At 54.1% G+C, this 115,343-nt stretch carries 101 protein-coding genes, 1 tRNA gene, 1 pseudogene and 1 CRISPR repeat array (2 of these 104 running past the window's edge); of the genes and pseudogenes, 50 read left to right on the top strand and 53 right to left on the bottom strand.

Annotated elements, in window-relative coordinates; all coding sequences use genetic code 11:
• Both ACZ5EH_RS21965 and ACZ5EH_RS21960 read left to right on the top strand, forming a co-directional pair.
• On the top strand, positions 1 to 456 hold the 3' portion of the coding sequence (locus tag ACZ5EH_RS21965) for an SDR family NAD(P)-dependent oxidoreductase (RefSeq protein ID WP_464275991.1). It extends 324 nt beyond the left edge of the window; only the last 456 of its 780 coding nucleotides appear in the window; the start codon falls outside the window, past its left edge; it ends in the stop codon at positions 454 to 456.
• Between the two features lie 104 nt (positions 457 to 560).
• A complete protein-coding gene (locus tag ACZ5EH_RS21960; RefSeq protein WP_464275990.1) occupies positions 561 to 1,022 on the top strand; it encodes a cyclic nucleotide-binding domain-containing protein in 462 nt (153 codons plus the stop codon).
• Between the two features lie 4 nt (positions 1,023 to 1,026).
• Here the strand turns inward: ACZ5EH_RS21960 and ACZ5EH_RS21955 are convergent, their stop codons facing one another.
• Positions 1,027 to 1,908: an ion transporter gene (locus ACZ5EH_RS21955; protein WP_464275989.1), complete on the bottom strand. Its 882-nt coding sequence runs from the start codon at positions 1,906 to 1,908 to the stop codon at positions 1,027 to 1,029.
• 212 nt (positions 1,909 to 2,120) lie between these two features.
• Between ACZ5EH_RS21955 and ercA the strand changes: the two genes are divergently transcribed.
• From ercA to ACZ5EH_RS21940, 3 genes are all read left to right on the top strand, one after another.
• Entirely contained in the window at positions 2,121 to 3,290 is a 1,170-nt protein-coding gene (ercA, locus tag ACZ5EH_RS21950) for an alcohol dehydrogenase-like regulatory protein ErcA (protein ID WP_464275988.1), read from the top strand.
• A complete protein-coding gene (locus ACZ5EH_RS21945; RefSeq protein ID WP_464275987.1) occupies positions 3,274 to 5,040 on the top strand; it encodes a sensor histidine kinase in 1,767 nt (588 codons plus the stop codon). The genes ercA and ACZ5EH_RS21945 overlap by 17 nt, the downstream gene beginning before the upstream one ends.
• A 237-nt stretch (positions 5,041 to 5,277) precedes the next feature.
• Positions 5,278 to 5,526, top strand: a complete 249-nt coding sequence (locus tag ACZ5EH_RS21940; RefSeq protein WP_464275986.1) for a hypothetical protein — start codon at positions 5,278 to 5,280, stop codon at positions 5,524 to 5,526.
• A 104-nt stretch (positions 5,527 to 5,630) separates the two neighbouring features.
• On the opposite strand, the gene feoB (ACZ5EH_RS21935) is transcribed toward ACZ5EH_RS21940, so the two are convergent.
• From feoB (ACZ5EH_RS21935) to ACZ5EH_RS21890, 10 genes are all read right to left on the bottom strand, one after another.
• Positions 5,631 to 7,760 carry a ferrous iron transport protein B gene (feoB, locus tag ACZ5EH_RS21935; RefSeq protein ID WP_464275985.1) on the bottom strand — a complete coding sequence of 710 codons (2,130 nt, stop codon included), beginning with the start codon at positions 7,758 to 7,760 and terminating at the stop codon, positions 5,631 to 5,633.
• Positions 7,757 to 8,005, bottom strand: coding sequence for a FeoA family protein (locus ACZ5EH_RS21930; RefSeq protein ID WP_464275984.1), 249 nt, complete (start codon positions 8,003 to 8,005; stop codon positions 7,757 to 7,759). Before ACZ5EH_RS21930 ends, feoB (ACZ5EH_RS21935) begins: the two co-directional genes overlap by 4 nt.
• Positions 8,006 to 8,238: 233 nt before the next feature.
• Positions 8,239 to 8,430 (bottom strand): FeoB-associated Cys-rich membrane protein, encoded by a 192-nt coding sequence (locus ACZ5EH_RS21925; protein ID WP_464275983.1) that lies wholly within the window; start codon positions 8,428 to 8,430, stop codon positions 8,239 to 8,241.
• A 52-nt stretch (positions 8,431 to 8,482) separates the two neighbouring features.
• Positions 8,483 to 8,788: a FeoA family protein gene (locus ACZ5EH_RS21920; RefSeq protein ID WP_464278346.1), complete on the bottom strand. Its 306-nt coding sequence runs from the start codon at positions 8,786 to 8,788 to the stop codon at positions 8,483 to 8,485.
• On the bottom strand, positions 8,745 to 8,867 hold the full coding sequence (locus tag ACZ5EH_RS21915; protein WP_464278356.1) for a hypothetical protein: 123 nt from the start codon (positions 8,865 to 8,867) through the stop codon (positions 8,745 to 8,747). The genes ACZ5EH_RS21920 and ACZ5EH_RS21915 overlap by 44 nt, the downstream gene beginning before the upstream one ends.
• 58 nt (positions 8,868 to 8,925) lie before the next feature.
• Positions 8,926 to 10,896, bottom strand: coding sequence for a M48 family metalloprotease (locus ACZ5EH_RS21910; protein WP_464275982.1), 1,971 nt, complete (start codon positions 10,894 to 10,896; stop codon positions 8,926 to 8,928).
• 47 nt (positions 10,897 to 10,943) lie between these two features.
• Positions 10,944 to 11,549 (bottom strand): LemA family protein, encoded by a 606-nt coding sequence (locus tag ACZ5EH_RS21905; protein ID WP_464275981.1) that lies wholly within the window; start codon positions 11,547 to 11,549, stop codon positions 10,944 to 10,946.
• A gap of 93 nt (positions 11,550 to 11,642) precedes the next feature.
• On the bottom strand, positions 11,643 to 12,782 hold the full coding sequence (locus ACZ5EH_RS21900) for an ABC transporter substrate-binding protein (protein ID WP_464275980.1): 1,140 nt from the start codon (positions 12,780 to 12,782) through the stop codon (positions 11,643 to 11,645).
• Positions 12,783 to 13,091: 309 nt separating this feature from the next.
• A complete protein-coding gene (gene rnhA / locus ACZ5EH_RS21895; RefSeq protein ID WP_464275979.1) occupies positions 13,092 to 13,559 on the bottom strand; it encodes a ribonuclease HI in 468 nt (155 codons plus the stop codon).
• A 30-nt stretch (positions 13,560 to 13,589) separates the two neighbouring features.
• Positions 13,590 to 14,189 (bottom strand): hypothetical protein, encoded by a 600-nt coding sequence (locus tag ACZ5EH_RS21890; RefSeq protein WP_464275978.1) that lies wholly within the window; start codon positions 14,187 to 14,189, stop codon positions 13,590 to 13,592.
• A 216-nt stretch (positions 14,190 to 14,405) separates the two neighbouring features.
• Between ACZ5EH_RS21890 and ACZ5EH_RS21885 the strand changes: the two genes are divergently transcribed.
• Positions 14,406 to 15,338 carry a cation diffusion facilitator family transporter gene (locus ACZ5EH_RS21885; protein WP_464275977.1) on the top strand — a complete coding sequence of 311 codons (933 nt, stop codon included), beginning with the start codon at positions 14,406 to 14,408 and terminating at the stop codon, positions 15,336 to 15,338.
• Here ACZ5EH_RS21885 and ACZ5EH_RS21880 read toward each other — a convergent pair.
• Both ACZ5EH_RS21880 and ACZ5EH_RS21875 read right to left on the bottom strand, forming a co-directional pair.
• A complete protein-coding gene (locus ACZ5EH_RS21880) occupies positions 15,308 to 16,276 on the bottom strand; it encodes a DMT family transporter (RefSeq protein ID WP_464275976.1) in 969 nt (322 codons plus the stop codon). The two genes, ACZ5EH_RS21885 and ACZ5EH_RS21880, sit on opposite strands and share 31 nt — an antisense overlap.
• A 122-nt stretch (positions 16,277 to 16,398) precedes the next feature.
• Positions 16,399 to 16,671, bottom strand: coding sequence for a hypothetical protein (locus ACZ5EH_RS21875; protein ID WP_464275975.1), 273 nt, complete (start codon positions 16,669 to 16,671; stop codon positions 16,399 to 16,401).
• Between the two features lie 293 nt (positions 16,672 to 16,964).
• On the opposite strand from ACZ5EH_RS21875, the gene ACZ5EH_RS21870 reads away from it, so the two are divergent.
• The 4 genes from ACZ5EH_RS21870 (at position 16,965) to ACZ5EH_RS21855 (ending at position 19,840) form a co-directional block, all read left to right on the top strand.
• Positions 16,965 to 17,609, top strand: coding sequence for a tetratricopeptide repeat protein (locus ACZ5EH_RS21870; RefSeq protein ID WP_464275974.1), 645 nt, complete (start codon positions 16,965 to 16,967; stop codon positions 17,607 to 17,609).
• Positions 17,610 to 17,612: 3 nt separating this feature from the next.
• Positions 17,613 to 17,903 carry a hypothetical protein gene (locus ACZ5EH_RS21865; protein WP_464275973.1) on the top strand — a complete coding sequence of 97 codons (291 nt, stop codon included), beginning with the start codon at positions 17,613 to 17,615 and terminating at the stop codon, positions 17,901 to 17,903.
• A 32-nt stretch (positions 17,904 to 17,935) separates the two neighbouring features.
• Positions 17,936 to 18,352: a secondary thiamine-phosphate synthase enzyme YjbQ gene (locus ACZ5EH_RS21860; RefSeq protein WP_464275972.1), complete on the top strand. Its 417-nt coding sequence runs from the start codon at positions 17,936 to 17,938 to the stop codon at positions 18,350 to 18,352.
• An 87-nt stretch (positions 18,353 to 18,439) separates the two neighbouring features.
• On the top strand, positions 18,440 to 19,840 hold the full coding sequence (locus tag ACZ5EH_RS21855; RefSeq protein ID WP_464275971.1) for an MATE family efflux transporter: 1,401 nt from the start codon (positions 18,440 to 18,442) through the stop codon (positions 19,838 to 19,840).
• 58 nt (positions 19,841 to 19,898) lie between these two features.
• On the opposite strand, the gene ACZ5EH_RS21850 is transcribed toward ACZ5EH_RS21855, so the two are convergent.
• Positions 19,899 to 20,501 carry a hypothetical protein gene (locus ACZ5EH_RS21850; protein WP_464275970.1) on the bottom strand — a complete coding sequence of 201 codons (603 nt, stop codon included), beginning with the start codon at positions 20,499 to 20,501 and terminating at the stop codon, positions 19,899 to 19,901.
• A 69-nt stretch (positions 20,502 to 20,570) separates the two neighbouring features.
• Between ACZ5EH_RS21850 and ACZ5EH_RS21845 the strand changes: the two genes are divergently transcribed.
• Positions 20,571 to 21,194, top strand: coding sequence for a DUF3592 domain-containing protein (locus ACZ5EH_RS21845; RefSeq protein ID WP_464275969.1), 624 nt, complete (start codon positions 20,571 to 20,573; stop codon positions 21,192 to 21,194).
• 6 nt (positions 21,195 to 21,200) lie between these two features.
• Here the strand turns inward: ACZ5EH_RS21845 and ACZ5EH_RS21840 are convergent, their stop codons facing one another.
• Complete coding sequence (locus ACZ5EH_RS21840; RefSeq protein WP_464275968.1) at positions 21,201 to 21,803, bottom strand: hypothetical protein; 603 nt, start codon at positions 21,801 to 21,803, stop codon at positions 21,201 to 21,203.
• Complete coding sequence (gene thrB / locus ACZ5EH_RS21835) at positions 21,800 to 22,366, bottom strand: homoserine kinase (RefSeq protein WP_464275967.1); 567 nt, start codon at positions 22,364 to 22,366, stop codon at positions 21,800 to 21,802. Before thrB ends, ACZ5EH_RS21840 begins: the two co-directional genes overlap by 4 nt.
• Before the next feature lie 162 nt (positions 22,367 to 22,528).
• Here thrB and ACZ5EH_RS21830 point away from each other — a divergent pair, with 162 nt between their 5' ends.
• From ACZ5EH_RS21830 to ACZ5EH_RS21795, 8 genes are all read left to right on the top strand, one after another.
• On the top strand, positions 22,529 to 23,686 hold the full coding sequence (locus tag ACZ5EH_RS21830; RefSeq protein WP_464275966.1) for a two-component system sensor histidine kinase NtrB: 1,158 nt from the start codon (positions 22,529 to 22,531) through the stop codon (positions 23,684 to 23,686).
• Between the two features lie 124 nt (positions 23,687 to 23,810).
• A complete protein-coding gene (locus tag ACZ5EH_RS21825) occupies positions 23,811 to 25,112 on the top strand; it encodes a helix-turn-helix transcriptional regulator (protein WP_464275965.1) in 1,302 nt (433 codons plus the stop codon).
• A 139-nt stretch (positions 25,113 to 25,251) separates the two neighbouring features.
• A complete protein-coding gene (locus ACZ5EH_RS21820; protein WP_464275964.1) occupies positions 25,252 to 25,815 on the top strand; it encodes a TorD/DmsD family molecular chaperone in 564 nt (187 codons plus the stop codon).
• A 122-nt stretch (positions 25,816 to 25,937) separates the two neighbouring features.
• Complete coding sequence (locus ACZ5EH_RS21815) at positions 25,938 to 28,214, top strand: molybdopterin-dependent oxidoreductase (protein WP_464275963.1); 2,277 nt, start codon at positions 25,938 to 25,940, stop codon at positions 28,212 to 28,214.
• Between the two features lie 10 nt (positions 28,215 to 28,224).
• A complete protein-coding gene (locus ACZ5EH_RS21810) occupies positions 28,225 to 28,794 on the top strand; it encodes a 4Fe-4S dicluster domain-containing protein (protein ID WP_464275962.1) in 570 nt (189 codons plus the stop codon).
• Entirely contained in the window at positions 28,791 to 29,591 is an 801-nt protein-coding gene (locus ACZ5EH_RS21805; protein WP_464275961.1) for a dimethyl sulfoxide reductase anchor subunit family protein, read from the top strand. The genes ACZ5EH_RS21810 and ACZ5EH_RS21805 overlap by 4 nt, the downstream gene beginning before the upstream one ends.
• Positions 29,592 to 29,894: 303 nt before the next feature.
• The gene (locus ACZ5EH_RS21800; RefSeq protein WP_464275960.1) at positions 29,895 to 30,656 is read left to right on the top strand and encodes a DUF5131 family protein; all 762 of its coding nucleotides are present in this window, start codon (positions 29,895 to 29,897) and stop codon (positions 30,654 to 30,656) included.
• A 17-nt stretch (positions 30,657 to 30,673) separates the two neighbouring features.
• Positions 30,674 to 31,123, top strand: coding sequence for a hypothetical protein (locus tag ACZ5EH_RS21795; RefSeq protein WP_464275959.1), 450 nt, complete (start codon positions 30,674 to 30,676; stop codon positions 31,121 to 31,123).
• 193 nt (positions 31,124 to 31,316) lie between these two features.
• Here ACZ5EH_RS21795 and ACZ5EH_RS21790 read toward each other — a convergent pair whose 3' ends face one another.
• From ACZ5EH_RS21790 to rplM, 9 genes and pseudogenes are all read right to left on the bottom strand, one after another.
• Positions 31,317 to 31,781 carry a hypothetical protein gene (locus ACZ5EH_RS21790; RefSeq protein WP_464275958.1) on the bottom strand — a complete coding sequence of 155 codons (465 nt, stop codon included), beginning with the start codon at positions 31,779 to 31,781 and terminating at the stop codon, positions 31,317 to 31,319.
• Positions 31,782 to 31,922: 141 nt separating this feature from the next.
• Positions 31,923 to 32,591, bottom strand: coding sequence for a hypothetical protein (locus ACZ5EH_RS21785; RefSeq protein WP_464275957.1), 669 nt, complete (start codon positions 32,589 to 32,591; stop codon positions 31,923 to 31,925).
• Positions 32,592 to 32,707: 116 nt separating this feature from the next.
• Positions 32,708 to 33,763, bottom strand: coding sequence for a phosphate ABC transporter substrate-binding protein PstS (gene pstS / locus ACZ5EH_RS21780; protein WP_464275956.1), 1,056 nt, complete (start codon positions 33,761 to 33,763; stop codon positions 32,708 to 32,710).
• 108 nt (positions 33,764 to 33,871) lie between these two features.
• Positions 33,872 to 34,699 (bottom strand): phosphate ABC transporter ATP-binding protein PstB, encoded by an 828-nt coding sequence (pstB, locus tag ACZ5EH_RS21775; RefSeq protein ID WP_464275955.1) that lies wholly within the window; start codon positions 34,697 to 34,699, stop codon positions 33,872 to 33,874.
• Positions 34,700 to 34,729: 30 nt separating this feature from the next.
• Positions 34,730 to 35,605: a phosphate ABC transporter permease PstA gene (pstA, locus tag ACZ5EH_RS21770; RefSeq protein ID WP_464275954.1), complete on the bottom strand. Its 876-nt coding sequence runs from the start codon at positions 35,603 to 35,605 to the stop codon at positions 34,730 to 34,732.
• Positions 35,602 to 36,576 (bottom strand): phosphate ABC transporter permease subunit PstC, encoded by a 975-nt coding sequence (gene pstC, locus ACZ5EH_RS21765; RefSeq protein WP_464275953.1) that lies wholly within the window; start codon positions 36,574 to 36,576, stop codon positions 35,602 to 35,604. The genes pstA and pstC overlap by 4 nt, the downstream gene beginning before the upstream one ends.
• Before the next feature lie 47 nt (positions 36,577 to 36,623).
• Positions 36,624 to 37,643, bottom strand: a pseudogene (gene pstS, locus ACZ5EH_RS21760) (phosphate ABC transporter substrate-binding protein PstS).
• A gap of 724 nt (positions 37,644 to 38,367) precedes the next feature.
• Complete coding sequence (rpsI, locus tag ACZ5EH_RS21755; RefSeq protein ID WP_464278345.1) at positions 38,368 to 38,760, bottom strand: 30S ribosomal protein S9; 393 nt, start codon at positions 38,758 to 38,760, stop codon at positions 38,368 to 38,370.
• Between the two features lie 27 nt (positions 38,761 to 38,787).
• Positions 38,788 to 39,222 carry a 50S ribosomal protein L13 gene (gene rplM, locus ACZ5EH_RS21750; RefSeq protein WP_464275952.1) on the bottom strand — a complete coding sequence of 145 codons (435 nt, stop codon included), beginning with the start codon at positions 39,220 to 39,222 and terminating at the stop codon, positions 38,788 to 38,790.
• 256 nt (positions 39,223 to 39,478) lie between these two features.
• Between rplM and ACZ5EH_RS21745 the strand changes: the two genes are divergently transcribed.
• Entirely contained in the window at positions 39,479 to 40,723 is a 1,245-nt protein-coding gene (locus ACZ5EH_RS21745; RefSeq protein ID WP_464275951.1) for an HD domain-containing protein, read from the top strand.
• A 72-nt stretch (positions 40,724 to 40,795) separates the two neighbouring features.
• Here the strand turns inward: ACZ5EH_RS21745 and ACZ5EH_RS21740 are convergent, their stop codons facing one another.
• Both ACZ5EH_RS21740 and ACZ5EH_RS21735 read right to left on the bottom strand, forming a co-directional pair.
• The gene (locus tag ACZ5EH_RS21740; RefSeq protein ID WP_464275950.1) at positions 40,796 to 41,158 is read right to left on the bottom strand and encodes an AzlD domain-containing protein; all 363 of its coding nucleotides are present in this window, start codon (positions 41,156 to 41,158) and stop codon (positions 40,796 to 40,798) included.
• On the bottom strand, positions 41,155 to 41,916 hold the full coding sequence (locus ACZ5EH_RS21735) for an AzlC family ABC transporter permease (protein ID WP_464275949.1): 762 nt from the start codon (positions 41,914 to 41,916) through the stop codon (positions 41,155 to 41,157). The genes ACZ5EH_RS21740 and ACZ5EH_RS21735 overlap by 4 nt, the downstream gene beginning before the upstream one ends.
• A gap of 89 nt (positions 41,917 to 42,005) precedes the next feature.
• Between ACZ5EH_RS21735 and ACZ5EH_RS21730 the strand changes: the two genes are divergently transcribed.
• The gene (locus ACZ5EH_RS21730) at positions 42,006 to 43,439 is read left to right on the top strand and encodes an aminotransferase-like domain-containing protein (protein ID WP_464275948.1); all 1,434 of its coding nucleotides are present in this window, start codon (positions 42,006 to 42,008) and stop codon (positions 43,437 to 43,439) included.
• 23 nt (positions 43,440 to 43,462) lie between these two features.
• Here the strand turns inward: ACZ5EH_RS21730 and ACZ5EH_RS21725 are convergent, their stop codons facing one another.
• Positions 43,463 to 44,467, bottom strand: a complete 1,005-nt coding sequence (locus ACZ5EH_RS21725; RefSeq protein ID WP_464275947.1) for an HD-GYP domain-containing protein — start codon at positions 44,465 to 44,467, stop codon at positions 43,463 to 43,465.
• Positions 44,468 to 45,343: 876 nt separating this feature from the next.
• On the opposite strand from ACZ5EH_RS21725, the gene mraZ reads away from it, so the two are divergent.
• The 17 genes from mraZ (at position 45,344) to ACZ5EH_RS21640 (ending at position 64,344) form a co-directional block, all read left to right on the top strand.
• Positions 45,344 to 45,796 carry a division/cell wall cluster transcriptional repressor MraZ gene (mraZ, locus tag ACZ5EH_RS21720; protein ID WP_464275946.1) on the top strand — a complete coding sequence of 151 codons (453 nt, stop codon included), beginning with the start codon at positions 45,344 to 45,346 and terminating at the stop codon, positions 45,794 to 45,796.
• A 51-nt stretch (positions 45,797 to 45,847) separates the two neighbouring features.
• Entirely contained in the window at positions 45,848 to 46,837 is a 990-nt protein-coding gene (rsmH, locus tag ACZ5EH_RS21715) for a 16S rRNA (cytosine(1402)-N(4))-methyltransferase RsmH (protein WP_464275945.1), read from the top strand.
• Positions 46,837 to 47,136, top strand: a complete 300-nt coding sequence (locus tag ACZ5EH_RS21710) for a hypothetical protein (RefSeq protein ID WP_464275944.1) — start codon at positions 46,837 to 46,839, stop codon at positions 47,134 to 47,136. The genes rsmH and ACZ5EH_RS21710 overlap by 1 nt, the downstream gene beginning before the upstream one ends.
• Positions 47,129 to 49,324: a penicillin-binding transpeptidase domain-containing protein gene (locus ACZ5EH_RS21705; protein WP_464275943.1), complete on the top strand. Its 2,196-nt coding sequence runs from the start codon at positions 47,129 to 47,131 to the stop codon at positions 49,322 to 49,324. Before ACZ5EH_RS21710 ends, ACZ5EH_RS21705 begins: the two co-directional genes overlap by 8 nt.
• Positions 49,308 to 50,795, top strand: a complete 1,488-nt coding sequence (locus tag ACZ5EH_RS21700) for a UDP-N-acetylmuramoyl-L-alanyl-D-glutamate--2,6-diaminopimelate ligase (protein WP_464275942.1) — start codon at positions 49,308 to 49,310, stop codon at positions 50,793 to 50,795. Before ACZ5EH_RS21705 ends, ACZ5EH_RS21700 begins: the two co-directional genes overlap by 17 nt.
• A 2-nt stretch (positions 50,796 to 50,797) precedes the next feature.
• On the top strand, positions 50,798 to 52,183 hold the full coding sequence (locus ACZ5EH_RS21695; RefSeq protein WP_464278344.1) for a UDP-N-acetylmuramoyl-tripeptide--D-alanyl-D-alanine ligase: 1,386 nt from the start codon (positions 50,798 to 50,800) through the stop codon (positions 52,181 to 52,183).
• Positions 52,180 to 53,259: a phospho-N-acetylmuramoyl-pentapeptide-transferase gene (gene mraY, locus ACZ5EH_RS21690; RefSeq protein WP_464275941.1), complete on the top strand. Its 1,080-nt coding sequence runs from the start codon at positions 52,180 to 52,182 to the stop codon at positions 53,257 to 53,259. Before ACZ5EH_RS21695 ends, mraY begins: the two co-directional genes overlap by 4 nt.
• Before the next feature lie 10 nt (positions 53,260 to 53,269).
• Positions 53,270 to 54,574: a UDP-N-acetylmuramoyl-L-alanine--D-glutamate ligase gene (gene murD, locus ACZ5EH_RS21685; protein ID WP_464275940.1), complete on the top strand. Its 1,305-nt coding sequence runs from the start codon at positions 53,270 to 53,272 to the stop codon at positions 54,572 to 54,574.
• Complete coding sequence (ftsW, locus tag ACZ5EH_RS21680) at positions 54,571 to 55,731, top strand: putative lipid II flippase FtsW (RefSeq protein ID WP_464275939.1); 1,161 nt, start codon at positions 54,571 to 54,573, stop codon at positions 55,729 to 55,731. Before murD ends, ftsW begins: the two co-directional genes overlap by 4 nt.
• The gene (murG, locus tag ACZ5EH_RS21675; RefSeq protein ID WP_464275938.1) at positions 55,719 to 56,816 is read left to right on the top strand and encodes an undecaprenyldiphospho-muramoylpentapeptide beta-N-acetylglucosaminyltransferase; all 1,098 of its coding nucleotides are present in this window, start codon (positions 55,719 to 55,721) and stop codon (positions 56,814 to 56,816) included. The genes ftsW and murG overlap by 13 nt, the downstream gene beginning before the upstream one ends.
• Before the next feature lie 41 nt (positions 56,817 to 56,857).
• Complete coding sequence (gene murC / locus ACZ5EH_RS21670; RefSeq protein WP_464278343.1) at positions 56,858 to 58,225, top strand: UDP-N-acetylmuramate--L-alanine ligase; 1,368 nt, start codon at positions 56,858 to 56,860, stop codon at positions 58,223 to 58,225.
• The gene (gene murB / locus ACZ5EH_RS21665) at positions 58,226 to 59,128 is read left to right on the top strand and encodes a UDP-N-acetylmuramate dehydrogenase (RefSeq protein WP_464275937.1); all 903 of its coding nucleotides are present in this window, start codon (positions 58,226 to 58,228) and stop codon (positions 59,126 to 59,128) included. It abuts the gene before it with no gap.
• Positions 59,113 to 59,961, top strand: a complete 849-nt coding sequence (locus ACZ5EH_RS21660) for a cell division protein FtsQ/DivIB (protein ID WP_464275936.1) — start codon at positions 59,113 to 59,115, stop codon at positions 59,959 to 59,961. The genes murB and ACZ5EH_RS21660 overlap by 16 nt, the downstream gene beginning before the upstream one ends.
• A 57-nt stretch (positions 59,962 to 60,018) precedes the next feature.
• On the top strand, positions 60,019 to 61,245 hold the full coding sequence (gene ftsA, locus ACZ5EH_RS21655; protein ID WP_464275935.1) for a cell division protein FtsA: 1,227 nt from the start codon (positions 60,019 to 60,021) through the stop codon (positions 61,243 to 61,245).
• A gap of 50 nt (positions 61,246 to 61,295) precedes the next feature.
• Positions 61,296 to 62,579: a cell division protein FtsZ gene (gene ftsZ / locus ACZ5EH_RS21650; protein ID WP_464275934.1), complete on the top strand. Its 1,284-nt coding sequence runs from the start codon at positions 61,296 to 61,298 to the stop codon at positions 62,577 to 62,579.
• Between the two features lie 321 nt (positions 62,580 to 62,900).
• Positions 62,901 to 62,992 (top strand) — tRNA-Ser (locus ACZ5EH_RS21645).
• A 243-nt stretch (positions 62,993 to 63,235) separates the two neighbouring features.
• Positions 63,236 to 64,344 (top strand): IS3 family transposase gene (locus ACZ5EH_RS21640; protein WP_464274191.1). Its coding sequence is split into 2 segments (ribosomal slippage): positions 63,236 to 63,488 and positions 63,488 to 64,344, totalling 1,110 coding nucleotides; the frame shifts between segments, so codons are not numbered across the junction.
• Positions 64,345 to 64,542: 198 nt separating this feature from the next.
• Here ACZ5EH_RS21640 and ACZ5EH_RS21635 read toward each other — a convergent pair.
• Both ACZ5EH_RS21635 and ACZ5EH_RS21630 read right to left on the bottom strand, forming a co-directional pair.
• The gene (locus tag ACZ5EH_RS21635; RefSeq protein WP_464275933.1) at positions 64,543 to 65,724 is read right to left on the bottom strand and encodes an alginate O-acetyltransferase AlgX-related protein; all 1,182 of its coding nucleotides are present in this window, start codon (positions 65,722 to 65,724) and stop codon (positions 64,543 to 64,545) included.
• Between the two features lie 8 nt (positions 65,725 to 65,732).
• A complete protein-coding gene (locus tag ACZ5EH_RS21630) occupies positions 65,733 to 66,992 on the bottom strand; it encodes an MBOAT family O-acyltransferase (protein WP_464275932.1) in 1,260 nt (419 codons plus the stop codon).
• A gap of 1,351 nt (positions 66,993 to 68,343) precedes the next feature.
• Here ACZ5EH_RS21630 and ACZ5EH_RS21625 point away from each other — a divergent pair.
• Positions 68,344 to 68,898: a VPLPA-CTERM sorting domain-containing protein gene (locus ACZ5EH_RS21625; RefSeq protein WP_464275931.1), complete on the top strand. Its 555-nt coding sequence runs from the start codon at positions 68,344 to 68,346 to the stop codon at positions 68,896 to 68,898.
• A 539-nt stretch (positions 68,899 to 69,437) separates the two neighbouring features.
• Positions 69,438 to 72,260 carry a response regulator gene (locus ACZ5EH_RS21620; RefSeq protein ID WP_464275930.1) on the top strand — a complete coding sequence of 941 codons (2,823 nt, stop codon included), beginning with the start codon at positions 69,438 to 69,440 and terminating at the stop codon, positions 72,258 to 72,260.
• A gap of 75 nt (positions 72,261 to 72,335) precedes the next feature.
• Here the strand turns inward: ACZ5EH_RS21620 and ACZ5EH_RS21615 are convergent, their stop codons facing one another.
• The 4 genes from ACZ5EH_RS21615 to ACZ5EH_RS21600 form a co-directional block, all read right to left on the bottom strand.
• Complete coding sequence (locus tag ACZ5EH_RS21615; protein ID WP_464275929.1) at positions 72,336 to 72,731, bottom strand: hypothetical protein; 396 nt, start codon at positions 72,729 to 72,731, stop codon at positions 72,336 to 72,338.
• Positions 72,732 to 72,819: 88 nt separating this feature from the next.
• A complete protein-coding gene (locus ACZ5EH_RS21610; RefSeq protein WP_464275928.1) occupies positions 72,820 to 73,692 on the bottom strand; it encodes a universal stress protein in 873 nt (290 codons plus the stop codon).
• A 46-nt stretch (positions 73,693 to 73,738) separates the two neighbouring features.
• The gene (locus tag ACZ5EH_RS21605) at positions 73,739 to 74,233 is read right to left on the bottom strand and encodes a universal stress protein (protein ID WP_464275927.1); all 495 of its coding nucleotides are present in this window, start codon (positions 74,231 to 74,233) and stop codon (positions 73,739 to 73,741) included.
• A gap of 27 nt (positions 74,234 to 74,260) precedes the next feature.
• Positions 74,261 to 75,214: a protein kinase family protein gene (locus ACZ5EH_RS21600; protein WP_464275926.1), complete on the bottom strand. Its 954-nt coding sequence runs from the start codon at positions 75,212 to 75,214 to the stop codon at positions 74,261 to 74,263.
• Between the two features lie 249 nt (positions 75,215 to 75,463).
• Between ACZ5EH_RS21600 and ACZ5EH_RS21595 the strand changes: the two genes are divergently transcribed.
• On the top strand, positions 75,464 to 80,260 hold the full coding sequence (locus tag ACZ5EH_RS21595) for an AAA family ATPase (protein WP_464275925.1): 4,797 nt from the start codon (positions 75,464 to 75,466) through the stop codon (positions 80,258 to 80,260).
• A gap of 424 nt (positions 80,261 to 80,684) precedes the next feature.
• A complete protein-coding gene (locus tag ACZ5EH_RS21590) occupies positions 80,685 to 82,682 on the top strand; it encodes a cache domain-containing protein (protein WP_464275924.1) in 1,998 nt (665 codons plus the stop codon).
• A gap of 145 nt (positions 82,683 to 82,827) precedes the next feature.
• On the opposite strand, the gene ACZ5EH_RS21585 is transcribed toward ACZ5EH_RS21590, so the two are convergent.
• Positions 82,828 to 84,141 carry an autotransporter outer membrane beta-barrel domain-containing protein gene (locus tag ACZ5EH_RS21585; RefSeq protein WP_464275923.1) on the bottom strand — a complete coding sequence of 438 codons (1,314 nt, stop codon included), beginning with the start codon at positions 84,139 to 84,141 and terminating at the stop codon, positions 82,828 to 82,830.
• 286 nt (positions 84,142 to 84,427) lie between these two features.
• Here ACZ5EH_RS21585 and cas9 point away from each other — a divergent pair, with 286 nt between their 5' ends.
• The 3 genes from cas9 to cas2 are packed head-to-tail and all read left to right on the top strand — an operon-like array spanning position 84,428 to position 88,722.
• Entirely contained in the window at positions 84,428 to 87,466 is a 3,039-nt protein-coding gene (gene cas9 / locus ACZ5EH_RS21580) for a type II CRISPR RNA-guided endonuclease Cas9 (RefSeq protein WP_464275922.1), read from the top strand.
• On the top strand, positions 87,463 to 88,386 hold the full coding sequence (cas1, locus tag ACZ5EH_RS21575) for a type II CRISPR-associated endonuclease Cas1 (protein WP_464275921.1): 924 nt from the start codon (positions 87,463 to 87,465) through the stop codon (positions 88,384 to 88,386). Before cas9 ends, cas1 begins: the two co-directional genes overlap by 4 nt.
• A gap of 3 nt (positions 88,387 to 88,389) precedes the next feature.
• On the top strand, positions 88,390 to 88,722 hold the full coding sequence (cas2, locus tag ACZ5EH_RS21570) for a CRISPR-associated endonuclease Cas2 (protein ID WP_464275920.1): 333 nt from the start codon (positions 88,390 to 88,392) through the stop codon (positions 88,720 to 88,722).
• Positions 88,723 to 88,793: 71 nt separating this feature from the next.
• Positions 88,794 to 89,094: direct repeats of the CRISPR family, unit length 37 nt; unit sequence CATTGTAGCGGAAGGGGAAATGGGGTCAAGCCGCAAC.
• Between the two features lie 133 nt (positions 89,095 to 89,227).
• Here cas2 and ACZ5EH_RS21565 read toward each other — a convergent pair.
• Complete coding sequence (locus tag ACZ5EH_RS21565; protein ID WP_464275919.1) at positions 89,228 to 90,295, bottom strand: phosphotransacetylase family protein; 1,068 nt, start codon at positions 90,293 to 90,295, stop codon at positions 89,228 to 89,230.
• A gap of 187 nt (positions 90,296 to 90,482) precedes the next feature.
• Entirely contained in the window at positions 90,483 to 92,603 is a 2,121-nt protein-coding gene (acs, locus tag ACZ5EH_RS21560) for an acetate--CoA ligase alpha subunit (RefSeq protein WP_464275918.1), read from the bottom strand.
• A 23-nt stretch (positions 92,604 to 92,626) separates the two neighbouring features.
• Between acs and rnc the strand changes: the two genes are divergently transcribed.
• Complete coding sequence (rnc, locus tag ACZ5EH_RS21555; RefSeq protein WP_464275917.1) at positions 92,627 to 93,343, top strand: ribonuclease III; 717 nt, start codon at positions 92,627 to 92,629, stop codon at positions 93,341 to 93,343.
• A gap of 121 nt (positions 93,344 to 93,464) precedes the next feature.
• Here rnc and ACZ5EH_RS21550 read toward each other — a convergent pair whose 3' ends face one another.
• The 15 genes from ACZ5EH_RS21550 to dnaE form a co-directional block, all read right to left on the bottom strand.
• Positions 93,465 to 94,334 carry a flagellin N-terminal helical domain-containing protein gene (locus ACZ5EH_RS21550; protein ID WP_464275916.1) on the bottom strand — a complete coding sequence of 290 codons (870 nt, stop codon included), beginning with the start codon at positions 94,332 to 94,334 and terminating at the stop codon, positions 93,465 to 93,467.
• Positions 94,335 to 94,787: 453 nt separating this feature from the next.
• Positions 94,788 to 96,455 (bottom strand): flagellar hook protein FlgE, encoded by a 1,668-nt coding sequence (locus ACZ5EH_RS21545; RefSeq protein WP_464275915.1) that lies wholly within the window; start codon positions 96,453 to 96,455, stop codon positions 94,788 to 94,790.
• A gap of 89 nt (positions 96,456 to 96,544) precedes the next feature.
• On the bottom strand, positions 96,545 to 97,291 hold the full coding sequence (locus ACZ5EH_RS21540) for a flagellar hook assembly protein FlgD (protein ID WP_464275914.1): 747 nt from the start codon (positions 97,289 to 97,291) through the stop codon (positions 96,545 to 96,547).
• A gap of 9 nt (positions 97,292 to 97,300) precedes the next feature.
• Positions 97,301 to 99,091 (bottom strand): flagellar hook-length control protein FliK, encoded by a 1,791-nt coding sequence (locus ACZ5EH_RS21535; RefSeq protein ID WP_464275913.1) that lies wholly within the window; start codon positions 99,089 to 99,091, stop codon positions 97,301 to 97,303.
• 112 nt (positions 99,092 to 99,203) lie between these two features.
• Positions 99,204 to 100,604, bottom strand: a complete 1,401-nt coding sequence (locus ACZ5EH_RS21530; protein ID WP_464275912.1) for a glycosyltransferase family 9 protein — start codon at positions 100,602 to 100,604, stop codon at positions 99,204 to 99,206.
• Positions 100,594 to 102,357: a CgeB family protein gene (locus ACZ5EH_RS21525; RefSeq protein WP_464275911.1), complete on the bottom strand. Its 1,764-nt coding sequence runs from the start codon at positions 102,355 to 102,357 to the stop codon at positions 100,594 to 100,596. The genes ACZ5EH_RS21530 and ACZ5EH_RS21525 overlap by 11 nt, the downstream gene beginning before the upstream one ends.
• 27 nt (positions 102,358 to 102,384) lie before the next feature.
• On the bottom strand, positions 102,385 to 103,152 hold the full coding sequence (locus ACZ5EH_RS21520) for an OmpA/MotB family protein (protein WP_464275910.1): 768 nt from the start codon (positions 103,150 to 103,152) through the stop codon (positions 102,385 to 102,387).
• Between the two features lie 6 nt (positions 103,153 to 103,158).
• Positions 103,159 to 103,911 (bottom strand): motility protein A, encoded by a 753-nt coding sequence (locus ACZ5EH_RS21515; protein ID WP_464275909.1) that lies wholly within the window; start codon positions 103,909 to 103,911, stop codon positions 103,159 to 103,161.
• 57 nt (positions 103,912 to 103,968) lie between these two features.
• Complete coding sequence (locus ACZ5EH_RS21510) at positions 103,969 to 105,087, bottom strand: FapA family protein (RefSeq protein ID WP_464275908.1); 1,119 nt, start codon at positions 105,085 to 105,087, stop codon at positions 103,969 to 103,971.
• Between the two features lie 30 nt (positions 105,088 to 105,117).
• Positions 105,118 to 105,453, bottom strand: a complete 336-nt coding sequence (locus tag ACZ5EH_RS21505) for an STAS domain-containing protein (RefSeq protein ID WP_464275907.1) — start codon at positions 105,451 to 105,453, stop codon at positions 105,118 to 105,120.
• A complete protein-coding gene (locus tag ACZ5EH_RS21500; protein WP_464275906.1) occupies positions 105,435 to 105,863 on the bottom strand; it encodes an ATP-binding protein in 429 nt (142 codons plus the stop codon). The genes ACZ5EH_RS21505 and ACZ5EH_RS21500 overlap by 19 nt, the downstream gene beginning before the upstream one ends.
• The gene (locus tag ACZ5EH_RS21495; RefSeq protein WP_464275905.1) at positions 105,856 to 107,037 is read right to left on the bottom strand and encodes a SpoIIE family protein phosphatase; all 1,182 of its coding nucleotides are present in this window, start codon (positions 107,035 to 107,037) and stop codon (positions 105,856 to 105,858) included. Before ACZ5EH_RS21495 ends, ACZ5EH_RS21500 begins: the two co-directional genes overlap by 8 nt.
• A gap of 11 nt (positions 107,038 to 107,048) precedes the next feature.
• Positions 107,049 to 107,528 (bottom strand): D-aminoacyl-tRNA deacylase, encoded by a 480-nt coding sequence (gene dtd / locus ACZ5EH_RS21490; RefSeq protein ID WP_464275904.1) that lies wholly within the window; start codon positions 107,526 to 107,528, stop codon positions 107,049 to 107,051.
• Positions 107,525 to 107,956: a 6-carboxytetrahydropterin synthase QueD gene (queD, locus tag ACZ5EH_RS21485; RefSeq protein ID WP_464275903.1), complete on the bottom strand. Its 432-nt coding sequence runs from the start codon at positions 107,954 to 107,956 to the stop codon at positions 107,525 to 107,527. The genes dtd and queD overlap by 4 nt, the downstream gene beginning before the upstream one ends.
• Complete coding sequence (dnaE, locus tag ACZ5EH_RS21480; protein ID WP_464275902.1) at positions 107,946 to 111,458, bottom strand: DNA polymerase III subunit alpha; 3,513 nt, start codon at positions 111,456 to 111,458, stop codon at positions 107,946 to 107,948. The genes queD and dnaE overlap by 11 nt, the downstream gene beginning before the upstream one ends.
• Positions 111,459 to 111,868: 410 nt before the next feature.
• Between dnaE and ACZ5EH_RS21475 the strand changes: the two genes are divergently transcribed.
• The 4 genes from ACZ5EH_RS21475 (at position 111,869) to ACZ5EH_RS21460 (ending at position 114,975) form a co-directional block, all read left to right on the top strand.
• Entirely contained in the window at positions 111,869 to 112,093 is a 225-nt protein-coding gene (locus ACZ5EH_RS21475) for a FeoA family protein (protein WP_464278342.1), read from the top strand.
• 2 nt (positions 112,094 to 112,095) lie between these two features.
• On the top strand, positions 112,096 to 114,249 hold the full coding sequence (gene feoB, locus ACZ5EH_RS21470) for a ferrous iron transport protein B (RefSeq protein WP_464275901.1): 2,154 nt from the start codon (positions 112,096 to 112,098) through the stop codon (positions 114,247 to 114,249).
• 10 nt (positions 114,250 to 114,259) lie between these two features.
• On the top strand, positions 114,260 to 114,391 hold the full coding sequence (locus ACZ5EH_RS21465) for a hypothetical protein (protein ID WP_464275900.1): 132 nt from the start codon (positions 114,260 to 114,262) through the stop codon (positions 114,389 to 114,391).
• Positions 114,392 to 114,555: 164 nt separating this feature from the next.
• Positions 114,556 to 114,975: a GIY-YIG nuclease family protein gene (locus ACZ5EH_RS21460; RefSeq protein WP_464275899.1), complete on the top strand. Its 420-nt coding sequence runs from the start codon at positions 114,556 to 114,558 to the stop codon at positions 114,973 to 114,975.
• 59 nt (positions 114,976 to 115,034) lie between these two features.
• Here ACZ5EH_RS21460 and ACZ5EH_RS21455 read toward each other — a convergent pair whose 3' ends face one another.
• A protein-coding gene (locus ACZ5EH_RS21455) for a GNAT family N-acetyltransferase (RefSeq protein WP_464275898.1) crosses the window boundary here: on the bottom strand, positions 115,035 to 115,343 show its end. The gene runs 1,236 nt beyond the window's last position; the window shows 309 of its 1,545 coding nt (coding positions 1,237–1,545); the start codon falls outside the window, past its right edge; its stop codon occupies positions 115,035 to 115,037.

Here is a 115,343-nt window from a genome sequence, read left to right as displayed (position 1 = left end):
CAGTTTGACGAGGTTTTCGAGGCAAGCGTGCGCGGGGCTTACATGCTGATACGCCATGCCGTACCGCGGCTTTTGGAGCGCCCTCCTGAAGAAGGACGTCCTAGCGGTCTTGCTGTTTTTTTCGGTTCCGGTGCGGCGCAGATCGCCCAACCCGGGATAGCCGCCTACTGCGCGGCAAAGGCTGCAGAAGAACACCTCATGCGTCAATTGGCTGCAGAAGCACCCGAAATCTGCACCTTTGCCTACCGTCCCGGCATAGTTGACACGCGTATGCAGACCCAGGCGCGCCATGCAGAAGGCGGCGCCGCGGAAAAGCTCAAGCAGGTATTTGTGCCCTGGAAGACGCAAGGCGAGCTGATTGCGCCCGAAACATCTGCAAGGGCCCTTTTGCGCGTGCTAGAGGGCGATTTGTGGTTTCATCATTCCACTGTATTGCGGGTGGACGATTTGACCTGATGCAATTATGCTACTGAACTGCTGCCGGAAATGGGAGCATCGGCTCTTTATTCCGGCATAAATACATTGCGTCACCTGGGAGCCTGGTGCGGGGGGAAACAAATATGGTGGATAAAAGCAACCTGGCAGATCTTTTGGATGATACCAAATGGGGGCGAGAGTTCGCCCGTGACGAGGTGGAAATCATTGCGCGCTATATGAGCGTGCAGCAATTCAAGCCTGGGGAATACATCTTCAAGCAGGGCGAGCGCCAGAATTTCATGGCCTTTATCGTTGACGGCAAGGTGGACATCGTCAAGGAAAGCGCCGATGAACTGGAGATGATAGTGGTGACCCTGCTGCCCAGCACCTATTTCGGCGAAATGAGCTTTGTGGACGAGGAACCCCGCTCAGCTTCGGCCGTGGCGCGCATCGAATCGACGTTGCTCTTTCTTTCCAATGACAATTTTGATCGTATCACCAATGAACACCCGGGTCTCGCCATCAAGATTCTCAAAAACATAGCCAAGCTCATCAGCCAGCGTCTGCGCATGACCACGGGCAAATTGGTCTATACCAGAAGCTGATTGCTCAGAGCTTTGCACCGCAGTATTTACAAAAGCCTGCGTCTGCATCATGGCCTTCCCTGGCGCAGGAAGGGCAGGCCTGCGTGCTGACGGGTTGGATTTTTCCCTTGCGCCCCTTGTTTATGGTCGCCATCTCCGTCGTTACGATACCTGTGGGGACGGCTATGATGCCGTAGCCCATGACCATTATCACCGATGCCACGGCTTGCCCCAAAGGCGTCTGGGGGGAAATGTCGCCGTAGCCCACGGTTGTCAGTGTCACTATGGCCCAGTACATGCTCCTCGGGATACTGGTGAAACCGTTTTCGGCGCCTTCTATGACATAGAGCAGGGATCCGAAAAGAAGCACCATGGTCAGCACTGCAGAAACAAAAACCAGGATCTTGCGGCGGCTTTGCTTGAGCGCAAGTACCAGAAATTCCGCTTCTCCCAGATAATGGGCCAGTTTCAGAACCCGGAACACGCGGAGCAGCCTGAGTGCCCGAACCACAAGAAAGTAGCGGCTGGAAGGCAGAAACAGGCTGACGTAGGATGGCAGGATCGCGAGCAGGTCGACCAGACCGTAAAAGCTCAATGCATATTTCAAGGGGCGCTCTACACAGATGAGCCTGAGCACGTATTCCACGGTGAATATGCCTGTGAAAACCCATTCCGCCACATTCAACGCCTGCCAATGACGCGACCGTACATCCGGCATGCTGTCCAGCAGCACAGCTGCAATGCTCAGCAGAATCAATACCAGCAGTAAAACATCAAATGCCTTGCCTGCCGGCGTGTCGGCCTCAAAGATAATTTCCTGCAATTTGCGGCGCCAGGCCGCCATGTGCACTACACGTCCGTCCGTGTGACGAAAACGATGTGCGGAATAGGGCGATTTCGTACTCATAAGTGCTGTATACCAAGATTATTTCGATAACACAAAAGGGATGCCCTCATTTTTTCAGGTGAATAGCCCCTCTTGCAGAGGAGGGCTACTTCTTCCAACAAAATAACTGCGGAACAAACAAGAAAAGGCTAGGCAAGAGGTATCAAATGATGTACTAATTGTTTCAAGCAGGGAAGCATATTTAGTTGAATCTATTGCAAGAAGGGGGGAAGATGGCTGTGAACGCATCGCTTCTCGAATTGCGCAAATTCGTTGCTCCGGAATTCGTGTTTGGGCCGGGCGCCTCAGAATTGGCGGCGCAATATGTCCAGCATCTCCAGGCGCGCAAGGTCTTCGTCGTCACGGATAAAGGAGTGAGTGACGCGGGCTGGACGCGTGTAATATGCGACCAACTTGAGCAAGAAGGCCTCCCCCATGTGGTTTTTCAGGATATAAGCCCGAATCCGCGTGCTGAAGAATGTATGGAAGGCGCCGCCCTTTATGCCAGAGAAGAGTGCGACGCCATCCTGGCCGTAGGAGGGGGCAGCCCCATGGATTGCGCCAAGGGTATTGGCATAGTGCATACCAACGGCAGTCACGTGTTGGAATTTGAAGGTGTGGACCGTGTGCCCATTCCTGGCCCTCCCCTGATTTGCATTCCAACGACATCCGGTACGGCGGCGGATGTTTCCCAGTTTGCCATTATTTCCGATCAGCAGCGCAAGGTGAAGATTGCGATCGTCAGCAAGACCATGGTTCCTGATGTTGCCCTGATTGATCCTGTTCTGACAACGACAATGGACAAGGAACTGACTGCCTGCACAGGGTTGGACGCCCTGACACACGCCGTTGAGGCCTATGTGTCCAACGCGAGTTCTCCCATTACCGATTTGTTTGCCCTTTCCGCTATTTCAAGGGTGTTCAACTTTTTGGAAAAAGCCATTCAATATCCCGATGATCTTGAAGCGCGAAGCGAAATGCTCCAGGCCAGCCTGGAAGCCGGACTTGCCTTTTCCAACGCAATACTAGGGGCAGTGCACGCCATGGCCCACAGCCTGGGCGGTTTTCTGGATTTGCCTCATGGGGCCTGCAACGCTATTTTGTTGCCGTACGTCATGCAATACAATATGGAAACATGCCCGGGGCGCTTCAAGTCTATGGCGGGCGCCATGGGCATCGATATCTCTTCGATGAGCGAACAGGAGGCAGCCCAGGCCGCCATCTCGGCCGTGGAGCGGCTCAAAACGAGTGCGGGTATCACGCTTTCACTTGGTGAACTTGGTGTTACCTCGCAGGTTCTGGATGCGCTGGCGGCCAAGGCCATGGCCGACCCCTGCATGCTGACAAACCCTCGCGAAGCCAGCGCGGAAGATATTGTGCATATTTATGAGCAAGCACTCTGACAATAAACCAGGAAATGCTGCAAAAAGCGCAGAGGAGAGACGCAGGCTCATAGGTTTGGGCGAGCGCTCTTTTCACAAGAGCTATTATCCAGAGTTGCGCAAGCGTCTTGAAGAGTTGGAACGTTTTCGTACGTTGCTGGATCAGGCAAATGACGCCATTTTGCTGGTGAAATTGCCAGAGGCTCTTATCGTGGATTGCAACGAGTCTGCGGCAAGGAGTCTGCGGCTTTCCCGCGAGGAAATACTGGGAAGCCATGCCTCGGAGCTTTTTGATGATGAAAATTGCCGTGGCGTTTTGCGGACCTTGAGCAATCCCGAAGCTGCCAATTCTGGCACCCATCAAGTACTCTGCATCCATATGCCTTTGCAAAATGCTGCAACAGAAAACGATGCGCCCGAGGCCATGGAGCTGACCATTTCCATGCGCGGTATAGGTGATGAGCGCTACGCTGTCATTGTTGCCCGCGACGTCAGCAAGCGCATGCGTACAGAGCAGGCGTTGCGCGAGGCCGAGGAAAATTACCGCTCTATCTTTGAAAATGCGTTGGAAGGAATTTACCAGGCTACCTATGAGGGGCGTCTGCTCAGCCTCAACCCCGCCTTTGCATCGATTTTTGGCTACGATTCTGCGGAGCACATGCTGCAAGATGTCAATAATGTCAGGCATGACATTTACCATAAGCAAAAAGACAGGGACACTTTTCTCAAGACGCTTGTCGAGAATGATGTGGTGCGGGATTATGAACTGCGGCTGCGGCGCAAGGACGGCGTCAGAATCTGGGTTGCCGTGAACGCGCGTCTGTTCCGCAACGAGGTTGGAGAGCCCGATAAAATTGAAGGCTTTGTGGCGGATATAACTGCTCGCCGTGAATTTCAGGAGGAACTCGCCAGACTCAATCGCCGCCTGGAAAGCAAAGTCAGGGATCGAACACGTGACCTGGAGCTCAAAGCCAGGGAGTTGGAAGACGCCAACCGCAAATTGCGGGAACTGGACGCCATGAAGAATTCCCTGCTCTCTTCAGTGTCTCACGAGCTGCGGACTCCGCTGACGTCAGTGCTGGGCTTTACACGGCTTATCGAAAAAGATTTCAGTCGTGCGTTCAGCCCTTTGGCAAAGGGCAAGGCCACGCTGGAGCAGAAGGCGAACCGCATACATGAGAATCTGGAGATCATCCGCCACGAGAGCGAACGACTGACCAGAATGATCAACGATTTTCTTGACCTTTCCAAGATTGAATCGGGCCGGATCGAGTGGAACGATTGCCGGGTGAAGCTGGACGACGCCGTGAATGGAACTATTCAGGCCGTTCGCGGGACATTGGATGGCAAACCTTTTGTGACGCTGGACATCTCGCTGCCGGATGACATGCCCCCGTTGTTCATTGATCCGGACAGGCTTTTTCAGGTGCTGCACAACCTGTTGAGCAATGCAGTGAAATTTACCAATGAAGGTGTCATCAAGCTGGAAGCAACCATTACCGAGGCAGATGAACTGCACCTGGTGGTTGTCGACTCCGGCGCAGGAATTCCGGAAGAAGACCTGGAAAGTATTTTCACCAAGTTTCATCAAGTGCGCTGGGACGAAGCCCAAGGTCCCAAACCCTACGGCACGGGTCTGGGGCTGGCCATTTGCAAGCAGATCATAGAACACTACGGGGGGCGCATATGGGCTGAGTCCCCTGCAGCAGGGGGCGCTGCCCTGCATTTCATACTCCCCCTTGTCGATTCCAGACGCCTTGAAGTCGTTTAACGCCCGTCACCCGCCCCTTTTTCAGCCAACAAATTGTGTAGCGCACCCCTCCCATGAGCGGAGGGACGTTAATGGCAGCGCTTTTTTCAGCGTTCATTGCCTGTCTATTTTTGCAAAAATGTTATCTTAAGTTGTGGTAAAGATGATATTTTTGTAAAAACCTTGACTTGAATACGTTTTTTTGGTTTATTGGCGTATAGAAGTCATCTCATCATCTATGTGAATAAGGAGAATTCAATGCAGAAAGCGACCCTGGAAAAAGTATTCGAGTACGCCTCTATGCCTGTTCATGGCACCCTTTCCCGTAAATTGCGCAAAGACCTCAAGCTGCAGGTCAACGAAGGGCGCGTTTACGAGGAAGCAGTCATCTTTCTGGGGGAAGAGTTTGTACGTGTAACCGAGAAGAACGGGGATGAAGACGTCAATACCTACTACTGCTGGGAATCCATCGCCTCAATCCGCACGTACTCCAACCCCAGGGGGTAGGGGCATTGTCTTCCGGAAACGAGCATTGTTTCCAAACATGAAAAAAAACGGGCCGGATCGCCAAAGCGCGATCCGGCCCGTTTGTAATTGTGGGATGTGAGCGGCTAGAAAAGGTGTCCGCCCTGGAACACAAGGGTTGCAAGAGCAAATGCCAACACGGTGTTGAAGCCCATGCTGAACAGGGCCCAGTTCCAAGAGCCGGTTTCTTTGCGAATGGCCGCCACGGTAACAAAGCAGGGCGCATAGAGCAGTACGAAAATGATGTGGCTGAGTCCCCGCGGTAATGTCCATTTGGGGTCTTTGGCCAGTCTGGCCTGGAGGCCTTCGCTCTGGGTTTCTGGCGCTTCACTCAAAGAGTACGCCGTGGCCAGGGCGGAAACAATGACCTCCTTGGCGGCGAATCCACCAATGAGGGCGATGTTGCTCCGCCAATCAAAGCCTGCAACCTCGCTCACTGGCTCCAGCGCGGTTCCCAGGCGGCCGGCAACAGAATATTTCAGGGTATCAGCCGGTGGCAGGTCAGGATCGTCGGGCATGGGGAAGGTCATGCCCGCCCACAACAGAATGGAGATAGCCAGAATAACCGTACCGGCCTTTTTGATGTACTGCCAGGTACGCTCCCAGGCGTGGATGCACATGCCCCTGATTGTTGGGAAACGGTAGGGGGGCAGTTCCATGACAAAAGGCGTTGCCGGCCCTTTGATAAGGGTGCTGCGCAGAATTTTTGCCACAAGCAGGGCGATAACCCAGCCGAAAAGTGTGATGCCAAAGAGCGCCTGGGCCTGGTGGCTGGGAAAAAATACCCCTGCCAGCAAAATGAATATGGGGAGCTTGGCGCCGCATGTCAGGAAAGGGGCCGTCAGGATGGTGGCCAACTTTTCTTTGGGACTGCGTAGGGTTCTGGTGGCCAGCACGCCGGGCACGGCGCACCCGCCCCCTATCCCGCCGGAAATGATAAAAGGCATGACGGAGCTGCCATGTAATCCGAAAGTGCGAAAGATGCGGTCCAGCATGTAGGCCACCCGCGCCATGTATCCGGAGTCTTCAAGAAAGGCGATGAGGAAAAAGATGATGAGGATGAGCGGCACAAAACTCATGACCCCGCCTACGCCGTCGATGACGCCGGAGATCAGCATGGAGCGCAAAAGGCCTTCCGGCATCAATGCGCGTACCGTGTCACCCATCCAGGCGAAGATGGCCTCCATCCACCCCATGGGGACTTCGCCCAGGGTAAACGTGATCTGGTAAACTGCGAACAGGACGCCGATCATGATCAGCGGACCAAAAAGCCTGTGGGCAAGAATTTTGTCCAGCCTGTCGGAGAGGTCGATGCGCTCGCGCAAGGGTTCACGCGTCAGCACCCCTTGCTTGAGCAGAGAAGTGATGAACCCGTAGCGGTAGTCGGCGATGAGCGCTTCCGGATAGGTGTTGAGCGTTGCCTGGCAGTGCTCGGAAACCTTGGCGGCCATGGCTTCGAGTGCATCGGAAAGCTTGCCCGCCTTGCGCCCCAGAACCCGTACCTCGTCGTCGTTTTCCAGATACTTCAAGGCAATCCACCGTGCAGGAAAACGATCAGTGAGAAATTTTTGCTCTTCGATACGGGCGGCCATTTCTTCCAGCACGGGGTCCAGGTCAGGGCCGTAGGAAATGTTGAGTGGCGTCCAGGGCTGCCCTTTGCGCCCTGCCGCGAGACTGGCAGTGCGGCCAACGAGTTCCTTGACCCCTTTCCCAAGACGGGCAACGGTCTCCACCACGGGAAGGTGCAGCAATTCTTCCAGGCGTTCGCTGTGAATGCGCAGCCCCTGTTTGCTGGCTTCGTCCATCATGTTCAACGCCAGGATAACAGGGGCGCCCAGCTCCAGAAATTGCACTGCAAGGTATAGATTGCGCTCCAGGGCGCCGGCATTGAGCACGGCGACCACGGCGTCGGGACGTTCGTCAGCCAGGAAATTGCGGGCGACCAGTTCTTCCTGGGTGTATGCAGTCAGAGAATACGTGCCTGGCAGATCCACGACATGAAGGGTACGCTCCCCAAAGGGGACGAAACCTTCTTTTTTCTCCACGGTTATGCCGGGGTAGTTGCCCACATGCTGGCGCGCCCCTGTAAGGGCGTTGAACATGGTGGTTTTGCCGGAGTTTGGATTGCCGGCAAGGGCGATGCGCAATGTCTTGGAGGACATGGCGTCGTGATGTTGGTGCGCGTTGTGGCGCGATCCGCCATGCCCGTGGTTCATGCCTGCAGCACCTCAACAGTGATGTGGTCTGCCTCGTTGTTACGCAGGGTCAGGGTGAAGTCCTTGACGCGCAGGGCTACCGGGTCTTTGAGGGGCGCACGCCCAATGATTTTGATCTCGCTGCCGGGAACCAGCCCCATGTCGCGCATGCGCCGCATGAGCTCCCCCTGTCCGTCAATGCTGACGATACGGGCACGGTCGCCGATCTGCAGCTTTCGTAAATTTATGGTGTTGTTGTCAGTCATTGGATAGCAGACTCGCTTTTCACCACCAGTGTCGGCATTCAAAAGGGCGACACTGTGGCCAGTGCAATCGGTAATCGTTTTCACATTCTTAAAACAAGAGGCGGATCATACGGATTCCCGTTGCATGCCGCAAGTACATGATTGTGGCTTCCCCCTGGCTGGGGAAGTCTTGAGGAGGGCGCATGGGGGAGCTCCCATTGGCTCACGTAAGGAGTGTTTGGGAGGCTGCCCCATTATTTTCTAAAGTCTTCTATTTCCAGGCTGGGGCACGTGTCCCGCAATTCCTTGCTGGGCTTTCCCTGCCCGTTGTTGCAGCAACCGCACCCTGCACATGGGTCGTTGGAAGCTGCATTTTTAAAATGTCTACGGATTAGGTATAGAATTGCGGTGCAGATAATGATGCCAACGAGTATTCCTTGCAGCATAAATCCTCCAATGCTGACGCTCTACGGGAAAAGTGGCGGATTGAACGGCGTGTCAGCTGAGGTGGCTTGTACCGTTGCCGCCATTGCTGGGCGGGCTGGCAGAGGACGCGTTACCGCACGGGCAGGTTGCGTTTTCGCTTGCAACATCATGGCCGTAGACTCTGCTGGCCATGCCGTGCCCAATGGCTACGTTGCTTCCCCTGACTTTTAACAAACAAGGGCCGGGCCCCTGAGAACATACTTCTACCAATGTGCCTGGTGTCAGGCCCAAGGCGCAAAGCCTTCCGCGTGCTTTGGGGCATTCGCAGAGCTTTTCAATACGTACCCGGCTGCCAGCCGGAAATTGTGGAAGCGACATGCTTGTTGTGGTCGCCATAAATCTCTCCCTTTGTGCTGGGAAAGAAATAGTTGTGTTGAAAATGAATGTCAAGTTCCATGATCTTGATTCTCTTTGTCAAATCATGGAACACACTGAAACAACAAGGAGAAAAGACATTATTTCTGTCCTGGGAGAAGTGGAAGCGGAGGGCAGTTCAGGGTTACGGCAGCGCCGCGTATAAATTCCCCCTGCAAAAGCGGCACCCCAAAGGCGCGCGATATGGCTTGACTGCATGCCTGCAGAAGCATTTCTTTTGAGAGCAGGGGCAAGGAATTGAGTCGTGTCAGGGCCTTATCCACCGCCTGCAGCGTGACTGCTTCCTGCTGTGGCTCCTGCAACGTATCCAGGCCACAGGCCCGGGCTCCTGCCAGAAAGCGCGCACCCGCATCCGTTTCATGAGCGGAATCCCCCCAATAGGCCGTGGCATACATCAGCAGGGCGCAGTCTGTGGCATAGGATGCCAGTTTCTTTCGGGCTGATTCGCATTCCTCAGGCAAGGGAGGCGGGGGCGGAGGTTTTACAGCATCCGGGGTATATTTGTTGTGTAGGAGCTGCTCCATGGCCTTGCGCAACATCCATTCAAAGATGGAGATGCGGCGGTCTGCCCCGATCAGGGCATGAAGCGTTGCAACAAGTTCCTCAAGGGCGTCCGCTTCAAGGTCTATCAACGTAACGTGCGTGGTATCCAGCAAGGGAAGCCACACCGCTTTTGGGGCTGAATCCAGCAACAAGCCAAGCTCCCTGGCCAGGTCATGAAACGGCAGGTCGCAGCGGTCGAAAAGCGTATCAGCAGTCATTCGCCGGGCCTTGCCCTCTGTACGTGAGAGCACCATGGCGCAGAGCAGGGCCGGTGCTTCGTGTTGTGATCGCGCCGCGGCTATTATTCTGTCCGGAAGGCGTGAGAGCATTTTGCGGGCATGGCTTTGGTGGACGCGCATCGTTTCAATGACTTCACCGACAACTCCTTCCCTTATTTCTGTCAGCCGCGTGAATCCTGCCATTTCGGTAAGGCTTTGCGCCTGCACCACGCGCCGTATTGCTTCCTCGTCCACAGGAGCGTCCTCAGGCAGTGGCCCGGCATACTGTGGGGCTATCCGCAAGATGCGCTCCTTCAAGGGAGGGTGCGTTGCCAACATGCGTGAAAGCCAGGTGTTCAGACCTGCGGCAAAATACAGATGGCTTGCCTGGGGCGCTCTGGGCGTACGTAACACGGTGCCCTGTTCGCAGCCGCCTGCCGTGAGCAGCACCTGAATAAGGGCCTGAGGGTTGCGTGTGTAAGAAACTGCAGCTGCGTCAGCAAGAAATTCTCGCTGTCGCCCCACAGCGGCCTTGAGCAGGGTGGCGCAAAAACCGCCAATGCTGCCGATGGCGAACAACACTGCGCCGGCGATAACTCCGGGAATGAAGCCTTCCGTATCGCCGGGACCATTTGAAACGGTATTTGTGCTGGCTTTGAGCAGCACGTGGCCGGTCAGGCTCAAAAAAACAATACCATGCACATGGCCAATGAGCTTGAGGTTCAGACGCATGTCACCGTTTAGAATATGGCTGAACTCGTGGGCTACCAGGGCTTGCAGGCTGTCACGTTTGAGAAGTTCGGCAGCGCCCCTTGTGATACCGATAACGGCTTGATGTTCGTTGAGGCCGGCGGCAAAGGCATTGACCCCGGGTTCACCATCCAGAAGGTAGACCAGGGGGGGGGTGGTCATCGAGGCGATGGCGACTTCCTCCACGACATTGAGCAATCTGCGTTCGATGGGAATGTGCGTATCCTGACGGATAAGGCGGCCCCCCAGACTTTTTGCAAGGGCTTCGCCCCCGCCTTTTTGGAGTTGACGCATCTTCCATAGGGAAGCTGTCAGGATTAACAGACCAGTGGTCAAGGCCACCAGCAACAGAACTAACGGCACGTTCAGGGGGGGCTGTCCGTCAGTTGTAAACATCTGAAAAATGGGAAGGACCAGGGCCAGAACGCCGGCCACGGAAAGAACCACCATGCCGACTACGCCTAGGGTTCCCAAAAATAGATAGAACAGCAGACTGCCTGTAGCCTTGCGGGCTTGCTCCTGATTGTCTGCAATGCCCATGCTCCCCCCTGTGGCAAAGAAAGACGTGTGAAGCTGTACCAGATCGCTTAGTTTCTGGGTGCTGCGGAAAGGCTTGCTTCAAAATCGACAGGCTCAGTGGTTCTCAGGTCCAGAAAACGCTCCTGCTGAAATCCCAGGCCGCCTGCCACGATGAGTGCCGGAAAGGACTCGCGCCAGGAATTGTATGTGGCAACAGCGTCGTTGTATGCTTGTCGCGCAAAGGCAATACGATTTTCGGTGGAACGCAATTCTTCCATAAGGTCCAGGGTGTTTTGCCCGGCTTTGAGGTCGGGGTATTCCTCCACATGGAGCAGCAGACTGCGCAAAAGCGCTGTGAGTGCGTTTTCTGAGCGAGCCAGGTCGCTGAACGTTTCTTCGGAATTGAGTTGCGGCGGAAGGCGGCGCAGGGCCGCGATGGCGTCATTGCGTGCCATGGTAACGGCTTCGAGGGTCTCGCGCTCATGCTTCATGGCGCCTTTTACAGTGGCCACAAGACGGGGCACCAGGTTGTGGCGGCGCCTAAGCTGTACATCTATTTGCGCAAAGGCATTGATGCAGCGCTGCCGGAGAGAGACGAGCCTGTTATAGGCCTGCACTGCGCCAAACAACAAACACAGGACCAGCAAGGCTGTAAGGATGAGGGTGGTGAACATGCGGTCATGGTAACATGCTCCCGCGCTCTTAGGAAGCGCCTGCACTGCAGTATCTTCTTACCTTTAAGAGCGCGGGAGCGTTATTGATTACAATTATTTCACGAGTTGCCAGTCGCCGTTGACTATTTTCACCATTTCAAACGCGTCGGCGGAAAGTCCGTTATGGTCTTCGGCGGAGAAGTTGAAGACGCCCCCTGTTCCGACAAAGCCGGTGGTTTTTTCCAAGGCGTCGCGGATGGCCTGTGGTTCGGCAGAACCAGCAGCATCAATGGCGTTGAAGACCAGCATCACGGCGTCCCAGCCGTGTCCGCCAAAGGCGGAAACAGGTGCGTCAAAGGTTTCTTCATAGTCTTTGATGTATTGTTTGAGCACTGGCTTCTGGGGGTTGTCGTCGGAAATCTGATCGGCAACGATCAGACGCCCCGCTGGAAGCATGATGCCTTCTGCAGCGTCGCCGGCCAGTTCAATGAACTTTTTGGAGGCCACACCATGGCTCATGTACAGCGGCGTCTGGATACCGAGCTGCGTGCGGTTGCGGGCTACCACTGCCGGACCGGGGTTGGTGCCCCAGCAAATGATGGCGTCCGGCTCCAGCCCCTTGATCTTGGTCAGTTGGGCGGTCATGTCGGTGTCCTTGGGGCCATATACTTCGTCGGCAACGAGTTCAAACCCCTTTTCAGGCACCAGTTCCCGCATCACGGCGCGGCCGGCCTGGCCGTATCCATCGGATACGGTGATGATGGCCAGCTTCTTGTACCCCTGGGCAGCGGCATGCTCCAGGATACGTTGCACGGCGTGGCGGTCGCTTTGCGGGGTCTTGAATACCCAGGGATTGACCGGCTTAACGATCTTTTCGGCCGCAGAGCAGGAAACCAGGGGAATTTTGGCTGCGGAAAACTTGTTCATGATCGCCAGGGTATTGCCGGATGTGGTGGGGCCGACAACCGCGACCACACGGTCCTTTTTCAGCAGCTTGTCGGTGTTCAGCACCGATTTGTTTACGTCGGTTTCGTCGTCATAAATGATGATCTCAACAGGCCGGCCGAGGAGCCCGCCCTTGGCATTGATCTGTTCCTGTAGCATTTCCGCGGTGTTTTTTTCTGGCTCCCCCAGGAAGGATGCGGGACCCGTGGCCGAAAAAATTGCGCCGATCTTGATGGGGTCCTGGGCGAAAGATGTCCATGGCGTGAGCATACACAGAGCCATTGCCAGAAGCAGAGCCGTCCGGATCATTAGTTTCCCTCCTCGGGGTGTTTCGCTCCCTATGCGCAACAACTATCCTCCCAAGTCAGACAAGGGGAGGACGCCATTCGCTACACGGTGTGCGGCATATGGTTTTCTACCAGTGGCAGGTGGGTAGACGCGGCAACCCTACTTATGCGCGTCCTTTTCGCTGTTTGTTATGAAAATGGAGGGATGTCAAGAGTTGACGCAAGAATGGGGCGTGTGTGCTGCCTCATGTGGTAGGGAATTTTGCTGCAAAAAAGGGGGGACGGCAGCCAGGAAGAGGGGGGCTCCTGGCTGCACACTGCCCAAAAACAGTCAGCTTGGCTGATACCCCTCATCCTTGGGAAGCGAGCCTTTCATGGCGGCGGCTTTGGCAAGTTCGTCGCAGCGTTCGTTATCGGGGTCTCCAGCGTGCCCCTGCACCCAGTGCAGCGATATGTCATGTTCTTCTAGCAAGGGGAGGAGGCGTTGCCACAGATCCTGATTTTTAACAGGTTTTTTTGCGGCGGTTTTCCAACCATTGCGCTGCCACCCTTTTAGCCAGTTTTTCTCTACAGCATCGCGCAGATAGCGCGAGTCGGTGTAGAGGTCTATCTGGCATGGCTCGGTGAGAGCGGTAAGTCCTTCGATGGCGGCCAACACTTCCATGCGGTTATTCGTCGTTGGGGCGTATCCTCCTGAGAGTTCAAGGGTGTGATCTTTGTACCGCATGACGGCAGCCCAGCCGCCGGGGCCGGGATTGCCGAGGCAGGCGCCATCCGTGGAAAGTTTGATGTTCTTCATGGTATCCTTAAAATGGTGAAAAGGGCGTGCTTATTGCGCCTGCTTGGGCTCTGCCTGTGTGTTCTCGCTGGCAGTATTCTGAGGTGGGGCGATTTTGGAGCGGAATTCTTCGCTCTTGGGCATGCTCAGGGTACTGCATTTGTGGTAGATGTCACCCAGCGCAGACAGCAGGCCTTCAGGCCATTCACCCCGTTTGAAGGCAGGGGCGAAATACGTTTGGCCAACGTTGTTTACAAATTCAGGACCAAGCGCAGCGCCCACCAAAGGGGGCAGAACCACTTGCACACGCTGTTGGGCAGGGTGCACACCAAAAAACATGGTTTTGCTGTCGAGTTCAGGAATTTCAAAATTTTCGTCGCCGATCCAGACCTTTATTTCCACACCAAATTGCTTTTTGAACAGGGTAGAGAAATCGTTCAGTTGCGAGCGCATTTCCGGACTCAGGGCATCACCCATGTCCACCACCGTACTTTTTGACTCGAAGTTCTCCACTGTTTTTGCGGCGTTGAGCCAAAAAAGCCAGCAGGTGACAGCAATGACGGCTAGAAGCCCCATAAGGCGCAGAAAAACTTCCGAGCCTCTCTTGCCGCGAATCAGCGGCACTCTGTTGCCACGACGGGAAAAAAACACGTTTTACCTCACTTGCCCCAGGGAGTAAGTTGTCAAAAGGTGGCATGCGACTCCCATGTTCAGCAACGTAGTGGCCTGTGCCTTGCCGCCTTGTCAAGAGTGCGCGGACTCTGGAAATCGCACAGATGTTCATAACTTGATGCCTTGGCGTAAGGCGGCTATGCTGCAGAAGCGGATTCGTTCTGAACTGATGGGGGGACCATGAGCTATCACGACATGAGGCAGTTTATAAACGAAAGCCTGGAAGCAATAACGGAGCGAAATCGCGACGTTAAAAAAGTGACCCTGTGGGGGATGCTGGCCAACCTGCTGTTGGCCATCTTCAAAATGAGCGCCGGCTCGTTGGCCTGTAGCCAGGCTGTGCTGGCGGACGGCGTGCACAGTCTTTCTGATTTGGGAACAGACATCGCCGTGCTGGTGGGCATGCGGTTTTGGTCCGCCCCTCCGGATGGTGACCATCCGCACGGGCATGGTCGCATCGAGACCCTGGTGACGGTAGGTATTGGCCTGGCCCTGGCCGCCGTGGCAGTGGGGCTTGGTTGGGAGGCCCTGGGAACTGTCCGCAATCAGGAAGTCGCCCAGCCTGGATGGATTGCATTTTGGGCGGCGATCATTTCAGTGATAACCAAGGAAGGGCTCTATCACTGGACGGTTCGGGTAGCGCGGCGGACCAATTCTTCCGCCCTGGAGGGCAATGCCTGGCATCACCGGTCCGACGCATTGAGCTCGCTGCCTGCGGCTGCAGCCGTGGCTGTGGCCGCCATCTGGCCTGAGTGGTCCTTTGTGGACCGCGTTGGCGCCATTATCGTTACCCTTTTTATTTTGCAGGCCGCGTGGAAGATTACCTTTCCCGCGTTGCAGCAGCTTATTGACCACGGCGCGTCAGAGGATCAGGTCCGGCGTATCGAAGAGGTCGCCAAGGCCACGCCCGGCGTGATGGAAGTGCACGCAGTACGCTCCCGCTACCTGGGGCAGGGGTTGCAGGTGGACCTGCATGTGCTGGTCGATCCTGACCTCACCGTACGCGAAGGGCACGCCATTTCTGAAAAAGTGCGGCTGCGGTTGCTGGAGCTATGCCGCAAGGTGCAGGACGTTGTCGTGCATCTGGAGCCCTATGTTCAGGAAGAAATAGATCCTTCCGACAACTGAGCTTCCTCTTTTCTTGCCGTGGTTTTGCCCATTCTTGCCGCGCGTGTTCCTTCCCATACCAGCAACAGCACGCCTGTAAGAACAAAGCACCCTCCCACATACCCAATGGGGCGGAAAAATTCGCCCCACCAGATGAAGGCGAGCAGGGCGGCCAGGACTGGCTCCAGGTTTGCCGTCACCGCAACCCGTGTGGGGTCCAGAACCTTGAGCCCCACGCAATAGGACATGTAGGCGCCATAGGTGGTGAAAAAGCCAATACAAATGAAGACTATCCAGATCAGGGTGCCGTCTTCGCCGGCGAAGGGGGGCCATGCTGTGAACTCCACAAAAGGAAAAAGCCCCACCGCGCCAATGGCCATGGTGTAGAGATAAAGGGTGGCGGCGCTGTAGTCGCGCAGGTAGCGCTTGCCGAAAATATAATGCAGGGCATAGGTCAGGCCAGAGAGCAGACCGCATCCCACGCCAAGGGGGCTGACTTCTTCCAGGGCAAAGAGACCATCGCCTCCGGCTCCGCCGGCGCTGCCGAGGGAGACAAGGGCCGCACCTGCCATAGCCACAAAAAGGGCCAGAAGTTTGACAGGGGTCATGGGCTCGCGAAAAATAATCCAGGAGAGCAGGGCAACCCATGCGGGCGCCGTATACAGCAGCATGGAGGCCAGGGCTGCGCCGCTTTCCTGCACGGCTACCTGATAAGCGCCGAAAAAGACCGCGATACCCGTGAGGCCAAAAGCGATAAAAACGGGCAGGTCCCGAAGCTTGATACGCCACTGGTCGAATATCAGGCAGTGCACCAGGTAGAAAAAGGCGCCGCAACAAGCGCGCCAGAACCCTGTTTCCAAAGGGGTGGCGCCAGCCTGAAAGGCGAGTTTTGATGTGGGGCCGATGCATGCCCAAAGCAGGGCCGCAAGAACCACGAAAAGATAACCACGAATAGCCATGCCGCCTCCGGATGCCTTCACTGTCGCAAGCAATTCTTTTACGACGCAAAATGAAAGAGGCACTATAGACCTCGGCCGGAGTGGCTGCAAGGAAAATGTAGTGCAGCTAACGATATGACATTTTAAGCATTTTCAATAAAAAGATAATCTGTCAGTTCAATTGGAGCGCCCTCATCGGCGTTTCCCGCTGTGTCGGACGGTGTTTTCTCCTTGGCGTCATATTCGTAAGCCAGTCTATCCAAGAGATTTTCAAGCTCCCGCAAGTCGTTGTAATACGATGCAATGCGTATGTCGCACCCTTGCCAGGCATCTTTGGGAATCCAAAAAGGAAATGGCTTTTTATCATCTATCTGCTTGCGTAGCGATTCCGGGAGAGGTCGAAGATCATCAAGCATTGTAACTCCTTGGCTGCTCATGTGACGGGTTTCCGGCATTTCTTTCCGGTTTGGTGCAGATGTAGCAAGGAGCGCGCCACGCGGTGTGAAGTAGTATCGAGGTATGAAATTTTTTGCCTTGCCAGCTTGAGCAGAGAGGATTTAGCAGGTAAGGTCTTGGATTAGGGAGCACCGGTAGCGTTATAAACGCTGCCGGCGACTTTGCGCGGGCAGCTTGTGGCCTGCTCGCGTCCAACCTCAATAGAACGTAACGCTCTGAAAAAATGCGTTATTCTTTCAGGAGACTGCATTATATGATGCCGACAAGCACAACCGACGTCATTCGCGCACCTTTTGCCGCCTTACCCCTTGCCGTTTTTTTTTCCGTCTGTTTATTGCTGGCCGGGCTGTGTACCCCCATGCATGCATGGAGCGCCAAGCAAAACGTATACGACAAAGTGAACGAAGCCGTGAAAGCCCAATCCGAGGGCAATACCGGTCACGCGTTTCAGCTCTATAACGACATCATTAATTCCGGGGATTTGAATTCAGATCCCAACATTTTGGCCTACATCTACAACAACCGCGCCGTCATTCAGCTTTCGCGCGGCAATGAAGGCATGGCCTTTGCCGATTTCGAAAAGGCTTTGGAACTCAGGCCGGACCCCACTGCATATTATAACCGTGCCTTGCTGCTTTCCGAACGCGGACGCCAGCAGGAAGCCCTGGCCGACCTGGACAAGGCAATCGAACTGCATCCTAAATACTCCAAGGCTTTTGAACAGCGTGGGTATCTGCGGCTCGATATGGGCGACAGCAAAGGGGGGCGCAGTGACCTGCGCATGGCTGAGGCATTGCGTATGAAAATAGAATTCCTCGACCTGCTGGATGCTGTGCGCATTACCGGCAAAAGTGCTCCCGGCGGCCAGCCCGGGCGTGAAAGCATGCGTGTGGAGTAAGCGGTGCCCCTGGTCAAATGTCCTGATTGCAACCGTGAGGTGTCTGACAAGGCGCCTCACTGCATTCATTGCGGCTGCCCCAAACCTGGGGAAGCGCGCAAAACGCCCCCTGCTGCCCCGCCACCCAAGAGACCCAAGCCTGATGTGGTCATAACACTGCTGGGCGCAGTGTTGCTGGCTGTCGGATTGGGGTGTCTGGTCGGGGGAATGCCGGGATATTCCGGTCTGGCGCTCTTAGGGGGGGTGGTGGCCGTGCTTACCGGCGGCATCTGGAGCTGGTTGAAGCGCGACTAAGCTGTTTATTCCATGAGAATCAGGAGCTCTGCATGAAAAGTTTTCGCAAGGAACTGTGGTTCGACGTGCCTACGCGCCGCGCTTTCATCAACATCACCCCCAAAGTGGAAGAATGCCTGCGGGAAAGCGGTGTGCGCGAAGGGCTGGTGCTGGTGAACGCCATGCACATCACCGCCAGCGTGTTTATCAATGATGACGAGTCCGGTCTGCACCACGATTATGAGGTCTGGCTGGAAAAGCTCGCCCCGCATGAGCCTGTCTCCCAGTATCGCCACAACGTGGGCGAGGACAATGCCGATGCGCACATGAAACGCCAGGTCATGGGGCGTGAGGTTGTTGTCGCCATTACGGAAGGACGGCTGGACTTTGGCACCTGGGAGCAGATTTTTTATGGTGAGTTTGACGGCCGTCGCCGTAAGCGCGTGCTCGTCAAGATAATCGGCGAGTAATGTTTTTTCTGGCCTGGGGATGTCGATTAAAAAGGTAGAAAATTTTGCTTGCCCCGTGTCGATTCCGTGAGTACGCATGGTAACCTCATGCGAAATCCTCTGAAGCAAACAACTCCGTTGCAGTCGGACCTTACCCAGGGATCCATTGCGCCCCTTGTGCGCCAACTGGCAGTGCCGGCGAGCACGGGGTTCTTTTTTTCCACCATGTACAACGTGGTGGACACCTGGTTCGCGGGGATGATCTCCACGGACGCAGTGGCAGCGTTATCTTTGAGTTTTTCCCCTTTTTTTCTGATTGTTTCCATGGGCGGCGGGCTGTCTGCAGGGGGAACTGCCCTGATGGGCACCGCCCTGGGCGCTAAAGACGAGCGCAAGGCCTCGCTTTTCGCTATGCAGGGGCTGGTCTTCGGATTACTGGCCAGTCTGTTGATTACGCTGCTGGGGCTGCTTGTTTCCCCTGCTTTGTTTCGCTTTCTGGGCGCAGAAGAAGGGTATTTGGCAACCTGCATGGAGTACATGAACACCATTTTCGGTGGGGCCATTTTCTTTTTGCTGGTGCACATGTTCAACAGTGTGCTCAATGCCCGCGGCGATACCCGCAGCTTTCGCAATTTTCTTATCATTGGTTTTATTCTGAACTGCGTGCTGGACCCCTGGTTTGTATTTGGGGGGATGGGGCTGCCGGCCATGGGTGTGCGCGGCATAGCCCTGGCCACGGTTCTGGTGCAGTGCATCGGCAGTATCTATATGGGGCGCCGGGCGTGGAAGACCGGGCTTTTGCGGTTACACTCATGGCGCGATCTGGTGCCGCGGTTCACGCCTTTTCGCGATATTGCCAGACAAGGGCTGCCATCGAGCATGAACTACTTCACCATAGGTTTGGGGATTTTCGTCATCACCTACTATGTGAGCCAGTTCGGCAAGGCCCCTGTGGCTGCCTATGGAATAGGCACACGGGTGATCCAGATTGCGCTTATGCCTGCCATAGGCCTGAATATCGCTGCATTGGCGCTGGCTGCGCAGAATGCGGGGGCGTTGCGCTTTGAACGGGTGCACGCGGCCCTTGCCACCTGCCTGCGCTATGGCGCCTGGATCACGGCCGGGGGGATGGTGTTTGTACTTTTGCTGGCCGGGCAATTGATGGGTTTTTTCAGTGACGACCCTGCAGTGGTCGAAGCCGGCGCAGTCTATCTGCGCATAGACGGGCTGGCCCTGTACGGCTATGTGGCGCTCATGGTTTGTGTTTCCACGCTACAGGGGCTCAAGCGCCCCATGTTTGGTGTCTGGATAGGCATTTTTCGGCAATTTGTTGCACCGGTGGCTGTATTCCAGCTACTCATCTTTCTTGGCAGCGGACTGACAGGAATATGGTGGGGCATTTGCTCCATCGTCTGGTCTACCGCTGTCTTTGCCTTTTTCTACACGCGTTGGAAGCTTGCCCGGATAGAACAGGCGAAGTTGGCGGCGGAACCCGGCGGCAATGCATAACGCAGTGCAATGCGCCTTGTCAGGGATTCTCGCTCAGGAAGGTCTGTGGGAAGGGGCACTACAAATGCGACAAGGCGCCTTCGTTGGCAAAGAAGACCCGTGGTCCCTCTTCACCTGATTTATTGGGAGGGGGGGTGCCCGCAGCCGGAGGCGGTGAGCCGTCCGTGAGCACCATGCGGTACCCAAAGGATACATAAAGCTGGCTGCTTTGGCCGATATCGTCGGGGGAGATCACGAACTCAACGGGGATGCCGCTGTTTATCAGCTCTGGCGTGTAGTCCCGGGGCAAGAGAACCTGGACATCCTTGGCCAGCACGCGCCCCAGAGAATCGCTGAGGTAGACCGCGAACCAAAGTTCGTCAATATGCGCCCCCCATTCGGGAAGGGCCGTCGCAATGGGATAGGCCTGAACACGGATTCCGTAACTGTCCTGCGTCGTCACCGGCTGATAGCTGAATCGCCAAAATTCCAGCGCCAAGGTTTGTTCTGCATTGGGGATCCAGGGTTGGCGTTCCAGATGGCGCACGTTGAGATGTGAGCAACCGGCAGTTGCTGCAAGGAGAAGGCCCCCCAAGAGGGCGAATATGGCGTGACGGGGAATCATGATCTGAGTTGCAGGTGTATCACCCTCACCGCTGGAGTCAAGATACTGTGTTGCCATGCGCTGTATGATGTTTGGGGCGATTCGATTGTGATTTACCTTTGGTGGCAATAAGCATAAAGGTTCCACATGATAAAACGCTGGCTTCGCAGACAGTTGGATAACCTACCGTATTTGACGGCTGCCCTGGCCCTGGCATTGGGTTTTTTTACGTACTATTGCGCAAAACAGGCCTGGCAGGATCAGTTTGAACTGCGTCCGTTGATGCTTGCCAGTGAGGATTGGCCCCATACCCTGGGTGTGGTTGTTTCGCACTGGGTGGAGGAGGATGTGTCAGGTCGCTTTTCGCACACCCCTGTCACCTATTATTATGGACACCCCGAGTATATTTTCAGGGTGGATGGGCATGAGTACAGCTATGATCGTGTTTGCCCGGAAGGTCAAAATTGCGGGCTGGGGTATGACCGGGAATCTGCCGACAATTTTCTCGCCATATTTCCGGTGGGCGCGAAGGTTACGGTGTATTATGACCCTGATTTGACGCCAGAAATGGCAGCCCACGCCAAAGAAGAGGACGATGGGCGCATTTGGGCGCTATTGCGCCCCGGCTATGGCGCATGGGTTGATGACTCCATTGCCAAATATTGGACATGGAGCGGCGCAAGCGCCCTGCTGACAGTGCTGCTGCTGGTGTATACGGTGCGCAATGCGCCGGAGTTCAAGGATGAACCAAAAGACGATGCTGAGGCTTGAGCCGCTTCAGAAGCGCGGCGGCCCGTAAACCAGCATCTCGGAAAGTGTCATCTGCACCTTGGCGGGGCGTTGCTTCTTGCCTGCAACCCTTGTCAAATGCTCCATCTCCAAATTCGCCAGTTCACGATACAACGGTGTGCGGTCCATGATCGGGGGCGTTTCCTGGTCTTCCACCGCTGCCTGAAAACGGAAGCACCCTGGGTAGGCGGCAAGCTGCCCGTCCTTGCCGGGGAAGGTGTGAGCAACGCCATGCAAACGGCAGATCATCAGCCTGTGATTGTATAGCTGGCACAGGCCATCATCGTTCAAGGGACACATCACGCGGGGGCGCAGTCCCTGAGAGAGTGCGAAATTGCATTGCTCCACGTTTTCCTGAGCGCGCCGCACAAAATACTCTTGCCGCTCCTTGGGCAATTCCAACATGCCGCGCCAGAGGTAAGACCACTCCACATACGTGTGATGCTGAAAGTAGCTTACACAGCAATTCTGCTCGCACCCCTGGCAGGAAAACCCGGCAGCGCCGGCGGTTGCTCGATACTGCCTGTCCATATCATCATAAAGGGCGGCCAAACGTTTGAACAAGCCCTGTTTGCGCTTGGATTGCTTCACTCTGCCTCCTGAAGCCAGGCCAGAATCTGCTCCACGCAGTCTTCCGGCGAAATATCGTCTGTATGAATGACCTTGGTTGCCGCCTTGGCGTACAGTGGAGCGCGTTCTGCATGCAGCATGGCCAGGGTCTGCCCAGGAGCCATGGCCAGCCCGCGCTGGTCCAGGTCGTCGATGCGGCGCTCGATGGTCTCGCTTGTCGCATCCAGATGGATAACCGGACCAAGGGCGCGCAGTTTTTCCACCGCACTGGATCCGTAGACCACGCTGCCGCCAGTGGAAATGACGCATCGCTTGGCGCCCAGGTTCGCCACCACAGTTTCTTCGGCCTGTAAAAAATCCTGCAAGCCCAGCGCATCAAAGATGCTTTGCAAGGGCTTGCCATAATACGCTTCGAGCAGCCTGTCCGTATCCAGATGCGGCCAGTCCAGCCGCAGGGCCAGTTGCCGACCAACAGTGGATTTACCCACACCGGCCATACCGATAAGGGAGATGCACCCTCCGTCGGCAATTTTCAAAGGATGGGGGTGAAGGCTGGAAGCATCCGGATTCTGACACGCTGGCATAGAGATAAAGGATACATCGAAGCGCAAGGGGGCGCAATGTGTTGCTTTTGGGGAGGGGGGAGCCGAAGTACCTTACCCTTGAATATTGTAGCAGAAATGGGTATTAGCTTATTATTGCAGGAAATCCGTATTCGCTGCCTTTAGACATGGAAATTGACGACCATGAGTGAAAACAATAATCGGTGCCACACCAATGGGCTCAGCCCGCTGATAGTCAGCAGTATCATCGAGAGCATGGCCCTTGGACTTATGGTCATCGATCCTGCTGGCAAAATAGTGGTGGCCAATCAGGCCCTGGCCGATATCTTGGGATACTCCGTACCCACCATGCTCAGCAAAGGGTGGGGGCCGCTGTTTATCGACAACGAACAGAACCTGGACTTCAACCAGGTTTTCATAGACGTCATCTGGAATGAACAGCAGAATCTGCAGCGCACTGTTCCCTATGAACGGCCGGATGGAACAATCCGCACCGTGAGCATGACCACGTCGTACCTCAAGGCCGAGGACTCCATGGAAGGCATTGTGCTGTTGGTGGAAGACGTAACTCAGCGTGAAGAATTGCTCAGGCGAGAGCGCGACATGATGCAGGATATGAACGAACTGCAGGTCGAGCGTAGTGAAGGGTTGAGTAAGCTGGCGCTTTCCGTGGCGCACCAGATACGCAACCCCATGATGACAATTGGCGGCTTTGCCAACTTGATGCAGAAGACCGCCTCCTTGCCGGAACGCGATGTGGAGTATCTTGGCATCATCCGAGAGGAACTGGGCAAACTGGAGGGCATTGTCAGCGCTGTGGCCGATTACGCCGGCGTGGGCAACCCGCAGCGTGAAAGCCTGCAGACAGGCAAAGTGCTGGAGCATGCGCTGGACAAGCTGATGCGTCGCGGGTCTGAGACGCTGTCGGGGTTTGATCCGCAAAAGGTGGCGCTGGATTACGAGGATTGCGTCTTCGAGGCCGATCTGGAAAAGATCTCCCGCGCCATGGTGGAATTGCTGGCCAATGCTGCGGACGCCACCATGCGGGGCGGTGGGGACCCTGCCAAGGTTGTGCTTTCCGCGCGTCAGGACCGCGAATATGTTGTTCTGTTAGTGACGGACAAAGGGGAGGGCATAAAGAACGAGTATAAGCCCTACATTTACGACCCTTTTTTCACCACCCGCCCTGATCGAACCGGCATGGGCCTGTGTCTGGCCAAGCGCATAGCCCTGGAACATCAGGGCGCCCTTACCGTGGAGAGCGAGGCAGGAGAGGGGGCCCGGGCAATGATCCGTATTCCACGGGTGGACCTGATGCAGGACGAGCCGTATAAAGCGTAGCTCTTCATCCTTTTTCCGTTGCCCAAGAACGCATTGCATTTTATCGTCGCGCCATACTATATTTGCACGCCATGTTTGTATTTTTCGCAAGGGCCTGCGCTATTTATTCTTTTTGGGATAGATCATGTCGGAACAGTTAATTTTACAATTAGAGACTCAGGTGGACGTGTTTCTCGCCAAGTGGACTGAGAGCATGGACCGGGCTGGATATCTGCCCTCCACCACGGCTAAGCGCGAGGATTGTATCCTTTCGTTTTTGTGGTTCATGCAGCCATTGTGGGAGAACATTCGCGCCGGTGAGCCTGTTGCCGATTTTTACGATCTGATTCAGAACGCCGGGGACAAACCAGACCTGATACTTGGCGCTGCCAGGCGGCATCGTTTCCGGGGGATCACGGCTGAAATGTTCATTGGCTGCTTCAAGACCATGGTCAAATCCATTGAAGATATGGCGCTGGAAATGGACGGCACAGCGGCGGACAAGCTCGGCGCCGTATTGATGATCCGCAACTGGGCTGATGTTTTGGAGACCAGGATCATCGGGGACTGGAGCGCCATGAGCCAGCAGGAGGCGGACGAACGCCTTGACGCGTCCAATCGTTCGCTGACGCTGGAAAAGAATAAGTACGAAAATATCCTCAGTGTGATTTCCGACCTGGTGCTGGTGGTGGATGATCGCGGCGCAGTGTTGGAAATCAACCGGGCAGTATCCGAACGATTGCAGGGCAAGGACATCATCGGCGCCCCCGTGTGGCGGGTGCTGGGGTTGGAAGTCTCCAGTATGGACGAAATGATTTTGGCCTTTTCTGCCGAGTACAGCCACGAAATCGAGACCGTATTCGCCCCCCATTATTATGAATTGCATCTGGAACCATTGAACCGGGTCAGCCTGGCCTCCAGCGATTATTTGCTGGTATTGCGTGACATCAGTACCCATGTGCATCATCGGGAAATCCTGGAAAGCACTGTGGCGGAACGCACCAAGGCCCTGGAAAAGGAAAAGGCGCAGTTGGAAGAGGTGAACATTACCATGCGCACCGTCCTCAAAACCATCGACACCGAACTACAGGAGCACAAGCGTTCCATTGCCGGTACGGTGGAAAAGGAGATCCTGCCTGCCTTGAAGCGAGCCCGGGGCGTGCAGTCCGCAGAAGCGCAGGCCGCTTACCTGGATTTGCTGGAAGACCAGCTTCTGGCCCTTTGTTCTGATGGCGGGGGGGGGCGTAATCCCCTGCTGCTGAAACTATCGCCCACGGAACTCAAGATTTGTGAATTTATTCAGGCAGGTAGCTCCTCCAAAGCCATTGCCGACGCCATGAACCTTTCTGAAGGAACTGTGCAGACGCACCGCAAGAATATCCGCAAGAAACTGAATATACAAAATAAGACTGTCAATCTGTACTCCTTTCTCCAGCACGGGGCGTGACGCTGTAGCCGCGCTTAATGGGTATGGTGGGCTACCCATTTTTTATCCACTCCTTCTCCTTCCGACTCTTCCACTTACCTTAGTATTCATACCATAGGGATAGGTGTGTCCCGCCAACCTGCAACAAAGGCGGATTGCTATGGGGTTTGACGCGTGCACGCGCGCCTTGCGTGATTTCTTTTACAGCGTTCATGGAGATGAGATGCAGGCGGCCGTGGCTGCGCTGGAGGCGGCTACGGGAAGCGCCCCTCCTGTGGTGGAAGACTGGGAAGAGGTGGAGTTTGGCTTTAACAAATTGTTTGTGGGGCCCATGGCGCCGCTGGCTCCCCCGTATGCTTCTGTCTACCTGGAGCAAGAGCCCATGCTCATGGCCTCCTCCACCATGTCGGTGCGTAGTGTCTACACGCTGTTGGGGCTGGTGGCTCCGGCGAAAAACAGTCTCCCGGACGACCATGTTTCCCTTGAACTGGATGCCTGCCTGGTCATGCGCGCCGCATTGCAGGACGCTCCCAGTGACCAGTTTCAGCCGCTATGGCGCTATTTTATCAATGATCATATGGGGCGCTGGGTTCCCTCTTTTGTGAACAAGATTCGCCATGCGCCGGATGTGCATCCGGTATTCGGTTTCGTGGCCGGACATCTTGCGCATTTGATTGAACAGGAAATCGAAGCGTTGGAACATCAGAATTGTGAGGAAGCATAGGTGTCTTTTATCTGTTTTTCAGGTGTAAAATTCCGTTTTTTAACGAGAAATGACTGTTGCATGGATACAATGGGTGGCCGCAGTTGCAGAAACTGTCGGGCAACGTCAACCGGGAGGAAGTTATGAGACCATGGAGTGACCAGGATATCGAGAGGGCCGCAAATTGTCCGGTAACGCGGCGCGGCTTTCTCAAAGGCCTGTTTGCGGCGGGTGTTGCCAGCGCCGTGCCGGCGGGGCTTCTGCGCCCTGCGCCCGTGAACGCGGGTATTGTTTATGAGGGAGGGTATCAGACATTTCGCAATGCCTGCCCACGTAACTGCTACGATACGTGCAGCATCGTCAGCTATGTGAAGGACGGCGTTCTTCAGTTCATCGAAGGCGCTCCAGAATCCACTTTTACCGATGGCGGACTCTGCGTGAAGGGGTATGCCTATACCAGACGCCCCTATAGTCCTGACCGCATCAAATACCCCATGGAGCAGCAAGGGCGTGGCAGCGGCAATTGGAAACGCCTGAGCTGGGATGAAGCCATGGACAAGATCGCCAGGAAGCTCCTAGAGATCAAAGAGAAGGACGGGTCCATGCTGGGCATGGGGCTGACCAAATATTCCGGAAATTTCGGCATCACCAACTACGGCGTGGAAGGCATGATGAGTTCCCTGGGGTACACTACCCGCCTGGTGGGAACTCCCTGCTGGCCAGCCGGCATCGACGCCCAGAACTATGACTTGGGCGAAATGTGGTGCAACGACCCCGAGGATATGGTCAATTCCCGCTACATCATGATTTGGGGCGCCAACCCGGCCTGGTGCTCGGTGCACACCATGAAATACATCTACCAGGCCAAAGAGCGGGGCGCCAAGATTTTGTGCATCGACCCCCTGCTTACCCAAACCGCAGCCAAGGCCGACGAGTACTGGCAGGTGAAGACCGGTGAAGACGGCGCCCTGGCCCTGGGCATGTGTCGCCACCTGCTGGATAAGGGCATGTACGACGCCGAATGGGTCGCGGCGAACTCCGTGGGCTTCGAAGAGTTCGCAGACTACCTGCGCAGGAATGTCACGGTTGCATGGGCCGCGGAGAAGTCGGGGATTCCGGCGGAAAAGATCGCCGGTGCGGCAGAAGACTTTGCCGCGGCAAAGCCCGCCACCATCTGGATAGGGTACGGGCTGCAACGCCATGTCAATGGCGGCGCCACGGTGCGCGCCATCGACGCCCTGGTGGCCATGACGGGGAATGTCGGCAAGACTGGCGGCGGCGCCCGCTACGGGCATTTGCGCACCTGGGGATTCAACTACCACGCCCTGGTGCAGAAGCAGCCCGAGGGGTCCAAGGGCTTTGTCGGCGCAGCGGGACCAAAGGGCGAGTTTGATTTCTCCAGCGGCGAGCAGAAGGAAATCGAATACAGCGACCGCGCATTGAACATCAACAAGACCGCCCAGGTCATTCTGGATGCGCAGGACCCGCCGGTTCGCGTCCTCTGGGTTTCCTGCAAGAATCCCTTTTCCCAGGACTTTGACCTGAACAAGATGAAAAAGGCCTTTGACAAGTTGGAGATGGTGGTCACAGTGGATCAATTCTTCAACCAGACCGTACAGCATTCAGACATAGTACTGCCCGTTACGACGCTTTTCGAGGAATGGACCATAAACGCCTCTTACTGGCACTACTGGGTTTCCATCAATGAACAGGCCATCAAGCCCATGCACGAGGCGAAATCCAACATCGAGATTGCGGCGCTTCTCTCCAAACACATGAACAAGCTCGAGCCAGGGTCCTGCACCTTTCCCACGGACATCGACACGAAAGAGTGGATGGAAAAGGAATTCAACCAGGGAGTCTACGACCTGCTGGGCATCTCCAATTGGGAAGAACTGAAAGATGGCCCCAAAAAGGCCAAGATGCACCCCGCCTCCTGGAACAATCTCGAGTTTGGCACGCCTTCCAAAAAGTATGAATTCAAGTCGGAGCTTTGCGCGGAGCACGGGCATAAGGCCTTGCCGGAATACAAGGAAGGCCGTGCGCCAACAGACAAGCTGCGGCTGCTGACGCCGCACACCAAGTTCGCCATTCACTCCCAGTTCATGAACCTGGAGTGGATGCGGGAGTTCAACCCCAAGCCCTATGTCTATCTGCACCCCAAAACCGCCAAGAGCAAGGGCGTAAGCGACGGGGATATGGTGAAGGTGACGAACGCTGTGGGCGAGCAGACATTAACCGCCAAGCTGACAAACAATGTCCCGGCCGATTGTATCCTGATGTACGAGGCCTGGTACAAGAACCTCGCCTACAACTGCAACGCCCTTGTGGACGATACATCGGCCGATATGGGCGCCTACAAGACAGGCGCTCCTGGCGTTGCCATTCACGACCAGTTCGCCGACCTGGCAAAGGCATAGGAGGAACCACATGCCAAAGCAATACGGATTTTTTATTGATACCAACAGGTGTATCGGCTGCTTCACCTGCGCCATGGCCTGTAAGAATCAATATCACCAGGAAGAGGGCGTGATCTGGCGTCAGGTCTACCCCTTGGGGGAGAGCATCTACCCCCACAGGGAGCGCGCGTTCTACTCCCTGGCCTGCAACCACTGCGAGCACCCAGCCTGTCTGGAAGTGTGCCCGGTCAAGGCTTATTACAAGCGTGAAAAGGACGGCATCGTGGTGCACGAGCAGGAAAAGTGCATAGGCTGCGGCAACTGTATCCGCTCGTGCCCGTATGGCGCCCCGCGATATAACGAGGCGCTGAAGAAGGCTGAAAAATGCAGTTTCTGCTGGCAGCGCATCGATGATGGATTGAAACCGGCCTGCGTACTGAGCTGCCCTGTGGACGCTTTGCAGATCGTAGACATGAGCGAGTTCGATGAAACCGATGTCGTCCAGTATCCTGCTGGGTTTCCCAAGTTTCCGAAACTCAACCCGTCCGTGCGGTTCAGACTGCCCAAGACACCGATATCCGTAAGGAGGGATGACGTATGAGCAGCATGGAACTTCCCCTCGTTTTCTTTACCGTCATCAGCCAGCTTGCCATAGGTATGGCCCTGGTAAGCGCCTTCAAACGTCTTGCCACATCCGGGGGCGCGGGTGTCAATGAACGCAAGGAATGGTGGGCCGTGGCGGCCGTGGTCTTTGTCGGGCTGCTGGTATCGCTGACGCACCTTGGGCACCCCCTTGGCGCGCCCAACGCCATCAAGCATTTGAGCACTGCCTGGCTTTCTCGAGAAGTGCTCGGTGTGGGTGTGTTTTTCGCTCTCACTGTGGTGACCGCCATCAGCGCCAAAAAGAGTGGCAACCCGTTGCTCATGGCGTTGTCCGCCATTGTGGGTGTGGTGACCATATTCTTTACAGGCATGACCTACGCCCCGCCGAGTTACCCGGCGATCAACAACATTCTGCCCTTTGTTTTCTTTCTGCTTACGGCCTGTATTCTGGGACCCGCTTTTGCGGTGTACTTCACGGCTGCAGAGCGCAGACCCATGCTGGCGCGGTTTTTAACCATGAGCCTGGCCATTGCGCTGGTGTTGTATCTGGTCATTCCCTGTGTCTGGCTTTCCGGCAACGAAGCCATGGTCATGACGGGAACCGCCTGGATCAGTTCTGGCCTGTACTGGTTGCGGATCATTGGCTTTTTAGCATTGCCCCTGGTCATTGTAGCGCGTTTGCGCACCGTGCCCCTGTGGTTGCCTGTGGTGCTGCTCATCGGCGAGTTGTTGGGCCGGGCCGTGTTCTTCAGCGAAACAGTGCACACGGCCGCGCTTATCGGCGGCGTGAACTGAAGAAAGTAGAATCAACGACGTGCGGGGGGAGCCTCAGGGATTCCTCCCGCGCGTTGTTGTCTGGAGCAGTTGGCTCGTAGCCATGGGGGCAGAGGGCAGCCTATGGATGCTCGCGTTTAATCTGGCCAGAGTGTGATTTTTACTCTGGATTCCCGCCTTCGTGGGAATGACAGGGGTGCATTTTCTAACGGTGATGTTGCCATGGGTTCGTAGTCGTATGGCGTTCTCCAAGAAAGCGAACTCTGCCAAAACGCAGAGATTTTGATTGCGTGTCGAAGGCAATAGCTCTCCAAGCAAAATGATATGGCGGATCGCACAGATATACCCGTGGTCAATGTCACCTGGAATCCCCTGACGGGGTGCTCCCCTGTCTCCCAGGGGTGCCGCCGGTGCTATGCGCGGGGGTTTGCCAAACGTCTGGCCGGGCGCTACGGCTATCCAGTAAACGAGCCGTTCCGCCCTTTGCTGCATAAGGGGCGATTGGGGCAGCCACAAAGCTGGAAAACGCCCCGGAATATTTTTGTTTGCTCCATGGGGGATATCTTTCATAAAGAGCACCCCCGTGATGCGGTGGACCTGGTGTTTCAGGCCATGGCGTCTGCCCCGTGGCATATGTACACGGTGTTGACCAAACGTCCAGAAATCATGGCGGAATACCTGGCATACATGCGGGCGCGCAACCCGGAGCGCTTTGCAGCTCTGACGCCGCGACTATGGCTGGGTGTGAGCGTGGAGAACCAGGCAATGGCGGAAGAACGTTTGCCCTTGCTGTTGGAGCACTGGCCAGGGGTGCGCGTTGCCTGCTGTGAACCGCTGTTGGAAAAAGTGAACCTGTCCTCCTGGATTAGGGCGCTCGGCTGGGTGATTACCGGGGGGGAGACCGGGCCTGGCGGGCAGGAGGCGGACCCGGAGCATGTGCGCTTTTTACGGGATCAGTGCCTGGAGGAAGGTGTACCGCTGTATTTCAAGCAATGGGGCGGCCGGAACAACAAACATACCCCCAATATCCTGGACGGCCGGGCTTGGGAGCAACTGCCCCCGGAATCTGTGATGCGCAGGAAATAAAGGCTGAGGATAACAGAATGAAACGTACAATAATGCTGCTCTTACCCCTGCTTTGCGTTTTGGTTGTGTCGCCGTATTGCGCTGTGGCGGGCGACGCGCCCCCTGATTCTGAGAAGACGGACGCGTCTTGCCCCTTGACCACGCCGGACGCCTACAAGGCCGAACTGGTTGCCAAGGAGATTGCCGGCGTGGCGGGCGAGCCGTTCCACATCAATTTTCGGCTGTATCCGGACCAGCCGCCGCCGGGATTCTTCGTCACCACCCTGGTGGAACCTCTGAACAAGCCTGAAGGCGTTGCCATCAAGACCCTTACTGGGTTTCCAAAATCCACCCTGACCGTGAATAGGGCGGGCGACTACGCATTTGAAGTCCGCGTGCACCTCATTGCCAAATCAAGCTGCGGCGGGGTTAAGGCAAGGGAGCTGCTGCAGGATACTGTGACGGTGCATGTGGAGGGGGGTGAATGAGGAAGTTCTAAGACGAATATATATTGAGTGTATTTTCTGTAGACTATATGTCTAACTTTTTAGAGACTATTGACAATAGAATTTCTCCTGTTCTTGAAAGCTTATACGCTGTACTATCTTTACCCCAGAAAGGAGCTTCGTCTCCTGTGATTTCAAGAATAAGTCCTGCATTAAACAATTCGTGAACAATATCTTAACTTAATAATTCTTTTTTCTTTATGCCTAACGTTCTATATGCATCGGCACAAACTATTCTCTTTATTGAGTTTAATAATCTAAATAGTTCAATGTTGGAAATTTTATCATCAGTGTAGAGTAATAAGGATTCTGCAATCCAGTCAGATTTTTTGTCCTCATCTATTTTTTCTACAGTATAGATGAGTTTTGTTGCTGTCTTTCCTTTGTCTTTTGGGTCGTTTAATTTGATTTTTAGTTTGTTTCTGTCGTCAGAATCCCAGTAGTCGATATTCTTGAGTAAGCGAGCCATTTTTTTACAGAAAAAAAAGTCTCGAATTGATTTCGATGCTTTTGAAATTTTAAAAGAAGTGCCAAATATTGGAATAAAATCAATAATTTCATTGTCCAACAAATATGATAATAAACTATCTAAAGTTTCAGTTGTAATCTCACCAACTACTTCGCTTGCATTGTTATTCATCTTAGATGTTCCATAACAAGGTTTCACATGTGAGAATTACTTAGTGGTGTATTACTTATTAATGACTATGTTTTGAAATGGCAACAATATGTTAGAACCTAGTGGATAGGTAAAACAAGAAATTTTATTAGAACAAATTCCCTACCCCTTGATTGTTTTGATAAACCGCTTCTGCCCTTGTTCTTCCAGAAATTTCGCGAATTTCTTCTCTATCTTCGGAAGTTTGTATAATTTGCCGAAGAAGTTCTTATCGGTCAGCTTGACCATGGTGGAAGGGTTGAAATAGGCGCGGGCGTTCTCCACCGTCAGGACAAAGGGCGGTTTGCCCTCCAATGCCAGAATATTACTCATCATCAGCCCCCCGGTGCGATGATTGCCCTCGAAAAAAAGCTGGGGCTGGCTGAGCATGAAAATATAGGTGCTGGCCGCGCGTTTCCATACGGATTCTGATTTATGCTTCTTGTTCCAGCGCACTATGTGGTGAATGTTGCACTCCGACTGGCTATAGAAGCGGGTGGATGTCTGCTTGAGGTGGTGGGCAAACTCCAAACGGGTGCCGGGGTCCAGGCCGCAAAGCACAACGTGGTTCATTTCCAGGGCGTGGTGTTTGCAATCCTCTGTCACCACGTTTGCCTCCATCTTCAACAGCGTGTTGCAGTAGGCATATCCGGCGAGCATGTTTTCTATTATGCCGTCATCTATGTATTCACGTTTCATGGCCAGGGTTTTGTTTATTTGGCCAAAATCCCGCTGCACATGACGCAATGCCTCTTCAATGGCTTCCAGATTTAATTGATGGCGCTTGTTCATTGCGTATTCATTATCAAAATAGAGTTCTGGCAGGGGGGTAGAAAAAAACCACAATGCATGGGAACGCCAGGCGCGTCGCAAGCATTGTGGTTGACAAGGCGGCGAATGCACAAAGATTATTCTATGCTTTTTAACGCCTCAATCCCTTTGGCTGCAACTTCCTCTGGCAGGGCAGCATAGCCGAACTCAGTGGCGAAGTCCTGCCCCTTGGTGAGCCCCCATTCTACAAAGCGTACCAGAGCGTCCCGCTTGGCTGCATCCTTGTATTGCCGGCGCAGAAGAATCCAGCTGAAGGTGGCGATGGGGTAGGAGGTATCGCCCTCCGGATCTGGCATGAAGAGTCGCAGGTTGGCAGGCATATGCGGCAGATTGTTTTTCAGCGTCAGTGCCCCGCTGGAGGCTGTGGGCTCGACAAAACGGCCATGCATGTTTTCCAGTTCCGCCAGGCGGAGACCGGCGCGGGTTGCGTAGCCGTATTCCACATACCCGATGCTGCCGCGGCTGATCTGAATCTTGTGGGCTACGCCTTCATTCCCACGGGCAAGCATGGTTTTACCGGGCCATTGGATTTTCTTGCCTACGCCGGGGCCGCTGTCGCGCCATTCGTTGCTGATGGCGGCCAGGTGGTTGGTCATGGCATAGGTGGTGCCGCTGCTGTCGGTGCGCGCCACGATGAGAATGCCCATGTCCGGAAGTTGTAGCTCCGGATTGTCTTTGGCAATGGCAGGGTCGTTCCAGCGGGTGATCTTGCCCAGGAAAATGTCGGTGTATACCTGGCGGGAGAGTTTGAGCTGCTTTTCGATTCCGGGCAGGTTGTAAGCCAGGACAATGATGCCAGCCGTGGTCGGAATGAGCACTGCGCCATGCGGGGCTTCCTGCATCTGCGCGTCAGACATGGCGGCGTCACTTGCGCCGAAATCAACAGCATCGCTCAGGAAACGGCGGATGCCTTCACCACTGCCCACTGCATCGTAAGAAATTGAAATGTCGGTATTCTGCTTCTGAAAGACTTCTATCCAGCGCTTGTACAAAGGTGCGGGGAAAGTGGCGCCGGCGCCTGTTACCAGGTTTTGTGGGGAGGCGGCTTTCCCGCCCCATGCTTGGGGGCAGGAAAGACCGAACACGACGAATAGCAAGGCTGCAAAGCTCATGAGAGTTCTGCTTGTTTTCATGGCGTTCACCTTATTAAAACGGTATGTCGTGACCCTTGCGGGAACCTCTTGTATGTATGCAGTAATGCGATCGATCAGATCGAATTACCCAGCAGCGGAACCAATCCATTAACTGAATTCACCGTGCAGGTATTCCTTGGTCAATTGTTGCTGGGGGTTGTCAAACAGTTCTTTTGTGGTGCCCATTTCCACCAGGTAACCGGTGCGGCCACCTTTGGAGATGTCCACGGAAAAGAAGGCTGTCTGGTCTGCCACTCGCAAGGCTTGCTGCATGTTGTGCGTGACGATGGCAAGCGTGTACTTTTGCTTGAGTTGCACCATCAACTCTTCCACCTGGCGGGTGGCAATGGGGTCCAGGGCGGAACAGGGTTCGTCCATGAGCAGAACGCTGGGTTCGGTGGCAATGGCGCGAGCAATGCAGAGGCGTTGCTGCTGCCCACCGGAAAGCGAGAGGCCGTGGTTTTTGAGCTTATCTTTGACCTCGTCCCACAGCGCGGCGCCGCGCAGGGCCTGTTCGACTTTATCCGCCATCTTGCCCTTGTAACGATTGAGACGCAGACCAAAGGCCACGTTTTCAAAGATGCTCAGGGCAAATGGGTTGGGCTGTTGAAAGACCATGCCGATGTGGCGACGGACAGATACGGGGTCCACTTTTTTGCTGTACATGTCCATACCGTGGTAGTGGACGTGCCCTTCAAAGCGGAAGCCGTGGATCAGGTCGTTCATGCGGTTTATGCTGCGCAGCACGGTGCTTTTGCCGCAGCCGGAAGGACCGATGAAGCCGGTGATCTGATTCTTCAGGATGGGAACGTCGCTGTCGCGAACCGCCAGAAAGTCCCCATAGAATATTTTATCCACATGACAGTCGAGGATAACCTCGCCTTTCTGTGCCGTGGCGTTTTGTTGCTCTTCAGCGGTGATGGTTTCCGTGGCCATAGTTCACTCCATATACGTGCGTTACCGCGGTTATCTCTTGCGTTGGCCGATTGCACGGCTGACGATGTTCAGGATCAACACGAGCAGCACCAGTACGAGGGATGCGCACCAGGCCAGTTCAATCTGGTTCGCGAAAGGGCTGCCGGAATAGTTGTAGATCAGCACGGCCAAAGAGGCGGTGGGCTCGTTGGCGCTGAGCCAGTAGTCGCTGAACAGGGCCGTGAACAACAGTGGGGCTGTTTCACCCGCTGCACGGGCAACAGCCAGAAACACGCCGGTAATGATGCCGGGCATGGCCACGGGCAGGGTCACCTTCAGCATTGTTTGCGCCGGAGTGCACCCAATGCCGTAAGCTGCTTCCTTCATGGGTCTGGGCACCATCTTGATGGCTTCTTCCGCCGTGAGCATGACGATGGGAATCATCAGCAGCGAAAGGGCGATGCCGCCTGCCCAGGCGGAGTAGTGCCCCATGATGAGTACCACAGCCGCATAGGCGAAAACACCAGCCAGAATCGAAGGCAGCCCCGTGAGGGTTTTTGCGCAGAAGCGCGATATCTGGGTGATTTTGCGTTTGGGCCCCAGCTCGGCCATGTAGATGGCGGCCAGAATACCGAAAGGTACGCTGATGAGAGCTGCGATGCCGACCATGAAGCCAGTACCTATGATGGCGTTCCCGAAACCACCGCCGGTTTCAAAGGCCGTTGGCGGCAGGGAGTAGAAGACTTCCAGGCTGAGCCGCTTGCCACCTTTGTACAGCAGCATGATGATGACCGAAAAGAGCGGCAGACATGCACCCACTGCAGCAGTCACAGTGATTGCACTCAGCACTATCGATGTCATGGTGCGGCGCTCAAAGGGCTGCTTTTCAAAGTTGGGCTTTTCCAGGTGAGCTGCTTGATTGCTCATCGTTTGGCCCCTCCTGGCTGGCTGTAGGTAATGATCAGCTGGCCGATGATGTTGACCACCAGGGTGATAACCAGAAGTGTGATGGCTGCGAACATCAGGACTTCCACTTCCACGTTGCCGGCTTCAGGAAAGTTCAAGGCCAGCAGGGAAGCCAGGGTGTTGGCGGGGGAGAAGAGCGAGAGCGAAATCTGGTTGGAGTTACCCACCAGCATGGCAAGGGCCATTGTTTCGCCCAGGGCTCTGCCAAATCCCAGCACAAGGGCGCCGAAGATACCACCCGATGCGGTGGGCAGCATGACTCGTAGAATTGCCTCCCATCGCGTGGTGCCCATGCCGTAAGCAGCTTCCTTGGTCTTGTGCGGAATGGCCTTGAAAGCATCCTGGGATACGGCGGCAACTGTTGGGAGAATCATGATGGAAAGCACCAGCGCCGCAGGGAACATGCCCGGCCCGCTGAGCTCCGTGCCAAAAAAAGGAATCCAGCCTAAGTGATCGTGCAGAACATCCGCAACGGGCCGAATCAGGGGAATGAGGACGAAGATGCCCCACAAACCGTATACAACGCTGGGGATGGCGGCCAGAAGCTCGATGATGTTCTTGAGCACCAGCTCCACCTTGCGGGGGAGGAAATCCTGGGTCAGGAAGATAGCGATGGCAACGCCGAAAAAGCCGCCAACGCAGAGCGCAAGCAAGGAACTGTACATAGTTCCCCAAATTTCCGGCAGAAAACCAAAGATTTTATTGTTTACATCCCACTGTGTGGAGGTGATGAGCGTCAGCCCGTAGTCTTTGATAGCGGGCAGCGCTTTGCCGCCAATTTCGAAAAGTAGGTAAAAAAGCACCAAAATGGTGAGCGCTGTAAAGCCAAAGGCTACTGCGCGAAAAACCTTGTCGAAGAGTATGTCCCCGGAAGAGGGGGGCTGCGCTACGCTGCGCCCCCCTTCCAGGCCACTTTTACCTCGTGAGTCCATTCGATCCGCCTTGATCTGTATGGTGAGGGTAGGGGCTATTCAGTCAGTTATTTGATGTTGGCAGAAGCTTCTTTCACTTTCTTCACGACAGCTTCAGGCAGGGGAATGTAGCCGGCCTTGTCGGAAATCTTCTGGCCTTCGGTCAGGCAGTAGTCGATGAGCTTGTGAATCCACTCGGCCTTGTCGGCATCGTACTTCTTGTAGAAGAGCATCCAGGTGTAGGTGACGATGGGGTAGGAAGTGTCACCAGCGGGGTCGGTGGCCCAAACGATCATGTTGGCAGGGAGTTCGTAGCTGGCCAGAGCAGCCTGACCACCAGCAAGACCAGGAGCAACGAACTTGCCGGCCTTGTTCTGCAGAGTAACCATGGGCAGCTTGGCCATCACGGCATAGCCGTACTCAACGTAGCCAATAGCGCCGGGGGTCTGCATCAGGGTAGCGGCAACGCCGTCGTTCTTGGGGGCCTTTACCAGGTTGCTGTCCATGGGCCAGTCAACGGTCTTGCCATGGCCAACCTTGTCCTTGAACTCGGCGTTCACGGCGCTCAGGTGCTTGGTGAAGTTGAAGGTGGTGCCGGAGCTGTCAGCACGGGCAACAACGGTGATCTTCTCGTCAGGCAGCTTCACGCCGGGGTTGGCGGCAGCAATGGCGGGGTCGTTCCAGTTGGTGATCTCGCCCATGAAGATTTTAGGGTACACATCGCGGGGGAGCTTCAGTTCCTTGATGCCTTCCAGGTTGTAGGCCATGACGATTTCACCAGCAGTCATGGGCAGCAGCTGCACGCCTTCTTCAACCTTGGACATTTCTTCGTCGGTCATGGCAGCGTCACTGGCGCCAAAATCAACCACGTGGTTCTAAAAGTCGCGGATGCCAGCGCCGCTACCTTTGGACTGGTAGTTTACGCGAACGCCATCGTTGGCTTTGCTGAAGTCTTTGAACCAGGTTGTGTAAAGGGGGGCGGGAAAGCTGGCGCCGGAACCGGTGATGGTTACTTCGGCAAAACACAGCGCGGGCAGGGTCAAGACCAAAATAGCTACGAAAGCTGCACTCTTAACGAAAGACTTCATCATATACCTCGCTAAATGGTTTTAAGTGGTGCGTCGAAACAACAACCTATTTAGGAGCCTTGAGCCGGTCTTGTGTGTCAAAACGGTGATAAACGCGTAACGAATGAGCGGCTTTGCGAGGAGGGGAAAGAAATAATCGATATAAAATAATATTTGTAATGTAATTTTAGTATGTTATGATGTTATTTTGTCTTTGGAGAAAGCTCCCAATATTTCTTTGTTTACGTCGCAAAGACAAAATGAACAAAAGAAAATGGCCTTATGAGGGGACTTTAAAATTTCTATTTATCAGGACAGGTATATAAATAAATAATGTTTTTTGGGCTGCAAAATGCAAATAGCGTTTACGCCCTGTTTATACGCCCATTATGAAAGACATTTGTATTTGAAACAGAATGCAAAAAATGATTTCTGAGATACAGTTCGCGTCTCTTTGGAGATTGATAATGTGTAAGTCAAACCCTACATAAATGACGTTCCGTCTTTCCACCGAGGTGTAGATTTTGTGGAGTGCACTGAAGCAGTTAATAACGTTTCTGCTATTGCAGTTGGTTTCGCGTGGGCCGGGAGTTGTTACGGGGTGCACCAAGAATAAGGGGGAAGGTGAGGCCGCGTCAGGGTATACTCTCCGAAAAACAATATTTTCATGACAAACAGTTACAAAAAAAAGCCCCGGCCGTGTCCACGGCCGGGGCTTTTGCAAGCAATATGAATCCGAAGCGGCTTAGCGCTTGGAGTACTGGAACCTGGCGCGGGCGCCGCGCTGGCCGTACTTTTTACGCTCTTTCTTGCGCGCGTCACGCGTAAGGTAGCCGTACTTCTTCAGGGCGGGGCGCAGTTCGGGGTCCAGCTCGATCAGGGCGCGGGCGATGCCGTGGCGCACTGCAGATGCCTGGCCGGCGATGCCGCCGCCGCAGACGTTGACTTTGATGTCGAACTTGCCCAGCATGTTCGTCACTGCCAGAGGCTGGCGGACGATCTGCTGCAACGAGGGGCGAGGAAAGTATTCCGCCAGCTCGCGGCCGTTCACGGTGATGTCGCCGCTGCCCGTGTAGAGACGGGTGCGTGCAACGGAAGTTTTTCTTCTGCCGGTGCCGTAGTTGAATTCCTGCGTCATGATTAGCTCCAACTCGCGAGCCCCGGACTAAAGGGGCAGTTCCAGAGTCTTGGGGTTCTGTGCCGCATGCCCGTGCTCAGGGCCGGCGTAAATTTTCAGCTTCTTCAGCATGGCGCGACCAAGGCGGTTCTTTGGCAGCATGCCGCGCACCGCAGCCCGGATCACTTCCTCAGGCTTTCTTTCCAGCATGTCGGACAGGCTGGCAGAGCGCAAGCCCCCAGGGTAGCCCGTATGATGGTGGTAGAACTTGTCGGAAAGCTTGTTGCCAGTGACCTTAACCTTCTCGGCATTGACCACGACAATAAAGTCTCCGTTGTCCATATGGGGGGCGAATTCAGGCTTGTGCTTGCCGCGCAGGCGGTGAGCAATCTGGGAAGCGATGCGGCCCAGAATCTGGCCTTCTGCATCCACAACAAACCAGTCGCGTTTGATATCCTTAGGGGTCGGCGTATAGGTCTTCATCCTCAGCTCCTTAAAATCACGCACGTCGAAAGAAGGGGATGTATAGATGCTATCATTGTCGGTGTCAAGTTATAATTCCACCGATGTAACATCTTTTTTTCGCGCTCGGCGCATCCCGTACATGTCGAACAGGCCTTGTACAGGACTGTTCGATGAAAGGGAAGGGAAATAAGTCGCCTTGTGCTCACCCGTTGCTGCAGGTATGCTTCCTGTTCAACCGCAATATCTTTTTTCCCGCTTATCGAGGATTACACCCATGCCCAGTATCAGGAAAAGTCTCCTGCAGTTCGCCTTTGCCGGCGCCTTCATGAAACGATGGAATGACAAGCTGCGCCCTGTGGAATTGCTTGAAATAGACAAGCAGGCGCACAAAATGATTGCCGCCTGGGCGTTGCTTTTGGAAAACAGCAAGGGCTTGAGCGCTGATGAAAAGCTCGACCTGGGGCAGACCGTGGTGGAAGGGGGGCTTTTTGAATATTTTTACCGCCTGGTCATTACAGACATCAAGCCTCCCATCTTTTATCAGATCAAGGCGAATCCTGATCATTACAAACGCCTCACCGAGTGGGTGATGGGGCAGCTTGCGCCCCGCCTGCAACCTCTGGGCAGTGATTTTTGGCAGCGGCTGCAGGATTATTATACAAAACCATGCGCCAACGAACTGGGGCAGCGTATTCTAGATGCCGCCCACCTGTATGCCAGCAGTTGGGAATTCAACCTCATCAAGCCAGTGAATCCGCTGGATGATGAATTCCAGGAAATCGAGGCCTCCTTTGTGGACGGGCTGGCGCGATACAAAGATCTGGCTGGTGTGCCCGAACTGGTCAAGGGCATAGAAAACCCCCTTGGCCGCTTCACACACCTTTGCGGACAACTCCGTTTCCAGAAGCGCTGGTCGCAGACGCCACGTATTCCCGAGACCTCCGTCATCGGACATATGTTTCTGGTGGCTTGCTACGCCTACTTTTGTTGTCTGGCGCAGGGCGCATGCCGCAGCCTGGCGCAGAACACCTTTTTCGCCGGTCTCTTTCATGATCTGCCAGAACTCCTAACCCGGGACATCATCTCGCCGGTCAAGAAATCCGTCATGCATCTGGCAGACCTCATCAAGGAGTACGAGGAAAAAGAGCTCACCCGCCGTGTTCTCACGCCCCTGGAAGAGGGAGGGCACGGATTGTTGAGCGAACAGCTTACGTATTACCTCGGGCTGGATGTCGGCTCGGAATTTATGAACACGGTGCGTGAAAACGGTGTTGTGCGTTCTGTCAGCCGGGAAGAGCTATACGAAAATTGCAATAGCCAGGCGTATGACCCCAAAGATGGCGAGACCCTCAAGGTGTGTGATTCCCTGGCCGCCTTTATCGAGGCCTACACGGCCATGCGCAATGGTATTTCTTCCGAGCAGCTCCAGCAGGCGCTCTGGCGTTTGCGCGAGCAATACCAGCGCGTCACTCTTGGCCCCGATCTGCATATAGGGGCCCTGCTTGCAGATTTTGACTAAGAGGCGATCGTCATCTCCAGTCCCTGCCAAGGGTGGCGTCTTCCAGTGACCTTTCATCTATATATAAGGGTGTCACCCCAGCAGCATGGTTTGCCCCCAGAAAATTAGCAGGCCACAACCAATGGTTAAAAGGGTGTTGCGGGTGCGTAACGCTACGCACAGGGCAATGATGCCTGGCAAAACACCTTCCCAGGAGATGCCGGCCAGTGTCTGTGCTATGACATCGGCATGCTGTGCACTGCTGCTGCCGTGGGGGAAAAGTAGGCCCGGCACTGCCAGGGCCGCCATGGCCGCCGCCGGTATGGGGCGTAACAGTGTGAGCAAGCGCCCCTTGCCGTTCCAACGTTCCGCCAGGGGCAGAAAAGAAAGCCGGATCAGGAACGTTCCTGCACTGAGCAACAGAAGCAGTAACCAAGCCTCGCTGGAAATATTCATGCGTGGCCTCCTTTCTCAGCCGTGCACGGCTTACAGGCATTGCGCCATTCCAAAAGACTGCCGACTATAATACCGGCGAACACTGCGACCAACACGCTGCAATTATAAGGAAGGGCGCGGCACAGTATGACGGCAGCGCCCGATGTGATTGCTACGGCCATGCCATAGCCCGTCTGCAGATGCGGCGCCAGCAAGGCAAGAAACGTCAGCGGCACGGCAAAACCCAAATCCAGGGATTGCGGCAGGTTGGCGCCGAGAGTGGCGCCGCAGATGGTGCCAATGCCAAAGCCAGCCCAGATGATCCCGCCCCCTCCAAGATAATACCAGCTTTTGCGCTCCTCGGGGTAGCCTGGGGCAAAGCGGGCCATGCTCACGGCATAGGCCTGATCAGTAAGAAAATAGGCAAGGCCGCATTTATGCAAGAGCGAACGCCCTTTGAAATGTGGTGCAATGGAGGCGCTGTAGAGCAGCATGCGCATGTTTATGACCAGCCCCGCCACGAGTGCCGGCAGCAGTGGACCGTTGTCTGTCAATAATTGGATTGCGGCCAATTGTGATGCCCCGGCAAAGACCGTGAAGGACAGCAATGATGTGTAGGCAGGCGAAAAGCCGGCGGCCACCGCGGCCATGCCGTAAACAAGACCAAAGGGCACCACGCCCAGAAGGAGCGGGCTGGCGTCCGCCATCCCAGAGAAAAATGCTACCGTTTTGGGGCGTTCAAGCATGGGCGTTGCGGCAAATGTTTTGGGCAGCTGCATGGAGCCTCCTCTGCCGGTCTGGTAAGTGTATGCATGATGCGTTTGTTTGAAGCGGGTAGTTGTCATTATTGTATCGATACGATTGACATGTGTATCTTGTCAAAGTAAACATTGTCACCATGACAAGTTGGACGCCGCACCTCGATAGATCCAAGCCGCTGTACCAGGCACTGGCCGACGCCATAGAAGAGGGCGTGGCCGCTGGAGAGCTGCCAAGGGGGGCAAAACTCCCAACGCATCGCGAACTTGCTGAGCTTCTGGGGGTGACAGTGGGGACGGTGACGCGGGGGTACGCTGCGGCAGAGCGCCGTGGACTGGTGAGCGGTATTACAGGGAAAGGGACCTTCATTACGCCGGATGCCGCCACTGAGAGCTCACTTCTTGAACCTGTCGCTCCAGTGGGAAATCAGGTCATTGAGATGGGGCTGGTGCTGCATAGCAGAGGCATGGGGCCAGATGTGTCCCGCCAGTTGGCAACGCTTGCCAAAAAAGCAGGTGTGCAGTCGCTCCTTGATTATGCAGAGCCTGCAGGGCGCCCCTCGCATAGAGAGGTTGGCGCAAAGTGGATGGAGCGCTCCGGCATTTCCGCCAGTGCGGACAATGTGGTGATTTGCACCGGAGGGCAACATGCCCTGACGTGTGCATTGCTCTCCCTGGTGGGGGTAGGGGAGGTGGTGCTGACCGAACCGCAGACCTATCCGGGGTTGAAGACGCTTGCGCGCTCCTTGGGGGTGCGGCTGGCGGCCGTAGAGCATGTGGACGAAGAGGGGCTGCTTCCTGAAGCGTTTGAGAACGTCTGTCGACGTGAAGGCGCAAAAGCCTTGTATCTGATGCCCAGTGTGAACAACCCAACCACACGTTGTATGGGCGAAAAGCGTCGGCGTGATATAGCCCGGATTGCGCAGCGCCTGGGGGTTTATATTCTGGAGGATGACGCCTATGCCCTCCTGCGGGAGGCCCGTCCAGATTCCTTCGCCAGCTTTGCCCCGGATAGAACGGTGAGCGTATGGAGCCTCTCCAAGGCCTTAGGTGGGGGGCTGCGGACGGCTTTTGTGTATGTACCCACAGCAGTAAGGGCAGGGATGATTCGCGCCGTGCAGAACACCGTATGGATGGCGCCCCCGTTGCTTGCGGAGCTGACATGTTCCTGGCTGTCCTCTGGGGAGGCGGATACGGTCCTGGCAGGGCGCAAGGCAGATAACGAAGCGCGCTGGAGCCTTGCTGCGAAATTTCTGGAAGGCTATGATTACGAAGGGTTCCGCGATGGGTATTTCATCTGGCTGCACCTGCCGGGAAAAGCGAGCGGTCTGGCTTTTGAGGCCAGAGCCCGGGAGGCCGGAGTAGGGGTTTTTGCGGCAGAGCGTTTTTCCGTGGCCCACGCCCCCGCACCCCGGGCCGTGCGGGTTTCACTCTCCGGGCCTGATCATTTGCACGAGCTGGAGCAAGGGCTCGGCATTTTGCGCAGCTTACTGGACCAGCTTGGCGGGGAGTCGGAAAGTGCGCTGGAAACGCCCTTTCTGTGAATTCCCGCGTATAAAATTGCCGGCTACCAGGAAAAATCCTTGTATTGATACGCGAACAGCAACAGCGTGAGAAACTGAATTTCGTATTTTTTCTCTTCCTTCTGCAACGCTTTTGCCGCGTCCACGGGGTCCATGGCCTTGGCATAAGGGCGCTCGGAAATCATGGCGCAAAAGGAGTCGGCAACAGCGCACAGGCGACCAATCTTACTGATTTCTTCGCTGCCGGCCTTGCGCGGGTAGCCAGAACCGTCCAGCCGTTCGTGATGCTCAAAAACGCAGCTTTTCATGTCCTTGAAGGTCAACCCAAGTTTTTGCGCCATCTTCATGCCTACCAGCGGATGCTGGTTGATTTTGGCGCGTTCGTCCTGGGTCAGGGGCGAGGTCTTGGTCCGGACAAATTGGGGAATCTTGCTCATGCCCATGTCATGGAGAAATAGTCCCAGTGTCACGCGGTCCAGTTCGCGACGTTCAAATTGCCCCGTGCGCATGCGCAGGTACAGCCATAAGCCCACAATGCCCGTGTTGATGGAATGATTGACCAGGGTGTGCTCCTTGAGCAGGCGTTTGATCAGGGAGCGGATGCGGTGACTGTCCTGGCCAAGGTATTCAGTCAGGACCATGAGGTCGGCGTAAAGCTGGTCAAAGACCACCTGGACGGACTGGTCGAAAAAAGCTTCCAGACGAAGCTGCAGCGCCTGGATGATGATGTCGGCGATTTCACCTTCCTTGAGGTTCTTGTCCACCAACACCAGGTCGAGCTGCTTGCAGATATGCTTGGAGTAAACGGGGTGATCAGAGCGCGACACGAACAACAGACTGTCGTTGCAAAGCTCGACGACCTGTTCCACCTGTTCGTTTGTAAGGCGTTGGCCCTTTCGTGCATAGGGCATCAACTGCGCAATGTCTTCCTTGAAAAGGTACAGATCCAGGGGAGGGCGATATTTGGGAAAGCTCGCCAGAATTTCTGGATTGATCTGATAGTATTCCTCGGAAATATTGTCCGGGATGGTCGTCTTAACTGCGCACACTGGTCACCTTCCTGGCAGAACGTAACATGCGGCCTTGTCGCTTGAATATTGCTGCATGTCTGTCGATCTAATCAATGTATCTTGCAAATAGAATACAGCCGTACCCCTTACGGCTCAAACTGTACAGTCGGGAGGCTGCAATGCCTCGTGAGCATGGGGTTCTGCCAAGAGCGCCATGCTCCTAAATTGTGCTGATTGCGTAAATCATAACGCGGGGATTTAGTCAACGCAACACGTTGCCATAGGGCAAAGGCAATAAAAAAGCAGAAATATGGAAAACAGCAAACTTGAGAATTTGCCAGGTACATAAAACGAATACTCTCCTGATTCCTTACATGGGTGCCTCCTCTATCACATCCGCCACAGCTCCAATAAAGCATGCCGCTCTCTGTTGCATGGGGCAATGTGGTTTGCAAATCACGATGTGTCATTATCTCGGGTACCCGTTTGGCATATTTTGAAATGACAAAATACATGGGGGAGAAGATTACTGCGCTGTAAAACACCAAGGTTTGCAGCGCTGTTTTTGTTTGCGATTTTTAAGAAGGGGAAGACGGGCGGCAGCGCACACAGGGCAAGGATATCAGCCCGAGCGGCCATACCCATTCCTTTTTGGGCCTTTTGGAGCAAAACGGCGTGGAGCAAAGCCCCAAGGCGGATGGCCAGATGGCATCGCTGTACCTTGTAAAGAAAATGATGCTGTTTTGGTGTTGCAATCTTGACAATGTAAAGAGAGTTTGAAAGTAATTTTTCTAGAAAAATTCTACATTATATCTACATAAAAAACCCGCCCCCGCTTGACAGAGTCGGGGGAATAGGACATGGGGTGGTAAAAAGTGGTAAATAGTGGTAAAAGACTCCCAAGGTGGATGCCCCATGTTGTTTCGAGGAAAAGCACAACGCGCTCTGGACGCCAAAGGACGGCTCATGTTGCCGGCCGAGTTTCGCGACGTGGTTTTTTCACGCAGCGAAGAGGGCGTTTTTGTGCTGACCTGCTACGACGGGTGTCTGGTGGGTTTTCCCAAGCCTGATTGGGAGGAATTTGAGAACAACCTGCTCAAGGTGGGCAACGCGTCCAGGAAACTGCGCGATTTCAGGCGGCTGGTCATCGGCAGTGCAGAAGAGCTCTCCCTGGACAAGCAAGGCCGCGTTCTGCTTTCTCAGGCGCACAGGGCTTACGCCAAGCTGGACAAGGAAGTGTTGCTCATCGGGCAGTTGCAGAAGTTTGAAATATGGAACTCCGGACAGTTCACGACGGATATTGAGGAGCAGGATTACGACGACGTGACAAGTGAGCTCGAGGAACGAGGCATAACTATACCATTGTAGCAAGAGCGCCTGAAATGCCGATTGTGGCTTGGGAGCGCGAGTGGGAACAGCATGCAGCATATTACAGTCCTTTTGCACGAGGTGCTTGATTGGATCGCCCCTCGCAAGGGAGGCTGCTACCTGGACGGAACCACCGGCCTTGGCGGTCATTCCGCGGCTATTCTCGAGGCTGTGCAGGGTGACGCTAAGCTGCTTTGCCTGGACCGTGATCCTCAGGCCCTGGCGTTGGCTCGCGAGCGGCTTGCCCCATGGCGGGATTCGGTGGTCTTTCGGCAGGCGCGTTACAGTGAGTTCCCTGAGATCTTGGAGGAGCTGGGATGGTCCGGGCTGGATGGCGCAGTGTTGGACCTCGGCGTTTCGTCAATGCAGTTGGACGAAGCTGACCGGGGTTTCAGTTTTTTGCATGACGGCCCCCTGGACATGCGCATGAGCCCGACAGGGCCAGAGCCGCCGGCGAGCAGGTTGGTGAACAACGCGGGAGTGGATGAATTGAAGCGCATTATCTGGACATACGGCGAAGAGCCCCAGGCGGGGCGCATTGCCCGCGCTATTGTCCAGGAGCGTGCTCAAGAGCCCATAGAGACGACCAAACGGCTGGCGGACGTGGTGGAGCGCGCTTACCCCGCTTCCTGGCGAGCCAAGGCGCGGAACCACCCTGCAACCAGAACTTTTCAGGCGTTGCGTATCGCAGTGAACCATGAGCTCGAGGAGCTTGAAAGTTTTTTGAAGGATATTCCGGATTGGCTGCAGCCTGAAGGCAGAGTGGCGATTATTTCCTTTCACTCCCTGGAGGACAGGTTGGTGAAGCATACCATCCGCCATGAAGCGAAATCGTGCACCTGCCCCCGTGAGGTGCTGCGCTGCGTGTGCGGTGGCCCCAGGATGAAGGTGCTGACCAAAAAGCCCCAGCTCCCCACGGATGCGGAGATGCGCGCCAACAGCCGGGCACGCAGTGCCAAGCTGCGGGTTGCTGAGCGCCTGCCGCGACGGCTGCCGGAGCGGCTGGCAAAGGCTGCCGGACAGCAGGAAGGCAAAGAGTGATGGCTGCTGCGTCCAATCCTTCGAGCAAGCGGTGGATGCTGCTGATTTCCTTTTCCGGAGTCATCACCGTTGTATTGGGGCTTACCCTGGCCTGGCTGAACATTGAGCGCACTGATTTGGCCTACGGACTGAAGACCATGCAGGGGGAGGCCAAGGAACTGGAAGACCACGTCGCCAAATTGCGCGTGGAACGCGACAACCTCCTGGCGCCGTATCGTCTGGAGAAAATGGCGGAAAAGCTTGGCCTGGATGCGGCCAAAGCCGGACAGATTCGTAGGATGGGACGTGACGATGGCTAGAAACAAACGAGAATACCGCGGTTCCAAACGCGCAGAATCCCGCCTCGATTTGGGGCGTGGGCGTTCTGGTACCCGTAGCGGGACTCTTGGGAAAAAGGATTCCAGGAGTTCGCGCGCTGTTACGCGCAAGGATTCTCGTAAGGCCTCGGGCGGCGGTCTGTTCTCAAGCAATAAACGCAAGAGCCCTGTCAAGGCCACAAGCTCTAAGCGGCGTTCAGGTTTTAGCTTCGGCGGCTCTGGCCGTTTTGATTGGGTACGGTTCCGTCTCGGCGCCGTTGCCGTGGTTTTTGCATTGCTGTGGGTCGCCCTTTGGGGGCGCGCCTACTACGTGCAAATCGTCGAGGGGCCAAAACTGGCCGCCATGGCCCAGCGGCAGCACCGCACCACAGAGTTCGTGGTCGGCGAGCGCGGACAGATAGTTGATAATAAGGGGAAGCTGCTGGCCAAAAGCGTGGCCATTAATTCTATTTTCGCCAATCCTGCCCGGGTCCCCAATCCCAGTGCCGCGGCTGCCAAGCTTGCCGGCATTCTGGACATGGACGCCGGTCGGGTGCGGAAACTGTTGACGTCCAAATCGCCTCATGTGTGGATTGCACGGCAAATTGGCGACGCGCCTGCAGCGGCTATCCGCGAAGCAGACATCGCGGGTGTGCACATTACCACCGAATACGCCCGCCAGTATCCGAACAAACACTTGGCAGGGCGGCTTCTCGGTTTTGTGGGGCTGGACGACAAAGGTTTGGAAGGCCTGGAGGCGGCCTTTGACGATCGCCTGGCGGGCAAGCAGGCGCACCTGACGGTGGAGCGCGACGCTACGGGCCGTAAGCTGTATTATGACGAGATGGGTAAGCAGGTGGATATCCGCGGTAAGGATGTGCGCCTCACCCTGGATGTGAACGTACAATACAATGCCGAAGTGGCCCTGGAAAGCGTGGTAAAGAAATACCAGGCCAAGTGGGGCGGCTGCCTGGTAGTAAGGGTGGCGGACGGCAATGTTCTGGCCTGGGCCGAGTACCCCTTCTTTAACCCGAATTCGTACAACGACTATTCGCCTGAGCAATGGCGCAACAGAATTGCCTTGGACCCCATTGAGCCTGGCTCTGTGGCCAAGCCGCTTCTGGTGGCCGCCGCCATGCAGGAAGGCGTTGTCGCCCACGACACCATTTTTTACTGTGAAAAAGGGCGCTGGCGGCTGGATGGCAAGGTCATCAAGGATATTTCAGCGAAAGACTGGCTGCCTGTCAGCAATATTCTGCGTTTTTCGAGCAACATTGGCGCGGCAAAAATCGCTCTGGCGCTTACCAAAAACAAGTACTACGACTACCTCGTCCGGTTGGGATTCGGGCAGCGCATTGGCCTGCCTCTGGCGGGCGAAAGCACCGGCATTTTGCGCCCCGGCAATACGTGGGAGGAATTTGAACTGGCCACTGCCGGATTCGGGCAGGGCTTTTCCACTACGCTGCCGCAACTGGCCAAGGCGTATTTGTGTCTGGCCAATGAAGGCGTGATGAAGCCGCTCAGACTGGTGGCAGACCCATACGAAGCGACCCAGGCGGAGACCAGGGTTTTTGATCCGCGCATCGCCACAGAAGTGCTGCGCATGATGGAAGGTGTGGTGGATGAAGGCACCGGCCACCGCGCGCAGCTGCCTGGACTAACCGTTGCCGGCAAGACCAGCACGGCTCAAAAGGCATCGGCTAAAGGCGGATACGGTTCTGAAGTTGTTGCCTCTTTCATGGGGCTTGTTCCGGCTTTGAAGCCGGAATATCTCATCATGGTTACCGTCGACGAACCCAAAAAACAGCATTATGGCGGCGTGATAGCAGCGCCTGCCTTCAAGGAAGTGGCGCTCAAGACCCTGGCTTACCTGGGTGAGTTGCCCGACAAGCCTGTGGTTGCTGCTGCCCTTGAAGATGTGACCTCGGAAGCTTCGGTGCGGTTTTGTTCAAGTTCCGAAATGCGGGGCAAGGTAGATAGAAGTTGCGTGATTCCAGGAGATGCCGTGCCCGACGTGCGGGGCCTGAGCATTCGGAAGGCGATGGAAATACTTGCTGGCAAGGGCGTGGTGCCCAGCCTCAAGGGGAACGGCAATGTTGTTGCCAAGCAGACACCCCCTCCAGGAAAGCCATGGCCCGCCAGTGCCAAACAATGCACGATATGGTTGCAGGACAATGCAGAACGATCCTAACCCACATGGTGGGCACGAGATGCCTTACGAGGAACTGCTGGAACTGGTCCGCGGCGGTCTGACCGTACAGACCCACTCGGCTCGTGTGCAGCCTGGGGACGTGTTTGTCGCGGTTCCGGGTGTTGCTGTGGACGGCGCCGCCTTTATCCCGGACGCTATAGAGCGGGGGGCTTCGTACGTAGTGGTGAAAACCGGGGTGGAGTTGCCTGCCGACGCCCAGGTTGCGCATCGCGTGGAGCATCCGGACCCGCGTGCCGCCCTTGGCGAAATGGCCGCAGCGCATTTCAGCACCGATAAGTTGTCATTTCCCATGATTGGCATCACGGGCACGAACGGCAAGACCACCACGTCGTATCTCATTGAGCATTTGTTCGCATCCACTGGTAAAAAAGTCGGTGCTTTTGGCACGGTGAGCTACCGCTGGCCAGGCACCTATATTGAAGCGCCCCTGACCACGCCGGACTGCTGGCAGTTGCATGAATATCTGGCGCGCATGCAGGTGGAAGGCGTTGGGCTGGGCGTGATGGAGGTATCCTCCCATTCCCTGGACCAGAAAAGGGTTGCCGGCGTCAAATACGCCTTGGGCGTGCTGACAAACGTCACCCAGGACCATCTGGATTACCACAAGGACATGGAGTCCTATTTCGCGGCCAAGAGCCTGCTTTTTGTCCAGGGCGGCCGCCCTGACAATCAGCCTGCTGATCGCGCAGTTATAAATTGGGACGACGCCTTTGGCCGACGCTTGCTTGAACAATTGCCCGAATCTTTGGGTTTTGGTTTGAAGGAAATGCCCCCGCATTTGCACAAGCGCGGTCTGCACGGGCGCATCACCAGCAACACGGTGGATGGCCTGGAGCTGGAAATGCGGTTTGGTGACAGAATCTGGTCGCTCAAATCCCCCTTGGTCGGCGCTTTTAATGCGTCCAACCTGTTGGCTGCCCAGGCTGCGGGGTTGGCCATGGGGCTTGAACCGGAACAGATGCAGGGGCTTTCGGATTTCATGGGCGTGCCGGGCCGTTTGGAGCGCATCCCTAATGAGCGTGGTTTGAATGTGTTTGTTGATTACGCACATACACCGGATGCATTGGAAAATGTGCTTGCAGCGCTCAAGGAACTGGATTTCGACCGCCTGATCACGGTGTTCGGCTGCGGCGGTAATCGTGATCGTGCAAAGCGCCCCTTGATGGGCGAAGCCGTCTGCAAATACAGCGACGTTGCTGTGCTTACTTCTGATAATCCACGGCACGAGAATCCTTTGGACATCATGAACGATGTACGGCCCGGCCTGCGTAACTGCGCCATGGTTCTGGAAACACCGGACAGGCGCATGGCCATTGCCACGGCCATTGAAGAAATGCGCACCCGTGACGTGCTTGTCGTCGCTGGAAAAGGGCATGAATCCTACCAGCAGGTGGGAGATGAACGTCGCCCCTTCAGTGATCAGCAGATCATCAGGGAGATGCTGTCGTGAACATGAATCTGGCCGCCATCGCCACCGTTATGGGGGCGCAGGTGCAGGGGCTCTCTGAGGAGCTCCTTGCCGCCATACCTGTCGGCTTGCAGTCGGACAGCAGAACGCTGGCGCGTGGCGAACTGTTCCTCTGCATTCCGGGAGAGCGTTTTGACGGCCATGATTTCGCAGCACAAGCCCTGGAAAAGGGCGCCCTGGCTATAGTCACAGAACGCGATTTGGATTTGCCTGACGGCGCGCCGATACTGCGGGTGGGTAACGTGCTTACCGCCCTTGGCCAGGTGGCCAGAGCCTGGCGCGACCGGAACAAGGCCAAGGTGGCCGGGGTCACGGGGTCTGCCGGTAAGACGACAGTCAAAGAGTTGCTTGCCCTTGTTTGTAGCATGAAGGGCGCAACCGCCAAGAATCACCTGAACCTGAACAATCAGATCGGGCTGCCCCTGTCTATATTGCAGACGGATGGGGACGAAGAATTCTGGGTATTTGAAGCCGGCATCAACTATGACGGCGAGATGGATATTTTGGGGCGCATACTCGCGCCGGACCTGGCTCTCATAGTCAATGTAGGCAGCGTCCACTCGCAGGGACTGGGAGATGTGGCCGGCGTGGCGCGGAACAAGGCCATGCTGCTGCGTCATCTTACCCCCGGCGGCAGGGCGGTGCACAGCCTGGACTATCCGGAGCTGGTGAACGCTGTGGCCGAGTATCCCGTAACGTCTGTGGGCTTCAGCGCGAAGGGTAAGGACGCCCCCTACACTGGCGAATACCTGGGCCCGGGACGTGACGGTAAGGGACGTTACGCAGTGACCATGAAGGGCGAAAGGGTTGAACTTGAACTGCCCTGGCGCGGCGCCTTTATGGCGGAAAACCTGGTTGCGGCCGCCGCTGCGGCAAGTGAACTGGGGCTGGATGTTGCGCACATACGCGAAGGGCTGCTGGTGGCGCAACCTGCGGAAAAGCGTTTTCAGCGCTGGGAAAAGAACGGTTTGCTGGTGGTGGACGATACCTATAACGCCAATCCCCTTTCCATGGGGCAATCGGTATTGAGCGTGGTGGAACTGGCTGAAGGGCGTCCCTTGGCACTGGTGCTTGGTGAAATGCTTGAACTTGGCGAAAGCGCGGCCATCGCACATGAGGAATTGGGGAGAGCAGCAGCCATATCTGGCGCTGATCTGCTCATTTGGCGCGGGGGGCACGGTCAAGACGTGCAGCGCGGATTGGAACAGGCCGACTACTCCGGAGCGTTTGCCACGGCTGCAACGCCGGAAGAATTTATCGAACTGTGGCGGAAACAGGGACTCGAAAACGGCATGGTGCTTTTCAAAGGATCGAGAGGCGTCCGTATGGAAGAGTTCTGTAACGCCCTGCGCCGGGAGCTGCACGCATGATCTACAACCTGCTCTACCCTTTGAGCCAGGATTTCGGCATCTTCAATGTTTTCCGTTACATAACGTTTCGGTCTACATGGGCGCTCATGACCGCGTTGGTTATCACCATCGTCATGGGACCGATCTTTATCGCCTGGCTGCGCAGAATCAAATTTGGCCAGTACATTCAGGAAGATGGCGTATCTTCGCACCAGCAAAAGGCCGGCACTCCCACCATGGGCGGTATTCTTATCGCGGCTGGGCTGCTGGTCAGCGTGCTGCTCTGGGCAGACCTGACCAACGTCTATGTCTGGCTGACAATTTTTGTGTTTTCCGGCTTTGCGTTCATAGGGTTTCTGGATGACTACTCCAAGATACGGAAACGCCACAATAAAGGGTTTACAGCCAGGAAAAAGTTTCTGTGCCAGATTCTGGTGGCAACTGTGGCCATGTTCCTGCTGATAAATGAACCGGCATACTCCACCAAGCTGGTGCTGCCGTTCTTCAAGGATGCGCAGCCTGATCTTGGCTGGTTTTACCTGCCTTTCGCCGTCATGGTTATGGTGGGGGCATCCAATGGCGTGAACCTGACGGACGGGCTGGACGGTCTGGCCATCGGGCCCACCATCGTCGCTGGAGTTTGTTTCGCAGTATTTGTTTATGTTGCCGGGCACGCCCAGATGGCTCGCTATCTGCAACTCATGCACGTGGCAGGTGTGGGCGAAGTCACAGTCTTTGTTGGGGCGCTCATCGGCGCAGGGCTGGGATTTCTCTGGTTCAACGCGTATCCGGCACAAGTTTTCATGGGCGATGTCGGTTCACTCAGCCTGGGCGGAACCCTTGGGTTCATCGCCGTGCTCTGCAAGCAGGAGCTGGTTCTGCTGATCGTGGGCGGTCTTTTTGTCATCGAAACCCTCTCGGTCATTCTGCAGGTTGGGTATTTCAAGTTCAGCGGCGGTAAACGCATATTCCGGATGGCGCCGCTCCATCACCATTTCGAACTCAAGGGCATTCCCGAGTCCAAGATCATTATCAGGTTCTGGATCCTTTCGATCCTCCTGGGACTGGCGGCCCTTTCGACATTGAAGCTCAGGTAGGAGAAGCGTCGTGGGCAAGAAGGAAATACTGGCGCGCAAGCCCTTGCAGGGTAAGACAGTAGCCGTGGTAGGAGCAGGGCGCTCCGGCCGGGCTGCTTCAATGCTCGCCGCCGCCCTGGGCGCATCGGTCCGGTTGCTGGAAAAGGATTTTTCCAGGCTGAAGGCCGAGCATCCCGATTTCATCGAAAAGGCCGCGGCCAGCAGCATCACCATGCACTCCGGGGAGCACACGGCGGAGCAGTTCGCCGGTGTGAACATGGCAGTCATGAGTCCGGGCATCCCAGTGGCCAAGATCAAACCCTTGTTGCCGGAAGGCGCAGGCGTCATCGGCGAGGTGGAACTGGCAAGCCGTTGTGTTTGCAAGCCTGTTTTGGCAGTGACAGGAACCAGCGGCAAGACGACTACCGTATCCCTGGCCGCCGCCATGCTGGAACATGTAGGGCGCAAGGTCTTTTTGGGGGGCAACATCGGTGCGCCCCTGTCTGAGTATGTTCTGGCAGAAGAAGAGGCGGACATCATGGTGTTGGAACTTTCCAGCTTCCAGCTCCAGACCTGTGTAAATTTCAAGCCCTGGGTGGCTGTCCTGCTGAACCTGACGCCCAATCATCTGGACTACCATGCCGACATGGAAGAATACGCCGAAGCCAAAATGCGGATTTTTGCGCGGCAGGATCCAGGCGATCACGCCATTCTGCCCTTGGTCCAGAAGGATGAGCTGGAACCCAAAGTCAAGACTGAAGCGCGGGTGATCTGGTACTCGCCCAAGAATCGTTTTTATACCAAGTATCTGCCTGGCGAGCACAACCAGGCGAACATGGAAGCAGCCTATCAGGCTACGCGGATTTTTGGCGTAACCGAGAATGAAGCACAGCGGGCTGTCAAAGACTTCCGCCCCCCGAAACATAGACTGGGGCGCGTGCGGGAGTTCAATGGAGTGCTTTATGTCAATGATTCCAAGGCAACGACCGTTGATTCACTGCGTGTTGCCCTGAAAAGTTTTGACAAGCCGATTCTGCTGCTTGCCGGCGGTAAGTTCAAAGGCGGCGATCTGGGCAGCCTGCGCCCCTTGTTGAAAGAAAAGGTCAAGCAGGTTTGCCTGTACGGGGGCAGTCGCGAACAGTTCGAATCCGCATGGAACGGCGCTGTGCCGGTACATTACGAGCCGGATATGGAAAAGGCCCTGCGTTTCGCGAACGGCAAGGCTGCGGAAGGCGACGTAGTGTTGCTTTCCCCCGCCACGGCGAGTTTTGATCAGTTCAAGAGTTATGAAGATCGCGGGCTGCGTTTTGAAAAAATGGTGGAGGAGTTGTCATGAGTCTGCTGCGCGCTGCAGAACATGGTGAATCCAGGGGACACATGGACTACTGGCTGCTGGCTGCGACCCTGCTCATGGCAGGGGTGGGGCTGACCATGGTGCTTAGCGCAAGCGGCGTTATGGCTGAGAAGTATTATGGCGACAAATACTTTTTCTTCCGCAAGCAACTGGAATTCATGGGGCTGGGTGTTTTTCTCATGTATCTGGCATCGCGGGTGAGCATTACCCGTATTTATGCAGCCAAATACTGGGCTTTGGGCTTGGTGGCGCTTTTACTGCTGCTTACGCTTTTCACACCCATGGGGGTGGAAGTGAATGGCGCGCGACGCTGGTTGCGTGTGGGCGGGCTTTTCACCCTGCAGCCCATGGAGTTCGCAAAGATTACGCTGGTCATCTACCTGGCCTGGTTCCTCAGCAACAAGCAGGCCCTGGTAAAAACCTTCAGCGTGGGCGTGATACCGCCCTTTGCTGTGACGGGCATGCTCTGTCTGCTGGTTCTGGTGCAGCCTGATTTCGGTGGAGCGGCGTTCATGGTGGGCATACTTTTTCTGATGTGCCTGGTGGGCGGCACCCGGCTTATTTACCTGGCCATGGCTTCTGCAATGGCTGGCGCCGGCGCCTGGATGCTGGTGGTGCAGTCAGCTTACCGCAGTCGTCGTTTGATGGCTTTTCTGGATCCTTTCAAGGACGCCATGGACACGGGCTACCAGCTTGTGCAGTCGCTGTATGCATTTGGATCGGGACACATTTGGGGGCTGGGCCTGGGCGCTGGCAAGCAAAAGCTCTTCTTTCTGCCGGAAGCGCACAACGATTTCATCATGGCGGTGATGGGTGAAGAGCTGGGATTTGTGGGCGTATCCCTGGTGTTTCTGCTGATGGGAATGCTGCTGCTCAGAGCCTTTCAGGTCAGCATGCAGCAGGAAAACTTGCAGGACAGACTTGCCGGATTCGGCGCCACTTTAATTCTGGCGCTCGGCGCTGTGCTGAACATGGCTGTTGTCTTGGGCACCGCCCCTCCTAAAGGCGTACCCATGCCGTTTATGAGTTACGGCGGCAGCAGCCTGCTGTGTTCGTTCATTTGTGTGGGAATTTTGCTCAATCTCTCGCGTGACAGAAATGCGCGGGGTAGTTCGGTGGGTGAGGCATGCAGCGCGTAATTCTGACCACGGGCGGCACTGGCGGGCACATTTTCCCCGCTTTGGCCGTAGCCGAAGAGCTCAAGGCCCGGAATCCCCAGGCCCGCATACTGTTTGTGGGTGGTGTGCGTGGGCCAGAGGCAGAGCTTGCCGCACGCTCCGGTCTTGAGTTCACGGCCTTGCCCGTGCGCCCTGTGCTGGGGCGCGGACTCAAAGCGCTGACCGCCGGTTTCTGGCTGACTCTGGGAGTGGCCAAGGCCCTGGCCGTGCAGTTGCGCTTCAAGCCGCAGGTTGTTCTCGGTCTTGGCGGTTACGCCGCCTTTGCCCAGGTGCTTGCCGCCGTGCTTACGGGCACGCCCAGCGCAATACAGGAACAGAACAGCGTCCCAGGTCTCACCAACAGATTGCTGGGGCGTTTCGTCAAACAAATTTATGTCAGCTTTGAGGATAAAGACGGCCGCTTTCCTGCCGGTAAAGTGAAACTGCTTGGAAACCCCGTTCGCAAGACTATCCGCGAGGCTGCTACACAAAACGGAACCGTTAACGACAATGCAGGTATACGCCCTAAACTGTTGATTCTCGGTGGTAGCCAGGGCGCCATGGCGGTGAATACCGCGGTGATTGAGGCTCTGGACCGTTTTCGTGAGGCCGGTGTTGAAATTTGGCACCAGGCCGGAGCAAGAGATTATGAACGCGTCCGCCAGGCATATACGCCGCACCTGCAAAAGGGGCTGCAAGCCAAAGTGGATGCGTTCATAGACGACATGGCCGCTGCCTACGCATGGGGCGATCTTGCCTTGTGCCGGGCTGGGGCCACTACCGTTGCCGAACTTACCGTTGCCGGATTGCCCAGCGTGCTGGTGCCTTTTCCCTATGCCACGCACAATCATCAAAGCGTGAATGCAGGCTATCTGGAAAACGTAGGAGCGGCGAAAAGGGTAGAACAAAAGGATATGGAAAAGACAGACCTGCCTGGCCTGGTGCTTGGCCTGCTGCAAGATAGACAAACCCTGTGGGATATGGGCGCCAAGGCTGCAAGCCTGGGCAAGCCCGAAGCGGCCGCGCACATAGTGGACGCCATGGAATCCCTGGCCAAGGGCAAATAGAGTGAAGGAGTAGGGCGGTGACTTCCAGCGAAGCGCAACACATGCAGGATATGGTTAGCAGCATCCACATGGTGGGTATTGGCGGCTCAGGTATGAGCGGCATTGCAGAAGTGTTGCTGAACCTCGGCTACCAGGTGAGCGGCTCGGACCTTTCCGAGAGCCCCGTGGTCTTGCACCTGCGAAGCCTGGGCGCGACCATAGCCATTGGCCACGATGCGGCTAATCTGCCAGACACCGCCCAGGTGTTGGTGAAGTCCACCGCTGTGACCCTGGACAACCCAGAAGTGCAGGAAGCCGCGCACAGGGGTGTTCCCATCATTCCCCGTGCTGAGATGCTTGCCGAACTGATGCGCCTGCGCCGCGGTATCGCCGTTGCTGGAACACATGGCAAGACGACGACCACATCGCTTTTGGCTTCCATTTTCGACGAGGCCGACCTGGACCCCACCGTCATCATTGGCGGGAGGCTCAATGCTTACGGCTCAAACGCCAGGCTGGGCGAAGGACGATACCTCATTGCCGAAGCGGATGAATCAGACGGCTCTTTTCTCTGTCTGCTGCCCATCACGACGGTTGTGACCAACGTAGATGCCGACCATCTGGATTTTTACGACGGTATCGAAGCCATAGATGATGCCTTTGTGCAGTTCATGAATCAGATTCCGTTCTACGGGGTGAACGTGGTTTGCGGTGATGACGCGGGCGTAAGGCGGCTTTTGCCCAGAGTAAAGCGCCCTGTCATGACCTACGGGTTTGGCAAGGAAAACCAACTGCAGGGCGAGGTGCTGGAATGCGCCGCCACGAGCCGTTTTCGCGTCATCTACAAGGGCGAGGTTCTGGGCGATGTGAGTCTGGTGCAGCCAGGACAGCACAACATCCTGAACGCCTTGGGCGCCTTGGGTGTCGCCATCAGTTCCGGCATCGAGCCTGAAGTCGCCATTCGTGGATTGGGCAAGTTTCGCGGCGTGGGACGCCGCTTTGAAGTCAAAGGTGAACGCAACGATGTGCTGGTCGTGGACGATTACGGGCACCATCCTGCCGAGATAGCAGCAACGTTGGCCACGGCGAAGAGTTGCCACCCGGACCGCAGGTTGGTGGTGGTTTTTCAACCGCACCGGTTTTCACGCACCCAGGCGCTTTTCGGTGATTTCTGCAAAGCCTTCGACAAGGTTGATAAATTGATGCTGACAGAAATTTACCCCGCATCCGAGGCGCCTATTCCAGGTGTCAGCGGCCAGAGTCTGGCCCAGGGCATCCATCAGGTATCCAGCACGGATGTTGAATTTTTTCAGGATTTCGAAGCGGTCAGCGAACGCTTGCCGCATGTGGTGCAGCCGGGCGATCTGCTTTTGACACTGGGCGCGGGCAGCGTCTGGCAAGTAGGGCAGCGCTATCTGGAGGCAAAGTGAATGGGATTTACCGTCGCCCCTGCTCCCAACCTGCGGGAGAGAACCACGCTGCACCTGGGCGGACATGCCCTGGCAGAGGTGGTTATCGCCGATACGCAGGGACTGGAACGCCTGCCAGAGAAGTTGCAGGAGCTTGGCGGTACGCCCTTTGTCATCGGGGGCGGCAGCAATCTGCTTGCAAGGGATGGCGAACTGGAACTGGTTCTGCTGCGCATGAAGCAGGAGCCGGAACCGCAAATTTTACGACAGGACGCGCAAAGTGCAGTGGTCAGCGCACCTGTCGGTATGCGTCTGCAACGTTGTTTGCACTGGCTGGCAAAGAGAGGACTTTCCGGACTGGAAGGCCTGAGCGGCGTGCCAGGGAATATCGGGGGCGCTGTGGCCATGAACGCCGGCTCTTTTGGCAGCGTTATGGGCGATCAGTTGCACAGGGTGCAGGCGCTGGTGCTGCGAAATGGCGCATGGAAGCTGGAATGGTTGGAAAAGGGCGATTTTTGCACTGCATACCGCAGGTTCTCGCTGCAACATAAGGCGGCATTTTTCATGGTGACGGCGGTGGAACTGGAATTGAAGCATGGGAAAGCGGTTGAGATCGCCGCAACCATGCGGGAGAATCTGGCTAAAAAAAAGGCCAGCCAACCCATCACGGCCTGGACCGCCGGGTGCGCCTTCAAGAACCCTGCGCCGGATGCCCCCGCCGGTATGTTGCTGGACAAGGCAGGAATGAAGGGCGCTGTGTTGGGAGGCATGACTTTTTCCACAGTGCATGCAAATTTTTTGGTGAACACCGGGACCGGAACCAGCGATGCTGCGCTGGAACTGCTGGATATGGCGAAGGAGCGGGTTTTTGAACGCTTTGGCCACAAACTGGAACTGGAAGTGAAACTATGCCCGGACATGTAGCGACAGCCAGACGCCCGAGCCGTCTGGGGCTTGCCCAGGGAGGCAACAGGTATCGCCAGTCCCGGAAAGGGAATAAGCCTGCGCGCCCTGCTTTTCAATGGGGAAAGTTCGGCCGGTGGTTCACGATTGGTGTGTATGTTTTTGTGGGCATCAGTTTCTTTCTGGCAGTGAGTCTGGGATTGCTGGCGGCTTATCGCTGGATGACAAGAAGCAACAGCTTTGGCCTTGAGCAGATACAGGTGCAGGGCAATGCCTACCTGAAATATGAAGACGTTCTCAATGCTGCAGGCCTTGAACTGGGGCAGAATGCTTTTGGTCTGAATATGAAGCAGATTGAACGTAATCTGCGCGGTCTGCCCTGGGTAAAAGGGGTGACGCTGAAGCGTGAATTGCCGGATACGCTCAGCATTACTCTTGTGGAGCGTGAGCCACGCTATTGGCGGCAGCAGGGTGAAAAACTTTTTTTTGCCGACAAGGATGGCGAGATCATCGCCCCCGTTGAGACAGGGCATTTCAAGGCATTGCCTGTGCTGCATCTGGAAGAGGGGGCGCAGGATGCTTTGGAAGTGCTGCAGGCCTTTGGGACACGCGCCAGGGCGCTGCACTCGCCGTTCGATCCCAGACAGGCAGCGTGGATACGCGTGAAGAACGACGGGGATATAGAGCTATATTTCGAGTCCAGGGACCTGCTGGTAAGCCTGGACAGTCGGGAGTGGGAATTGAATCTGGATTGTCTGCGCCGAGCCTGGGCCGACCTTGTGCGACGTGGCGAGCACAACAGTGTACATGCCATGGCGGCCTATGGTGCAAAGGTTTGGATAACCAGATCATGATGCAGGGGGCGCGTTTGTGAGCGCTCCGCAAGAAGACGTCAACAGGGAGAATCAAGCATGGCCAAGCCCGAACTGATAGTCGGCCTGGATGTCGGAACAACGAAGATCTGCGCGGTTGTCGGCGAGATAGCCGATGGAGGTGTGGATATCGTCGGTATCGGCACCAGCCCTTCCACCGGATTGCGCAAAGGCGTGGTGGTGAACATCGAGCAGACCGTGCAGTCCATCAAAAAGGCCCTTGAAGAGGCCGAATTAATGGCTGGATGCGAAATCCGCTCAGTGTATGCCGGTATCGCCGGCAGCCACATCAAAGGCTTCAACAGCCACGGCGTCATAGCCGTGAAGGGCGGAGAAGTCGGCCCCAAGGATATCGAACGGGTCATCGACGCCGCCAAGGCAGTAGCCATTCCGTTGGACCGCGAAGTCATCCACATCCTGCCGCAGGAATACATTGTGGACGACCAGCGCGGTATTGCCGATCCGCTGGGGATGGCCGGTGTCCGGCTGGAGGTCAAGGTGCATATTGTTACCGGCGCGGTGACGTCTGCGCAGAACATTGTGCGCTCCTGCCACCGTTCCGGGCTGGATGTGGACGACATCGTGCTGGAAGCCCTGGCTTCGTCCAAGGCAGTGCTCACCGAAGAAGAGCGCGAGATTGGCGTAGCCCTGGTCGATCTTGGAGGGGGCACATCTGATATCGCCATTTTTTCGGATGACTCCATCAAGTACACGGGCGTGCTGCCCCTGGCCGGCTCCAACCTGACGAACGACATCGCCTTTGGCCTGCGCACCCCCATGGCGGCAGCCGAAAAGATCAAGATCAGGTACGGGTGCGCACTGGCCGAACTGGTGCGCAGCGATGAGACCATTGAAGTGCCCAGTGTCGGTGGCCGCGAGCCACGGCTGCTTTCTCGCCAGATACTGGCTGAAATATGCGAACCCCGGGTGGAAGAAATCCTGGGGCTGGTGGATCAGGAACTGATCCGCTCCAATTGCAAGAATCTTATCGGCGCCGGTGTTGTGCTTACAGGCGGCACGTCGCTGATTCAGGGTATTGAGGAACTGGGGGAACAGATCTTCAACATGCCCACGCGCATCGGCTACCCCCGCAGCATAGGCGGCCTGCGCGATGTCGTGAATAGCCCCATATTCGCCACGGCGGTCGGGCTGCTGCTCTACGGAGCGGAAAAACAAGGTGCAGCGCAAAAGCTGCGCATCAGAGACACAAACGTCTTTAACCGCATCCTTTCACGGATGCGCAAGTGGTATGCGGACATTTCCTAGGCTCCCGCACAGCCTGGAACTACACAAGTGGGTGGAAAAGGAGGAAGGTTATGGAATTCTTGGAACTGGAAGGTGAAGCCAACGCTGTTATCAAAGTTTTTGGCGTAGGCGGAGGCGGTGGCAACGCCGTCAACAACATGATCAGCTCCGCGCTCCGGGGAGTGCGTTTTGTTGCTGCCAATACGGACATTCAGGCGCTGAACCGCTCCAAGGCGGAATTCAAGCTCCAACTCGGCGACAAGCTGACCAAAGGGCTGGGCGCTGGTGCAAATCCAGAAACCGGCCGTGACGCAGCCTTTGAAAGCATGGATCAGATTTCTGACCTGGTCAAAGAGTGCGACATGGTTTTCGTCACCGCCGGAATGGGTGGTGGCACCGGAACAGGCGCTGCTCCTGTCATTGCGCAGGCAGCAAAGGACGCCGGCGCGCTGACTGTTGGCGTTGTGACCAAGCCGTTTTATTTTGAGGGCAAGAAGCGTCGCGAACTGGCTGAAGCAGGCATTCAGGAGTTCCGCAAGTACGTGGACTCCCTGATCTGCATTCCCAACGACAGACTTCTGGCCCTGGCCTCCAAAAAGGCCACGTTCCTTGATATGCTCAAGAAGGCCGACGAAGTCCTGTACTACGCGGTCAAAGGTATTTCCGATCTGATCATGGTGCCCGGCCTGATCAACCTCGACTTTGCAGACGTCAAGGCTGTGATGAGCGAGATGGGCCTGGCCATGATGGGTACCGGTATCGCCAGGGGCGAATCCCGCGCCAAGGAAGCCGCCATGAAAGCCATCACCAGCCCGCTGCTGGAAGATGTCTCCATCGACGGCGCCATGGGCGTGCTGATGAACATCACCTGCGGTCCTGATCTGACCATCGACGAGGTGAGCGAAGCTGCCAGCACCATTCAGGAAGCTGCTCACGAAGACGCCAAGATCTACTTCGGTACTGTTTTTGAACAGGAAAACATCGATGAGATGCGGATCACCGTCATTGCCACTGGCATCGACGCCAAGGACAATCAGATTGGTTCTGACCGCACAGCACCAGGCAAGGTGACCCCCATTCGTCGCAGCGAAGGACGCGCACAGAATCTGACCACTACGCCGAAGCCGCAGCCGCAGCAATCTGCGCCGCAGCAAATGCGCCCCAGGCAGCGTTCTGTTTCCGTGGGTGGTGATGATGACATGAACATCCCGGCTTACATCCGCAGGCGCCCTCAAGATGAAGGGCAGCAGAAGCAGCAGGTCTCCAACGGCGGGCACGCGCCCGGCGAAGAGGACTTCATTTTTGACGAAGAGGAGTTCGAGATTCCATCGTTCATCCGTAAACAGGCGGACTGATTCCCCGGCCACGTCTGTTTTGGATGACGTCATCCCTAGGAACCCGTAACCTCCACACCCCTCCACAGCCTGGTGCCTGGGCGAAGGCTCGGAGCCTTCGCCCAGAGCATCATGGGTGCGGACCACAGGGAGGAGGAATGCCTGGCGTCCACCGTAATCTGGTGGAGACAGGCATCGTGCGGCCTCCCTGGCTGTTTTAGGATTCTGTGTGCGGGAAGCAAGCTGGAACAGGACATAAAACGCCCTGGCATAAAAAAAGCTGATCGAAACTGCGAAAATGCTTGCCAAGCAGAGCGCTTTTGTCTATGAATCTCGTTTCGCGGAGAGGTGACCGAGCTGGCCGAAGGTGTACGATTGGAAATCGTATGTGCCCTAACCCGGCACCGGGAGTTCGAATCTCCCCCTCTCCGCCATCAAGCATTCAAGCCCCTGGATTTCCGGGGGCTTTTTATTTGTGCGGGTTCCATACTTCCCAACTGCTACACCAGGGGGAAGGAAGATACTCAATCCCACTCAGTAAGGGGGTAAGGCCATTTGTACCCCTTCCCAGATTATTAGAGCGCCACGCTGCGCCACATGTAAAGTTGTAGCCTTCCCTTAAAACAGGACCAGCAAAAACTGGAGATTTCTGGCAAAAGGTTCCCATGGAGGAAGCAATGCGGAAATCTCGATTCACTGAAAGCCAGATCCTCAAGATTCTCAAGGAAGTCGAAGGCGGTCGCAAGGTTGCTGATGTCTGCCGCGAATACGGCGTGAGCCAAGCGACCTACTACAGCTGGAAGTCCAAGTACGGGGGCATGGAAGCCTCGGATATCCGGCGCCTCAAGGAGCTCGAAAAGGAGAACCGCAAGCTCAAGCGCACGTTCGCGGACTTGAGCCTGGAAAACGAGGCGCTCAAGGACGTTATCACAAAAAAGCTTTAAGGCCGGCTGAGAAGCGCGATCTGATCGATCATAGTCATGAACACGGTCTGAGCATCAGGCAGTCATGCGCCGCAGTGCGTCTGAGTCGGACCGTCTACGGCTATCAGCCTACGCCGCGGGATGACGCGCCCGTGATCGAAGCACTGCTCAAGCTGGCCGAACGCTATCCGCGCTACGGCTTCGGCAAGCTCTTCGCTGTTGTACGCCGGCACGGCTATCGCTGGAACCACAAACGGGTCTACCGCGTATACTGCCTGTTGAAGCTGAATCTGCGCCGCAAGGGCAAGAAGCGGTTGCCTTCAAGGAATCCGCAACCGTTGGCCGTGCCACCCGAGGCGAATGTGTGCTGGTCGCTGGACTTCATGCACGACGCCCTCATGAGCGGGCAGCGATTCCGGACCTGCAACGTGCTGGACGACTTCAGCCGGGAGTGCCTGGCCATCGAGGTGGATACAAACCTGCCGGCGGCGCGGGTTACGCGAGTGCTCGACCGCATTGTTGCCTGGCGTGGGCTTCCCGAACGGATTCGAATGGATAACGGACCGGAACTGGTCTCGGTGACCATGGCCAATTGGGCGGAAATCCATGGCGTGGACCTGGAGTTCATACAGCCAGGCAAGCCGACGCAAAATTCGTACGTCGAGCGCTTCAACAAGACGTACCGCAATGAAGTGCTTGATTTTTATCTCTTTCGCACTCTGACTGAGGTCAAGGACATCACGGAGAACTGGATCAAGGAGTACAACGAGGAACGGCCCCACGAATCACTTGGCGACCTGACGCCAGCCGAGTACCTCGAAGCCCATTCACCCCAGGAAATCTCTACTTTTGGCTGGCACTAACTTGGGGAGGTTTACAGTCGGAGGCAGCGTCCCGGAGGCGGAACAATAACTGGGGTGTCCGGTTTAGCGGGGGCAACTCCACTGCGCCACATGTAAAGTTAACTGAAAGACAAAATAATGAATGTCCCACCATAGTCGGTGGGGGAAGTGTGTCGTGCATGAAGTAAAACTGTAAAGACAAGAACGAATAGTGCAGGATTAGAAATTTACCATTTTTTCAAGCTTGAGATATCGTCTGTAATAGGGATTAGTCCACAATCCATCACGGCTTTGTATGATCAAAATGTCGGCTTTTCGCGCAAGCTCATTGTAGAGTTGGATGTCAAAATCAATGACACTCCAGTGCATTGCGAATGTTTCTCGAAAATGCGTAGCTATTTGAGGGAGAGATTTTTCCAAAAAAGAGTCATGCACTATGAGCACGGACTTGTCTGTAAAGGGGCTGGGAGGCATTGCTGCGCTGTGAAAGACAAGAACAGCAAGGTTGGAGTTCGATACAGGAATGCCACGTATAAGTTTGGCTTGGGGCCTATTATCTGAATATTGTGGTTGAAGACGATTGAATTTGGTCCAGATTCTATCAACCTCGGCTTGAACTGCTCCAGTGGAGGTAATGTCGACTTCCTTGATATGTTGCTCGGGTGAATACTCCGGGAACAGTCGATGCAGGATGAGCGTGTCGTGCAGGGCCTGCCCATAAAAATTATAGTGAATGGCGCGTGGAGAAACAATAAGCTTTGCTTGCTCATTGAGGGTCGGTTTCGAAACCGGAGGGTGCGAGTCATAGGATCTATACTTCTGGAAGTCCTCCCACATCAGAAGCAGGGAAGGAATAGATTGTTGGGCATTACGGATGCGTGGGTAAAACGTCTGGAACTGATCTTGAAAGAAATCTGCTGCAGGTCCGGTGATGAATTCGGGATAGATTGAAGGTTGCGATGGAGACATGATCAACAAAAGTGTTTTGCCTTTGCTTTTTATCGCCTTCTCAAAGGAGGTGAATGCCTTGACCATCTTGTCGAATTCCCAGTTCAGATAGCGCGGTTCATCCACAACATGGGTAAGAGGATAAGCCCAATCCCCTTTGCCCAGGATAACATCTTTTGGTGTAGGAGAATCGCCAAACAACACAAAATCTAGCGTGTGATCGAGTTTCAGAAGGCGATCTCTGAAAGGCAGGTGGTCCCAGACATAGTCTGAGATTTTTTGCCAATAGGCCGTGTCAAAAAAATCTCCGATGTCTGGTTGTTTCAGGTCAACGCTACGGCGGTTTTGCAAATTGCTCGCAGAGGTGTCGTAGTGAAGAAGGTGTCCCATGATTGGCAGAAGGAGGAAAGCTCCAAGCAGGACTATGTTGGTTATATGTAGGGCCTTTTGCATTGGATATCTCAAAACTGGAAATAGATGAATGGGCTGAATTTAGAACTGCTGATCTGCAAAAGGATGAGACCGCTTAGAATAACACACACGGATATCCTCGCTGCCTGATAGATTGGGAGCCTCTCTTTCTCCAATACTTTGCCCATAACGAGATCGCCAGGCATGAGTAAGGTTCCTAGTCCGAGCGCCATAATAAACAGGTTCTTGTTGGTCAGATATATGGAGACTTCTATAGGGAGCGTCCAGTTTGGCTGGCTCAACAGGCTACCAAAAAGGGCCAACATGTGGTCCAGGTTGTCACTGCGGAAGATGATCCAACCCAAGGATACCAGCAAAAAAACAAGAATCCTGCGGAGGCCAAAGTATTGTTGGGGCATGCGTACGTTGAAGAGTTTTTCTAGGCAAAGACACATCCCATGGAACAGGCCCCAGATGATAAACGTCCAGTTGGCGCCATGCCAGAGTCCCGTACATAAAAAAACGATCCAGAGATTGCGATAGGTGCGAAGAGTTCCGTTACGATTGCCCCCAAGGGGAATGTATACGTAATCGCGAAACCATCGGGTAAGAGTCATGTGCCAGCGCCGCCAGAAATCGGTCATGGAAATCGCGCTGTACGGTCTGCGGAAATTTTCTGGAAATCTGAAGCCAAAGATACGCCCCAAGCCGATGGCCATGTCCGAATATCCTGAAAAGTCGAAATATATCTGAAGGCTGTATGCAATCATGCCAACAAGGGTTGTAGCCGTCGTCAAATTGTAGCCGGCAAGAGTAAAAACCTGATCTGCAACAACAGCACAACTGTCTGCCACTAAGACTTTCTTGGCTAACCCCCATATAAATCGTGTTCCTCCCGTGGAGATGTCCTCAAGCCTGGAAGGATGATTGTTTAACTGTTCGCGAATTTCGTCATAGCGTACTATCGGCCCTGCGACCAACTGAGGAAACATGGAGATAAATAAGGATACATCTAGAAAAGATTCGCGATTGCAGTGGCCAGCGCGGTGTACGTCGATAACATAAGACACACCTTGGAAGGTGAAAAAGGAGATGCCAAGGGGCAGAACTATGTCTGTAACCGGCCAATTAGCAAAACCAAAAGAGGAAGCCAGAGAGGACAATTCCCCTGTGATGAAGTTTGAATATTTGAAGATAATCAGCACTAAAATGGGAAGTAAAATGCCCAGATAGAAGCCTAGCGGATGGCGTTTGGCTACACAGGCTCCAAATAGATAGGTTACTGCAATGACAAAGAGAAGAACTGCCACGTACGCACCTGAGCCATATAGATAGAATAGAAGGCTTGCCAGGAGAAGAATAAAGTTCGGTATGAGAAAATGCTTGGGGAAAAGACGTCTGCCTAAAAAGTAAAGTAAAAATACGACAGGCAGAAAATAGAAGAGAAATACAGGCGAGGAGAAAACCATGGGCGCTAAAACTCTTTTAACAATTAATGGTTGATAGTAAAAGAGGTTTTGTCATTTGTGCAGTGTGAAGTATAAGTTGATAAAATGAAGTCATAGGCTTTTTGTTGTCAATATTATGTCAAATGCGATTGAAGAATAGTAATTGGAAAATATCTTTGATGCAGTAAGGAAAAGGTTAATAGTGTAGTTGGCAGAAGCCATTATATGTCGAATTTGTTTTGGTCAAGCAGCAAATTTTGGAAGAGTAAAATTGTTTCGTTTTAATTGTCTATAATTATTGTTAAAAAGTAGAGATATTCCTTTTGTTGCCAAGCTGGGGCGCCATTCTTCTTCTCCTGTGATGTTTTAGAAAATCAAATGAAATTAAATAATTAAATTGTCTTTTGCCTGAAACTACCATTTCTTACTTCTTACCGCTTGGGATTCAAGTCCTTACTGAGACTATGTTTTGGTGTCTCAGATCGCCTTCTTTCTCTTTTAGATTCTACGAAGGCAGAGGTATTCAAGAGGCTGTCTGTGCTGTCAAAAACTAATAACATTTTGATTTTTTAACTTATTGCTTTTTAAGTTGCATTTGAGCGCTTGCAACTACCGCGTCCCTAATCTTTGAGCAGTTGAGTCCAGGCATCAATGTCTCCACAGGATACAAGCTTCAAAGCCGCTGCCGTTCGACAGGAATAAGCTGAACGCGTTTTCACAGCTGGCAGGCACGATAATGCAGAGTGATTGCGCCTTGAAGCGAATGACAATCTAGAATATCCATACTATATTGGTATAGCTTTGTAGTATTTTGAAAGCAAGCCATGTTTCATCTTCAGTGCTCATGCATTCTTGCGGTGTTTTTGTAGTGGTTGTCAGGATATTATTTTGAATGGCGCCCCACCATAGAGGGTAGATTGAATCATGGATAAATTTGGGAAGCAGGATGCATAAGCTGAGATTGAAAAGCTAATCTTGATAGTTTTTTTATGCGTGCAGAAGCTAGATGTGTTGTTTATGTTCGTCTGATTTTTTCGAACTATAGTTATGCATAACTGCAAGGGTGATGCTGTAGTTGTGCATAATATCTATATTTCAGGCTGTTATGCGTCTTAGGAAATTGGCACAGCATTTGCTAAACATGCTCACTGCTAAGGAATGCAGGTGCTCGGAATGCACTATTCTTCAATATCTATACAGATGGGAGTATGAAATGAGACGCGTATTTTCTTTCCTGGTTTCGTTAATGGTTGTTGCAGGGCTAGGGTGTCCGGCATTTGCTGCTCTCTCTGGCAGCAATACCTTTGACACTAACTACATGTATCTGTACTCCGCCAGCGGACAATACGGCAGCGTTCTTAGTCTTACGAATGATTTTACCAACTGGTCGATTGTTGATGAGACGCCGTATCTAATCTCCGTGACAGGTATAGATTTGCCAGGTGACACATCTGATGGTTACCTTGGTGCAGTTGCAGGCGCTGGTCTTGGTGCGATATCATTTGATTTTGCAGGCACCAGTGGTGATGATGAGTACTATGTTGAAGTCCTTTATCTGGATAATGGCTCGGTAGGTTCCATAGCTGCAGGTCTTTGGGGTGACACTTTTGTTTTCAATGACTACCAGTCGTTTGTAGATAGCGGTGTCGTGCCGGAAGCATTCAGTAGTCAGGTTCTTGCCTCGGCAACGCCCATACCCGGCGCCATATGGCTTCTTGGCTCCGGCCTTGTGGGTATGCTTGGCATACGTCGCAGATTTTTCAAATAAGCACCCTGTACTAACAATTGGCAGGTGCGCCTGCTCTGAAGGCCGGACTGAAACGTCCGGCTTTTTGTTTTGCATTTTTTAGTGATTAGGTCTTCCATACAGTACGACAAAAATGGATTTTCCGAGAATATCGGACAGAAGCCTCCTGCTGCCACAGTATATAACATGCTGCTGGCGGTCTGTTCTTGTTTTAGAGCTAATTTCTGCATAAGTGCGATATAGATGGCGTCCACACCTGCTTGACGTGGTTTCATAATGCTCCGGGCAATATGTACTGACCGGGCAGTGCTGTTGCAGGGGCCCTTTTAGTAGGTTTTCTAAAAGCAGAGACACTCTCCTTTTTCTCGAAGATGAACGTGCCAACGATGTTGTAATCTGATGACAACAGCCTGGGATACTAGGATGCAATTTTGCCTTTCAGTAACCAAACAATAATAGTTGATTTTTAATTTGATCAGGGCCAACATCATGATAGCCATTTTCAACCGTTCAGGGTGTGTAATTTCTTTCAGGAGAACATCTTAGATTATGTTTGGCAGATGAAAACCCTTTGGCTAAAAGCATTGTCCTTTGCTCTGGCGTATTTATTGGCAGGGTTTGCAGGGCAGGCTCTTTCCTTCCAGCCCCTTCACTTCGTTGTGCTTTGGTTGCCCAGCGGCATTTTTGCTGCTGTTCTTTTATGCGCGCCTTTAAAACGGTGGCCGACTTATATCCTGACTGCTGCTGTAGCCAATTTGAGCTTTGATATAATTAACGGCCAGCCCCTTTTGGCGAGTGCAGGCTTTATATGCGCCAATTGTGTGGAAGCTACGAGTGGGGCATGGCTGGTTCGCAAGTTTGTGCCGGAACACTCCGCATCATTTATCGAAAACAAAGAGTTGCTGAGCATCATTGCATTCTCCGGCGTGACCGGCCCTGCCATTGGCGCAGCTATTGGGGCGACCGTGGTCATGCTGTCATTTGGTGTTGAAAACTGGCTGGGCACATGGCTGACCTGGTGGAGTGCGGACGGATTGAGTGTAATAAGTCTCGGAATCCTCATCATTTCTTTTAATAGATACGGGCGAGTATATCTGCGTAGCCTTTCCTGGAGTCATATTTTTGAATTTGTCCTGGCTTTAGCAGTTTTGTGCTTACTGACTGCATGGGCATTCGGATTTCATGAGCAATTTGAATACAAGTTCATATTACTTCCCGTATTCCTATGGATCGGCATGCGTTTTCGGCTTCTGATGGTCAATGTAGCAGGTTTTGTCCTTACTGGGCTGACGATTTTTTTCACCGTTCATGTGGCGCACAGCGCAACAAATCCAAGCCATGAAGTCATTTGGCATATTCAGGCCGTTCAAGGCTACCTGGGGACGGTTTTGACTTCGATGCTGCTGCTGGCTTCCACCTTGAATTCACGGAAGATGGCCGAATCCGCACTGCGCAGGAGCGAAGAGCGTTTGTCGCTGGCTTTGGATGCCGCCAATGACGGGTTGTGGGATTGGGATATTTTATCCGGTGAATCCTATTATAGCCCGCGCTATTACACCATGCTCGGCTACGAGCCAGGAGCGTTTCCACCTTTGTTTCAGAGCTGGAAAAATTTGGTCCACCCTGATGATCTTGAGGGTGTTTTGGGGGACATTGCTGCACACCTGGAATATTCCAAGCCCTACGAAGTCAAATTTCGCATGCGGAAGAAAAATGGCGATTGGGCATGGATACAATCACGGGGGCGTGTGGTGGAAAAAGATGACAGTGGCCGTGCCAAACGCATGGTCGGCACGCATGTCGACATTTCCGCCCAGCAAGCCTTTGCAAAAGCGCTTCAAAAAAGCGAACAGAGCTACCGCTCCCTTTTCATGTCTCAGCTTGATGCGTTTGCCCTGCATGAGGCAATACTGGATAAGGATGGGCAGGTCGTCGATTTCGTTTACCTGGCTGTGAATCCCTCTTTTGAAAAACTATTGGGGCGACCAGCCGACGACATAGTTGGCCACACCGTCTTGGAACTGCTTCCTGATACCGAAAAATATTGGCTGGACGCTTATGGTCGCGTTGCCATGAGTGGGGAGCCTGCGCATTTTGTAAGCTACAGTGCGCCGTTTGCATGCTACTTTGAGGTGATGGCCTATTGTCCCCAACGTGGTCAATATGCTGTATTTGCGAGAGATGTTACGGAGAGCATCCTTTCCACACAAAAATTGAATCTGGCAAAAGAGAAGGCGGAAGCCGCCAACCAGGCCAAATCTGAATTTCTTGCCACCATGAGCCACGAGATACGCACCCCCCTCAATGGCGTGCTGGGTATGCTCCAATTGGTCCTGCTTACTGAGGTTGATCCTGAGCAGAAAAACTATCTCAAAATCGCATTGCAGTCAGGAAAAAGTCTGCTGCGTGTACTTTCCGACGTACTGGACATTTCCAAGATCGAGGCAGGGGCGCTCGACATTTATACAGAGAATTTTCATCTGGAAGAGGTTCTGGATCCGATACGGATGGCGTTTCAAGGCAAGGCCATGGAAAAGGGATTGGAGCTTTCTTGTTTTATGGAGCCGGAAGACGGTCCTCTTCTAAAGGGCGACCCTGGGCGCATCCGGCAGGTTGCCTACAACCTGGTGGGCAATGCTCTCAAATATACAGACTCTGGTGAAGTGCGCTTTGATGTGTTTCTGGTGGAACAATCTTATCCTGGAACAGGGCGGTTGCATTTGGTGGTTTCTGACACTGGCATAGGCGTTCCTGAAGCGGATCTGGAAGGGATATTCCATTTGTTTACCCAGGTGGACGGGTCTTATACGCGTCAATTTGGCGGCACAGGACTGGGGCTTTCCATTGTTAAGCGTCTGGTTGGCCTGATGGGGGGGGACATCGATTTCTGCAGCAGATTGGGCAAGGGAACGGACGTCCATGTCTCCTTGCCTGTACATTTGTCCGCTGAGGAAGCTCCAACCACGCAGAATCGTTTGATGGAGAAGGCTGCGGGGCACCCGAGTGAATTGACTGTTCTTGTGGCTGAGGATGATGCAACAAGCCGTATTGCCGTCAGGCAGATGCTGAAAAAATCCGGATATACTGTGTACGAGGTTGATAACGGCGCCAAAGCGGTTTCGTTTTTGGCCAAAAACAAGGTGGATTGCGTCCTTATGGACGTTCAAATGCCTGGGATGGATGGGGTGGAGGCAACGCGCCTGATTCGCGCAGGAGGTGCGGGAGATGCCGCGCGAACAGTTCCAATCATCGCCCTTACTGCCTACGCCATGGGGAAAGACAGGGAGAAATTCTTGGCTGAAGGAATGGACGCGTATATTGCAAAGCCTGTGGCCATGGATGAACTTTTGCAGGTATTGCAATCCATTGCGCCGCGTACATAATGTGCGCTACGCACAGAACGAACTCTTCCAGAGAAAGGCCCCGGAATTCCGGGGCTTTTTTGTTGGGGTGGAAGGTTACTGTTTGATGTAGCGCCCCCCGAAATAGCCGGACATGCCGCACTCCATTCCTTTGGCTTGCATGTCTATGTCCGCTTCATTGCCCTTGAAGCCAATACGGAAGCGGATGCCGTCCTCTTGGGTGCCGCCCATGGCGGGGAGGGTGTCATCAACACGCCCTCCGCCTTGATCTACGGGCGTTTCATAGGTGGTGAAATCGCACATTTGTCCGTTGCTCAGGCTTGTTGTCTCGAATGTGAATACATAGGCGGGGCCTGCGCGGGATATGATCATGACGCCTTCGTAACCAGGTTCGACATACTTCCAGCTTCCTTCCGGATCCATGGCCAGACAGGGGGTGGCGCAAGAGAAAAGCAGCAAGGCGGTGAAAAGCAGGGAGAGACGTTCGGGCATTGTGTTCTCCGGCTGGTTTGGGGGTGAAGGATCGCAACGGTACAGCATTTGCCCCAGTTTGAGCAGATAATACATGATTGCGAATTGCTCAACGGCTGAGCCAAAGTGCGGCGCCCGTGAGTTCTTTATAGAGTTCAGAGGATACCGACCCCATGAAAATCCGTTTCATGAAGCCTTTATCTTCGCCGGTGCGCCCTGCGGCCACTACAGCAAATCGGTGGCGGGTGGCCATGTCGAGAATACCTTTGCTGATGTTGTAACTTTCCAGCATTTTACGGTGCACCCGCGTTGGGTCGATGTTGTTATCGGCCAGGATTTGTTCGCAACGGTCAAAGATGGCGTCGGCAAAGATACGGTCGCCGGAATGGGGGTCGTATATATTCAAGAGCGTTATCTCCTGGCTTGTTTCATGGGCAAGGATAAACCCTACGTGATCCACCATACGGAAAGCCTGTTCGGAATCATCTACGCAGGCAAGCACGTTGCGCCGCTCCGGTTCGGGCTTGCGGCAAATCCACAAAGGGATGGTAAGGCGCTTGTCCAGTATTTCATGGCTGACGCTGTCTTCCAGGAGAGTTTCCAGCCAACTGAGGCCGCGGCTGCCCAGGACAATGGCATCATACAGACCGCGCTCCCCCTCTTGTACAATTTCAATGGCTGTGGATGCACGGCGAAAGTGCAGGCTGGTCCTTATCTGCTTTGGGTTGAAACCGTTGAGGATAAGGTGTGATCTGGCTTTTTCCAGGGCTTCGCGCCCCAGTTGTTCCTGCTTTTTACATTCGCGGTCTTGTTCGGCCAGTTCATTAGAGGAAAGCATCCGTTGATCGGCCACCTGCTGTGACGTGGTGTAGAAAAGCGCGATGTCGAGGGTGTCTTTGTTTGAGAAAAATTGTGAGATGAAACGCACGCCATATTGGGCGCTCTGATCACGGCTGACAGTGACAAGGAATTCCCTATTCATGCTCCACCTCCCCATTGTAATGTCGCGATACCATCAACAAAGTCCGTCAGGCGACCACCCAGACAGTGCATGCCTTGGCATGGTGGATGATTTTGCTGGAGACAGAGCCAAAGAGGAATTCTTCTGCTTTTGTCACACCACGCCGTCCTACAACCACGGTTCCGAATCCCTCCTCCTTGAGAACAGACAGAATCTCCTGGGCAATGGACGTGCCGTAACTACAATGTGCAACTTCTCTGTCTGCAAAGGGAGATTTGCAACTGACGACATACCGTTCACTGATGATGTCTGCAGGAACTCCCTTTGCTTCAAGGATGCTCCGTGCGTCTTCGAGAAACTGTCGCATTTCGTCTCTGTGCGTTACGCAACTTTGTTTCCAGGATTCTTCATCTGGAAAGAGGTCTCTGTCGGGAAAGCGTTCAATACACAGCAGCATGATCTGTGAGACGGCGTTGTCGCTCATGATCTCACCGGTGTAGCTGACTGCCCGCACGGAGTTTTCCGAACCATCAACCGCTATGAGGATCTTTTTGCAATCCATGGCGCCAACCTTTTGTTGCAGGGTTCTTCATCGCAACAACGCCAGACAGGGGCGCAGTTCCTCAAGCATCTCGTCTACAGTGTCATAAAAAACATAGGTGCCTGCCGCAAAATGGAGCAGTACATTATTCAACTGAACGGGGATGTAGGGGAATATCTTGCGCAAGTTGGCCAGCCGGTGCGCCCACATCAGGGAAAAATCATCCGGCACCAACGTGGAGATGGCATCGGTAAACGGGCCGTCTTGCAGTGTGCGAACCGTGTGCTCTCCTTTACCGGTGAGAAACAGCAGGATGTTCCCCAGGCCAAAGATGTCGAGTCCCCAGGGGTTTTCTCGGAAGTCAAAGGCATAGTCGAAATCTATCCACCGGTACCTTCCTGATTCTGATTCCACAAGAAGATGGTCGCGCCGTATGTCTCCGTGTTTTTCCCAACGGGAGTGGAGAAAGGAAATGGCTTCGCAGGCGCCGATGAATTTTTGGAGAATGGCGGGGAAGTGCTCGTGCAGATATGTTTCGTGGTCCGCGTCTATATCTTCGACAATGTTATCCAGCCTTTTGCCACGGATAACGTCTAGAATACGTACGACATTGTGTTGGGTGTCATAAATGGAGTGCCCCTGCATGAAACGCCAATCGTTGCGGACAAGGTCCAGGATGCGCGCTTCTTTTTCGGGGCTTCGATGGCAGCGGATAGTGAAGTCGCCGATTTTGAGGGGGAATATTTCGTGGAACACGAGCTTGAGGATTTTGCGCTCACCTGTCTCGAGTTCACGACAACGCTTGACCCAGTATTTGGGATCTTCCATGCCGAAGCGTCGTTCACATTCGTCGCTGAGAACAAGAAAATGTCGCCCCCTGAGTTGGATGACATCACCATACCCGATGGACATGAATTCAGAAGTGTCCTGAACCAACTTGCCGCAATGCTTCAGGGGGAAAGAAGGAGCCAATTCACGTAGCAGTTCGCGCACATCAGACATGGCGATACTCCCTGGATAAATAATAGTACCTGCAGGAGGGAAAACAAGGTGCGGTGTTGATGATTCTTACAAGAGAGGAAAAAGTATCACCTGCCTGTAATATTCAACTTGATTCCAACATTCTAATGGCAGCAGCGTGTAAAGTGTTCTAGAGTGAGGATTCGAGTTACCTCTTTGGCCTGGTGTTTACGTTTTACGCATTGCAGATATACGCCCGAGACACCGGGGCGGAGATTTCTGGGGAGAGTTATGGGAATAGACAGGTACAGTGGCGCAGTCATGCCTGGACACCGTTTTGTTTTGCCTGACAAACTTTATGGCCGGGTCACTGAAATTGCTGCCATAATGGATGTATTTGAAAGGGTTAGCAGAGGTAGTGGCGAGGTGTTGCTTGTTCCTGGCAGGTCTGGAGTGGGGAAGACATCGCTTGTCATGGAATTGCAAGCACCTGTGCTGCGTAGAAACGGATTTTTTTGTCGCGGAAAATTTGACCAGTACCAGCAAAATGTTCCTTTTTTCGCCCTCAAACAGGCAATGGGCGACCTGTGGAGCTCCATTGACAAGAATGACACGGAACAATGGAATTTGTGGAGGTCAGAGATTCATGGAGCAGTGGGGGAACTTGGCAAGCTCGTAGTGGATCTGGCGCCGGAATTTGAAGCGATGTTGCCCCGGCAACCTGAGGTTGCAGATATAAGTCCCATTGAGGCGAGATACCGGTTTATTGGACTTTTCAGCAAATTTTTGAAGGTATTCTGCCAGCCGGAGCACCCTATGGTGTTGTTTCTGGATGACTGGCAATGGGCGGATACCGCGTCCATGCAACTGCTGAAATCCCTGGGTATAGGAGACGAACTACGCTATCTGTTGGTCATAGCGGCGTACAGGGACAATGAAGTAGACGAAGGGCACCCTTTCAGTTCAATGGTAAGGGATTTGCGCCAAAGGGAAACTCCCGTCAACACGTTGCAGGTGGACAACCTCAATGCCGAGGTTGTCGAGGCTTTAGTGCAGAACACCCTGGCGCCGAAAATCGAAAACGAGAAGGAACTGACAGAAATTATCCATAGTCGTACAAAGGGAAATCCTTTTTTTATCCATGCTTTTCTCGGATATCTTCAGGATTTGCACCTGTTGTGGTTTGATTATGAATTTGACGGGTGGAACTGGAGCGGTGACAGAGACGATCATGATACGTTCCCTGATGATGTTATCGAACTCTTTTCAAAACGATTACGTCTCCGAGAGGCGCCTTTACAGGAACTGCTGTCGCTTGCAGCCTGCATGGGCAGTATTTTCAGCGTTGAGATGCTTGCCTATGTGAGCAAGTGCGAAGCCTCCACCTGCAAGGAACTTTTGCACCAGGAGGTGCGCCGTGGGTTATTGATTCCATTCAACGCAACAGATCCAATCGATGGCGGTTCTGGAAATGATAACCATGAACGTTTGCGTTTTGTCCACGACAGGGTGCAGCAGGCCGCCTATGGTCTTATTCCTCCAGAAGAACTGCCGGCCGTGAACTTGAAAATGGGCAAGGCCCTGTTGGAAATACTCGGACCTGAGCACTTGCAGGACAATCTTTTTGAAGTGGTGAACCACCTGAATGCAGGATTGCATCTCATAGATTCTCGGCATGAACGCATTCGCCTGGTTTCACTTAATGTTTCTGCAGCCCGTAAGGCAAAGGCGGCCACTGCCTACCATTCCACCCTGGAGTTTCATAACGCAGCAGGAAAGTTGCTAAAGGATGAAGCCACCTCCCAGGTGCTTTGGCACGAATACCACGATTTGGGCATGGATTTTTACAAGGAGTGGGCTGAAAGTGAATTTCTTGAAGGCGACAAAGGGCAAGCCGAGGCTTATGTGCATCAGGCCGCATACCACGCTCGTTCCGCCTTGGAAACTGCAGAAACCCAGCGGGCTTTGATTACGCTGTATACGCTGCAGGCCCGGTATCCGGAAGCTGTAGAGGCGGGGCGCCAGGGGTTGGAAGCGCTGAAAATCGTTTTGCCGGAAGAGGAGTACGACACGGCGCGGGATGCTGAAATCACGTTGCTTGAGCAGAATCTGAAAGGGCGCCGTATTGCATCCCTTTTTGACATGCCCGAAATGCAGGACCCCGAGATGCGTGCCGCCACGCAGTTGCTCATCACCCTTGGCCCCCCGTGCTACCGATCGCACCAAAAGCTGTGGTCAGTGCTGGTGCCAAAGGTGGTCAACCTTATACTGCAGTATGGAAATATGCCCGAAGTGGGGTACAGCCATACGGCCCTTGCCGGTTTGCTTATCTGGGTCAACGATGACTTTGAACAGGCTCGGGAATTCACCGACCTGGCAAAGGAATTGATGCAGCATAGATTCCTGGCGCCCGCTGACCAGAGTGTCTTTTACCTGATGATCGGCAGTTCGGCGCGCCACTGGTTTTCGCACATGTCCATGAGCAGCCAGGATTACATGGACGCTTACGATACGGGCTCGCGGTTCGGCAATTTGCAATACGCGGCCTATGCCTTTGGCCACAACATGTACTGCCGTTTTTACCAGGGCACGCCACTGCCCAATCTGCTGGATGAAGCCCGGCATTCTTTGGCGTTCAGCCAGAGTAGGTACAATCAATGGGCCATTGATTTGCTGCAAGGCGGCATCCATGTGTTTGAAACCCTGGCTGAAGAAGACCCTGGGGCACACAGCCAGGAACAATGGGAAGCCGCCTACCTTAAAGAAGTTGATGCGCGCAACAATATCCAGGTCAAATGCATCTATTCCGCGCTCAGATCCTTTCAGTTGCTGCTCATGGAACAATGGGAGCAGGCGCTTACTATGTCTGACAGGGCGGATGCCCTCATTTATACAGTCGGCACGCAAGGGCTGCTCCCCTGGCCAGAGCATTTGTTTACCCGGTTTATGATTCTTGCCGTGCTCGCCAAGGACGCGAAGAAGAAGCGCAAAGAGTTGTTCCTCGAGGAAATGGACGGCATCTTCAAGAGATTGGAGGTATGGGCCGGCCATTGCCCCGAGAATTATCGCGTGAAACATGAACTGGCGAAAGGCGAACTGGCCTTTCTCGATGGCAGGGCGGATGCCGCGGCCAGACACTATGAAGCAGCAATTACAGCGGCTGAAGAGGGCGATTTTCTGCATCTGGAAGCACTGGCAAACGAGAGGGCTGCCCATTTGTGGGAATCCAAAGGCCTTGATCATATTGCCTTTGGCTATTGGCAGCACGCCTATTGCTGCTATGAACGTTGGGGAGCCAAAAGCAAGCTCTCCATCATAGAACAGGCAGTGCGCCAGAGTACTCGCAGTTTGCTGCAAGGTCAGGATGGAGATGCTGCCATAGCTGAAAAAATTGTAGATAAACAAATTCAGTTGCTGCGCGTCCAGACACTGCAGAGCATGGAAGTGGAGCGACGCCTGGTGGCGGAACGCCAGGCCGAGGAACTTGCCACCGCCACCGCCCATCTGCGCGAAGAAATTGCCAGGCGCAAACACATTGAAGCCAAACTCCGGGAAAGTGAAGAGCGGTTTCGGCTTACATTTGATCGCTCCCCCATCGGCGCCGCCATGGTTGATCCGGACTCCAGATATATTCGCGTCAATGAAAGTCTATGCAGCTTCCTGGGGTATACTGAGGAGGAATTGCTGGGCAGGACATTTTACGACATCACCCACCCGGAAGACAGAGGGGCCAGCAGCGAAGAATTCAAACAGCTCTATGCCGGTGATGTTGACTTGCTGAGTACGGACAAACGCTACATCCGCAAGGATGGCACCGTGGTGTGGGGCAAAGTCTCGGTCCGGGTCATACGCGATGACAATGGTGAGCAGATGTACAATCTGCCCATGATCGAAGATATTACCGAACAGAAACTCGCAGAACAGAACCTGATGCGGGCAAAAGAAGAAGCGACAGCCGCCAGCAAAGCCAAATCGGAATTTCTGGCCAACATGAGCCATGAGATTCGCACCCCATTGAATGGCGTTATGGGGTTGCTGCAGTTGCTCGAGATAACACCCCTCAATGATGAGCAAAAAGAGTATGTCCGGGTGGCGATGAGTTCTGCAAAGCGTCTGACCGGGCTGCTCACAGACATTCTGGACCTTTCCAAGATCGAAGCCGGCAGACTGGACCTGCATAATTCCGTATTCGATATACGTGACCTCTGCACATCCATAACCGAACTGTTTCAAGTCATGGCGGAAGGGCAGAATGTTGCGCTTTCCTGCACCATTGAAGAGGGTATTCCTGAACTGATCATCAGCGACGAAACGCGCTTGCGCCAGATTTTGTTCAACCTTGTTGGTAATGCCCTGAAATTCACAGAGAAAGGGAGCGTAAAGGTGAACATCGCCCCCCTTTCTGAAATTGAACGTGGCACAGGCACGATGTTCATAACTGTGACAGATACGGGCATTGGCATCCCGGAGGAGCAGCAGGGCAATCTTTTTCAGCCGTTTCGCCAGGCAGACAACACCTATACCCGCAAATACCAGGGCGCGGGGCTGGGGCTGGCCATTGTGCAACGCCTTGTGGACATGATGGGCGGGCACATCGCCGTGGAGAGCGAAGAGGGCGTCGGCACGATAATGCAGGTTGTCTTGCCCTTTGGGGCTGCTGGAAGAGAGTATGACGATGATGAAGGAACAGTTGAGGTCGTTGACACCGTGATTCATACGCACCGCGCGCTTATTGTGGAAGATGAAGAGTCGAATCAGTTTCTTTTGCAACGCCTGTTGGAAAAGGAAGGGTATTCCGTATCAATCGCCGAGAATGGCGAAGTGGCTTTGGAAAAGCTCGCTGAAATGGATTTTGATTGTGTATTCATGGACATACGAATGCCTGTTATGGACGGTGTGAGCACCACAAAGGCAATACGCAGGGGAGAAGCAGGGGAGAGTAATAAGGACGTGCCAATAATTGCTTTGACTGCTTATGCAATGAGTGGCGACAAAGACATGTTTCTTGATTCCGGTATGAACGGTTATGTTGCCAAGCCCATTGATATCCTGGAGCTTAAAAAAGTGATGGAAGATATTATGAGTTAACTATCAATATGGCTTTTTGTTTTAAAATGTATTTGTAAATATTTCACGCTAAGGGGAAGCGCACATCGAACACGCCCCCTGGTTTAAGCCAGGGGGCGTGTTCTCTTTTCACATGGAAGGGATGGCTTCTTAATTATACTGTTTTGATATGAAACTAATCTTGCTACGTATAACTTGTCTTCGCTTATGTAACTTTACCATTGCTTGATATACAAAAGATAAAAATAGTCTTCACTTTCAAAAAGCATTGATTTACACTTCTGGTAATTTTCGGGGAAAAACCTTTACAAGAAAGTGAGAAATGGACACTGAGTACGTATCGCGCCACCGGGACGGCTTGCTAAAGGCCCTTCCGGAAGTATCGGGGTATATCGGGACGTTTAGATCCATAAACAAACGGTGGGAGGGGGCGATCACTGCGGGGATGATCGAAACCGGCCGCATGGATGCTGAAGCAGGGAGGCTTTTTGGCCCCCTTATTCAGGATATGGGCTCCACTAAAGCAAAGTATAGTGAGATTCAAGGTCAGCTTGTTGATGCCATTCTTTTTGAGATGGTAAAAAAGGTTGTCTTTGAAATTACGGATGCAGCAAAGTTTGCCATCAACATTCTAAAGCGGAATCTGTTTGAACGAACTGCAGATGTTGGATATTTTGCAACAGATGCGGATATTGTAAAACTTCTTAAAAATGTAGATAGAGAAGGAGATGATGCAGATTTATACTCAGAAGCAGATCGTATTCGTGAGCGACTTGCTGCGTATCAAGCAGAATATACTGTGTACGATGAAATAATTATTCTTGATAGGAATAATATTGTCAGAGGAAACTTTGATGCCAGTAATCATATTACGCATTCCGAGGATCCTCTTCTTGAGGCGACACAACATGTGAACCTGCACGATGCTGCAGAGGCGGATAAGTTTATAGAGACTTTCCGCTCCTCAGATTTGCGTCCTGGACGCGGTAATGTCTTGATCTACTCACAGAAAATCGAGGACCCTGATACACAAAAATCCTTGGGAACGCTTTGCCTGGTTTTTGATTTTGATGATGAAATGGAGGGAATCTTCAAGGATTTGAGTCAGGGAGGAAGCAGCATTGTGGTGGGCATTCTGGATAGCGCCGGGACAGTTATTTCCTCAAATGCGCATGACGTGCTCCCCTTGCAGTCCATGGTTGCTGTAGACACAAAGTCTCCCTTCCGGTTCATGGTTTTCAATGGCAGACAGTACATCGTCAGCACTGTTGCCACAGACGGCTACCAGGGGTTTTACGGACTGACCTGGTATGGTGTGGCCATGATCGCCGTTGATATCGCCTTCAAACATGGCGCTGGAGATGCCGGGATGCTTGATACAGACCTGGAGGATTGCAGAGGGTCCGGTAATTTGCTGGCAATCAAAAATGAGTCTGACGAGCTGCTGGCGGACATGAAGCTCGATAGCATCAACGGCCAGGTCAAAGCCGCCAGGTTCCAGGCCGATGGATTTGTTGAAGTGCTGCGTTTTGTAAACATGGTTGGCGATGAAATTGACGGACTTTTTTCGGCGGCCATTACCAATTTGCAGTGCACCGTGACTGCTTCCAAGCTGGATGATGTCCGCTTCAGGGCCTTTCAAGGCAACAACATCGCAGACAGAAACCTTTACGAGCGCGCCAATGATGTTTGCTGGTGGGCTCTGACCCCGCTATTTCGGGAACTGCTGGCCAAGCATGCCGGGCAAGGGCTCAGTGAGGGGGAAAAAGCTGCGCTCCATGCCAACCTGCAGTATATCAATGACCTGTATACCCCTTATCTGCGCCTGGTGCTGGCTGATACTAACGGGGTGGTGGTAGCTGTCTCCAACCCCCCCGAGGAACTCGAAGAGGATTTCGTGCAGGAAGGCTTGCCAAAAGGGCAGGCATTCGTGGGGAGCCAGCTTGATGCCAGGCTCGTGCAAAAAGCCATGGGGTTGAAGTCGACCAAGGACTACTGCGTTTCGGATTTCAGCCCCACCGCATTATACGGGGGGCGCTCCACCTATATCTATAGCACTGCTGTCAGGCATCCGGAAAATGACGCCCAGGTTGTCGGGGTTCTTCAGATCATTTTCGATGCGGCGCCGCAATTTATGGCAATGTTACAGGATGTGTTGCCCAAAGATGAAAGTAAAAACATAGTGGAAGGGAGTTTTGGGATATTTGCCGACCGCGAAAAACGTATCATTTCATCCACTGCCTCGCAGTACCCCGTTGGCACTAAACTCCCGTTGGCTGATAACTTGTTTGCCTATCAGCACGGGCAACGCAACTCCACCGTGGTGGAACTGGAGGGAATCTCCTACGCTTTGGGCATTCAAGTGTCGGATGGGTACAGGGAGTACAAGAATGGCGATGGATACGACAATGATATCGTCTGTATGATTTTCGTTCCGAATTGAATTCACTGTCGCAGTGATTCCAAACGCCATGATCAAAAAAAAGGGTCGCCCGTAGTCATCGTGCGGCCCTTTTCGCTTACCAGTCCTGTTTGCCGAAGTTTGTCACGAAATCAGCGCATGACTTCGTTGGTCATGCAGTCAGCCATTAGAATTCGTAACGCAGAGACGTCATGAAGGACGTGTTCTGCACATCATCACGGGCAAAACTGTTGGTAAGCTCAAAGGTAACAAGAAAGGACGAGGAGGCCATGAGGTTGACCCCTATGCTGGCTTCGAACTCGTCCGGGTCCTGGCTGGAAGGACCGCTCATCCAAGCGTCCCAAAGATAGGTCACGGAAACGTAGGGCTCCATCTGCGAGAAGAGATAGCCAATGCGCCCCCCCCAACTCCACTCGCCGACATAGGCATTGCTGCTGGGCACTGTGGTGCGCATGCCAAAAGCGCCTTCTTCAGTGTACTCGGGGCTGTATTCATTGGCGTACATAAATCCGGTGTTGGCGTTCAGGGTCCAATTGCCTATTACATGGTACCAGTTGATGGAGCTGCTGATCATGGAGCGGAAGGAGTAGTAACTGGCTTCCAGGTTGAACAGCGTTCTATTGCGCAGGGTGTCGTTGGAGAGCAATGTGAAGGCTGCGGTCACGTCAACTACCAGGGAATCGAGTATTGCATAGGCAGCGTAGGGCGCAACGGTAAAACCGTTGCTGCGCAGCTCCCCATCGTTGAATTCGGTGTTCAGGCTGGTGTACTCGTAGCCGGCAGCTACGCCAAATACGAGATTTTCCCTGAGTTTGTAGTCAATGCCGGCCAGAGAGCTGGCCATGGCGCCATTGTATTTCTGATCAGCGCTGTAGTTGGCCATCTTGGTCACGGAACCATTGGCCCAGGCGCCCCATTTATTGAATGCGTCGCCAGCGGCAAGGCCCATAGGTGGCGTGTCCAGGCCGTAGCCCAACTCACTTACGTTGACGGCGTGGGGGTCCTGGTTTGTTCCGCCGGGCGCCGCCCCAGAAGGCCGCGGGGCCATCAAGGCTGCAATCCGCTTGCCCAGAATGCGTTTGGTGGTGCGGGAGGATTGTTTCGTTACTTCTTCGCTCACGACCTGACTGGCCGTGTTCTCATTGCCACCATCCAGATATTCGTAGGTGCCTGCGTATACGCCGTTAATATAATATGCATCACCGCTGTAGGTGACTGTGTAAGTCCCAAGGTAGGTATTCGTGATTCCATCGTAGACGTCAATCTTTGCAGGACGCCCCATGTTGTCGTATTCAATGTTCCTTACATCGGCGTCATAGGTGTTTGATATGCCTAATACATCCTCAAAGGTTTGGTCATCTCGCTCAAATATGACGATGCTTCCTTCATATATGGTGTCCGCACTGGCGCTGTATGAGCTTGAGAAAAGAAAAACTGTCGTCAGGAAAAGGATGGCAACAAGAGAGCGAAGGCAGTTCATTAATCCCCCATGCGGATAGTAAATGGTTACCAGAGCGAGGGGAGTGTGTTGTAAGTTTTTACGAAAAGCAACCACCAAACATAAAATGTAACAAAAAAGCCCCCTAGGCCAAAACCAAGGGGGCGTTATGCATTCAAACAGGGGAAGGCGTGCCGAAGCCCGCCTTCTCATTTTTTGGAATCATCCTTGTTAACGGGTGACCCATTTCCCAATTCAATATTGCCAATCTTGATGAAAAAATGCAAGCATAAATAAAATATTCACAACAAAATACATGGAGATAAAGATGGAATACAGGCTTGGCTTGGACATGGGAGCAAATTCTATTGGTTGGTGTGTTGCTGAACTCGGTCAAGATAGCAAGCCTGTAAAGATAGCCTGTATGGGGGTCAGGGTTTTTCCAGATGGTAGAAACCCAAAAGATGGGAGCTCCTTGGCCTCAAAACGCAGGTTGTATCGGCAAAGCCGTCGAATGCGTGACCGCTATATTCAGCGACGTGAATCATTAATGAAAATACTCATTCGGCACGGTTTGATGTCGGAGGATGAATCAAGACGCAAGGCTCTGCAAGAGCTTGATCCCTACTTTTTGAGAGCGCGAGGCTTGGATGAGGTGTTGCCGCTTGAACATGTGGGCCGAGCGATATTCCAGTTGAATCAACGTAGAGGGTTCAAAAGTAACCGTAAAACTGATCAGGGGGATGGCGAGTCCGGCAAAATCAGGAGTGGTGTGGAAAACTTGAAACGAGCAATGACGGACGTTGGCGCAAGAACCTATGGTGAGTTTCTTTATTTGCGCCATCAACGCCGGGAACCCGTGCGTGCAAGACTTAAAGGACAAGGGGCTAAAGCAACCTATGAATTCTATCCAGACAGAGCTTTGTTGGAAGAGGAATTCAATATGTTGTGGGAAGCTCAAGCAGCCTTTCACAGTGAGATGACTAAAACAGCCAGAGAAGAAATTGAAGGTGTGCTATTTTTTCAGCGTCCCTTAAAGCCTGTCGAGCCTGGAGTGTGTACGCTCATTCCAACGGATAAGCGTGCTCCTTGGGCTTTGCCATTAACACAACATTTTAGGATTTTGCAGGAATTGGGCAATCTCACCGTGTTTGACGCTGATCTTGCTCAACGACCGTTGGATCGTGATGAGCGAGATTTGTTGCTCGCCAAATTGCTGGGACAAAAGACCGTTACTTTCGATTCCATGCGCAAAATCCTGCAACTAGACAAAGGTTGTATGTTCAACCTCGAAGGCGAAAAACGTAAAAATTTGAAAGGTGATGAAACCGCGGCGGTTCTGGCGCACAAGGATCGGTTTGGCAAACGTTGGCGTTCATTTTCTTTGCAGGAACAAAATCAAATAGTTGAAAAGCTCCTGGAAACGGAAAATGAAAAAGCCATGGAAGATTGGCTTATTGAAAAATATGGGGTGGATCGTGATCTGGCTCAACGAATCGCGGAGGCACCGCTCCCACAAGGTTACTCACGTTTGGGGCGTACTGCGATGGGAAGAATCGTTGAAGTAATGCAGCATGATGCACTACCTTACTTTGCCGCGGCTAAAGCTGTCGGTTTGCATCACTCAGACCTTCGCACGGGCGAAGTCTTTGATGAACTGCCTTATTATGGTGATCCGCTTATGCGGCATGTTTTGCCTGTGGAGCAAGGAAGTGATGAGGAAGTAAAATATGGGAGGATTGCGAATCCTACAGTTCATATTGGCTTGAATCAGTTGAGGAAAATTGTAAACGAGATGATCCGTACATGGGGTAAGCCGAAACAGATTGTATTGGAGGTTGCCCGGGAATTGAAGCTGAGTCGTGAAAGAAGGCGTGAAATTGAAGAAGAACAAAGTCGCAATCAGAAGGCAAATGAAAGCAGAAGGAAAAAACTTGAAACGCTAGGTCTTTCAGCCACCACAGAGAATCTATTACGGCTTAGATTGTGGGAAGAATTAAATGACAACCCCGTTGAGCGGCGTTGTATTTACACAGGAGAAAACATCAGTCTTGAACGTTTATTCTCATCATCTGTTGAAATTGAGCACATTCTCCCTTTTTCCAGGACATTGGATAATAGCACCGCCAATAAAACGGTGAGTTTACGCTATGCGAACAGATATAAGGAACGTTTGTCTCCTTTTGAAGCATTTGGCGATTCTCCTGATGGTTATGATTGGGAGGGAATATTGGCTCGTGCTGCTGGATTGCCAAAAAACAAATTGTGGCGTTTTAGTCCTGAGGCAATGGATCGTTTTGAGGGCGAAAAGGACTTTTTGGCGCGCCATTTGACAGATACCCAATATTTATCAAGAGCGGCAAGGGAGTACCTGACCTGCGTCTGCGACAATGTATGGGTCACACCAGGCAAACTAACCTCCATGTTGCGCGGTAAATGGGGGCTGAATAAAAATCGTAATGACCAGCGGCATCACGCTATGGATGCTGCTGTCATTACGGTTACTGACCGAGGTCTGCTGCAAAAAATATCAAGAGCTGCAGCGAGAAGTGAAGAAGAAGGGGCACATAGAGCACTCAAGGAAATGCCTGAACCATGGGAAGGTTTTCGTGCTGACGTGGAATGTACTTTTGCAAAAATAATTGTTTCTTACCGGCCAGACCACAGTACATTGAGTGGATTGCATAATGATACGGCCTATGGCCCCGGAAAAGATCAGGATGGAAATCCGGTTGCAGTTCACAGAATTCCACTTGAAAGTATTACTAAGGCAAAGGATGCTCTGCAAATCCGTAGCCGAGTGTTGCAAAAAGAAATATTGGATATGATTGCGACAGCAGCTGATACTGCTGAACTGAAAAAACGTTTGCGGGATTTTTCCAAAAAAACAGGAGTACGCCGTGTTCGTGTGCAGGAAAAACTGGAGACTATTCCCATTCGAGATGCAAAGGGTGAAATTTATAAAGGAGTAAAAGGCGATGCCAATGTATATGTAGAAATATACAAACAGCGAGATGGGAATTGGAATCAGGAGGTCGTAAGCACCTTTGATGCTAATCAGAAAGGCTTCATGACAGGCAGGCAACGGCAAAGTCTGCCTTTGGTTATGCGGCTTTTCAAAAACGATTTGGTGGCCGTTGGAAACGGTGTAGAAAGGAGAATACTGCGAGTTGTCAAATTTTCTAGCGCGGGCAGAATTTTTCTTGCGGAGCATAATGAAGGGGGCAAACTGAAGAGTCGGAATGAAGATAATACGGACCCCTTTAAGTATTACAATTGGACAGCAAGACATTTTCAGACAAATGGGGTGCGCAAAGTCTCGGTGGATATTCTGGGTAGGGTAAAGGACCCGGGGGCAAAGCCATGACTGGGAGAATAGTTGAAGTCGCACAGGATGATCGGCACTTATGCAAAGATCGAGGTTTTTTTGTTGTTCGAACAAAAGGCGAGGAGGCTGGCAGAATTCCACTTGATGCCATCGGAACGGTAATCGCCAGTTCCCATGGCCTGACCTGCAGTAATAATCTGCTGGTTGCGCTTGCCGAGCGCTCAATTCCACTAATCGTTTGCGACAGGGGATATAGACCCGCAGCCATTATGTGGCCAGTGGTGACACACCACAGGCAGGCTGAACGGCTGGAGGCCCAGGTGGCAGCAAGTACGCCAAAGAAGAAACGGCTTTGGCAACAAATCATTCAGGCGAAAATCAGATTTCAGGGCCAGGCCTTGAAAATGCTAGGCCTGGATGATCGGAAAGTTTCATTGCTCACCAAGAAAGTTGGGTCTGGCGATACAACAAATGTTGAGGCAATGGCAGCCAGAATCTATTTTCCTCTTCTTTTTGGGAAGGGATTCCGCAGGGAGCGGGATGAAGCGGGGCTCAACGCTCTGCTGAATTATGGCTACATGGTCTTGAGAGGGGCGACAGCCAGAGCCGTCATGGCTGCTGGTCTCAATCCTTCCTTTCCAATCCACCACAAGAACCTCAATAATCCTTTACGTCTGGTTGACGACCTTATGGAGCCATTTCGGCCAGTGGTGGATTTGCATGCCTTTGCTCTAGCACGCAAGGGGATTCTGGAAGTCAAACCGGACAGCAAAAAAGAACTCGCCAAGGCCTGCGAAGCAGATATGGAAGGGCAACAAGGTGTGAGTCCGGTTTCTGAATGTCTGAAAAATTTGGCCAATTCACTGGCGCAAGCGCTCATGGATCCTCGATTGCAGTTGGAACTACCACAGAAGATAAAACCGTTGAACCTCTCCCCCTCTCAAAAGATTGGAGGCTAAGCAATGGGGTATTTGAGTGGGTACAGAATTATGTGGATGCTTGTCATGTTCGATCTGCCTGTGGTTACGGAAATTGATAGAAAAGAAGCCAACCGTTTTCGTAATGCACTTAAAGAGCTTGGCTTCGAACGTGCGCAATTATCGGTTTATTTACGCTATCTTGCTTCTCGCGAAAAACAAACGCCCCTTGTGAAAGCCATCAAGTTTCAGCTACCACCAGGGGGGCAAGTAGACATATTGTTTTTTACGGACAAACAATTTGAGCAAACTATCAGTTTTGTGGGAAAGCGCCGTGAAAAAGTCCACAAAAAACCGGAGCAGCTTACCCTATTTTAAGAGTGTGGCGCAGCATTTTGGGAGATGGTGCAAAGGAAAAACCCCTCGATTCCGAGGGGTTGCGACCGCTATATTGTAGCGGAAGGGGAAATGGGGTCAAGCCGCAACGGGGCTGCGTTATTTACTATTCGGAAATCCATTGTAGCGGAAGGGGAAATGGGGTCAAGCCGCAACGCTGCCATTGCGCTGTGGTGCGTGCACAACATTGTAGCGGAAGGGGAAATGGGGTCAAGCCGCAACATGTAGGCGATGATGTATTCTTTGGTGGCCATTGTAGCGGAAGGGGAAATGGGGTCAAGCCGCAACTTCAACAATGTATGAGTGGTAGCGGTAGTCATTGTAGCGGAAGGGGAAATGGGGTCAAGCCGCAACGGTGATTGTAAAATGACGTACCTGCAAAGAGAATACAACGTATTATATTGCTAACTTATCCCCTATGACTATAACAAAAACGCCCCCAAGGCTAATGCCAAGGGGGCGTTGAAGTTTTTTGAATGAGTGAGGGCTATATGCCCATTTGCTGGCGGATATACTCGAAGTCCAGGGATGAGCTGACGAGTTGTGCGCCTTGCTTGATTTTTATCACGTCGCGCAGCTTGTGGCTGGAGAGGATGGCCTCCATCTTGTGCGCAACGGTAAAGGTGTCGTCCCGCACCACCACGATGGGGATGGAAAGCACCTCGGAGCGGGTCAGGATGATATCGTTGGGGTAGAGGTTGCCGGTCAGCACCAGGCAGGGGCAGTTGCCCTCCAGCGCCACCAGTTGCACGTCGGAGCGGTCGCCACCAACGATGACGGCGGAGTTTTTGTGCTTGCGGAAGTGGGTCATGAAGTTTTCCACCTGCATGGTGCCGATGAGAAAGTTCTCCACAACCTTGTCGGCCTTGTTATGGGCGCTGATGACCTTGCCACCGAGGCGCTCGGCCAGGTCGGAAACCTTGATGGCGCCCATGAGCGGATCCTTGGGAATCACGCCGATAACCTTGACCCCCTGGCTTTCCAGGAAAGGTTTTATAAGGTTTTCCACCTCGTTCATGAAATTCGGCGGAATGTCGTTCAATATGACGCCGGCCAGATCGTCGCCAAGGGTGTCCTTGAGCACGACCAACTGGTCGTAGTCCAGAGAATTTTTGTGCAAGCGTTCGATGACGATTGCCTTCAGGCCCAGCTTGCGCACCACGCTGATGCCATCCAGCCGGCAATAGCGCCCCGAGTACATGCTGCCGGAACCGGCCACGAGCATGACGTCATTACCGGTGGCGAGATCGTTGTAGGAGCTTTCGATTTCAGGCATGAGGTCTTCGCATTGTCCGCTGAACGCCTTGACCATGAAATCCTGGGTAACGACTACTGGGGTAACCTTTGAAGGGTCCTCATCCAATTTGAGCACGTTTTGCACGAAAAAGGCGTCTTCGTCGCCCATTTTGCCCTCATGCTCTTTGGGCAGGGCGCCGACGGGCTTCATGTAGCCAACCTTGAGCCCTTCCTTCAGGAAGCGCAGTCCCAGGCCCATGACAATCATGTTTTTGCCCGAGTACCCCGCGGTGGAGCCTATGTATATCCCTGCTGCCATACGAACCTCCCGTAAACGAACTTTCTGCTTTGTATCCTATGAGGTGCTGCCAGGTAAAGCGATCTCTACTTTGTGCTTGTTTTCACGAAGGAATGATTATCGCTCGGTGATGCCTGGTGCCGCTGTCGCGGCTTGCTTGCCATGTTTCTCCACGTCTTTCAGTGAAAAACACCTTATAGTGTAATCGCTATTCCTGGTCCTGCTCCTGGCTGAGGAGCACGCGTACGTCCGCCACAATGGCTTTTTCCGGGCTGACGAGCACCGGGTTGAATTCGGCTTCCTGGATTTCCGGGAAATCCAGTGCCAATTGGGACATGATCATGAGCACTTCTTCCAGGGCCTTGAAGTTGACGGGGGGCTCTCCCCGCACGCCTCTGAGCAAGGGAAAGGATTTGACTTCCCGGATCATTTCCTGGGCGTCTTCTTTGGAAAGGGGCGCAAGGCGGAAGGAAACGTCCTTGAGCACTTCCACATAAATGCCGCCAAGCCCGAACAAAATCAAAGGCCCGAATTGCGGGTCCCGTTTCACCCCTACAATGACTTCTTTTGAGTTGGGCGGCGCCATTCCTTGTACCAGACATCCGGAAATGAAGGCTTCTTCCCGCATCCGCTGGGCGCGAGCGGTTATGTCCATAAACGTTGCGCGCACCTGCTCGGCGGTTTTGAGATTCACCTTGACGCCGTCCACATCACTTTTATGCGAAATTTGCGGCGAGGCGATTTTAAGCACAACGGGGTAGCCGATGGCGTCGGCCGCCTTCATGGCCTCATCGCTGGTGCGGGCCAGTTTAGTCTTGGGGATGGGCAGATTGTACGCCTGCAGCATGCCCTGCGCCTGAAACTCGACAATTTCCCCAAGCCTTTGGCGGCGGGCGTCCGCAATAACCTTGGCGGCCGCATCACGGTCGCGACGGTAACACACATTGGTTGGGGCCGGTTTGTTGATGCGTTCGTAATACTTGTGCATTGCATCGATTGCGTAGATGGCGGGCTCCGGAAAATCATAGCAGGGAATGCCGGCTTCACCCAGCAGACGTTTTCCCGGGCTCACAACCTTCTCCCCCATGAAGCAGCCGAAGATGGGCTTTTCCGCTTTTTTCGCCACGTCGATCATGGCCTGCGCCGTCGCTTCAACCTCTGCAGATGCGGTGGGCGAGAGCAGCACCATCAGCGCATGCACGCTCTTGTCCTGGATGACGGCTTCCAGAGTTTTCGCGTAGCGTTCGGCCGGGGCGTCGCCTATGATGTCGATGGGATTGTAGAGCGAAGCGTAGGGCGGCAGAAAACTCATAAGTTTTTCCACCGTTTCATTGCTGGGGCGCGCCAGGGACAACCCGGATTTTTCTGTGGCGTCCGCAGCCAGAATACCCGGCCCGCCAGAGTTGGTTATAATGGCCAGGTTGGGGCCTTTTGGCAGAGGCTGCTTGGAAAATGCCTCGGCCAGGATGAACAGGGAAGAAACGTCCTGACAACGGATGATGCCGGACTGCTTGAAGGCCGCAGTATAGGCGTTATCGCTTCCGGCTATGGCGCCCGTGTGGGAGGAAGCCGCCTTTGCGCCGGCTGTGGTTGTGCCGGATTTAATCATGATGACGGGTTTTTGCAGGGATACCCTGCGCGCCACGCGCATGAATCGCTCGCCATTTTCCACGCCTTCTACATAGCCGAGGATGACTTTGGTGCTTGTATCTTCCGCAAGTGCGGAAAGCATGTCGGCCTCGTCCAGCACCGCTTTGTTGCCCAGGCTGATAAATTTTGAAAATCCGACATTGTGCCCCATGGCCCAGTCGAGTATGGAGACGCACAACGCGCCGGATTGGGAAAAGAAGGCGATGTTGCCTTTGTCGGGTTGCCCCACCGCAAAGGTGGCGTTCAGCCCGAGATCAGGGTTCAGCAGGCCCAGGCAGTTTGGCCCCAGCAAGGCAATGTCGTGCTCCTTGCATATCTGGGCCAGCTCCTGCTCCAGGTAATAGCCTTGCTTGCCTACTTCTTTGAATCCCGCGGTGATGACGATGACGGCCTTTACGGGCAGGGCTGCCAGCTCCTGCATGGCCGGAATCACGACCTTGGGCGGCACGCAGATAACCGCCAAATCCAAGGGCGCGGGCAGATCGGGTATGTTCTGCGTCACGCGAAGGCCGAGAATTTCCTCTTCCTTCGGATTGACCGGAACAATTTTCCCTTTGTATCCTGCTTCAAGCAGATTGTTGAGAACGATGTTGCCTATTTTACCTTTGGTGGCCGAAGCGCCGATAATGGCAACGCTTTCGGGCCAGAACAACGCCTCTAGATTGGGGTGGTGATCCATAGGCCCTTTCCGGGAGGGAGGCTGTGTTTGATGTAAATGAGGTTTATAAATGTATCCACTATAGGTTTCAGCAAGTCAAGTTGCTGGAAACGGCACTTACCCACAGCTCTTTTGCAAATGAATCCGGGGATGGGCGTGAACACAATGAACGTCTGGAGTTCCTGGGAGACGCCGTGCTTGAGCTCAGCGTTACCCAGCAGCTCTTTGAACGTTTTCCTTCCGTGCGAGAAGGAGAGCTGACCAAGCTCAGGGCAAGACTTGTCAGCAAACCGTCACTGGCGGATATGTCCTTTATGCTGGGGCTGGATAAATTTCTGCTCCTGGGCAAAGGGGAAGAAGCCCAAGGCGGTCGCGAACGCAGCTCGTCACTGGCCAACGCCTTTGAGGCGCTGCTGGGGGCGATCTATCTGGATGGGGGTTTTGAGGCTGCCTACGCCTGGGTGGAAAGAGTTTTCAGCAATCGATGGCCGGATGCACCTGTACTGGAACAACAGCGCGATTACAAAAGCCTTTTGCAGGAAGCCACGCAACAGTTTTTTAAGGCGCGCCCCGTGTATTTGCTGGTGGAAAGCAGCGGCCCCGAGCATGACAAGATATTTGAAGTCAAACTCGAATTACCTGACGGGCGCAGCGTGCAAGCCAGCGGCAGTTCCATGAAAAAGGCGGAACAAAAAGCCGCAGGGCTGGCGCTTGAATTGCTTACAGAAAAAAGGCCGGACAATCCGTCCGTGGCTGAATGACCGGGACCTCCCTGTAAACAGGTGAGGGGGGACCGGAGGGCCAGGCCGGAGAGGGATTCTCCCCGGCCTGAAAAGCCTTGGTCATCAGCCTCAGTGGCTAGTGAGTCAAAATACCGTCGGCCTAGCCGCCGCCTATGAGCTGCATGGCCATTCTGGGCAGCGAGTTCGCCTGGGCAAGCATTGCCACTGCGGATTGTGTCAGAATCTGGTTGCGAACAAATTCTGTCATTTCCGAGGCAACATCGACGTCCGAAATTCGTGATTCCGCGGCTTGCAGGTTTTCGGCCATGATGGAGAGGTTGTTGATGGTGTTCTCCAGCCGGTTCTGCAATGCACCAAGAGATGCGCGGATCTTATCCTTTGAAATAATACCCTGATTGATGCGATCAAGGGCAAGCTGGGCCTGCGTCTGGGTGGAAACCGATATGAATCCGCCGAGCAGAGAGGACGCTGTGGCATTACCGATTTCGATGTAGTAGTAGTCCTCGGAGCTGTCGTTGCCGGTGCCGAAGTGGATCTTCAGCGCGCCAGTGGGCTGCAGGCCGGTGCCGTTGTGAGCGCCGGTGAGCGTGCCGTCCAAAAGCTTGACGCCGTTAAAGTCCGTGGCATTGGCGATACGTGTGATTTCAGACATCATGGCCTGAAATTCCGAGTCGATCATCAGGCGCTGGTCCGAGTTGTAGGTACCGGTAGCTGCCTGTTCGGCAAGCTCTTTCAGCCTGATGAGCTTTTCGTCAATGACCTGCAAGGCGCCGTCAGCCGTCTGGATCATGGAGATCGCATCGTTGGCGTTACGAACACCCTGGTTCATGGTGGAAATGTCGGCGCGCATCAGCTCGCGGATGGCAAGGCCGGCCGCGTCGTCAGCGGCTGTGGAAACGCGCAGGCCTGATGACAGTCTCCTCGTGGACGTGGACAATCGGCCGTATGCAGACCCGAGGTTGCGGGACGCGTTCATCGCCATGAGGTTGTGATTGATGACCAAAGACATTTGCAAAACCTCCTTGTTATTGCTTGTACATTTGAAAGCAATCAAGGTGCCAAAACTATTTTCTCCCAATAATAAAGTGTATTAAATATAATCTAGAGTTTCTGGGGCGCGCAGAGTGTCAGAACAGGAACGTTTTTTCCTAGTTGTATAAGGAAGAAACGACCGGTTTTTGTACGTAAACAACCAGGCAAAAACAGCCGGTTGCGTGAGAGAACGACCGTATGACGCGCCCAGGGAGGCACTGGAGAGAGAACGTAGGAAGGCCAGATGATCCTGTGGGGGCGGCACATCGCCTTAATAGGGGCCTAAAACTCGGGTTGGGTGTTGCGTTGCGTGCACAGCAGGGGGCGGAAAAAAACACCCCCGATGCTGCAGAGGGCGCTGCAACACCGGGGGTAAGGAGGCCTTTGGGCGAAGGAAGCCTGTCAGAGCTGCCAGCCGCCGCTTTGTAACCTAGCGTTTGAGCATGATCACTTCGGACAGCATCTGGTCGGTGGTGGTAATGACCTTACCGTTTGCCGAGAAGCCGCGTTGTGTGGTGATCATCTGCACAAACTCGCGCGCCAGGTCCACGTTGGATTGTTCAAGGGCGTTCGCGTGTATCGATCCCAGGCCATTGTTGTTAGCCGGACCGGGAGAAGCTTCTCCTGAATCGAGGGTCTTGGTGAAGAGGTTCCCCCCTTCGCGATTCAGCCCGGTCTCGTTCAGAAAGTCATACAGCGTTATCTGGTAGAGCTCGATTGTCACGCCGTTGGAGTAACGCCCTGAAAGGATACCGTTGTTGTCAATCATGACATTTTGCAGGAAGCCGAACGTGTACCCGTCCTGACTTTTGAATAATGTTGATGAACTTCCCGAGTAGCTTGTCGTCGCAGTCGGAGCGCGTTGTGCATCCGCACCAAATCCCGGAAGGTTGTCAGGGTTTTGGGATACGGCGTTGGGCGAGATGTAACTGCTCCATCTTGCCGAAGGTGTGGTGGAAATGCCCAGGTTGAGTTCGATGAGCTTGCCGCTGGCATTGGAAAGCACAGGACTGATGGCTTCGCCTGAGCTGTCTATGACCCAACTTGCGTCGGACTGGCCGCTGAAGTCGAGGGCCATGAGCGGGTAACCATTCTGCGAGACTGCCGTGGGGCCCCACTGTGAAAGCTGGGTGCTTGTGGCGTCGGAGCGCAGGGTAAAGGAGCTCATGTCTTCGATTTGCCCTGTGGAGTTGAAAGTCAGGGTGCCCATCATCACCAGGCCGGAGCCACTGGTAGTACCCGGTTTGAAAGGCTGCCCCGTGTTCGGATCGATGCCGTTGAACAATCGTTTGTCTTCGTCGGGATCTATGGTGACGATGTATTCCCATACGTTTTTACCCTGACTGTTGCTGACCTGGTCATAGTAGACGGTCAAGTCGTGGGCCGTGCCGCCTTCGTCGTACACCTTGATGGTGCTTGAGTAAGCGTATGCAGTGGATCCCAACGGCGGATCATCCTGACCGTTCCAGTTCTTGGCCAGAGCGAAGAACGGGTCAGTGCTGTCCACACTGTTGTCATTGCCAGCCCTGCGATCCAGGTTGTTGATGATGGAAACGCGAGTGGTGTGCCGTGGGTCGCAGGTGAAGCCATCCAACCGGATATTGGTCGGCGTGCCCACGCCGCGGATGGCAGGAGCGGTTTCAGGATCATCGGTTTGCGTCGTGGTGGTCGCAGCCTGTGTCGGTTGCTCCTCGATTCTCCACCCTTGCAGGGCGTATCCGTGGGGATCCACCAGATATCCGTCCTTATCGAAGCGAAAGTTTCCCGCCCGGGTGTAGTACATATCCTCGGAGTTCAGCGGGGAGACCCCGAAGAAGCCGTTGCCGCCGATGGCCAGATCGGTTGCTTCGTTGGTGGTTTCAAAGCTGCCTTGGCTGAAGTCGCCAAATATGGCGGCGACACTCACGCCACGGCCGATCTGCCCATTTGCCTGGGCAGCGGTATTGGTGAACTGGTAGAAAAAGTCCTCAAAATGCATGGTCGAGGATTTGAAACCGACCGTGTTTACGTTGGCAATGTTGTTGCCCAGCACGTTCATCTTTTCGCCGTGCGCGAGCAGGCCGGATACACCGGTCCACATCGAAGCTGACAGACCCATAATGGACCTCCTTAGTACGTTATACCCCTTATTCGCACCATCGCCCTATCTCGGCCGATACCCTGGTACGGGGGCGGGTAAGCTATATGCTATGCGTCTTCTTCGTCTTCAGGATCGTCTGAAACGCCATCGCTGGAGGAGGACGATTCGCCTGATCCGATAACGTTCTTGATCTGCAGCAGGTTCACTTCGCGTCCGTCTTCAAGCTGCAGCCAGTATGCGCCGCTGTAGATATTCACTCCCTTGACCTTGCCACTGACTTCGGGATCGACGAGAATGGGCTCGCCGTCGGCATTTTCTGCCGCCATGGCGACGTTGTAGACGCCATCCGCTACGTCGACGCCGTCGTAGTCCAGACCATCCCATTCCACGTCGTATTCACCCTTGGTAAGGGCGCCCATCTCGATTGTCTGTACGATGTTGCCGTTTTCGTCGAAGATGTTCACGTAGACATTGGCGGCACTTTCATCGATGGCAAAGGACATGGTGTTGATATCATCACCACGCTTGCTGATGCCCTGGCCGCGGGCCATGACTTCCTTGCCGATGAAGGAGACGGCACTGAGCATTTCCTGGCGATTGTTTCCTTCGCTCAGGGAGCCGATGCCGTCGTTGATCTCTGTAAGTTGCTCCAGGCTGGAAAAGTTTGCCAGTTGGGCCGTGAACTCCGTGTCTTCCATGGGGTTCAAGGGATCCTGGTTCTTCAGTTGCTCCACGAGCAGCACCAGAAAGTCATCTCGGCCAAGTTCAGATTTACCGGCAGGTTCATACTGCTGGTAACTCGAAAATTCCTGTTCTGCCCGGCCGACCAATTGGTTATTGTACTGGAGAGGCATATCTCGCTCCTAGGCGATGAGGTGAAGTCCCTGTTGGTGGGCAAGTTGTGCCCCCGTTTCTTCTGATTGCACGTCTTGGGCCAAACCCCCGGCCTGTGCGGCACGACCTTTGCGCATGTTCATAAATGCCTGCAACGAATCCTTATTACGCTCCTGCAGCAGGTTGTGCTGCTCGGCGCCTTGCCAGTTATTGGAATTCTGATCGTTGTTGGTCTGGGTCTGGACGTCCAGTTTTTCCACCTTCAGTCCCTGCTGCTCAAGACTGTGCTTGATAAGATTCAACTGGTCGTGAACCAGTTTGGTCGCATCATGGTTCTCTGTCCTGATGAGGGCGCGGACTTCATTGTTGTGCACCTGCAAGACCACGGTCAGCTTGCCCAGGCTGGGCGGATCCATGCGCAGGGTCAGCTGCTTGCCGCCTTGATTGAGATTCTGCAGAATGCCTTTCTGTACGGTACTTGCGAGGCGATTGGCAGGAACCTTGTCACCCAGCAGAACTTCGCTATTCTCGCCCTTGAGATTGAACTCCGCTGCTTTGGCGTCAGCCGCCTGGTTCAGGGTGACGTCCCCGGCCGTCTTGCCGCCGCGGGCTTCCACCTTGTTCCACATCTGGTCCCAGGCCTTGGCGTCCGCATCCTTCTTGGAGGAATCCCCCTGTCCGGGGTTCTTCTGTTCTCCGTCGGATTTGTCATTGCCGAGAACCTGATCCTTGGCGGCCTGTTTGGCACGGGCTGCGTTGTTTGCAGCTGTTTCGCCGTCGGCTTTGATCTTTTCGGACTTTTGGTCCTGCCCTGCAGCACCCTGCTTGGCAATTTCTTCCGCCTTGGCCTTGTCACCCTTTTTGTCGTGCGCCGCAGCCTGCTTTTGGCCTTCCAGGTCTTCTTTCTGGTTATTCGCATCGTCTATGCTCGCGTTGCGTTGCTTGCGGGCTTCATCCTGGATCATCACTTTGGCAGCGGTGACATCCTTGGTCTCGCGGTTGTCAGCACGGGTAAGGGTTTCCTTAGCGTCGCGGGCCTTTTTCATGCCCTTTTCAATGACGGAGCGCAGTTCGCCCAGTGTCTCTGTGAGCTGTTCCTGCAGTTCCTTGGCGTCTGAAAATATGGAGCTGAGCGCTACACGTGCGCCTTTGGAGCTGATCGTCGCCATGTCGCTTTCGCCGAGCATACCGCTCAGGCGGTTCATGGAGGCGTCGGTCAGGCCAAGGGCCTTACCAAGGGTTTTGAGCTCGCCCCTGGTAATGGCGGTCAGATCGGCATCCTTCATGTTAGCCAGTTTGTCGCTGAGCGCCTTGCGGACCTGCTCCTGCTTGCCGGCTTCCAGATCGCTGAGAAGTGAGTGGCTTTCCTCATTGGTAAAACCCATTTTCTGAAAGAGTGAGGAAAGGTCGTTTTTCATTGCCTGGGTGAGTTCAGGCATAAGTGATTCGAGGGCGATGCCGAGCTTGTCGGAAACAAAATTGAGCATACCGCCCCAGGTAAGGCCGTCGTCGCTGGCAAGCTGGTTTTCCAGCTCTTTTATATCCTTTTCGCTCAGACCGCTGTCTTTGAGCTTTTCGCGCATATCGGCAAATTCCTGCTCGGTGATCTTGGCGCCTTCGCCAAAACCTTTTTCCGAAGCGGGGGCCGATGCGCTGGAACGAGAACTCATGCTGGTCTCGTTCGCGCGCTGTTCAGCGTAGTCCTTAATATTATTCATCATCTCTGCAAAAGGCGAAGTTTGATTGATCGTTTGCTGGCCGCCTTCAGCAGGAATGATATTAGGTGCGTCGTAGGAATAGGAGTTCGGCAAAATCTGCATAGTTTGGTCTCCTCGGCTTCTCTAAATACAAGAGCCGTTCCAAAAATGCAGATTCTTTTATTTCAGCAGGTTGTGTTGTGGTGAGAAAGGGGGATGGGCTATTTTTTCCGCCTTACCCGCGAAAAAAGGAAAGCGTTTCGATGGCTGCAAGGGCTTGGCGAAAACCGGCGCTGGAAAAGTCATGGTTCTGAAGGAAAAGCTGCAGGTATCCACTTAAAGGGCGCAGATGCGGCGGAAAATCATGCCAAAATCCTTCAGAGAGCGGCTGGCCGGATCTGCTGCAGCGGGCAAGGCTGGAGGCCATTGCGGTTGCGCTTTTTAATATTGGTTCCGTCATCCAAGGAGCGGCGTTTGTCAGCTCGTTCCAGGCTGTTGCTGCAGGGGCGCGGTCCGTGCTTTCAAAAAGACAGGCGAAAAAACGGGACCAGAAGCGCCCCAGCAATGCACGCTGCGAAGTGTTTTCCAATTGTAATGGGGCAAGTCGGTATAAGCCTAGGTCGTCTCGCTCCGTGCGGAAAAGACGCATCCCTTGCAGCCTGCTTTTTCGCAGATCATCAGCCCTGCCAGCGGCAAGCTTTTGGGCTACGTATGCGGTTTTTTCCGGGGAGAAAAGCTGCCTGCACCGGTACGGCGTCATGTTCGTGCATTGCCAGCACCCAACGCAGCTCAGCGCCGCCTGAAGGATGTGGTGCCCGGACTGGTAGGGGCCGGTCTCCCAGGGGCTGACAGGCCCCATGGAGAGGTTCAGACTGGGAACTCCGATCCAGGACGCCAGGTGCATGGGGCCGGTATCCGGGGTGATGAGCAGTGACAATTCCTCCAAGGCGTGTGCAAAGCTGGCCAGATCAAAGCGACCACAAAGATCGGCCACAGGGTGCTTGCAAAGGGAGCTTACTTCCTTGCCCAGAGATTTTTCGGCCTTGCCGCCAAGCAGAACAGGAATGAGTCCCCTTGCTGCAAGCTGTTCGGTGAGTCTGGCCCAAAATACCGCGGAAGGACGTTTTTCCTCCTGGCTTGCGCCTAAGAAAAGACCTACGCGGCTTTGTTTGCGTATGCGCGGTAAGGGCCAGCTTGTGCTTTGTATCGCTTGGCGGCCTATAACATCCAGGGCGTTGAGATCCGCCCAGTGAAACTGGTTGTGGCGGTTGTTGTGCACAAGGCTGGCACGGTAGAGCTGCCAGGCTCCATGGATATAGACAGGGCCACCCTGAGTAGCCACCGGGCCCGTCTTTTCAGGGCTCTGGAGTGTATTGGCCAGCGCCGCGGCTTCTGGTCTGTGGCTGAGGTTTATGAGTTTCTTGAAGGACTTGTTTTTGAGGGTGGCGGTGTTATTCCACGGTATATAAAAGGTATGGGGGGAAATCTTGAGCAGACTCTCATAGAATATGGGCTCGCCAACCACCCAGATTGGCGTCTTGGGGTGGCGTTTTTGCAGCCAGAGCATGAGCGGAAATGTCAGCACCATGTCGCCCATGCGCTGCATTTGTAAAAGAAGAATCGGTTCAACGGGCATGACTGCCCCTGTTACGGGCAGGCGTGGAGCTCCCAAACGTCTGGCGCATGGTATCAAGGACGGTTTGCATCCGGTGTTCGTAGGTATGCTCGGCAAGGATTCGTCTGCGGGCTGCCTGGGCAATGCGGTTTCTTTCCGCCGGATGCTCCAGATAGTGGCGGGTGAGTTCCGGCACTTCTTCAGGCTCGCGGAAGCATACGACCTCGCTGCCGGGATCAAAAAGCCGGTCGATCTGGGAGCGCCAATCCGTGAGTAGAAAAGACCCTGTGGCGGGTACGTCGAAAAGCCGCTGGTTGACCGCGCCTTTCATCTGTTTGCTGGTGCAGTTGAAATTTATTTCGCACAGGGGGTAAAACGCGGGCAACTCTTCATAATAATTAAGCTCATGAAACCAGCGCCACACGTATGGGGTGTTTTTGAAGGTGATTTTCCACCCCTTGTCTCCCACGATGAGGGGTTCGAACGGAAGAATGCCCTCTATGCAGCGTTTGCGATAGCGCCGTGTTGCTTCCCAGGTGATCATGGCCTCGTAGGCCAGTCTGCGCTCCTGCGTATCCAGCAAGAGAAAATGTGGCAGCAATTCAGGGTGATGCTGCTCGAGATAGGCCCGCACCGAGGGCTCGTTGGAATCGTCGAATCCTGCCGCCACCTTGCGGTATGTCCGCAACAATTCCCTGTTGGGGTGCGCAGTCTTGAGCCGGTGCGCCACTTTAGAGTGCATGGAATTGCCCACGAATCCCACACGCGTTCGCAAGGTCGCATTGGCAGGGAGATTTGGCCTGGGGGCAAAGCGCACGGCATCCGTGCCCAGGGGCAGGTAAAAAACATTGGTGAATCCCATTTCCTGCAGCGAGGGAATGTTGTCGGCATCCCATGTGAAGATCGCGGTAATGGGGTTAACCAGCCTGTTGTAAAGGTAGAGGATGAGGTGCGGATTATCCACGAACCAGGACGCAAGCGGCAGTTCCAAACGTTGCAGCAGGTCCACCAGAACGCCTTCACGGTCCACGCCCAGGTGGTTGATGGTCAGCACGAAGTCGGGTTTGAAGGCCACCACCTCGGTCAGCAGGCGCTCCACAAAATCCACACTTGCCAGTTCACTGTCGCCGATGTTGATGAACCTGTGCTCCACACCCAACCTTTGGCAGGCGGTGACTATTTCCCCCATGAGAAAATACTGGCTGGTAATCAGCAGAATGCGGGGGCTCTTGTCCTGAAATTTTGGGTATCTTGCTTTGGCCCAAAAGTCGTAACTGCCGCTTCGATTCAGATGCTCGCGTAATGCAGCATAATAGTCGGGCGCCAGCCGCAGATAGACCGGGCAGGGGAGGGGCAGAAAAGGCGCGCCCCCTTGTTCCATTTGCCATCGGGAAAGGGTGTCGAGAACCTTTTGCGGGTCAGCATCGTCCAGCCAAAGCACGCGGGGGTTATCCGCAAAGCGTTCTTTTGCTTTGCTGTGCTCGAGGATGGGAGCTTCCCTGTCTATGACGGCCACAGGCCCGTCATAGATGGACAACAGGTGTGCGAGGGCATGTCCGAGGCCGGCTCCAAGAAAAACAGGCAGGGGCACTCGGTTTTTGTTTTCCTGGGCTTGAAGCAGCGGGTCGAGGATGCGTAGTTCTCGCTCTTTACCCCCGCGCCCCCAAAGGTGCCAGGTCTTGCCCCCTGTATGGAGTCTGATGTCGGCCAGTTCGCCGTCTGGGGAAGCTGCAGGTACAGGTGCAACAGTGTAGGGGAACATTTCATCCGGCATACGAGGCGCCTGCAAGGGTATGGTGAGCTACCAGCTTTGGACCATGGGACGGTGGAAATAAAACTCCATCCTGTTGTTGACGAATCGATTCTGGTCCGTGTTGTTGGGCAAAAGCGGCTGTGAATCGGAATAGCCCACAGCTTTGAGCCGGGATGGTTTTATCCCGCCTTTTTCTATGAGGTAGCGTAGGGCTGCGCCGGCTCTTGCTGACGATAATTCCCAATTGGAAGGGAGCGCGTCTACCGAGCTCTCGAACCGGTCATCCGTGTGCCCTCTGACAACAAGATCGAAGTTGTGTTCCTTAAGGAAGGTGATGATCCTGGCGAGGACCTTATCCGCATTGGGGCGGAGCTGGGCTGTGCCTTTATCAAAGAGGCTGGTGTTGGGCACGCGCATGATGACGCCTTTGTCATCCGTAGTGATTTCGACGGTTTCCTTTAGGTCAGGGTCGTCGACCATGATTTTTTTCAGTTGCAGGACCATGCCCAGAAGCATTTTGTTGTCTTCATTGAGCTCCACGTCCTTGCGTTCGAATTTCTCCGGAGAAAAGGCGGCGTATTGGGCTTCTTCACGTTTAATCTGCACGCCGAAGGCCTCTTTTATGGAGCCCATGAGCGTGCGGAATTTTGAAACGTCCTGTTGCGCAAAGGAGAGCAGCAGCACGAAGAAGCAAAGCAGCAATGACATGAGGTCGGCAAAGGTTGCCAACCAGGGTGGCAACCCTTCTTCGCAGGCAACCTCATCCTGCTTTTTGGGCGGTGGCGGCGGCGCCTCTTTTTTGTTTTTGCGTGCCATGGGAGCTTAAGTTGCTTCGCGCTGTTGCGGCGGCAGAAAGGAGTTGAGCTTTTCCTTAACGATATTAGGATGCTCACCGTTCAAAATCGCTATGACGCCTTCCATGGTGACCTCCATGTACGAGACTTCCTCAATGGAGCGTTCAGCAAGCTTGTTGGCAATGGGCATGAACACCACGTTTGCCAGCACGGCGCCGTAAAATGTCGTCAGCAGCGCAACGGCCATGGAAGGACCAATGGCGGAGGGGTCGCTAAGATTCTGGAGCATGCCGACAAGACCAATGAGCGTACCGATCATGCCAAAGGCGGGCGCATACGTGCCCATGCCTTTGAAAACGTTTTGCCCCTGCGTGTGTCTTTTTTTCATGGCGCTTATTTCAAAGTCCATTACCGAGCGGACGAGGGACTCTTCTGTACCGTCTGCCACCAGCAGGATGCCACGTTGCAAAAAGGGATCTGATACGTTGGCCTTTTCCAGGGCAACAAGGCTTTCTTTGCGTGCGGTTTCAGCAAGCTGGATAATCTGCTTGATGTTGTCCACCGGATTCGGGGGCTTGGCGAAAAAGGCTTTCATAGCCACCTTGATGGAGCCCAGCACGGTCTTCATGGGGAACATGATGAAGGTGACGGCAAAGGTGCCGCCTACGACAACAATGACCGAGGGGATGTCAATATAGCCGCTGACACCGCCACCCATTAAAATGGCGCCGATGATGAGACCGAAGCCTGCGATTATACCAAGTAGAGTTCCAATATCCATGATTCAGTCACTTTCAAGCAGGATAATGCATCATGATAAATGTCATGTGCCAGCAGTTTATTTTGAGGTCATGGCAGGCGAACTCACCTTGATTTCACCGTCAGCCAGGGTAAAACGCACATTTTCCATACTTTCACGCACAGCCATTGTCGCTTCCCCGATTCTGAGCACGACGCCCGAGTGAACAGTCCCGGGCACGACAATGCCACATTTGTTCGAGGTATCGCGCTCTTTTATCAGGTCCCAGATACGGATTTTTTGCCCTAACAATGCCTGCATTTTCTTTTCCAGAGCAATTATTTTAGGGCGCAACTCAAATTCTTTGGCGGCAAATTTCGCGGCCTGCCCCTTCATGTCTTCGAGGGTGTCTTCCAAGTCCTCGATTTGTTCGTCAATGAGTTCTGATTTGCGCAGCAGAAAGGGGTCATACCCCATGACAATCTCTGTTGAGGTGGCGCTGCCTCCCCCAAGCTGTTCCTGCACATAGACCACACTGCGACAGTAGGCTGCTCCCCCGATGAGTTTGCCTTTAATGGCGAGTTGTTTGCCAACGTATAGCACGCTGTGCATGCACACGCCATTTATGAGAATGTTTTCCTTGGCCAGAAGAGTGGCGTTTTCACAGAAAGGCAGGCGAATGCTCTTGCCTGCATTTATGACAGCCTGACGCTCTCCTTTGACTCCGGATTCTACTGCCAGGGATTCCTGGGCTGTGACTTCGGCGCCCCCAATATGTCCTTTGATAAGAACGTTGCGCGCCTGTATGGAGAAGCCCGAACGAACACTGCGGTTGACCACGAGATCGCCGACAAAGAGAATGTTTCCGGTATGGAAATTGACGTCACCATGTACCGTGAGCACCTTTTTTACGGCTATGAGCTCCTGGTCGTAGGTGGCGTAACCATTGGCCGTGGCGATGAGCTGTCTGGGATTCGCAGGATTAGGCTCCGTGTTCCGCCCCACTGGCAGTGTCTCTTCCTCCATGATGAACCGGCTGTCAAGTTCTTCCGTGGGAGTGTCATCTATTGTCACAACTTCGGCAAGTACCTGCCCAATTACGACATTTTGGACAAAGCCCAAGTCGTAATGATCCACGCTGCCATCTTCGAGCTCTTTGGGCTTGAGGCGTGTGTGGTCGTGGTCAGGGTCAAAGAAGTGCCGCAGGTAGAAGGGCATCGTATCAGCCTCGCAAACGTTGGCGTGTGGTTACAGCGCCAGCAGCTCGTCTTCGTCTTCAATCATTTTGAAAAACGTAGAAAGCTGCACAAGAGCCAGAGTCTTTCTCACCTGCTCACTTGGGCGGTAAAGATACATCTTTTTGTCCAGCCCCATGATTTTGGTGTTCATGGCGACCAGAAATCCTATCCCGGAGCTATCCATGAAGCTGATATCAGCGAGGTCCACGACCAGGTTGTCGAAATCGCCCTGCTTGATGGTGACTTCCATTTGGCTTTTCAGCTGGTTGGTGACTTCAAGCGTAATCTCGCCACTGAAGCTGACCAGGAGCAGATTGTCCCTGTGTTCTATTTTGAATGCTTCCATGATTCTTCCTTTATGGTTTTCTTCAAACGTATTGTGCTTTTACCTTGTATACATGTGATATCGAACTCGTCTGCAAGTTCGGACATGATAAAGAGCCCTCTCCCGCCTTCGGCGTGTGGCTCTGCGTTACGAATTTCTGCAGGTTGTATGGGAAAACCGACTCCCCAATCTGAGACGCGCAGTTCAATGAATTCTTTGGGGGCGATGACGACTGTGATTTCAATATCGCCAAGAGCACTTCCTTTGTAGGCATGGCGCACCACATTAGCGCATGCCTCGGAGAGGGCCAGATCGAAATTGAATACCTGATCACGGTCGTCGATGGCGTCGGCGATGAGTTTTATTGCCGCTTTTGCGAGCTTGCGACTGGCAATGGGCGTTGCAATGGTGCGCAGCACGTATTCAATCATTGTCCCGCTCCACATGCACCCAAAGCGCCGTAAGGTCGTCTTTGAAGCGGGGCATGGTCTTGGTCAGAAAGGAAAGCTCTTCCATGAGATTTTCAAGGAAATTCCCTTGCTTGTGAAAGGATTTCTCAGCCAGTTCGCAAAAGCGCTCCAGTTCCAGGGGCTTGCCGGGGGTTGGCTGCCATTCGTAAAACCCATCCGTAAAAAGAAACAGTTCGCAGCCTGAAGAAAAGGATTGCTCCATGACCTTGAAGTCCAGATCAAAAAAACCGAGCAACGCTATGTAGGGCGGTAAATATTGCACCCCGCCAGCAGCGTTTTTAAGCAGGGCAGGGGTGTGCCCGCAGTTGCAATAGCGCAGGGTCTTGTTTTCCAGGTCGATGTCGCCCGCAAAACAGGTAACAAAGTCGTCCTCTTTGCCGATGATCTGGTTCAGGTGGCTGTTCACCAGTTGCAGCGTGGCGCCGAGTTCAAGGTAATGCGTTGTTGTGGTGCGAAACAAGGTGCGCACGATGGCCATGAGAAACGCCGCCCTGGCTCCGTGACCGGAGACATCGGCAATGACGACCCGGATGACATTTTCTGAAACCAGAAAGTAGTCGAAATAGTCGCCACTGGCCTGGCCGGATGGGCGATACAGGCTTTCCAGCCGGACCCCGGCAAAATAGGGGCTCATCTGCGGCAGCAGCTTGCCCTGCAACCGCGCCACAAGATTCAACTCGCTTTTGATCTGCTCCATGGAGCTGCGCAACTGATGCGTGAGGCGCACCTGACGCTCGGCAACGCCAATGCGGGCAAGCAACTCGGTGCGATCAAAGGGCTTGTAGAGAAAATCGTTGGCGCCAAGGTCCAGAGCGCGCAGTTTGTATTCCTGGGACTCTTCGGCCGTCAGCATGATGATGAATGTGTCCCTATCGGCAATGGCCTTGCGGATATGCTCCACCACACGAAACCCGTCCATGTCCGGCATCACTATGTCAAGGAGCATGACGTCAGGTTTGAAGCTGCCGTACTTTTCAATGCCCTCAAGCCCATTGACGGCGGTTTCAACCACGTAGTTTTTGGCCAGGATCCACTCCAGGGTCTGGCGCATACTCATGGAATCGTCCACCACGAGAACTTTGATCTCGCCGGCCTGATCCGGCTCTCCGCTTGCGTGCTGCTGCCAGTGCTGCATAGGCAACGCCCTTACCCTTGAAGACTGTCGCTCGAGAGCCAGATGGTAACTGGACCCCAGTTAGTGAGGGAGACGTCCATATCCGCGGCGAACCGGCCGGACTGGACCTTGCCAGGCCACATTGCTGCAGCGTCTTGCACAAAGCGGTCATACAATATGTGCGCCACGTCAGGGGGAGCCGCCTTGGTAAAGGAAGGCCTGCGCCCTTTGCGGCAGTCGGCGTAGAGTGTGAACTGCGAGACAAGAAGCATTTGGGCCCCCGTGGCGGCATGTTCGGTTACGCATCTGTTCAACTTCCCCGAGGCATCAGGGAAGATACGAAGTTCGAACATTTTTTTCAACATGGTCTTCCAAATTTTACTGTCTGGCAGATCCGCGTCATCTTCTTGCCCGAACCCGACGAAGACAAGAAGACCGGCGTTTATGGCGCCGACCTTTTCTTCGTCCACGTGGACAGCAGCTTGTTTCACCCTTTGCAGCAGCAGCCTCATGAAGGGCAGCTCCCTGCAGCAGGGAGTTCAAAATAGGTGGCGCTTTGTCCGTCCTTTTCGCTGACCGTGACCTCTACAAGGGCGACTCCATGGTGCTGCATGGTCGGCGCCAACCGCGTGAATATGTGGCGCGAAAGATTTTCCGACGAGGGGTTGATCTTGTCGAAAGGGGGGGTCTCGTTCAGGTGTGCGTGGTCCAGGTCGGCAATGGCTTCGGCCAGAGCCTTTTTGATAATTGAAAAATCGAGCAGCATTTCGGTATCTTGTTCGAGGGTTGCACCCTCGACTATGGCTTCGACGCCAAAATTATGCCCGTGCATGGATTCGCATTTACCTTGGTAATGACGCAGGGCGTGCGCCGCGGAAAAGTCTTTGCGTACCTTGAGACGCCAGCGACCTTGTGCCGTGGTCTTGTGTTCAACTGCCATTGGCGCGCCTCCGTGTGCTGGTCCAGTTTTGCCAGGCGCTATCGAATTCGGGGCTGGGCATGATGCACCAGGCAGGGCCGAGTTCCAGCCTGCCCCAAATATGTTGCATGATCAGTTCCAAGTGCACGGGCGATTTGCCCTTGTGCTCCGTGAGAATGCCCTTGAGTTCATCGAGTCCGCCATCTTCCAGACTATAGGCGGGAAGTGTGAGCCGTACGGGCCGGCCTTCCTCTTCGCGCAACCCCTCCAGGGGCACTGCGCTTTCACCGCGGAGTTTTACCTGCCGGCCTTCTTCTTCGGTGTCGCGTTCGTCCACCATAATGCTGGCTTCGACCATGAGCGGAACCTCGCTATCGAGAAGTTCCTTCATCTCCTGGTAGGCCTTGGAAAATACCAGCATCTCAGCGCGCCCGGTAAGGTCCTCCACCTGGTAGATGGCCCATTTCTCGCCACGCTTATTATACTTCTCACTCTTATCGGTGATAAGCAGCGCCAACTTGAGTTCATGCCGGTCAGGATATTCGTGAATTTCGTCCAGATTACGCAACCCGAGGCGGCGGCATTTTTCTTTGAAGGGCAACAGCGGGTTCGACGTCAGGAAGAAACCAAGGGCGTCCTTTTCAAAACGCGATTTTATGGCGGGTTCGTATTCCGGAATTTTTTGCTCTTCACAAGGAAAACCTATGCCCGGCAAGGCCTTGGGTTCTTCTCCCATGAAGGAAAACATGGAGACCATCCCGGATTCTTTTTCCTTGGCAGCCTTTTGCGCCCGCGTCACGACCTGCTCCAGGGCGGCGAGCATACCGGCACGGGTGCAAAGGGGGGTGTGGGGATCATCCGGATTTTCGCTAAAGCAGTCCATGGCGCCGCTTTTGACCAGGTTTTCCACCACGCGCTTGGTCACCTTGCGCAGGTTCACGCGCTGGCAGAAATCAAACATGCTCTTAAAGGGGCCATCGGCCTCGCGCTGGGCCACAATGTCCTTAATGGCTTCGTTGCCCACGTTCTTGACGCCGCTCAAACCGAAAATAATTTTGCCATCCCGCACGGTGAACTGCCACATGCTTTCGTTCACGCTGGGGGGCAGCACCTCGATGCCCATGTCCTTGCACGAAAAGATGTACTTGAGCACCTTGTCCTGGTTGTTGACTTCCGAGGACAGCAGGGCGGCCATGAATTCCGTAGGGTAGTGCGTCTTCAGGTATGCTGTGTAGTAGGAAATAAGCGCGTAGGCTGCGCTGTGGGACTTGTTGAAGCCGTATTCCGCAAACTTTTCCATAAGGTCGAATATCTCGTTGGCCTTTTCCTTCGAGATATCGTTTTCCTTGGCTCCCTCAACAAAGCGGACACGCTGCTCGGCCATGGCTTCGGCGTTTTTCTTACCCATGGCGCGGCGCAGCAGGTCGGCGCCGCCAAGGGTGTAGTTGGCCACAAGCTGCGCAATACGCATGACCTGTTCCTGGTAGACGATAACCCCGTACGTTTCTTCCAGGGTTTCCTGCAATAGCGGCAAGGGGTACTCAACCGGAATGAGCCCCTGTTTGCGCTGGATGAACTGGTCCACCATGCCCGAGCCCAATGGGCCTGGGCGGTACAGGGCCAGCATGGCGATGACATCGTCAAAACAGGAAGGCTTGAGCTGACGCAGATAGCGCCGCATGCCTGCGCTTTCCACCTGGAACACGCCGTCCGTATCGCCCTTGGAATAAAGGGCGTAGGTCTCTTCCGTGCCCGGTCCGTCCAGGGGCAGGGTATTCAGGTCGGGGGCGGTCTTGCCTTCCTGTAAGTTGATGATGTCCAGGGTGTCCTGCACCAGGGTCATGGTCCGCAGACCCAAAAAGTCGAACTTGATCAGGCCGACCTTTTCCACCATCTTCATGTCGAACTGGGTCACGACTTCGTCGTTTTTACCCCTGTACAGCGGCAGGTAATAATCCAGCGGCTTGTCACCTATGACAACACCGGCCGCGTGGGTGGAGGCATGGCGGCACAACCCCTCCAAACGGCGTGAAACTTCGATGAGCCTGGCGATCTTCGGGTCGTTATCAGCAAGGGCGCGAAGGTCAGGCTCCTGGTCCAGCGCCTTGTCGATGGTCATCTTCAGCTCGTCCGGCACCAGCTTGGCAATCTTGTCGGTCTCGCCAAAGCTCAAACCCAGCGCACGGCCCACATCGCGTATCACCGCCTTTGCCTTCATCTTTCCGAAGGTGGTGATCTGCGCAACCGAATCATCACCATACTTGCGGGTCACATATTCAATGACCTCGGTACGGCGGCGCTCGCAAAAGTCCACGTCGATATCAGGCATGGACACGCGTTCAATGTTGAGAAAACGCTCAAACAGCAGGTTGTAGCGGATGGGGTCCAGGTTGGTGATCTTGAGCGCAAACGCCACCAGGGAACCGGCGGCCGATCCACGCCCCGGACCTACGGGAATCTTGTTGTCCTTGGCCCAGTTGATGAAATCCTGGACAATGAGGAAGTACCCTTCGAACCCCATGGTGGCGATGACGTCCAGCTCGCGCTCAAGGCGGTCCCAATAGACTTTCTCCTCCACCTCGTAGGGCATTTTCGCCAGCCGCTCTTGCAGTCCCTCGCGGGATAATTCCACAAACTCGTCGTGCAGCGTCTTGCCTTGCGGCAGTTCGTAAACGGGAAAGTGGTGCGACTTCAGATCCAGCTCGATGTTGCAGCGCTCGGCAATCTCGCAACTGTTGGACAGCGACTGGGGCACATGGGAGAAATCCATCCCCATTTCCTGGGGCGATTTATAATACAGCTCTTTGGTGTCGAAGCGCATGCGCTTTTCATCATCAACACATGAAGCCGTCTGGATGCAAAGCAGAATGTCATGGGCCTCCACATCCTGCTTGGTCAGGTAGTGGCAGTCGTTGGTGGCGACCAGCGGCAGGTTCAGTTCGTCAGCCACCTGGATGAGCATATCGTTGCACTTTACCTGATCGTCCAGTCCGTTGGACTGCAACTCAATATAAAAACGGTCCTTGAAGATGTCCGCATATTGCCGGGTCATGGCTAGGCCGGCATCCATGCCCTGCCTCATGAGCGCCCGGGGAATCTGCCCCGCCAGACAGGCGGAAAGGGCAATGAGCCCTTCGTTGTGTTTTGCAAGGAGCTCCAGGTCCACGCGAGGTTTGTAGAAAAAACCGTGCAGATAGCCGGTGCTCACAAGTTTGAGCAGGTTTTGATAGCCCGTCATGTTCTGGGCCAGCAGCACCAGGTGGAAGCGCTCCCGTGCATATTCGGTAGTGCGGTCGGTGTGTCCCTTGCCGGCGACGTACACCTCGCACCCGATGATGGGTTTTATCTCCTGTTTTTTGGCTTCAACATAAAAATTCAACGCCCCATAAAGGTTGCCGTGGTCCGTGATGGCCGCGGCGGGCATGTTGAATTCCTTGGCCTTGGCGCACAAATCCTTGATGCGGATGGCGCCGTCCAACAGGCTGTACTCAGTGTGGCAATGCAGGTGAACACATTCTGACATGATTGAAAAACTCGTGTGTGCAGCAGATTTCTGGAGGAAAAACAAAACCCCCCGGCGTATTCATTATCTGTAGCAGAAAGGGCCTTGGCGGGCAAAGGGGAAGAGCTGCAAGGAAATCGGGCGCCGCGCAAAAATCGTTGTCCTGTGTGTTGTTTTGGGGATCAAAAAAACTACCGGGGTGGTGGAAAAATGGTTGACTTTGAGAATCGGTTTCAATAAACAAGGGGCCGCCACGAAGATGATAATCATTTTCAAACTTAACCTCAGGAGGCTCCATGTCTTGTCAATGTTCATGCGCACAGAGTTGCGCCTCACATAAAGATAATCACACCACCGCGGACACTGCCAATGATTCCACCACACAATGTGGCGTGACGCCCACCGCATCAGACACAGCCGCTGCGGGCACAATGCGCACCTTGCGCGTCAACCAGAGGGCGGAAATCGTCGCCATCAACGCTGCTGGCGAAACAGGACGCCGTATGCGCGACCTGGGTCTGCGCGCTGGCGCAACATTCTGCGTGGTGGGGCGCGCCCCCTTGGTCGACCCGGTGGCCATCAAGATCAAAGGTTCCATTCTTACTCTGCGTAACAGCGAAGCCGACCACGTCCTCGTGAAGCCCCTGGAGAAATAGTAATGCAAAACGTACGTGTAGCGCTTGCCGGCAACCCAAATTCCGGTAAGACAACCCTTTTCAATCTGCTGACTGGCGCCCGCCAGCGTGTGGGTAACTATCCCGGTGTCACCGTGGAGCGCAAGGAAGGCACGGCGCGCATGGGTGACATCCAACTTGAAGTGCTGGACCTCCCCGGCTGCTATTCCCTGACCGCCTACTCACCTGAGGAGCGCGTTGCCAGAAAGATGCTTGTGGAAGAGCGGCCGAATGTGGTTGTCCAGGTGGCGGACGCCACTACTTTGGAGCGCAGTCTGTACCTTTCGCTGCAGTTCATGGAGCTGGGGCTGCCCATGGTGCTGGCCCTGAATATGATGGATGAGCTGCCCAGAAAGGGCATGACCATAGATACCGCCCGTCTTTCGGAAGCCCTTGGCGTACCTGTGGTGGAGATGGTGGCCAGGGTGGGGCGCGGTAAGACCGAATTGGTGCGCGAGGCCGCATCCCACGCAAGTGATTCGCCTGCCAAACCTCTGGAAATGTCATTTGGTCCCGACCTGGATATGGCGCTGCAGGAAATGTCCGCCGTGGTTGCAGAAAACGGCATTATGAAAGGGCAGGCTCCGGCGCGCTGGGTTGCGCTCAAGCTGCTGGAAGCTGACGAGGAAGTGCAGCGTGTTTGTGCCACCACCAACCCCCGCGCTTGGGAAACGCTGCAGGAGATGGTGGACAAGGTCACGAACCATTGCCAGGCCACGCTCAATTCAACGCCGGAAGTACTGATTGCGGATTATCGCTATGGGTACATTTCTTCGTTGCTCAAAGGCATTGTGCAGCAGGACGCGGATGCAGCCAGAGAAAGCCGTATGGAATTTTCCCAGCGGCTGGACAAGATTCTTACGCATCGCCTGCTTGGCCCTGTCATCATGCTTGGCGTGTTGTATGGCGCCTTTGAGTTGACCTTTGCCGTTGGTGAAATCCCCATGGGCTGGCTGGAGACTCTTTTTGGCGCCATGGGAGGCTTTGTGGAAAGCGCCATGCCTGAAGGCTTGCTGCGTTCCCTGATTCTCGCCGGAGTCATCGACGGTGTGGGTGGAGTGCTTGGCTTTGTGCCACTCATCGCCGTGATGTTTATGGTGATTTCTTTTCTTGAAGACGCGGGCTACATGGCGCGCGTTGCCTACATGCTTGACAGAGTGTTTCGCGCCTTTGGCCTGCACGGTTGCTCGGTCATGCCTTTTCTGGTCTCTGGCGGTCTGCCCGGCGGCTGTGCCGTGCCCGGCGTCATGGCCACCAGAACCTTGCGCAGCCCCAAAGAAAAACTGGCAACCCTGCTGACGGCGCCGTTCATGGTTTGCGGCGCCAAGGTGCCCGTATTTTTGATGCTGGCCGCGGCCTTCTTCCCGGGACACGGCGCCGCCGTCATGTTCTGGACTACTCTGGCTGCCTGGGGTCTGGCGTTACTCATGGCCAGAGCAGTGCGGTCAACCGTTTTGCGCGGTGACTCCACCCCCTTTATTATGGAATTGCCCCCGTATCGCCTGCCCACCTTCCGTGGCGTCATGATTCACACCTGGGAGCGCGCCTGGCAGTATATCAAAAAGGCCGGTACCGTTATTCTGGCCATTTCCGTACTGCTGTGGGCCGCCATGACCTTTCCGGGCCTGCCCGAACAGGACGTGCAGCAGTTTGAGCAAATGCGCGAACAGGCCACGACCCTGCCTGAAGACGCCCAGGCTGAAAGGTTGGAGGAAATCGGCAACCTTGAAAGCCAGGACGCGCTGCGTCACTCCATTGCAGGGCGCATCGGCACCACCCTGGAACCTCTCAGCCAATTGGCCGGTTTTGACTGGCGCACGAACATCGCCCTTGTTGGTGGTGTGGCGGCAAAAGAAGTCATCGTCTCCACCATGGGCACTGCCTACTCCCTGGGTGAAGTAGACCCCGAGGAAGACGAAGGGCTGGTGCAGAAAATCGCCAGTGATCCGGCTTGGAATGTAGGGGCGGCCCTGGCTTGCATGATCTTCGTGCTGCTGTACGCTCCCTGCTTTGTGACCATCGTCACCATGGCCAAGGAATCCACCTGGAAATGGGCGCTTTTTTCCACCACGGTGAACACCGGGCTGGCCTTTGTGCTGGCAGTTGGCGTCTACCAGATATCAAAGCTGGTTCTGTAAGGAGACGGACATGACCATGCAAAGCTCCATCGGATCGTTGACCACCATGCGCACCTTCTGGCGACGGGCAAGTGTGTTTACGCAGGCGGATGCGCGTAAAGCAACACCTGTCCCGGAGAGAGAAGCCAAGCATAATCGTTGATAGACATACTACGGCATTACCTACGCACAACGGGGCCCCTGGCGGGCCCCTTTTTTAGAGACGTTGTATAGGTAATTTTATATGTGGTTGTTGAATTTGCTTTCCGGAAGTTAATTTGAATCTCCTGAAAAATCCTGGAATGAACGGCTTAAAGGAGATCGTATATGGTAAAACAGATTAGTCTTAATGTAGATGGATATTGGAGAGATGTGGATAAGGTAGGGATGCCAAAAGGATCTGGCGTCTACTTTGTCTATTCGTGCGATTACGATGCTTTCAGGAGCACTGTGATTCTTTATGAACTGCTCTATATTGGAGAAGCGAAGGATGTTCAGGACAGAATCCTCAACCATGAAAAATACGAGAAATGGAAAAGGGAGGCCAAGGGAAAGGAGTTGTGCTTCTCGTGTGCAATGGTAGCAAGCACGGACAGGGAAAGGGCGGAAGCTGCGCTGATTTATTATCACAAGCCGCCGGTAAATACGGAATATGTCAATTCCTACCCATTCGCTGACGTAACAATTTCGTTGTCAGGTCAGGACAGCTTGCTGCAAAATTATTTCACTGTGCACACCACAAAATAGCACGTACCTTGCTGCAGGAATGCGGCGTTTCTTTCCCATGAAATCCCCTGGAAGGGGGGCTACTTCCCCCCTTTCCATTTCAGGCTGTAGAGATCCTTACGTCGGCTTTCTGCATTGCGCACGCTGCCCTTGGCGCGGAGCTCCTTGATAAGCTCGATGTCCAGGTCGGTGACCAGGGTGGTTTCAATGCCAGGGGTGGCCTCCGCCGCGATGGCGTCATGGGGGAAGGCAAAATCCGAAGGCGTGAATACGGCGGCCTGAGAGTACTGGATGCCCATGGTCTCCACTTTTGGGATGTTGCCGACGCTGCCGGAGATGGCCACATAACATTCGTTTTCTATGGCGCGGGCCTGGGCGCAGCGCCGCAC

This window comes from Desulfovibrio biadhensis (assembly GCF_055388615.1).
Note: the sequence above shows the minus strand (reverse complement) of the source record. Positions and strands in the feature narration are given on the sequence as shown.

Coding starts and splice junctions, on each gene's coding strand:
- ACZ5EH_RS21960 (WP_464275990.1), top strand. CDS start 561: ATGGTGGATAAAAGCAACCTGGCAGATCTTTTGGATGATACCAAATGG.
- ACZ5EH_RS21955 (WP_464275989.1), bottom strand. CDS start 1,908: ATGAGTACGAAATCGCCCTATTCCGCACATCGTTTTCGTCACACGGAC.
- ercA (WP_464275988.1), top strand. CDS start 2,121: ATGGCTGTGAACGCATCGCTTCTCGAATTGCGCAAATTCGTTGCTCCG.
- ACZ5EH_RS21945 (WP_464275987.1), top strand. CDS start 3,274: ATGAGCAAGCACTCTGACAATAAACCAGGAAATGCTGCAAAAAGCGCA.
- ACZ5EH_RS21940 (WP_464275986.1), top strand. CDS start 5,278: ATGCAGAAAGCGACCCTGGAAAAAGTATTCGAGTACGCCTCTATGCCT.
- feoB (WP_464275985.1), bottom strand. CDS start 7,760: ATGAACCACGGGCATGGCGGATCGCGCCACAACGCGCACCAACATCAC.
- ACZ5EH_RS21930 (WP_464275984.1), bottom strand. CDS start 8,005: ATGACTGACAACAACACCATAAATTTACGAAAGCTGCAGATCGGCGAC.
- ACZ5EH_RS21925 (WP_464275983.1), bottom strand. CDS start 8,430: ATGCTGCAAGGAATACTCGTTGGCATCATTATCTGCACCGCAATTCTA.
- ACZ5EH_RS21920 (WP_464278346.1), bottom strand. CDS start 8,788: ATGTCGCTTCCACAATTTCCGGCTGGCAGCCGGGTACGTATTGAAAAG.
- ACZ5EH_RS21915 (WP_464278356.1), bottom strand. CDS start 8,867: ATGGAACTTGACATTCATTTTCAACACAACTATTTCTTTCCCAGCACA.
- ACZ5EH_RS21910 (WP_464275982.1), bottom strand. CDS start 10,896: ATGGGCATTGCAGACAATCAGGAGCAAGCCCGCAAGGCTACAGGCAGT.
- ACZ5EH_RS21905 (WP_464275981.1), bottom strand. CDS start 11,549: ATGTTCACCACCCTCATCCTTACAGCCTTGCTGGTCCTGTGTTTGTTG.
- ACZ5EH_RS21900 (WP_464275980.1), bottom strand. CDS start 12,782: ATGATCCGGACGGCTCTGCTTCTGGCAATGGCTCTGTGTATGCTCACG.
- rnhA (WP_464275979.1), bottom strand. CDS start 13,559: ATGAAGAACATCAAACTTTCCACGGATGGCGCCTGCCTCGGCAATCCC.
- ACZ5EH_RS21885 (WP_464275977.1), top strand. CDS start 14,406: ATGAGGCAGTTTATAAACGAAAGCCTGGAAGCAATAACGGAGCGAAAT.
- ACZ5EH_RS21880 (WP_464275976.1), bottom strand. CDS start 16,276: ATGGCTATTCGTGGTTATCTTTTCGTGGTTCTTGCGGCCCTGCTTTGG.
- ACZ5EH_RS21875 (WP_464275975.1), bottom strand. CDS start 16,671: ATGCTTGATGATCTTCGACCTCTCCCGGAATCGCTACGCAAGCAGATA.
- ACZ5EH_RS21870 (WP_464275974.1), top strand. CDS start 16,965: ATGATGCCGACAAGCACAACCGACGTCATTCGCGCACCTTTTGCCGCC.
- ACZ5EH_RS21860 (WP_464275972.1), top strand. CDS start 17,936: ATGAAAAGTTTTCGCAAGGAACTGTGGTTCGACGTGCCTACGCGCCGC.
- ACZ5EH_RS21855 (WP_464275971.1), top strand. CDS start 18,440: ATGCGAAATCCTCTGAAGCAAACAACTCCGTTGCAGTCGGACCTTACC.
- ACZ5EH_RS21850 (WP_464275970.1), bottom strand. CDS start 20,501: ATGGCAACACAGTATCTTGACTCCAGCGGTGAGGGTGATACACCTGCA.
- ACZ5EH_RS21845 (WP_464275969.1), top strand. CDS start 20,571: ATGATAAAACGCTGGCTTCGCAGACAGTTGGATAACCTACCGTATTTG.
- thrB (WP_464275967.1), bottom strand. CDS start 22,366: ATGCCAGCGTGTCAGAATCCGGATGCTTCCAGCCTTCACCCCCATCCT.
- ACZ5EH_RS21830 (WP_464275966.1), top strand. CDS start 22,529: ATGAGTGAAAACAATAATCGGTGCCACACCAATGGGCTCAGCCCGCTG.
- ACZ5EH_RS21825 (WP_464275965.1), top strand. CDS start 23,811: ATGTCGGAACAGTTAATTTTACAATTAGAGACTCAGGTGGACGTGTTT.
- ACZ5EH_RS21820 (WP_464275964.1), top strand. CDS start 25,252: ATGGGGTTTGACGCGTGCACGCGCGCCTTGCGTGATTTCTTTTACAGC.
- ACZ5EH_RS21815 (WP_464275963.1), top strand. CDS start 25,938: ATGAGACCATGGAGTGACCAGGATATCGAGAGGGCCGCAAATTGTCCG.
- ACZ5EH_RS21810 (WP_464275962.1), top strand. CDS start 28,225: ATGCCAAAGCAATACGGATTTTTTATTGATACCAACAGGTGTATCGGC.
- ACZ5EH_RS21805 (WP_464275961.1), top strand. CDS start 28,791: ATGAGCAGCATGGAACTTCCCCTCGTTTTCTTTACCGTCATCAGCCAG.
- ACZ5EH_RS21800 (WP_464275960.1), top strand. CDS start 29,895: ATGGCGGATCGCACAGATATACCCGTGGTCAATGTCACCTGGAATCCC.
- ACZ5EH_RS21795 (WP_464275959.1), top strand. CDS start 30,674: ATGAAACGTACAATAATGCTGCTCTTACCCCTGCTTTGCGTTTTGGTT.
- ACZ5EH_RS21790 (WP_464275958.1), bottom strand. CDS start 31,781: ATGAATAACAATGCAAGCGAAGTAGTTGGTGAGATTACAACTGAAACT.
- ACZ5EH_RS21785 (WP_464275957.1), bottom strand. CDS start 32,591: ATGAACAAGCGCCATCAATTAAATCTGGAAGCCATTGAAGAGGCATTG.
- pstS (WP_464275956.1), bottom strand. CDS start 33,763: ATGAAAACAAGCAGAACTCTCATGAGCTTTGCAGCCTTGCTATTCGTC.
- pstB (WP_464275955.1), bottom strand. CDS start 34,699: ATGGCCACGGAAACCATCACCGCTGAAGAGCAACAAAACGCCACGGCA.
- pstA (WP_464275954.1), bottom strand. CDS start 35,605: ATGAGCAATCAAGCAGCTCACCTGGAAAAGCCCAACTTTGAAAAGCAG.
- pstC (WP_464275953.1), bottom strand. CDS start 36,576: ATGGACTCACGAGGTAAAAGTGGCCTGGAAGGGGGGCGCAGCGTAGCG.
- rpsI (WP_464278345.1), bottom strand. CDS start 38,760: ATGACGCAGGAATTCAACTACGGCACCGGCAGAAGAAAAACTTCCGTT.
- rplM (WP_464275952.1), bottom strand. CDS start 39,222: ATGAAGACCTATACGCCGACCCCTAAGGATATCAAACGCGACTGGTTT.
- ACZ5EH_RS21745 (WP_464275951.1), top strand. CDS start 39,479: ATGCCCAGTATCAGGAAAAGTCTCCTGCAGTTCGCCTTTGCCGGCGCC.
- ACZ5EH_RS21740 (WP_464275950.1), bottom strand. CDS start 41,158: ATGAATATTTCCAGCGAGGCTTGGTTACTGCTTCTGTTGCTCAGTGCA.
- ACZ5EH_RS21735 (WP_464275949.1), bottom strand. CDS start 41,916: ATGCAGCTGCCCAAAACATTTGCCGCAACGCCCATGCTTGAACGCCCC.
- mraZ (WP_464275946.1), top strand. CDS start 45,344: ATGTTGTTTCGAGGAAAAGCACAACGCGCTCTGGACGCCAAAGGACGG.
- rsmH (WP_464275945.1), top strand. CDS start 45,848: ATGCAGCATATTACAGTCCTTTTGCACGAGGTGCTTGATTGGATCGCC.
- ACZ5EH_RS21710 (WP_464275944.1), top strand. CDS start 46,837: ATGGCTGCTGCGTCCAATCCTTCGAGCAAGCGGTGGATGCTGCTGATT.
- ACZ5EH_RS21705 (WP_464275943.1), top strand. CDS start 47,129: ATGGCTAGAAACAAACGAGAATACCGCGGTTCCAAACGCGCAGAATCC.
- ACZ5EH_RS21700 (WP_464275942.1), top strand. CDS start 49,308: ATGCAGAACGATCCTAACCCACATGGTGGGCACGAGATGCCTTACGAG.
- ACZ5EH_RS21695 (WP_464278344.1), top strand. CDS start 50,798: ATGAATCTGGCCGCCATCGCCACCGTTATGGGGGCGCAGGTGCAGGGG.
- mraY (WP_464275941.1), top strand. CDS start 52,180: ATGATCTACAACCTGCTCTACCCTTTGAGCCAGGATTTCGGCATCTTC.
- ftsW (WP_464275939.1), top strand. CDS start 54,571: ATGAGTCTGCTGCGCGCTGCAGAACATGGTGAATCCAGGGGACACATG.
- murG (WP_464275938.1), top strand. CDS start 55,719: ATGCAGCGCGTAATTCTGACCACGGGCGGCACTGGCGGGCACATTTTC.
- murC (WP_464278343.1), top strand. CDS start 56,858: ATGCAGGATATGGTTAGCAGCATCCACATGGTGGGTATTGGCGGCTCA.
- murB (WP_464275937.1), top strand. CDS start 58,226: ATGGGATTTACCGTCGCCCCTGCTCCCAACCTGCGGGAGAGAACCACG.
- ACZ5EH_RS21660 (WP_464275936.1), top strand. CDS start 59,113: ATGCCCGGACATGTAGCGACAGCCAGACGCCCGAGCCGTCTGGGGCTT.
- ftsA (WP_464275935.1), top strand. CDS start 60,019: ATGGCCAAGCCCGAACTGATAGTCGGCCTGGATGTCGGAACAACGAAG.
- ftsZ (WP_464275934.1), top strand. CDS start 61,296: ATGGAATTCTTGGAACTGGAAGGTGAAGCCAACGCTGTTATCAAAGTT.
- ACZ5EH_RS21635 (WP_464275933.1), bottom strand. CDS start 65,724: ATGCAAAAGGCCCTACATATAACCAACATAGTCCTGCTTGGAGCTTTC.
- ACZ5EH_RS21625 (WP_464275931.1), top strand. CDS start 68,344: ATGAGACGCGTATTTTCTTTCCTGGTTTCGTTAATGGTTGTTGCAGGG.
- ACZ5EH_RS21620 (WP_464275930.1), top strand. CDS start 69,438: ATGAAAACCCTTTGGCTAAAAGCATTGTCCTTTGCTCTGGCGTATTTA.
- ACZ5EH_RS21615 (WP_464275929.1), bottom strand. CDS start 72,731: ATGCCCGAACGTCTCTCCCTGCTTTTCACCGCCTTGCTGCTTTTCTCT.
- ACZ5EH_RS21610 (WP_464275928.1), bottom strand. CDS start 73,692: ATGAATAGGGAATTCCTTGTCACTGTCAGCCGTGATCAGAGCGCCCAA.
- ACZ5EH_RS21605 (WP_464275927.1), bottom strand. CDS start 74,233: ATGGATTGCAAAAAGATCCTCATAGCGGTTGATGGTTCGGAAAACTCC.
- ACZ5EH_RS21600 (WP_464275926.1), bottom strand. CDS start 75,214: ATGTCTGATGTGCGCGAACTGCTACGTGAATTGGCTCCTTCTTTCCCC.
- ACZ5EH_RS21595 (WP_464275925.1), top strand. CDS start 75,464: ATGGGAATAGACAGGTACAGTGGCGCAGTCATGCCTGGACACCGTTTT.
- ACZ5EH_RS21590 (WP_464275924.1), top strand. CDS start 80,685: ATGATCGAAACCGGCCGCATGGATGCTGAAGCAGGGAGGCTTTTTGGC.
- ACZ5EH_RS21585 (WP_464275923.1), bottom strand. CDS start 84,141: ATGAACTGCCTTCGCTCTCTTGTTGCCATCCTTTTCCTGACGACAGTT.
- cas9 (WP_464275922.1), top strand. CDS start 84,428: ATGGAATACAGGCTTGGCTTGGACATGGGAGCAAATTCTATTGGTTGG.
- cas1 (WP_464275921.1), top strand. CDS start 87,463: ATGACTGGGAGAATAGTTGAAGTCGCACAGGATGATCGGCACTTATGC.
- cas2 (WP_464275920.1), top strand. CDS start 88,390: ATGGGGTATTTGAGTGGGTACAGAATTATGTGGATGCTTGTCATGTTC.
- ACZ5EH_RS21565 (WP_464275919.1), bottom strand. CDS start 90,295: ATGGCAGCAGGGATATACATAGGCTCCACCGCGGGGTACTCGGGCAAA.
- acs (WP_464275918.1), bottom strand. CDS start 92,603: ATGGATCACCACCCCAATCTAGAGGCGTTGTTCTGGCCCGAAAGCGTT.
- ACZ5EH_RS21550 (WP_464275916.1), bottom strand. CDS start 94,334: ATGTCTTTGGTCATCAATCACAACCTCATGGCGATGAACGCGTCCCGC.
- ACZ5EH_RS21545 (WP_464275915.1), bottom strand. CDS start 96,455: ATGGGTCTGTCAGCTTCGATGTGGACCGGTGTATCCGGCCTGCTCGCG.
- ACZ5EH_RS21540 (WP_464275914.1), bottom strand. CDS start 97,291: ATGCCTCTCCAGTACAATAACCAATTGGTCGGCCGGGCAGAACAGGAA.
- ACZ5EH_RS21535 (WP_464275913.1), bottom strand. CDS start 99,091: ATGCAGATTTTGCCGAACTCCTATTCCTACGACGCACCTAATATCATT.
- ACZ5EH_RS21530 (WP_464275912.1), bottom strand. CDS start 100,604: ATGCCCGTTGAACCGATTCTTCTTTTACAAATGCAGCGCATGGGCGAC.
- ACZ5EH_RS21525 (WP_464275911.1), bottom strand. CDS start 102,357: ATGCCGGATGAAATGTTCCCCTACACTGTTGCACCTGTACCTGCAGCT.
- ACZ5EH_RS21520 (WP_464275910.1), bottom strand. CDS start 103,152: ATGGCACGCAAAAACAAAAAAGAGGCGCCGCCGCCACCGCCCAAAAAG.
- ACZ5EH_RS21515 (WP_464275909.1), bottom strand. CDS start 103,911: ATGGATATTGGAACTCTACTTGGTATAATCGCAGGCTTCGGTCTCATC.
- ACZ5EH_RS21510 (WP_464275908.1), bottom strand. CDS start 105,087: ATGCCCTTCTACCTGCGGCACTTCTTTGACCCTGACCACGACCACACA.
- ACZ5EH_RS21505 (WP_464275907.1), bottom strand. CDS start 105,453: ATGGAAGCATTCAAAATAGAACACAGGGACAATCTGCTCCTGGTCAGC.
- ACZ5EH_RS21500 (WP_464275906.1), bottom strand. CDS start 105,863: ATGATTGAATACGTGCTGCGCACCATTGCAACGCCCATTGCCAGTCGC.
- ACZ5EH_RS21495 (WP_464275905.1), bottom strand. CDS start 107,037: ATGCAGCACTGGCAGCAGCACGCAAGCGGAGAGCCGGATCAGGCCGGC.
- dtd (WP_464275904.1), bottom strand. CDS start 107,528: ATGAGGCTGCTGCTGCAAAGGGTGAAACAAGCTGCTGTCCACGTGGAC.
- queD (WP_464275903.1), bottom strand. CDS start 107,956: ATGGCAGTTGAACACAAGACCACGGCACAAGGTCGCTGGCGTCTCAAG.
- dnaE (WP_464275902.1), bottom strand. CDS start 111,458: ATGTCAGAATGTGTTCACCTGCATTGCCACACTGAGTACAGCCTGTTG.
- ACZ5EH_RS21475 (WP_464278342.1), top strand. CDS start 111,869: ATGCGCACCTTGCGCGTCAACCAGAGGGCGGAAATCGTCGCCATCAAC.
- feoB (WP_464275901.1), top strand. CDS start 112,096: ATGCAAAACGTACGTGTAGCGCTTGCCGGCAACCCAAATTCCGGTAAG.
- ACZ5EH_RS21465 (WP_464275900.1), top strand. CDS start 114,260: ATGACCATGCAAAGCTCCATCGGATCGTTGACCACCATGCGCACCTTC.
- ACZ5EH_RS21460 (WP_464275899.1), top strand. CDS start 114,556: ATGGTAAAACAGATTAGTCTTAATGTAGATGGATATTGGAGAGATGTG.